Annotated in this window: 94 protein-coding genes, 1 tRNA gene and 2 pseudogenes; 40 read left to right on the forward strand and 57 right to left on the reverse strand. The window is 73.4% G+C overall.

Going from position 1 to position 90921, the window contains the following annotated elements; translation table 11 throughout:
• The coding region (locus BJF77_RS15970; protein WP_075872787.1) for a hypothetical protein at positions 1-1191 on the reverse strand (1191 nt) is incomplete at its 3' end.
• Between the two features lie 198 nt (positions 1192-1389).
• A complete protein-coding gene (gene glpX / locus BJF77_RS15975; RefSeq protein ID WP_047804115.1) occupies positions 1390-2337 on the reverse strand; it encodes a class II fructose-bisphosphatase in 948 nt (315 codons plus the stop codon).
• A 235-nt stretch (positions 2338-2572) separates the two neighbouring features.
• Here glpX and BJF77_RS15980 point away from each other — a divergent pair, with 235 nt between their 5' ends.
• The 3 genes from BJF77_RS15980 (at position 2573) to BJF77_RS15990 (ending at position 5408) form a co-directional block, all read left to right on the forward strand.
• A complete protein-coding gene (locus tag BJF77_RS15980; RefSeq protein WP_075872788.1) occupies positions 2573-3253 on the forward strand; it encodes a DUF4245 domain-containing protein in 681 nt (226 codons plus the stop codon).
• Positions 3250-3900, forward strand: coding sequence for a carbonic anhydrase (locus BJF77_RS15985; protein ID WP_075872789.1), 651 nt, complete (start codon positions 3250-3252; stop codon positions 3898-3900). Before BJF77_RS15980 ends, BJF77_RS15985 begins: the two co-directional genes overlap by 4 nt.
• Positions 3901-3962: 62 nt before the next feature.
• A complete protein-coding gene (locus BJF77_RS15990; protein ID WP_075872790.1) occupies positions 3963-5408 on the forward strand; it encodes a class II fumarate hydratase in 1446 nt (481 codons plus the stop codon).
• A 111-nt stretch (positions 5409-5519) separates the two neighbouring features.
• On the opposite strand, the gene BJF77_RS15995 is transcribed toward BJF77_RS15990, so the two are convergent.
• The 3 genes from BJF77_RS15995 to BJF77_RS16005 all read right to left on the reverse strand — a co-directional run bounded on the left by BJF77_RS15995 (position 5520) and on the right by BJF77_RS16005 (position 7018).
• Positions 5520-5765, reverse strand: a complete 246-nt coding sequence (locus tag BJF77_RS15995; protein ID WP_047804076.1) for a hypothetical protein — start codon at positions 5763-5765, stop codon at positions 5520-5522.
• Positions 5766-5918: 153 nt separating this feature from the next.
• Positions 5919-6389 carry an NUDIX domain-containing protein gene (locus BJF77_RS16000; protein WP_075872791.1) on the reverse strand — a complete coding sequence of 157 codons (471 nt, stop codon included), beginning with the start codon at positions 6387-6389 and terminating at the stop codon, positions 5919-5921.
• 149 nt (positions 6390-6538) lie between these two features.
• Positions 6539-7018: a prepilin peptidase gene (locus BJF77_RS16005; RefSeq protein ID WP_255396316.1), complete on the reverse strand. Its 480-nt coding sequence runs from the start codon at positions 7016-7018 to the stop codon at positions 6539-6541.
• Between the two features lie 77 nt (positions 7019-7095).
• On the opposite strand from BJF77_RS16005, the gene BJF77_RS16010 reads away from it, so the two are divergent.
• Positions 7096-7845: a hypothetical protein gene (locus BJF77_RS16010; protein WP_075872792.1), complete on the forward strand. Its 750-nt coding sequence runs from the start codon at positions 7096-7098 to the stop codon at positions 7843-7845.
• A gap of 22 nt (positions 7846-7867) precedes the next feature.
• Here the strand turns inward: BJF77_RS16010 and BJF77_RS16015 are convergent, their stop codons facing one another.
• Together BJF77_RS16015 and BJF77_RS16020 are read right to left on the reverse strand one after the other, a co-directional pair.
• Positions 7868-9232 carry a PhoH family protein gene (locus tag BJF77_RS16015; protein WP_082157451.1) on the reverse strand — a complete coding sequence of 455 codons (1365 nt, stop codon included), beginning with the start codon at positions 9230-9232 and terminating at the stop codon, positions 7868-7870.
• A gap of 131 nt (positions 9233-9363) precedes the next feature.
• Positions 9364-10125 carry an isoprenyl transferase gene (locus tag BJF77_RS16020; RefSeq protein ID WP_075872793.1) on the reverse strand — a complete coding sequence of 254 codons (762 nt, stop codon included), beginning with the start codon at positions 10123-10125 and terminating at the stop codon, positions 9364-9366.
• A gap of 216 nt (positions 10126-10341) precedes the next feature.
• Here BJF77_RS16020 and BJF77_RS16025 point away from each other — a divergent pair, with 216 nt between their 5' ends.
• On the forward strand, positions 10342-11049 hold the full coding sequence (locus BJF77_RS16025; RefSeq protein ID WP_075872794.1) for a hemolysin III family protein: 708 nt from the start codon (positions 10342-10344) through the stop codon (positions 11047-11049).
• Position 11050: 1 nt separating this feature from the next.
• Here the strand turns inward: BJF77_RS16025 and BJF77_RS16030 are convergent, their stop codons facing one another.
• From BJF77_RS16030 to mca, 3 genes are read right to left on the reverse strand one after another with little or no spacing between them, the layout of a single operon-like run.
• On the reverse strand, positions 11051-13159 hold the full coding sequence (locus BJF77_RS16030) for a thioredoxin domain-containing protein (protein WP_075872795.1): 2109 nt from the start codon (positions 13157-13159) through the stop codon (positions 11051-11053).
• A gap of 55 nt (positions 13160-13214) precedes the next feature.
• Positions 13215-13550, reverse strand: coding sequence for a hypothetical protein (locus BJF77_RS16035; protein WP_047804070.1), 336 nt, complete (start codon positions 13548-13550; stop codon positions 13215-13217).
• An 8-nt stretch (positions 13551-13558) separates the two neighbouring features.
• Positions 13559-14437: a mycothiol conjugate amidase Mca gene (mca, locus tag BJF77_RS16040; RefSeq protein ID WP_047804112.1), complete on the reverse strand. Its 879-nt coding sequence runs from the start codon at positions 14435-14437 to the stop codon at positions 13559-13561.
• A gap of 184 nt (positions 14438-14621) precedes the next feature.
• Between mca and BJF77_RS16045 the strand changes: the two genes are divergently transcribed.
• The 3 genes from BJF77_RS16045 to BJF77_RS16055 all read left to right on the forward strand — a co-directional run bounded on the left by BJF77_RS16045 (position 14622) and on the right by BJF77_RS16055 (position 16048).
• Positions 14622-15092, forward strand: coding sequence for a DUF4307 domain-containing protein (locus BJF77_RS16045; protein ID WP_255396317.1), 471 nt, complete (start codon positions 14622-14624; stop codon positions 15090-15092).
• Positions 15093-15327: 235 nt separating this feature from the next.
• Positions 15328-15831 carry a transcription elongation factor GreA gene (gene greA / locus BJF77_RS16050; protein WP_047804068.1) on the forward strand — a complete coding sequence of 168 codons (504 nt, stop codon included), beginning with the start codon at positions 15328-15330 and terminating at the stop codon, positions 15829-15831.
• A 7-nt stretch (positions 15832-15838) separates the two neighbouring features.
• Positions 15839-16048 carry a hypothetical protein gene (locus BJF77_RS16055; RefSeq protein WP_047804067.1) on the forward strand — a complete coding sequence of 70 codons (210 nt, stop codon included), beginning with the start codon at positions 15839-15841 and terminating at the stop codon, positions 16046-16048.
• Positions 16049-16137: 89 nt separating this feature from the next.
• Here the strand turns inward: BJF77_RS16055 and ilvA are convergent, their stop codons facing one another.
• Both ilvA and BJF77_RS16065 read right to left on the reverse strand, forming a co-directional pair.
• Complete coding sequence (ilvA, locus tag BJF77_RS16060; protein WP_047804066.1) at positions 16138-17385, reverse strand: threonine ammonia-lyase; 1248 nt, start codon at positions 17383-17385, stop codon at positions 16138-16140.
• Positions 17386-17468: 83 nt separating this feature from the next.
• Positions 17469-18902, reverse strand: a complete 1434-nt coding sequence (locus BJF77_RS16065; RefSeq protein WP_075872797.1) for an AI-2E family transporter — start codon at positions 18900-18902, stop codon at positions 17469-17471.
• A 251-nt stretch (positions 18903-19153) separates the two neighbouring features.
• On the opposite strand from BJF77_RS16065, the gene BJF77_RS16070 reads away from it, so the two are divergent.
• Positions 19154-19666, forward strand: a complete 513-nt coding sequence (locus BJF77_RS16070; protein ID WP_075872798.1) for a hypothetical protein — start codon at positions 19154-19156, stop codon at positions 19664-19666.
• A 99-nt stretch (positions 19667-19765) separates the two neighbouring features.
• Here the strand turns inward: BJF77_RS16070 and BJF77_RS16075 are convergent, their stop codons facing one another.
• From BJF77_RS16075 to BJF77_RS16085, 3 genes are all read right to left on the reverse strand, one after another.
• Positions 19766-20638 carry a Bax inhibitor-1/YccA family protein gene (locus BJF77_RS16075; RefSeq protein ID WP_047804065.1) on the reverse strand — a complete coding sequence of 291 codons (873 nt, stop codon included), beginning with the start codon at positions 20636-20638 and terminating at the stop codon, positions 19766-19768.
• 248 nt (positions 20639-20886) lie between these two features.
• On the reverse strand, positions 20887-22182 hold the full coding sequence (locus tag BJF77_RS16080) for a Glu/Leu/Phe/Val dehydrogenase (protein WP_075872799.1): 1296 nt from the start codon (positions 22180-22182) through the stop codon (positions 20887-20889).
• A 293-nt stretch (positions 22183-22475) separates the two neighbouring features.
• Entirely contained in the window at positions 22476-24014 is a 1539-nt protein-coding gene (locus BJF77_RS16085; protein WP_075872800.1) for a PucR family transcriptional regulator, read from the reverse strand.
• A 296-nt stretch (positions 24015-24310) separates the two neighbouring features.
• On the opposite strand from BJF77_RS16085, the gene BJF77_RS16090 reads away from it, so the two are divergent.
• Complete coding sequence (locus tag BJF77_RS16090) at positions 24311-25117, forward strand: carbon-nitrogen hydrolase family protein (protein WP_075872801.1); 807 nt, start codon at positions 24311-24313, stop codon at positions 25115-25117.
• 4 nt (positions 25118-25121) lie between these two features.
• On the opposite strand, the gene BJF77_RS16095 is transcribed toward BJF77_RS16090, so the two are convergent.
• Positions 25122-26708: a PucR family transcriptional regulator gene (locus tag BJF77_RS16095; RefSeq protein ID WP_075872802.1), complete on the reverse strand. Its 1587-nt coding sequence runs from the start codon at positions 26706-26708 to the stop codon at positions 25122-25124.
• Between the two features lie 98 nt (positions 26709-26806).
• Here BJF77_RS16095 and BJF77_RS16100 point away from each other — a divergent pair, with 98 nt between their 5' ends.
• The 4 genes from BJF77_RS16100 (at position 26807) to BJF77_RS16115 (ending at position 30686) form a co-directional block, all read left to right on the forward strand.
• Entirely contained in the window at positions 26807-28321 is a 1515-nt protein-coding gene (locus tag BJF77_RS16100) for an amino acid permease (protein ID WP_047804060.1), read from the forward strand.
• Complete coding sequence (locus BJF77_RS16105; RefSeq protein ID WP_047804059.1) at positions 28318-30018, forward strand: NAD(P)/FAD-dependent oxidoreductase; 1701 nt, start codon at positions 28318-28320, stop codon at positions 30016-30018. Before BJF77_RS16100 ends, BJF77_RS16105 begins: the two co-directional genes overlap by 4 nt.
• A gap of 117 nt (positions 30019-30135) precedes the next feature.
• Complete coding sequence (locus BJF77_RS16110; protein ID WP_047804058.1) at positions 30136-30408, forward strand: hypothetical protein; 273 nt, start codon at positions 30136-30138, stop codon at positions 30406-30408.
• Positions 30409-30425: 17 nt separating this feature from the next.
• A complete protein-coding gene (locus BJF77_RS16115) occupies positions 30426-30686 on the forward strand; it encodes a hypothetical protein (RefSeq protein ID WP_075872803.1) in 261 nt (86 codons plus the stop codon).
• A 64-nt stretch (positions 30687-30750) separates the two neighbouring features.
• Here BJF77_RS16115 and BJF77_RS16120 read toward each other — a convergent pair whose 3' ends face one another.
• Positions 30751-30963, reverse strand: a complete 213-nt coding sequence (locus BJF77_RS16120) for a hypothetical protein (RefSeq protein ID WP_047804056.1) — start codon at positions 30961-30963, stop codon at positions 30751-30753.
• 221 nt (positions 30964-31184) lie between these two features.
• On the opposite strand from BJF77_RS16120, the gene BJF77_RS22110 reads away from it, so the two are divergent.
• The 3 genes from BJF77_RS22110 (at position 31185) to BJF77_RS19685 (ending at position 32756) form a co-directional block, all read left to right on the forward strand.
• Positions 31185-31697, forward strand: a complete 513-nt coding sequence (locus tag BJF77_RS22110) for a hypothetical protein (protein ID WP_255396318.1) — start codon at positions 31185-31187, stop codon at positions 31695-31697.
• Positions 31694-32017 (forward strand): hypothetical protein, encoded by a 324-nt coding sequence (locus tag BJF77_RS22115; RefSeq protein ID WP_255396319.1) that lies wholly within the window; start codon positions 31694-31696, stop codon positions 32015-32017. Before BJF77_RS22110 ends, BJF77_RS22115 begins: the two co-directional genes overlap by 4 nt.
• Before the next feature lie 274 nt (positions 32018-32291).
• On the forward strand, positions 32292-32756 hold the full coding sequence (locus BJF77_RS19685; RefSeq protein ID WP_158041294.1) for an ester cyclase: 465 nt from the start codon (positions 32292-32294) through the stop codon (positions 32754-32756).
• 96 nt (positions 32757-32852) lie between these two features.
• Here BJF77_RS19685 and BJF77_RS16135 read toward each other — a convergent pair whose 3' ends face one another.
• Together BJF77_RS16135 and BJF77_RS16140 are read right to left on the reverse strand one after the other, a co-directional pair.
• Positions 32853-33110: a hypothetical protein gene (locus tag BJF77_RS16135; protein WP_075872805.1), complete on the reverse strand. Its 258-nt coding sequence runs from the start codon at positions 33108-33110 to the stop codon at positions 32853-32855.
• 123 nt (positions 33111-33233) lie between these two features.
• Positions 33234-33575 (reverse strand): hypothetical protein, encoded by a 342-nt coding sequence (locus tag BJF77_RS16140; RefSeq protein ID WP_139318616.1) that lies wholly within the window; start codon positions 33573-33575, stop codon positions 33234-33236.
• Positions 33576-33671: 96 nt separating this feature from the next.
• Between BJF77_RS16140 and BJF77_RS16145 the strand changes: the two genes are divergently transcribed.
• The 5 genes from BJF77_RS16145 to BJF77_RS16170 all read left to right on the forward strand — a co-directional run bounded on the left by BJF77_RS16145 (position 33672) and on the right by BJF77_RS16170 (position 36760).
• Positions 33672-34502 (forward strand): hypothetical protein, encoded by an 831-nt coding sequence (locus tag BJF77_RS16145; protein WP_075872842.1) that lies wholly within the window; start codon positions 33672-33674, stop codon positions 34500-34502.
• Positions 34503-34631: 129 nt separating this feature from the next.
• On the forward strand, positions 34632-35276 hold the full coding sequence (locus tag BJF77_RS16150) for a hypothetical protein (RefSeq protein ID WP_075872807.1): 645 nt from the start codon (positions 34632-34634) through the stop codon (positions 35274-35276).
• A gap of 82 nt (positions 35277-35358) precedes the next feature.
• Positions 35359-35724 (forward strand): hypothetical protein, encoded by a 366-nt coding sequence (locus BJF77_RS16155; protein WP_075872808.1) that lies wholly within the window; start codon positions 35359-35361, stop codon positions 35722-35724.
• Between the two features lie 264 nt (positions 35725-35988).
• Positions 35989-36258, forward strand: a complete 270-nt coding sequence (locus BJF77_RS16165) for a PLD nuclease N-terminal domain-containing protein (protein ID WP_075872810.1) — start codon at positions 35989-35991, stop codon at positions 36256-36258.
• Between the two features lie 4 nt (positions 36259-36262).
• Entirely contained in the window at positions 36263-36760 is a 498-nt protein-coding gene (locus tag BJF77_RS16170; RefSeq protein WP_139318617.1) for a hypothetical protein, read from the forward strand.
• Here the strand turns inward: BJF77_RS16170 and BJF77_RS20660 are convergent.
• Positions 36757-36915: a hypothetical protein gene (locus BJF77_RS20660; RefSeq protein ID WP_158041296.1), complete on the reverse strand. Its 159-nt coding sequence runs from the start codon at positions 36913-36915 to the stop codon at positions 36757-36759. The two genes, BJF77_RS16170 and BJF77_RS20660, sit on opposite strands and share 4 nt — an antisense overlap.
• Positions 36916-36920: 5 nt before the next feature.
• On the reverse strand, positions 36921-37145 hold the full coding sequence (locus BJF77_RS20235) for a hypothetical protein (protein ID WP_139318618.1): 225 nt from the start codon (positions 37143-37145) through the stop codon (positions 36921-36923).
• A gap of 146 nt (positions 37146-37291) precedes the next feature.
• Between BJF77_RS20235 and BJF77_RS20665 the strand changes: the two genes are divergently transcribed.
• The 3 genes from BJF77_RS20665 (at position 37292) to BJF77_RS16190 (ending at position 38447) form a co-directional block, all read left to right on the forward strand.
• The gene (locus BJF77_RS20665; RefSeq protein ID WP_158041298.1) at positions 37292-37438 is read left to right on the forward strand and encodes a hypothetical protein; all 147 of its coding nucleotides are present in this window, start codon (positions 37292-37294) and stop codon (positions 37436-37438) included.
• Between the two features lie 21 nt (positions 37439-37459).
• Positions 37460-37690, forward strand: a complete 231-nt coding sequence (locus tag BJF77_RS16185) for a hypothetical protein (protein ID WP_075872814.1) — start codon at positions 37460-37462, stop codon at positions 37688-37690.
• Positions 37691-37784: 94 nt separating this feature from the next.
• Complete coding sequence (locus BJF77_RS16190) at positions 37785-38447, forward strand: pentapeptide repeat-containing protein (RefSeq protein ID WP_083665219.1); 663 nt, start codon at positions 37785-37787, stop codon at positions 38445-38447.
• On the opposite strand, the gene BJF77_RS16195 is transcribed toward BJF77_RS16190, so the two are convergent.
• From BJF77_RS16195 to BJF77_RS16205, 3 genes are all read right to left on the reverse strand, one after another.
• Complete coding sequence (locus tag BJF77_RS16195) at positions 38408-38896, reverse strand: hypothetical protein (RefSeq protein ID WP_139318619.1); 489 nt, start codon at positions 38894-38896, stop codon at positions 38408-38410. The genes BJF77_RS16190 and BJF77_RS16195 overlap by 40 nt on opposite strands.
• 194 nt (positions 38897-39090) lie before the next feature.
• Complete coding sequence (locus BJF77_RS16200; RefSeq protein ID WP_075872816.1) at positions 39091-39660, reverse strand: dihydrofolate reductase family protein; 570 nt, start codon at positions 39658-39660, stop codon at positions 39091-39093.
• A complete protein-coding gene (locus BJF77_RS16205; RefSeq protein WP_075872817.1) occupies positions 39657-40205 on the reverse strand; it encodes a hypothetical protein in 549 nt (182 codons plus the stop codon). The genes BJF77_RS16200 and BJF77_RS16205 overlap by 4 nt, the downstream gene beginning before the upstream one ends.
• Positions 40206-40616: 411 nt before the next feature.
• Between BJF77_RS16205 and BJF77_RS16210 the strand changes: the two genes are divergently transcribed.
• A complete protein-coding gene (locus BJF77_RS16210; RefSeq protein ID WP_075872818.1) occupies positions 40617-41336 on the forward strand; it encodes a hypothetical protein in 720 nt (239 codons plus the stop codon).
• A gap of 121 nt (positions 41337-41457) precedes the next feature.
• On the opposite strand, the gene BJF77_RS16215 is transcribed toward BJF77_RS16210, so the two are convergent.
• Positions 41458-41531, reverse strand: a tRNA-Leu gene (locus tag BJF77_RS16215).
• 228 nt (positions 41532-41759) lie between these two features.
• On the opposite strand from BJF77_RS16215, the gene BJF77_RS16220 reads away from it, so the two are divergent.
• Positions 41760-42038 carry a hypothetical protein gene (locus tag BJF77_RS16220; RefSeq protein WP_075872844.1) on the forward strand — a complete coding sequence of 93 codons (279 nt, stop codon included), beginning with the start codon at positions 41760-41762 and terminating at the stop codon, positions 42036-42038.
• On the opposite strand, the gene BJF77_RS16225 is transcribed toward BJF77_RS16220, so the two are convergent.
• The 19 genes from BJF77_RS16225 to BJF77_RS16315 all read right to left on the reverse strand — a co-directional run bounded on the left by BJF77_RS16225 (position 42026) and on the right by BJF77_RS16315 (position 64275).
• The gene (locus tag BJF77_RS16225; protein WP_139318620.1) at positions 42026-42835 is read right to left on the reverse strand and encodes a hypothetical protein; all 810 of its coding nucleotides are present in this window, start codon (positions 42833-42835) and stop codon (positions 42026-42028) included. The genes BJF77_RS16220 and BJF77_RS16225 overlap by 13 nt on opposite strands.
• Positions 42836-43530: 695 nt before the next feature.
• Positions 43531-43875 (reverse strand): hypothetical protein, encoded by a 345-nt coding sequence (locus tag BJF77_RS16230; protein ID WP_047804039.1) that lies wholly within the window; start codon positions 43873-43875, stop codon positions 43531-43533.
• Positions 43876-44066: 191 nt separating this feature from the next.
• The gene (locus BJF77_RS16235) at positions 44067-45476 is read right to left on the reverse strand and encodes an NAD(P)/FAD-dependent oxidoreductase (protein ID WP_047804038.1); all 1410 of its coding nucleotides are present in this window, start codon (positions 45474-45476) and stop codon (positions 44067-44069) included.
• Positions 45477-45562: 86 nt separating this feature from the next.
• The gene (locus BJF77_RS16240; protein ID WP_255396320.1) at positions 45563-46906 is read right to left on the reverse strand and encodes a S8 family serine peptidase; all 1344 of its coding nucleotides are present in this window, start codon (positions 46904-46906) and stop codon (positions 45563-45565) included.
• A gap of 97 nt (positions 46907-47003) precedes the next feature.
• Positions 47004-47954, reverse strand: a complete 951-nt coding sequence (locus BJF77_RS16245) for a Ppx/GppA phosphatase family protein (protein ID WP_075872819.1) — start codon at positions 47952-47954, stop codon at positions 47004-47006.
• 73 nt (positions 47955-48027) lie between these two features.
• Entirely contained in the window at positions 48028-48636 is a 609-nt protein-coding gene (locus BJF77_RS16250) for a DUF501 domain-containing protein (protein ID WP_075872820.1), read from the reverse strand.
• Positions 48637-48644: 8 nt separating this feature from the next.
• Complete coding sequence (locus tag BJF77_RS16255; RefSeq protein ID WP_075872821.1) at positions 48645-49424, reverse strand: septum formation initiator family protein; 780 nt, start codon at positions 49422-49424, stop codon at positions 48645-48647.
• A gap of 113 nt (positions 49425-49537) precedes the next feature.
• Positions 49538-50821, reverse strand: coding sequence for a phosphopyruvate hydratase (eno, locus tag BJF77_RS16260; protein ID WP_047804034.1), 1284 nt, complete (start codon positions 50819-50821; stop codon positions 49538-49540).
• 188 nt (positions 50822-51009) lie between these two features.
• Positions 51010-51744, reverse strand: coding sequence for a MazG family protein (locus BJF77_RS16265; RefSeq protein ID WP_075872822.1), 735 nt, complete (start codon positions 51742-51744; stop codon positions 51010-51012).
• Complete coding sequence (locus BJF77_RS16270; protein ID WP_047804032.1) at positions 51741-52865, reverse strand: adenosine deaminase; 1125 nt, start codon at positions 52863-52865, stop codon at positions 51741-51743. The genes BJF77_RS16265 and BJF77_RS16270 overlap by 4 nt, the downstream gene beginning before the upstream one ends.
• Before the next feature lie 7 nt (positions 52866-52872).
• A complete protein-coding gene (locus tag BJF77_RS16275; RefSeq protein WP_075872823.1) occupies positions 52873-54285 on the reverse strand; it encodes a hypothetical protein in 1413 nt (470 codons plus the stop codon).
• A 236-nt stretch (positions 54286-54521) separates the two neighbouring features.
• The gene (locus BJF77_RS16280; protein WP_075872824.1) at positions 54522-55829 is read right to left on the reverse strand and encodes a thymidine phosphorylase; all 1308 of its coding nucleotides are present in this window, start codon (positions 55827-55829) and stop codon (positions 54522-54524) included.
• A 77-nt stretch (positions 55830-55906) separates the two neighbouring features.
• The gene (locus BJF77_RS16285) at positions 55907-56344 is read right to left on the reverse strand and encodes a cytidine deaminase (protein ID WP_369821431.1); all 438 of its coding nucleotides are present in this window, start codon (positions 56342-56344) and stop codon (positions 55907-55909) included.
• A gap of 7 nt (positions 56345-56351) precedes the next feature.
• Positions 56352-57725, reverse strand: a complete 1374-nt coding sequence (locus tag BJF77_RS16290) for an ABC transporter permease (RefSeq protein ID WP_075872825.1) — start codon at positions 57723-57725, stop codon at positions 56352-56354.
• Positions 57722-58975 (reverse strand): ABC transporter permease, encoded by a 1254-nt coding sequence (locus BJF77_RS16295; protein ID WP_075872826.1) that lies wholly within the window; start codon positions 58973-58975, stop codon positions 57722-57724. The genes BJF77_RS16290 and BJF77_RS16295 overlap by 4 nt, the downstream gene beginning before the upstream one ends.
• On the reverse strand, positions 58972-60525 hold the full coding sequence (locus tag BJF77_RS16300; protein WP_075872827.1) for an ABC transporter ATP-binding protein: 1554 nt from the start codon (positions 60523-60525) through the stop codon (positions 58972-58974). The genes BJF77_RS16295 and BJF77_RS16300 overlap by 4 nt, the downstream gene beginning before the upstream one ends.
• A gap of 113 nt (positions 60526-60638) precedes the next feature.
• Positions 60639-61745, reverse strand: coding sequence for a BMP family protein (locus BJF77_RS16305; protein ID WP_075872828.1), 1107 nt, complete (start codon positions 61743-61745; stop codon positions 60639-60641).
• Between the two features lie 115 nt (positions 61746-61860).
• Positions 61861-63108 carry an amidohydrolase gene (locus tag BJF77_RS16310; RefSeq protein WP_075872829.1) on the reverse strand — a complete coding sequence of 416 codons (1248 nt, stop codon included), beginning with the start codon at positions 63106-63108 and terminating at the stop codon, positions 61861-61863.
• Between the two features lie 39 nt (positions 63109-63147).
• Complete coding sequence (locus BJF77_RS16315; RefSeq protein ID WP_075872830.1) at positions 63148-64275, reverse strand: mannose-1-phosphate guanylyltransferase; 1128 nt, start codon at positions 64273-64275, stop codon at positions 63148-63150.
• A 222-nt stretch (positions 64276-64497) separates the two neighbouring features.
• Here BJF77_RS16315 and sdhC point away from each other — a divergent pair, with 222 nt between their 5' ends.
• From sdhC to BJF77_RS16335, 4 genes are all read left to right on the forward strand, one after another.
• Positions 64498-64893: a succinate dehydrogenase, cytochrome b556 subunit gene (sdhC, locus tag BJF77_RS16320; RefSeq protein WP_047804024.1), complete on the forward strand. Its 396-nt coding sequence runs from the start codon at positions 64498-64500 to the stop codon at positions 64891-64893.
• A gap of 3 nt (positions 64894-64896) precedes the next feature.
• Positions 64897-65385 carry a succinate dehydrogenase hydrophobic membrane anchor subunit gene (locus BJF77_RS16325; protein WP_075872831.1) on the forward strand — a complete coding sequence of 163 codons (489 nt, stop codon included), beginning with the start codon at positions 64897-64899 and terminating at the stop codon, positions 65383-65385.
• Between the two features lie 109 nt (positions 65386-65494).
• On the forward strand, positions 65495-67246 hold the full coding sequence (gene sdhA, locus BJF77_RS16330; RefSeq protein WP_047804022.1) for a succinate dehydrogenase flavoprotein subunit: 1752 nt from the start codon (positions 65495-65497) through the stop codon (positions 67244-67246).
• The gene (locus BJF77_RS16335; protein WP_255396321.1) at positions 67246-68217 is read left to right on the forward strand and encodes a succinate dehydrogenase iron-sulfur subunit; all 972 of its coding nucleotides are present in this window, start codon (positions 67246-67248) and stop codon (positions 68215-68217) included. The genes sdhA and BJF77_RS16335 overlap by 1 nt, the downstream gene beginning before the upstream one ends.
• 150 nt (positions 68218-68367) lie before the next feature.
• Here BJF77_RS16335 and BJF77_RS16340 read toward each other — a convergent pair whose 3' ends face one another.
• The 8 genes and pseudogenes from BJF77_RS16340 to BJF77_RS16375 all read right to left on the reverse strand — a co-directional run bounded on the left by BJF77_RS16340 (position 68368) and on the right by BJF77_RS16375 (position 76239).
• Positions 68368-69477 (reverse strand): YihY/virulence factor BrkB family protein, encoded by a 1110-nt coding sequence (locus BJF77_RS16340; protein WP_075872832.1) that lies wholly within the window; start codon positions 69475-69477, stop codon positions 68368-68370.
• A 9-nt stretch (positions 69478-69486) separates the two neighbouring features.
• Complete coding sequence (locus BJF77_RS16345) at positions 69487-70050, reverse strand: 2'-5' RNA ligase family protein (protein WP_083665221.1); 564 nt, start codon at positions 70048-70050, stop codon at positions 69487-69489.
• Between the two features lie 28 nt (positions 70051-70078).
• Entirely contained in the window at positions 70079-71134 is a 1056-nt protein-coding gene (trpS, locus tag BJF77_RS16350; protein ID WP_075872833.1) for a tryptophan--tRNA ligase, read from the reverse strand.
• A 74-nt stretch (positions 71135-71208) separates the two neighbouring features.
• Complete coding sequence (locus BJF77_RS16355) at positions 71209-72045, reverse strand: exodeoxyribonuclease III (protein ID WP_047805005.1); 837 nt, start codon at positions 72043-72045, stop codon at positions 71209-71211.
• Between the two features lie 67 nt (positions 72046-72112).
• Positions 72113-72640 carry a hypothetical protein gene (locus tag BJF77_RS16360; protein ID WP_047805004.1) on the reverse strand — a complete coding sequence of 176 codons (528 nt, stop codon included), beginning with the start codon at positions 72638-72640 and terminating at the stop codon, positions 72113-72115.
• A gap of 148 nt (positions 72641-72788) precedes the next feature.
• A pseudogene (locus BJF77_RS16365) lies at positions 72789-73684 on the reverse strand (bifunctional methylenetetrahydrofolate dehydrogenase/methenyltetrahydrofolate cyclohydrolase).
• Positions 73678-74964 (reverse strand): serine hydroxymethyltransferase, encoded by a 1287-nt coding sequence (gene glyA, locus BJF77_RS16370; protein WP_075872834.1) that lies wholly within the window; start codon positions 74962-74964, stop codon positions 73678-73680. The pseudogene BJF77_RS16365 and the gene glyA overlap by 7 nt, the downstream one beginning before the upstream one ends.
• A 33-nt stretch (positions 74965-74997) precedes the next feature.
• Positions 74998-76239: a heparan-alpha-glucosaminide N-acetyltransferase domain-containing protein gene (locus tag BJF77_RS16375; protein ID WP_075872835.1), complete on the reverse strand. Its 1242-nt coding sequence runs from the start codon at positions 76237-76239 to the stop codon at positions 74998-75000.
• A gap of 308 nt (positions 76240-76547) precedes the next feature.
• Here BJF77_RS16375 and BJF77_RS16380 point away from each other — a divergent pair, with 308 nt between their 5' ends.
• The 3 genes and pseudogenes from BJF77_RS16380 to BJF77_RS22120 form a co-directional block, all read left to right on the forward strand.
• Positions 76548-77294, forward strand: a complete 747-nt coding sequence (locus tag BJF77_RS16380; RefSeq protein ID WP_277551476.1) for a response regulator transcription factor — start codon at positions 76548-76550, stop codon at positions 77292-77294.
• A gap of 39 nt (positions 77295-77333) precedes the next feature.
• On the forward strand, positions 77334-78824 hold the full coding sequence (locus BJF77_RS16385; RefSeq protein ID WP_075872836.1) for a HAMP domain-containing sensor histidine kinase: 1491 nt from the start codon (positions 77334-77336) through the stop codon (positions 78822-78824).
• A 313-nt stretch (positions 78825-79137) separates the two neighbouring features.
• A pseudogene (locus BJF77_RS22120) lies at positions 79138-80604 on the forward strand (beta-phosphoglucomutase family hydrolase); the annotation flags it as partial.
• Here the strand turns inward: BJF77_RS22120 and BJF77_RS22125 are convergent.
• Positions 80541-80750, reverse strand: a complete 210-nt coding sequence (locus BJF77_RS22125) for a hypothetical protein (protein ID WP_255396322.1) — start codon at positions 80748-80750, stop codon at positions 80541-80543. The pseudogene BJF77_RS22120 and the gene BJF77_RS22125 sit on opposite strands and share 64 nt — an antisense overlap.
• A gap of 35 nt (positions 80751-80785) precedes the next feature.
• Between BJF77_RS22125 and BJF77_RS22130 the strand changes: the two genes are divergently transcribed.
• Both BJF77_RS22130 and BJF77_RS16395 read left to right on the forward strand, forming a co-directional pair.
• Entirely contained in the window at positions 80786-82339 is a 1554-nt protein-coding gene (locus BJF77_RS22130) for a glycosyl hydrolase family 65 protein (protein ID WP_255396323.1), read from the forward strand.
• Between the two features lie 50 nt (positions 82340-82389).
• Positions 82390-82926, forward strand: coding sequence for a gamma carbonic anhydrase family protein (locus BJF77_RS16395; RefSeq protein WP_047804994.1), 537 nt, complete (start codon positions 82390-82392; stop codon positions 82924-82926).
• Between the two features lie 37 nt (positions 82927-82963).
• Here BJF77_RS16395 and BJF77_RS20870 read toward each other — a convergent pair whose 3' ends face one another.
• Both BJF77_RS20870 and BJF77_RS20875 read right to left on the reverse strand, forming a co-directional pair.
• A complete protein-coding gene (locus BJF77_RS20870) occupies positions 82964-83290 on the reverse strand; it encodes a TetR family transcriptional regulator C-terminal domain-containing protein (protein ID WP_075872837.1) in 327 nt (108 codons plus the stop codon).
• Positions 83233-83613 (reverse strand): TetR/AcrR family transcriptional regulator, encoded by a 381-nt coding sequence (locus BJF77_RS20875; RefSeq protein WP_075872838.1) that lies wholly within the window; start codon positions 83611-83613, stop codon positions 83233-83235. Before BJF77_RS20875 ends, BJF77_RS20870 begins: the two co-directional genes overlap by 58 nt.
• Before the next feature lie 81 nt (positions 83614-83694).
• Between BJF77_RS20875 and BJF77_RS16410 the strand changes: the two genes are divergently transcribed.
• From BJF77_RS16410 to BJF77_RS16420, 3 genes are all read left to right on the forward strand, one after another.
• Positions 83695-84789 (forward strand): Gfo/Idh/MocA family protein, encoded by a 1095-nt coding sequence (locus tag BJF77_RS16410; protein WP_075872839.1) that lies wholly within the window; start codon positions 83695-83697, stop codon positions 84787-84789.
• Between the two features lie 155 nt (positions 84790-84944).
• On the forward strand, positions 84945-85448 hold the full coding sequence (locus BJF77_RS16415) for an Hsp20/alpha crystallin family protein (RefSeq protein ID WP_369821432.1): 504 nt from the start codon (positions 84945-84947) through the stop codon (positions 85446-85448).
• Between the two features lie 183 nt (positions 85449-85631).
• On the forward strand, positions 85632-87854 hold the full coding sequence (locus tag BJF77_RS16420) for an NADP-dependent isocitrate dehydrogenase (protein ID WP_075872847.1): 2223 nt from the start codon (positions 85632-85634) through the stop codon (positions 87852-87854).
• Between the two features lie 117 nt (positions 87855-87971).
• On the opposite strand, the gene purH is transcribed toward BJF77_RS16420, so the two are convergent.
• Together purH and purN are read right to left on the reverse strand one after the other, a co-directional pair.
• Positions 87972-89582 (reverse strand): bifunctional phosphoribosylaminoimidazolecarboxamide formyltransferase/IMP cyclohydrolase, encoded by a 1611-nt coding sequence (purH, locus tag BJF77_RS16425; RefSeq protein WP_075872840.1) that lies wholly within the window; start codon positions 89580-89582, stop codon positions 87972-87974.
• Positions 89583-89749: 167 nt separating this feature from the next.
• A complete protein-coding gene (gene purN / locus BJF77_RS16430) occupies positions 89750-90322 on the reverse strand; it encodes a phosphoribosylglycinamide formyltransferase (protein ID WP_075872841.1) in 573 nt (190 codons plus the stop codon).
• Between the two features lie 59 nt (positions 90323-90381).
• On the opposite strand from purN, the gene BJF77_RS16435 reads away from it, so the two are divergent.
• Positions 90382-90882, forward strand: coding sequence for a hypothetical protein (locus BJF77_RS16435; RefSeq protein WP_047804990.1), 501 nt, complete (start codon positions 90382-90384; stop codon positions 90880-90882).
• The last annotated feature ends 39 nt before the right edge of the window (positions 90883-90921 follow it).

Genomic DNA, 90921 nt, shown 5'->3' on the forward strand with positions numbered 1-90921 from the left:
CGGCGCGGCCGCGTCAGCGCCCGGCCGCGTCGCGCAGCGCGGAGAGCCCCTCCCGACCACCCGCCGGTGAGTGCCCGGCCCGCCGGGTCCGGGAGCGGCCGGTGCCCCCCGCGCCGTCGCCGTCGGCGGGCGCGGCGGCCGTCTCGGCCCGTCCGGGGACCAGGACCGCGCCGGGGCGGGCGCCTCCAGGCCCAGCTCCGCGGCGACGGCCGTGCCGGTGCGCGCCGCGACGGCGTCGGCCGCCTCCGCCGAGAACTCCCCGGCCGGGCTGCGCCCCAGGGACTTCTCCCACGGACCCAGCACCGGCCGTTCCGTGCCGGCCAGCTCGCGGACCACCTGCGGCACGTCCGCCTCGTCCGGGTCCCCGCCGTCGAGGCGCTGCACGCGGCGCTTCTGCAGCTCCACGAGCCCGGTGAGCAGCAGGGCGTCGTCCAGGCCCAGATCGCGGCCCCGGCGGGTGAAGCCCAGGCGGTAGATCATCGCCAGCCCGCGCGTGTGCACGAACCAGAGGTAGCCCAGGGCGGTCTCGGCCCCGACGTCGCCCTCCTCGGTGGCCACGAGCAGCAGGGAGTCGTCCCCCAGGTCCTCGAGCAGCTGCGTGATGAGCCGGGTGCGCAGCCCGATGTTGGCCAGCGCCCGGCTCTGCGCGGTGACCTCGCGCACGGTCACGCCGGGGGTGCGCAGGGCCGCCCGGCACCGGCCCAGCGTCGCCTCGGAGAGCCGGCGGGAGAGGTCCTGCTGGGTCTCCCCCAGCGGGACCTCCAGCCGGCGGGGCTCGTCGGGGCCGCCGCCGGTGGCCGGCCGCGCGAAGCCGGCGGCCGCCAGGGCCTCGGCCGTGCCCGGCGTGCGCAGCGTGTCGGGCTGGAAGCGCAGCAGCTCCGCCGCGTGCTCCTCCCGGACCCAGAGCGCCAGGGCCTCGGCGACCACCGGCAGGTCCTGGGGCCGGTGCACGTGGGCGTGCACCGTGCCGGCGACCACGCGCTCGGCCTCCGAGCGCAGGTGGAGCTGGGCGTAGCCCACGGTGCGCTGCTCGGCGTCGTGGACCATGACCCGGTCCACCCGCAGGCCCGGGCCCTCGGCCGAGATCTGGGCCTGGCCGATCCCCCACAGCTGCTGGGGGTGGCCGCCGGTCACCCGGACGGTGGCGTCCCAGGTCTTGCGGTTGGGGCACGGGCTGACCGTGGTGCTCACGATGGAGTCCTCCTCATCACCCGGGCGCCCCGCCCCGGTGGGGGGACCGCGGTCGGCGCCCGCAGTTCGGCACCAGTCTAGGGCGGCCGGTCGCCGCAGCGGCCCCCGGACACGGCATGACGGGGACGGCGAGGACCCCCCGTGCCGGTGGCCGGCCCGAGGGGTCCTGTGCCGGCCGGACGGGCCGGGGCGCCGGGGTCAGCGGCGGGCGTACTTCTCCCACTTCGCGGCGAGGTGCTCGGCCTCGACCATGCGCACGGTCCCGGAGCGGGAGCGCATCACGATGGACTGGGTGGTGATCCGCCGGCCGCGGTAGCGCACGCCCCGCAGCAGGTCGCCGTCGGTGATGCCCGTGGCGGCGAAGAAGCAGTTGTCGGAGGTGACGAGGTCGTCCGTGGAGAGCACCGCGTCGACGTCGAGCCCGGCGTCGACGGCCTTCTGCCGCTCCGCGTCGTCGACCGGCGCGAGCCGGCCCTGGATGATCCCGCCGGTGGCCTTGACGGCGCACGCGGTGACGATGCCCTCCGGGGTGCCGCCGATGCCCATCATGACGTCCACGCCGGTGCCCTCGCGGCACGCGGCGATCGCGCCGGCCACGTCCCCGTCGAGGATCATCCGGGTGCGGGCACCGGTCGCGCGGATCTCGTCGACGAGCTTCTGGTGCCGGGGGCGGTCCAGCACGCACACGGTGAGCTGGTTGACGTGGATGCCCTTGGCCTTGGCCACCAGGTGCAGGTTCTGCTTGACCGGCAGGCGCAGGTCCACGAAGTCCGCGGCCTCCGGGCCCACCACGAGCTTGTCCATGTAGAACACGGCCGAGGGGTCGAACATCGACCCGCCGTCGGCCACCGCGATGACGGCCAGGGCGTTGTTCATGCCCAGCGCCGTGAGGCGGGTGCCGTCGATGGGGTCCACCGCGACGTCGGAGGCCGGCCCGGAGCCGTCGCCCACCTGCTCGCCGTTGAACAGCATGGGCGCCTCGTCCTTCTCGCCCTCGCCGATGACCACGGTGCCGTTGAAGTGCACGGTGGAGAGCAGGGCCCGCATGGCGTCGACCGCGGCCCCGTCGGCGGCGTTCTTGTCGCCGGCGCCCACCCACTGGCCCCCGGCGATCGCCGCGGCCTCGGTCGTGCGCACCAGCTCCATCGCCAGGTTGCGGTCGGCCACGTTGTTGCTGGATGCCTTGGTCGTTCCGGGGGATTCCTGGGCCACGATGTTCCTCACCTTCGAGTTTCGGGTCTGCGGGCCACCGGGCCGGGATCGGCCGCGGCGCGGACCGCGTCCCGCCCAGCATATCGCCCGCCCGTCCGCGCGCTGGGAGCCGGTTCACAGTCAGCCCGGCGGTGCGACCGCGACCTCCCGGACAGGGCACAATGGACCCGTGAGTTCCCCGACCCCCGACCGTTCCGCCGAGCCGCCCGCGGACGCGCCCCGTGCGGCCGCGCCCGACCCCGGGACGCCGCCCCTGCCCCAGATCACGGAGAAGCAGGCGCGGCGGATCAACGCCCCCGTGCAGGGCATGATCATCTCGATGGCCGTCCTGCTGCTGCTGGTGCTGCCGTTCGTGTGGCTCCAGCCGCGCCCGGACGCCCAGCCGTACCGCCCCGACGTCGACGTGGCGCAGGAGGCGGACTACGTGGCCGAGGAGGCCCCGTTCCCGCCGGTCGTCCCCGAGCCGGGCGAGGACTGGACGGCCAACTACGCCCGCTGGGACGCCGGGGCCGCGGAGGGCGTGCCCTACTGGGAGATCGGCTGGGCCACCCCGCAGGGCAACTTCATCGGCCTCGTGCAGACGTCCCTGGCCAACCCCACGTGGCTGGCCCAGCAGACCGAGGCCGTGCCCGTCTCCGCGACCGCCGAGGCCGGGGGCGTGCAGTGGGACGTCCACGTCCGGGAGGAGTCCCGGGACCGGGACGCCCTGACCGTCTACTCCGGCGAGGTCGACGGCTCCACCGTGGTGCTCAAGGGCGACGCGCCCGGCGCCGAGCTGGACCACCTCGCCACCGCAGTGACCGCGGCACTCGCCGAGGTCTCCGACCCCGCACCCACGGAGCAGCCATGACCCCCGAGATCCGATCCGACGACTCCTCGCCCCGCACCCCGGCCGCCGCCTGGCAGCGCCTGCGCGAGGGCAACGCCCGCTTCGTGGCCGGCGAGTCCCTGCACCCCAACCAGGACGCCTCCCGCCGGCAGTCCGTGGCGGGCGGACAGGACCCGTTCGCGGTGATCTTCGGCTGCTCGGACTCCCGGCTGGCCGCCGAGATCATCTTCGACCTCGGGCTCGGGGACGCCTTCGTGGTCCGCACCGCCGGGCAGGTCATCGACGACGCCGTGCTCGGCTCGATCGAGTACGCCGTGGCCAACCTGGGCACCCCGCTGGTCATGGTCCTGGGCCACGACTCGTGCGGGGCGGTCAGCGCCACGCACGCGACCGCGCACTCCGGGGACATGCCGCGCGGCTTCCAGCGGGACCTCATCGAGCGGATCATGCCGTCCGTGCTCGACGCCCGGCGGCACGGGGAGCCCGACGTCAACTCGGCCGTGGTCGAGCACACCAAGCAGACGGCCTCCCGGCTGCTCGAGCAGTCGCGGATCATCAACGAGGCCGTCTCGCAGGGCGAGGTGGCCGTGGTGGGCGTCTTCTACCACCTGGAGGACGGGCAGGCCGAGCTCGTGCACGGCCACGGGACCTGGCTGCCGGCCCGCTGAGGACCCCGGACGCCGCGGGTCACCGTGCCGGGCGTCACCCCGGGCTGACCTAGACTGACGCCATGGCGAACACCACCACAGACACCACGGCAAACAGCACGGCAGCGTCCACCGAGTACCGCATCGAGCACGACACCATGGGCGAGGTGCGGGTGCCCGCACAGGCCCTGTACCGCGCCCAGACTCAGCGCGCCGTCGAGAACTTCCCCATCTCCGGCAGGACCCTCGAGCCCCAGCACATCGTCGCGCTGGCGCAGATCAAGAAGGCCGCCGCCCTGGCGAACGCGGAGCTGGGGGTGCTCGACGACGAGCGCGCCCGCGCGATCGCCGAGGCCGCGGACCAGGTCGCCACGGGCCGGTACGACGAGCACTTCCCGATCGACGTGTTCCAGACCGGCTCCGGGACGTCCTCCAACATGAACACCAACGAGGTCCTGGCCACCCTGGCCAGCCGGGCGCTGGAGGGCAAGGGCGTCGAGGTCCATCCCAACGACCACGTCAACGCCTCCCAGTCCTCCAACGACGTCTTCCCGACCTCCGTGCACGTGGCCGTCACGGGCGCCCTGGTCAACGACCTGGTCCCCGCCATGACGCAGCTCGCCGAGTCCCTCGAGCGCAAGGCCGCCGAGTTCCGGGACGTCGTGAAGTCGGGGCGCACGCACCTGATGGACGCCACCCCGGTGACCCTGGGCCAGGAGTTCGGCGGATACGCCGCCCAGGTGCGCTACGGCATCGAGCGCGTCCAGGCCGCCCTGCCCCGCGTGGCCGAGGTGCCCCTGGGCGGGACCGCCGTGGGCACCGGCATCAACACCCCCGCCGGGTTCTCCGCCCGCGTGATCGAGCTGCTGGCCGAGGAGACCGGACTGCCGATCACGGAGGCGCGCAACCACTTCGAGGCCCAGGCCAACCGGGACGGCCTCGTCGAGGCCTCGGGGCAGCTGCGCACCGTGGCCTACAGCTACATGAAGATCAACAACGACCTGCGCTGGATGGGCTCCGGCCCCAACACCGGCCTGGGCGAGATCCTCATCCCCGACCTGCAGCCGGGCTCCTCGATCATGCCGGGCAAGGTGAACCCGGTGATCTGCGAGTCCACGATCCAGGTCTGCGCCCAGGTGATCGGCAACGACACCACGGTGTCCCTGTCCTCCACCAACGGAGCCTTCGAACTCAACGTGGGCATCCCGGTCATGGCCTCCGCCCTGCTGGAATCGATCCGGCTGCTCGCCAACTCCTCGCGCGTCATGGCGGAGAAGATGATCGACGGGCTCGAGGCGAACGTGGAGCGCTGCCGGTTCCTGGCCGAGGCCTCCCCCTCCATCGTGACCCCGCTGAACAAGGCCATCGGCTACGAGGCCGCCGCGAAGATCGCCAAGCACGCCGTGGCGAACAAGATGACGGTGCGCGAGGCGACCCTCGCCCTGGGCTACGTCGAGAACGGGCAGCTCACCGAGGAGGAGCTGGACCGCGCGCTGGACGTCACCACGATGACGGGCCCCAACGACTGACCCGGCGCGAGGCACGCGCGGAAGGGGGTCGCCCCCGCACCGGACACGGTCCCGGTCGCGGCGACCCCTTTTCGTCGTCCGGCGGCTCCCGCCCCGGACCGGTGCTCCGGATCAGGAGGTCACGGCGGGGCCGGACTCGCCGGACTTGGAGAGCTCCTTGATGAACTCGTGGCACTGCTGGGCCCGTGCGGAGTCCTCGGACATCACCTTCTCGAAGAAGTCGGCGATGTCGTCGCGGCCGGCGTTGCGGGCGTCCCGCACGTACTGGCCGTAGTCGTGACCTGCTTTGAGCGCGTGGTACTGCACGGACACCAGGTCGTAGGTGACGTCGTCGAAACCGGTCTCTCCTGTGGCCATGTTGCTCCTCCTTGCTCGTCGGTGCTGCGGGTGCGGACGCTTCCGAGTCTAGGAACGTGTGCACCGGCCCACAAGTAAGCACGCTGTGTTTCTTGTGCGTCGTTCCCCCGCGGCGTCGGCCGCTCCCGGTCCGGACCGGGAGCGGCCGCCGGCTCAGACCACGAAGCGCGCCCGGCCGTCGTGGGCCAGGGCCGCGTCGAGCCGCGCCCGCTGGTGCGGCGGGAGCTCCGGGGTGTCGGCCGGGTGGTACCAGCCGACCTCGAGGGACTCGTCGTCGTTGACCCGGGCCTCCCCGGAGACCCAGCGGCAGCGGAAGGTGTGGTCGAGGAACTGGCACCGGTCCCCGTTGGGGTACTGCACCGGCTCGCCGGCCTTGATCGCCACGAGGTCCTCCACGACGGCGACGACGCCGGTCTCCTCCAGGCACTCCCGCACCGCCGTGACCGCCGGTTCCTCGCCGGGTTCCACGATCCCGCTGACCAGCCCCCAGTTGCCGTTGTCGCTGCGCCGGGCCAGCAGCACCCGGCCGTCGTCGCGCAGGACGACGGCGGTGACCGCGGGCAGCCAGAGCAGGTCGTGGCCGATCTTCTCGCGCAGGGAGAGGACGAACTCGGGGACGGGCATGGGCGCTCCTTGTCCGGCGGTGGTCGGCCCGGGGGCCGGGGGTCCCGGCCCATTCTGGCAGGCGCCCGCGGGCCGGCGCGGCACGGATCGCGCGGCACGGGCCGGCCGGGGCGCTCAGAGCAGCAGCAGCACCCCGAGGGCGCCGCTGATCATCGCCGGGCCGAAGGCCACGCGGGTCCGGGCCCCGGCCCGGCCCGCGACCACCAGCAGGGCCCCGGCCAGACCGCCGAGCACGAACCCGGCCGCCGCGCCGAGCACCGCGTGCCACACCGAGGCGAAGCCAGGCACATGCCCAGCAGCCCGGACAGCCGGACGTCGCCCATCCCCATCCCGGCGGGATGCAGCAGGCGGAGCAGGACGTAGATCCCGCCCATCACCGCCAGGCCCCACAGCATCCACAGCAGCCGCACCGGCTCCCCGGCCACGAGCGCCGCGGCGCCCAGCAGCCCGCCGCACACGGGATAGAGCGGGCGCACCACCCGGCCGGGCAGCAGGTGCTCGCGCACGTCCGTGCGCCACAGCCACGCGCACCCGCCGGCCAGCACCAGCAGGCCGGCCGCCGCGAGCGCCCCGGCGGCCCAGCCCGCGGCGTCCCCGCGGGCGAACTGGTCGGTCAGGAAGGCGCTCACACCGGGCATCGTAGCCGCCGGGCCGGCCGGCGGGCCCGGGCCCTGTGGACCGGTGCCGGCCTCTCTAGACTGGGGCCATGCCCCGCTCCCCCGCGCCCACCGATCCGGACGAGTTCGCCGCGCTGTGCCGGTCCTCGCCGTGGCGCTGGGACACCCTGCGCTTCGGGCTGTCCTGGCTCGCACCACCGGACCAGGCACCGCGCGAGCCGGTGCGGGCGTGGGTGCGCCGTCCGTCGGAGCTGCGCGTGGAGACCCTGGACGGGGTCCCCCTCTACACGGCCACCTCGCTGGAGCGCTCGCGCGACGACTTCTACGTGGCCTCCACCTCGTCGTCCTGGCTGCTCGCGCCGTCCCTCGTGACCCCGGTCTTCACCGACTCCGGCCTGGTGGAGCGCCGGCCGGAGGCCGCCTACGGGGACCCCGTCTTCGGCGGCGGCCGCTGGCAGGCCATCCTCGACCCGGTCGAGCTCGCCGGCAGCGCCCCCGTGCCGCCCTATCTGCCGGAGCGGCGCCCGTGCACCGTCGAGGAGGTCTTCACGGGCGTCCACCACGGGCGGGCGGTGCGCGGCGCGGTGGTGTCCCCGGGCTCCGCCTACACGCCGAGCACGCCGGGCCATCCGCTCGCCCCGGCCCGCACCCGGGTGCTGCTCGACGAGCGGACGGGCGTGTGCGTGCGCTCGGAGGTCCTCGAGGGGCCCCTCGCGGGCACCGGCCACGACCTGAGGATCGAGGCCGTCGACGACTACTTCATCGACGACCTCTTCACCTCCGTGCGGCTGGACCTCACCGACGTGAGCCGGCACCTGCCCTGGCCGGTCGGCCCCTGAGCCGACCGGCCACGGGCCGGCCTCAGGGCTCCAGGTCGCCCAGCACCTCCGTCACCAGCGCCGCGATCGGCGAGCGCTCCGAGCGGGTGAGGGTGACGTGGCCGAACAGCGGGTGGCCCTTGAGCGCCTCGACCACCGCGGTGACCCCGTCGTGGCGGCCCACCCGCAGGTTGTCGCGCTGGGCGACGTCGTGGGTCATGATCACCTTGGAGCCCTGGCCGATGCGGGAGAGCACCGTCAGGAGCACGTTCTTCTCGAGCGACTGGGCCTCGTCCACGATCACGAAGGCGTCGTGCAGGGAGCGGCCGCGGATGTGGGTCAGGGGCAGCACCTCGAGCATCCCGCGGTCGAGCACCTCCTCGACGACCTCCGGGGAGACCAGCGCCCCGAGGGTGTCGAAGACGGCCTGGCCCCACGGGTTCATCTTCTCCTCCTCGGAGCCGGGCAGGTAGCCCAGCTCCTGGCCGCCCACCGCGTAGAGCGGGCGGAACACCATGACCTTGCGGTGCTCGCGGCGCTCCATGACCGTCTCCAGGCCCGCGCACAGCGCCAGGGCGGACTTGCCGGTGCCGGCCCGGCCGCCGAGGGAGACGATGCCGACCTCGGGGTCCAGCAGCAGGTCGATGGCCAGCCGCTGCTCGGCGGAGCGGCCGTTGACGCCGAAGACGTCCCGGTCCCCGCGCACCACCCGGGCCGCACCGTCCGCGCGGATCCGCGCCAGGGCGCTGCCGCGGGTCGAGTGCAGGGTCAGGCCCGTGTTGGCCGGCAGGCCCTCCGTGCCCGGGACCACGACGGCCTCACCGGTGTAGAGCCGGTCCACGACGTCGTCGGGCACGTCCACGGACGCGGTGCCGGACCACTCGACGTCCGAGCCCACCCACTCCGCCCGGTACTCCTCGGCCTCCAGGCCCAGCGCGGAGGCCTTCACCCGCATCGGGAGGTCCTTGGACACGATGCACACGTCCCGGCCGTCGTTGGAGAGGCTCAGGGCCACCGCCAGGATCAGGGAGTCGTTGTCCTTGAGCCGGAAGCTCACGGGCAGCACGGTGTCCGAGACGTGGTTGAGCTCCACCACGAGGGTTCCGCCCTGGTCCCCGATCGGGACGGGACGGTTCAGCCCGTGGTGCTCCACCCGCAGGTCGTCGAGCAGGCGGAGGGCCTGCCGGGCGAAGTAGCCCAGCTCGGGGTCGTGCCGCTTGCCCTCCAGCTCGGTGATCACCACGACCGGCAGCACCACCTCGTGCTCGGCGAAGCGCAGGACGGCCCGTGGGTCGGACAGGAGCACCGAGGTGTCGATCACGTAGGAGCGCACCCCGGTCCGCGGCTGGGCGGCGCCCAGCGGGGCGGAGATGTCGACGATGCGCTCCGTGTTCTTGGAGATGCTCATGGCGGCCCTTCCTCCTCTGTCCGGCGGTCGGCGTCCGCGCCGCCCGCCTGAGGACAACGTACGCAGGCCGGACCCGCCGCGCGAGCAGAAACGGTGAACGAGGCGGAAATTGCCAGCGACGTCCCGGGGGTTCAGCCGCCGAAGCGCCGCTGGCGGGACGCGTAGTCGCGCAGCGCCCGCAGGAAGTCCACCCGCCGGAAGTCCGGCCACAGGGCCTCGCAGAAGTAGTACTCGCTGTAGGCGGACTGCCACATGAGGAAGCCGGAGAGCCGCTGCTCCCCCGAGGTGCGGATGAGCAGGTCCGGGTCCGGCTGCCCGCGGGTGTAGAGGTGCTCCGAGATGTGCTCCACCGACAGCTCCTGGGCCAGCTCCCGGACGTCGGCGCCGGCGTCGAGGGCCTCGGTGAGGACCTCCCGCACGGCGTCGACGATCTCCTGCCGGCCGCCGTAGCCCACCGCGATGTTCAGGTGCGGGCCGGCGTTGTCCGCCGTGCGCTCGGTGAGGTCGGCCAGGCACGCGGCCAGCCGCGGCGGCAGCATCTCGAGGGCGCCCACGGGCTGGACCCGGCAGATGCCCGTCTCGGAGAGGGTCTCCATGAGGTCCGAGATGATCTCGAGCAGGGGCTCCAGCTCCGCGGCCGGACGCTTGAGGTTCTCGGTGGAGAGGATGTAGAGGGTGACCACCTCGATGTCCAGCTCCCGGCACCAGCCCAGGAACTCCACGATCTTCTGCGCCCCCGCCTTGTGCCCGTCCGCGGTCGAGGCGCCGAACTGCTTGGCCCACCGCCGGTTCCCGTCCACGAGCACGCCGACGTGCTTGGGCAGCCGCCGCGGGTCGAGGTCGGCGGCGAGCCGGCGCTCGTAGAACCGGTAGAGCGGCCGTGGCTTGGGCATCTGTGGGTCCTCCCGAGGTCTCGCCCGCGGCGGGGGCCGCGGGTCCTGGTGCTGGTGCTCGTGCTGAGCGGGGTGCCTGGCGCGCCGCCGGAGCTGGTGGGGGCGGCGGGCCCGGCCGTGTCGGCGGTCACGGGCCCGGGCGGCGGCCGGGGACGCCTCCTAAACTACCCGGTGGAGGATCGTCCGGATTCACCGCAGCACGCCGGAAGGAACACCATGGAGCACTCGCACGGGGGGCCGGCCCGCGCCGCCGCAGAGCTCGGGGAGGCGATCGAGCACCGGCTCGAGGACCTCGCGGAGCGCAAGCCCGCGTGGCGGGGCTGGATCCACGCCGGCTTCACGCCCGTCGTCGTCGCCCTGGGGCTCGTGGCGATAATGCTCGCCCCGACCACGGAGCTGCGCATCGCGTGCGCTGTGTACGGGGTCACCGGGATCCTGCTGTTCGGCGTGTCGGCGATCTACCACCGCGCCTACTGGCCCCGCCGGCTGCACATGGTCCTGCGCCGGATGGACCACTCCAACATCGCCCTGCTGATCGCGGGGACCTACACCCCGCTGGCCGTCGCACTGCTGGCCCCGGACCAGTCCCGGGTGCTGCTGAGCGTGATCTGGGCCTGCGCCGCGGGGCTGGTGCTCTTCCGGCTGCTGTGGACGCTCGCGCCCCGGTGGCTCTACACCCCGCTCTACGTGGTGATGGGCTGCCTCGCCGTCGTCTACCTCCCCCAGTTCTGGCAGACCAGCCCGCCGGCGGCGGTGCTCACCGCGGCGGGCGGCGCCGCCTACATCACCGGCGCGGTGTTCTACGGCACCAAGCGCCCGCGGCTGCTGCCCGAGGTGTTCAGCTTCCACGAGATCTTCCACGCCTGCACGGTCCTCGGCTTCGGGCTGCACTACGTGGCGATCATGCTCGCGATGCTCGGCTGAGTCAGTCCCCCGCCGCCAGCTCCTCGCGCAGCTCGGCGACCGTGTGGACCGGGGCGCGGCAGGCGAAGTCCCGGCACACGTAGACCGTGAACCGCCCGCCCGGCGCCGTCCTCCCGCGTGCGGCGCCGGGCGCCCCGGGGGCGTCGGCGTCGATCACGTGGGTGCCCAGCACCGCGGCGGGCCCGACGGCGCGGCGGGCCTCGAGCTTGTCCTCGGCGGTCCCTCCGGCGAGCACCACGTGGGCCGGCGCGGAGCCCAGCTCGGCCTGCACGGTGAGGGCCCGTCCCGCGGCGCGGGGCGAGCGCTGGGCCAGGAGCTGCAGCGGACCGAGCAGGGACGGGACGAGCCGGGCGCGGGCCTCGTCCTCGTCCAGGGCCCACAGCTCCACGAGCACCGCCGCGAGCACGGCGGCGCCGGCGGGCGTGACGACGTCGAGGGGCTGGGCGCGCCCCGAGCCGCCGGCGGCCAGCAGCGGGGCGGGGACGTCGGCGAGGTCGGACCAGATCCGTCCCGGCGCCCGCTCCCCGCCGTCCGGGTCCGGGTCCGGGTGCGAGAAGCGCTCCTCGGCCGCGTCGGCGAGCGTGCGGGCCCGCCGGAGCCAGGCCGTGGCGCCGGTGGCCCGGTACAGGGCCAGGAACGCCTCGGCCAGCAGCGCGTAGTCCTCCAGCAGGCCCTCGATGGAGCGCTCCGCCGAGCCGGCGTGGCTGGTGCGCGCCAGCCGGCGGCGGCCGCCGTCCCAGTGCACCTCCCACAGGTGCCCGGCGGCCTCCTCGGCCGCGAGCAGCAGCGCGGGGTCCTCCAGCAGCACGCCGGCCTCGGCGAGGGCCGTGACGGCCAGCCCGTTCCACCCGGCCACGACCTTGTCGTCCCGGGCCGGGGCGGGCCGGGCCGCCCGGGCCGCCGCGAGCTCGGGGCGCGCGGCGTCCCACAGGGCCTGCTCCTCCTCGTCCAGGACGCGCCCCGGGTGCAGCGGCTGGGCGCGGCCGGCGGCCACCCCCATGAGGTCGGCCACGGCCGTGCCGCGCTCGGGGCCGAGCACCGCGGCCAGCTCGGCGCGGGTCCACACGTAGAAGGCGCCCTCCCCGCTGTGCACGTCCCCGTCCGCGGAGGGGCTGTCCGCGTCCAGGGAGGAGGCGAACGCCCCGCCGGGCAGGCGCAGCTCGCGCAGCAGGAACGCGGCCGTGGCCGCGGCCGTGCGCTCGTCGCCGCGGCCGGGCTCCCGGGCCGCGGCGCGCGCGTAGGCGCGCAGCAGCTGGGCGTTGTCGTAGAGCATCTTCTCGTAGTGCGGCAGGGACCACTCCCGGGTCACCGAGTAGCGGTAGAAGCCGCCGCCCACCTGGTCGAAGAGCGCGGAGACCCGCATGGCGCCGAGGGTCCGGCCCAGCAGGCCGCGGGCCTGCTCCGCGGCCGGTCCGCCGGGCCCGGCCGCGATCCGCTCCAGCAGCGGCAGCACGGTGGAGGGCGGGAACTTGGGGGCTCCGCCGAATCCGCCGTGGACCGGGTCCTCCTCCTGCAGGAGCACCTCGAGGGCCGCGGCGGTCGGGTCCGGGCCGTCCCCGGCCGCCGGCACGGGCACCGCGCCGGCGGCCAGGGCGGTGCGCAGGTCCTCCGCCTGTCCGGCGACGGCGCGGGCGACCGCGTCCGCGGCCTGCTCCAGCTCGCCGCGGCGGGTGGCCCACGCCTCCGTCACCGCCTCGAGCACCTGCCGGAAGGACGGCATGCCGTGGGCGGGGCGGGGCGGGAAGTAGGTGCCGGCGTGGAAGGCCCGGCCGTCCGGGGTGAGGAACACGCTCATGGGCCACCCGCCCTGGCTGGTGAGCAGCTGGGTGGCGCTCATGTAGACGGCGTCCACGTCGGGGCGCTCCTCCCGGTCCACCTTGACCGGCACGAAGTGCTCGTCGAGGTAGGCGCCGACCTCCGGGTCCTCGAAGGACTCGTGGGCCATCACGTGGCACCAGTGGCAGGCGGCGTAGCCGACCGAGAGGAACACCGGGACGTCGCGGCGGACGGCCTCGGCGAACGCGGCGTCGTCGAAGGGCTGCCAGGCCACGGGGTTGTCCGCGTGCTGGCGCAGGTAGGCGGAGGACTGTCCGGTCAGTCGGTTGGGCACGTGCGCTCCTCGGGTCTCGGGTCCGGCGCGGGGCCCCGAGGAAGGGGCCCCGGTCTCAGCCGCGCGGGTCGGGTCCTCCCGGGTCCTCGGCCGCAGAGCCCGGGGTCTCCCCGGCGGCCGGGGCGTCGGGGGCCTCCCGGGTGTAGCCGCCCACCTGCTCCTCGGCGGCGCGGCGCTCGGCGTACTCCGCGCGGTAGCGCATCCGCCGGTTGCGGCGGTTGAAGTCGAGCACGAGCAGGATCACGGCCACCGCGAGCACCAGGGACATGAGGAAGCCGGCCACCCCGGGGGTCACCTGGCTGGGGTCCAGCCCGGGGCGCAGCGTGCCCTCGTCGATCGGGTTGGGCGCCATCGCGGGGAGCAGGGCGAGCACGTTCAGCACGGCGGTCATCTCCTCGTTCAGCCCAGGATCCCGGCGAACAGGTCGTTCTCCGGCAGTGCGGTGGACACCCGCGAGTCCGCCAGCACGTAGTCCTCCCACGGCCACACCTCGGCCTGCATCTCGGCGGAGACGGCGAAGAACATCCCGTCCGGGGCCACCTGGGTGCGGTGGCTGCGCAGCGCCTCGTCCCGGCGCACGAAGGCGTCCGGGCACTGGATCTTGGTGGTGGTCTCGTGCCGGGGGGCGGGCGGGCGGTGGCCCTCCGGGTCGGTCTCCTGCCAGGCCGCGATCCGCTCCGCGTACGGCGACTGCAGGCCGCGCTGCTCGAGGGCCTCGTGCAGGGCGACGAAGCGCTCGAGGTTGAAGGCCCGGTCGTAATAGAGCTTCAGCGGCGTCCAGGGCTCGCCGAGGCCCGGGTACCGGTCGGGGTCGCCGGCGGCGCGGAACGCCTCGACCGAGACGTTGTGGGTCTGGATGTGGTCCGGGTGCGGATACCCGCCGTTCTCGTCGTACGTGAGGATCACGTGCGGGCGGAACTCGCGCACGAGCCGCACCAGCGGGGCGGCGGCCCGCTCCAGCGGCTGCAGGGCGAAGCAGCCCCACGGCAGCGGCGGCAGCGGGTCGCCCTCGGGCAGGCCCGAGTCCATGAAGCCCAGCCACCGGTGCTGGATCTCCAGTGCGGCGGCGGCCTGGGCCATCTCCAGCCGGCGCAGGCCGGTCAGGTCCCGCTCGGCGTAGGGGTGGCCCTCCATCTCCCCGTTGAGGATCGAACCGCGCTCCCCTCCGGTGCACGTGGCCACCATGACCTCGACCCCCTGCCGGACGTAGTGGGCCATGGTCGCGGCACCCTTGCTCGACTCGTCGTCGGGGTGGGCGTGGACGGCCAGCAGGCGCATCTGGGACAGGGAGGTCACTCGGGAGGTCCTCTCGGGATCGGTCGGGGGTGGTGCGGCACGGCCGCTGCGGGCACGGGCCGCCCTCCATTTTACGCGTCCGCGGGGCCGCGGCGTGCCCGGGATGCTCCCAGCGGGCTCGGCTACAGTGGACGGGCGGTCGCCGGGCCCGGCGCCGCCTTCCCCGTTGCCGAGACCCGAGGCCGCCGTGTCCACCGACTCCCCCGCACTGCTCCGCGACCGCTACGGACGCCCCGCCCGTGCCCGCCGGCTCGGCCCGCGCGGCTGGCTGGGCCTGCTGGTGCTGGCGACCCTCCTCGCGGCCGTGTTCATCGTGTGGGTGGTCACCGCCCGGGGCGCGGCGCCCACGTTCAAGGACATCGGCTTCCAGGTCGTCTCCGAGGCGCGGGTGACGGCGGACTTCGACCTCACCAAGCGTCCCGGCGACGTGGTGACCTGCGCGGTCAGCGCCCTGAACGAGGAGTACGCCGTGGTGGGCTGGGCGGAGGTGACCGTCGGGGCGGTGGCCGAGGAGCAGCTGGGCGACGGCGGGACGAGCACCCACCGCGCCTCCGTGCGCACCACGAACCTGGCCACCACCGCGGTCGTCGACTCCTGCTGGGTCGAGGACGGCACGGCCGCCGCGGACGTGTCGTAAACCTCACCGTGCTTTGGGCCTTCCCCCGGCCGCGCCTAGACTGGGAGGTCAGGACTCCCCGTCCCCGGCCACCGGGCACCGTCCGCACGGACGGCCCGGCACCGGGGCGGGGACTTTGCGTTATGCGGATCCCCGCACCGACGACGGCGCCCGCGCCGTCGCTCCGGTCCGCCGCCGCCCGGGACGCCCCGGGCGGGCTCCGGCGGTCCGGCCGTCCGTCCACCGAGGAGAGAATGTGACCAAGACCAGCAACCAGGGCGCCTGGCTGACCCAGGAGGCCTACGACCGTCTGAAGAAGGAGCTCGACTACATCTCCGGGCCGTACCGGCACGAGATCGTGGAGCGCATCGACCAGGCCCGCTCGGAGGGCGACCTCAAGGAGAACGGCGGCTACCACGCCGCCCGCGAGGAGCAGGGCAAGAACGAGGGCCGCATCGCCCACCTCAAGGGCCTGCTCGAGAACGCCCAGGTCGGCGAGGCCCCTGCGGACGACGGGATCGTGGAGGCCGGCATGGTCGTCACCGCGGAGATCGCCGGGGAGCCGATGACCTTCCTGATCGGCTCCCGCGAGGTGGCCGAGGACCTGGCCGCCGGCAGCGACCTGGAGGTGTTCTCCGAGAAGTCCCCGATGGGCTCGGCCATCTCCGGTCACCAGGTCGGCGACGAGCTGTCCTACACCGCGCCCAACGGCAAGCAGATCCCGGTCAAGATCCTGGACGCCAAGCCGTTCCAGGGCTGAGCGTGCCGTGACGACCCACTGGCTGCGCAGCCCCGGGCCCGGCACCCGGGCCCTCATGGTGCTCACCGTGGTGCTCGGCGTCGTCGCCGTGGTCCTGCACTTCGCCGGCCAGGGCGATCCGGCGGCGAGCGCCCCCGGCAGCCTGCGCAACGTCTTCGTGTTCGCGACGTTCGTCAGCGGCTTCGCCACCTACCTCACCGGGCGGCGTCGCTCCTGACGTCGCGCCCGCGCGCACGGCAGCGGCGCCGGTCCCCACGGGGGCCGGCGCCGTCGCCGTGCCGGGCGCGGCGCGCACCGGCGGGGCGCTCAGTGCACGACGACGGGGTGGAACCCCTCGGCCTCGAGCGCCCGGAGGACCTGGCGGCAGTGCTCGTGGCCCTTGGTCTCCATGTCGATCGTGATGGAGACGTCGCCCATGCTGAGCGCGCCGCCGATGCGGGTGTGGTCCACGCCGGTGACGTTGGCGTCCTGCACGGCGATGACCTTGGAGATCAGCGCCAGCTCGCCCGGCCGGTCGGTGAGCATCATCTTGATCGTCATGTACCGCCCGGCGGCGGAGAGGCCGCGCTGGATGACCTTGAGCATGAGCATGGGGTCGATGTTGCCGCCGGAGAGCACCACCGCGGTGCTGCCCAGGTCCGGGTACCGCTCCTGCAGCCGGCCGTCCAGCAGGGCGGCGACCCCCACGGCGCCGGCGGGCTCCACCACGAGCTTGTTGCGCTCCAGCAGGAAGATCAGCGCCTGGGCGAGGGAGTCCTCGGAGACCGTCACGACGTCGTCGACGAGCTCCTTGATGATGCTGAAGGGCAGCTGGCCCGGCTTCCCCACGGCGATGCCGTCGGCGATGGTCGAGACGCGCTCGAGGGTCACCAGGGCGTCCCCGGCGAGGGACGGCGGATAGGCGGCGGCGTTCTCCGCCTGCACGCCGATCAGCCGGATCGGCCGGCCCAGCTGCTCCGCGCGGGCCTTGACGGCCACGGCCACCCCGGCGAGCAGCCCGCCGCCGCCCACACCGGTGATCACGGTGTCGACGTCGGGGATCTGGTCGAGGAGCTCCAGGCCCAGGGTGCCCTGGCCGGCCACGATGTCCGTGTGGTCGAAGGGGTGGACGAAGACCGCCCCGGTCCGCTCGGCGTGGCGCTGCGCCTCGGCGAGCGCCTCGTCCACCGCGTCGCCGTGCAGCACGACCTCCGCGCCGTGGTCCCGGGTCGCGGCGACCTTGGGCAGGGCCGCACCCATGGGCATGTAGATGCGGGCGGTGATCCCCAGCCGGTCTGCGGCGAGGGCGACTCCCTGGGCGTGGTTGCCGGCGGAGGCGGCCACCACCCCGCGTGCCTTCTCCTCGGCGGTGAGCTTGGCCATCCGCACGTAGGCGCCGCGGACCTTGAAGGAGCCCGCGCGCTGGAGGTTCTCGGCCTTGAGGTTGACCTCGGTGCCGACCAGGCGGGAGAGGGCCCGCGAGTGGGCCACCGGCGTCCGGTCGATCACCCCGTCGAGCAGTGCGGCGGCGTCCTCGATGTCGGCGAGGCGGACGGGCAGGGCGGCCAGGCTCACGGTGGGTCTTCCTTGTCGGTGCGTGCGCGGGACCCGGGGGCGGGGCACGGCTCGCGCCGCCGGCGGCGGGCGCGGTCCCCATCCTAGTCGGTGTCCGGAGACCGCCCGGGGGCCTCCCCGGTGCCGGCGCCGGCCTGCTCCGGCCGCTCGCCGCCATCCGGCCGTCCGTCATCCGGCCGTCCGCCGCCCGGCCGTCCGGCGCCCCCGGCCGCGGTCCGGGTGCGGTCGGCCTTGCGCCCGCGCTTGAGCGCGGCCTGGAGGCGCTCCTGGGCCCGGGTCCGGCGGAAGCGCTGGAGCTGGGCCATGATCTGGTCCCGGGTCAGCTCGTTGCGGCTGGCGTGCTTCTTGATCTCCCAGGGGAAGTAGTAGGGCTCCCACGGGATCTCGTCGTCCCCCTTCCAGGTCCCGCCCACGAGGTAGCGCACCACCGTGTTGAGGAAGGCCATCACGGGCACCGCGAACAGGGCGCCGGCGATGCCGAAGAGGATCGTGCCGGAGGCCACGGCGAGGAACACGGCCAGCGGGTGCAGGGACACGGCCCGGCCCATGACGAGGGGCTGCAGGACGTTGGACTCGATCTGCTGCACCAGGAGGACGAACGCGAGCATGGCCAGGGCGGTGCCGAAGCCGTTGGCCACGAGGGCGACGAGCACGGCGACCGCGCCGGTCAGCACCGCGCCCACGATCGGGATGAAGGAGCCGAGGAAGACGAGGATGCCGATGGGCAGGGCCAGGGGCACGCCGAGGAAGAAGGCGCTCAGGCCGATGCCCACGGCGTCCACGAACGCCACGAAGCCCTGGATCCGGGCGTACTGCACGAGCGAGTGCCAGCCCCGCCGCCCGGCGCCGTTGACGGCGCGCCGGGCGCTGACCGGGAACAGCCGGACCAGGAAGAGCCAGATCCGCTCCCCGTCCATGAGGAAGAAGAGCAGCGTGAACAGCATGATGATGATGCCGGTCAGGACGTTGCCGGCCGTGGAGCCGAAGGACATGGCCCCGTTCAGGATGGCCTGGCTGTTGTCCTGCACCGTGGTGCCGAGCTCGTCGATCCAGTCGTTCACGCTGTCCGCGCTGAGGTTCAGGGGCCCGTCCTCGAGCCAGCCCAGCAGCTGCTGGGTGCCGACCACCACGTTCTCGGACAGCTGGGCGAAGCCGAGCACGATCTGCCGCCCGGCCAGCACGAGCAGGCCCACCACGAGGCCGATGAAGCCCAGGACGGTGAGGCCCGAGGCCAGACCGGCGGGCACGTGCTGGGCCCGCATCCCCTTCACCAGGGGGAACAGCAGGCCGGCGAGCAGCCCCGCGATGAGCACGGGGATGATGACCACCGTGATCGTGGAGAGCATGTAGCCGAACAGGCCCACGGCCGCGAGGATGATGAGCAGCCGCCACGACCAGGCGGCGGCGACGCGCACCGAGACCGCCACACCCCCGGCGGCGTTGCCGTGCAACGGCGGGAGCTCGTTGCCGGGCCCCGGGAGCGGGGGACGCTCGGCGTCGTGCGCAGTGGAAGGCATGGCATCATCCTTCCACGGCCGGACGACCGGCAGGTGACGCGGGGCCGACACCGGCACCCGGTTCCTCCGGGTGCGGACCGGACGGGAGCGCCTCTGCCGGGGACGGCCGACGCGGCTGTCGCGGAAACCGCCGCCGGGCGCCCGCGGTGACAGACTGGCGCCATGTCACGTGCGTTCCTCCGGATCCTCGCCCAGCGGCGTCCCGCCTCCGCCCTGACCCCGGATGCCCGCCGCGGGAGGAGCTGGAGGCCGTGCTCCGCGCGGCCGCCGGCCCGGCCGCCGCGGACCCCGGGCTCAGCTGGCGGGTGGCCGTGACCACGCGCCGCTCCGCGCCCGAGCTGGCGGCGGCGGCCGCGGGCATGCGCCGGGTGCCCACCATGAGCACGCCGTTCCCCCGGCTCAAGGGCAAGCAGCTGCGGCGGCTGGCGACGTTCCGGGGGTCGCTGCAGTGGGCGAGCACCGGGGGGCTGGGGTGCGCGCTGGTGTTCAGCCCCGACGACGCCCTCGGGGCGCCGCGCAAGGAGCAGCTCGCCGCCGCGCACGGGGCCCGCCCGCTGCTCGAGGCCGCCTTCTGGGGCGCGGGCTGGGCCACCGCCTGGGCGCCCCGTGACGGCGCGGACGAGGACGCGCTGCGCGCCTTCTACGGGCTGGGCTCCGACGAGAAGGTGCTCGGCTGGCTGTTCGTGGGGCGTCCGCCGCGGGGGGCCGCCGCGGCGCACGCGGCCACCCTTCCCGCGCCCGGTCCGCGGATCACCTACCACTGAGGCCACCGCCCGCCCCGGGGCGGGACAGCGGACACGGCGACGGCCCGGCCCCGTGAGGGGACCGGGCCGTCGCCGGTGGCGGAACCTGGGAACGAGGACCTAGTTGGAGGTCATCTCCCGGATGATCGCCAGGATGCGCAGGATCTCGATGTAGAGCCACACGAGGGTGACGGTCAGGCCGAAGGCCGCGGACCAGGCCATCTTCTCCGGGACGCCGACCTCGACACCGCGCTTGATGTTCTCGAAGTCGAGCACGAAGCTGTAGGCCGCCAGCAGGATGGCGATCGCGCCGATGGCCAGGCCCAGCCACGGGCCCAGGGGGCTGTCCGTGCGGATGTTGAAGCCGAACAGCAGGACGGCACCCAGGTTGACCAGGGCGAACACGACGTAGGCCATGAGGGCGACCATGAAGATCTTGGTCGCCCGTGCGGAGGCGCGCAGCTTGCCCGAGCGGAAGAGCACGAGCACGGAGCCGAACACCGCGAGGGTGCCGATCACGGCCTGGACCGCGATGCCCGGGTACATGCTCTCGAACATTCTCGAGATGCCGCCGAGGAACATGCCCTCGAACAGGCCGTAGGCCAGGATCAGCGCCGGCGAGGGCTGGCGCTTGAAGACGTTGACCATGGCCAGGACGAACCCGATCAGGGCGCCCGGCAGGGTCAGCACGGGCATGATCCAGCCGGCCAGCGCACCGACCACCACGGCGCCGAGCACCGTGGCGGTGCGCATGATGACGTCGTCGTAGGTCATCCGGCCGGTCTGGTTGGTGCCCGCCGCCGGAGCGTTGTACATCGAGTCCAGCCGGTCGGCGGAGTACGGGCCGGTCTGACCGTATCCGGCCTGGCCGTATCCGGGCTGCTGGTAGGGGGTCCCGTAGGAGCTCTGCCCGTACTGGGTCCCGTGGGACTGCTGGGCGCTGCCTGCGCCCTGCTTGGTGAAATCGCGGAGGAGCGGGTTCCCGCCGGCCATGTGTCGGTCCTTCCCTGGCACTGCTGTGCGTGATGTCCCTCAAGGGTAGCAACGCAGGCATCGTGGAAGCAGGGGAACGGCTGTGCTTAAGCCGAGGGCGTGGCGCGGACCGCGGTGCCCGCTCCCGCGGAGGGCACCGCCGGGGCGGGGCATTCCCCGCGCGCGGGGCCGGGCACCCGCCCGCACCCTGCTCACCGTCCGGCCGGCGGCGCCGCTGGGCGGTGCCGCCGGCTCGGCGGCGCCGCCGATCAGGGGTAGAGGCCGCGGGTGAGGTGGGCGTCGGCGACCCGCTGGACCGCCGTGACGGTGGCAGCCTCGCGCAGGCTCAGTCCGCGCTCGCCGGCGACCTCGAGCACCTTGCCCCAGGCCGCGAGCATCCGGGCCTCCAGGCGGGCGTCGACCTCGGCCGCGGACCACCAGTAGGCCTGGTTGGACTGCACCCACTCGAAGTACGAGACGATCACCCCGCCGGCGTTGGCGAGGATGTCCGGGACCACCAGCACACCGTTGGCGGCCAGGATCTCGTCGGCCGCGGCCGTGGTCGGCCCGTTGGCCCCCTCCACCACGACCGACGCGGCCACCTCGGCCGCGTTGCCGGCGTGCAGCACGCCCTCCACGGCGGCCGGCACCAGCAGGTCCACCTCCAGCCCCAGCAGCCGTTCGGCCGGGAGCGGGTCCGCGCCCCCGAAGCCGACCACGGAGCCGGTCGCGGCCACGTGCTGGGCCAGCGCGGGCACGTCCAGCCCGCCGGCGCGGTGGACCGCCCCGTACTGGTCCGAGGCCGCGACGACCTCCACCCCGGCCTCGGCGAGGAACAGGGCGGCCCCGGCACCGACCTTGCCGAAGCCCTGCACCGCGGCGGTGGCCCCGGCCGGGGCGATCCCCCGGTGGGCCAGGGCGGCCAGGGCGATGTGCACCACGCCGCGGGAGGTCGCCGCGGAGCGGCCCAGGGACCCGCCCACGGACACCGGCTTGCCGGTGACCACCCCGGGCACGGTGTAGCCCACGGACACGGAGTAGGTGTCCATCATCCAGGCCATGGTCTGCTCGTCGGTGCCGATGTCGGGAGCGGGGATGTCCCGCTCGGGGCCGATGATCGGCAGGATCTCGGAGGTGTAGCGGCGGGTGACCCGCTCCAGCTCGCCCCGGGAGTAGCGGCGGGGGTCGATCGTGATCCCGCCCTTGGCCCCGCCGTAGGGCACGTCCAGGAGCGCGCACTTCCAGGTCATCCACATCGCCAGGGCCCGCACCTCGTCCAGGTCCACGGCCGGGGAGAAGCGCAGCCCGCCCTTGGCGGGGCCGCGGGAGAAGTTGTGCTGCACCCGGTGGCCGGTCAGCACCTCCACGCTCCCGTCGTCACGGCGCAGCGGGATGGACACGGTCATCTCCCGGCGCGGCCGGGCCAGCAGGGCGTGCAGCCCGGTCTCGTAGCCGAGGGTGCGCACGGCCGCGGCCAGCTGGGTCTGGGCCTCGGCGAGCGGGCCGGTGCCCGCCGCCGCCTCCCCCGGGGCGTCGGCGGCGGGAGCGAGGACGGGGGTGGTCATGGGATCTCCTTCGATGCGGATGACGCGGCTCGGTCGGCGCGGTACGGCCCGGTGCACGGACCGGTTCGCCGGGAGGCCGGGGCGCAGGGCGGGGCGGGGGCCGACGGCGGAGCGGGGCCCCCGCGGACCCAGGTCCGCACGTCCCGACACTGCGAGACTAGGCTCACACCCGCGCGGCACAGTGCCGCTGTCCACCCCGCCCGGTGTGCAGAGTGCCCACCGGGCGCGGGGGTGCGGCGGGTGCCGGCCGGGCGTCCGGGACCGGCGGCGCCCACGCCGGCGCCCGGCCGGCTCTAGCCGTCGTGGACGCGGAGGGCGATCCAGAGGTCGGCCCGCAACTGCGGGTCGTCCAGGGAGCGGCCCAGGGCCTGCTCGACGGCCTGCAGCCGCTGCAGCATCGTGTTGCGGTGGATCCCCAGCTCGGCCGCCGCCTGCCGCCGGTTGCCGTTGTGGGCGAGGAAGGTCCGCAGCAGCCCCAGCAGCTGCTCGCCGCCCTCCCGGGCCCTGACCGGCGCCAGCAGGTCCCGGGCGAAGGCCCGCGCCGCCTCGGGCGGCAGGAGCCCGGCGAAGCCACCGGCCACCAGGTCGTCCCAGACCCCCACCCGGTGCCGGGCCGTGGTGCGCCCCAGCACGTCGAGGGCCTGGTGCTCGCTCGTGCCCGCGGCCTCCACGGGCGCGGCGCCGCCGACTCCGGCACGGGCGCCGGAGCGCTCGACGACCTCGCGCAGGGCCCGGAGCAGCTCCGGGTCGTCCTCCACCAGCACGGCGACGTCCGCCTCCCCGGCCCCGTCCTGCGCCGCGGCGCCCACCAGCGCCCGGTGGCCGGTGCGGTCGGCGAATCCCTCGATCCGCCGGGCCGCCTCCCGGACCGGCTCCGCGTCCCCGCGCAGGCGCACCACCCGCACCCTTCCGGACGAGCCGGCCCAGCCGCCGTCCTCGGCGACCGCCAGCAGGGCGTCCCCGGAGCGCACGTCGCCCCCCAGGACGAGGGCCAGGGCTCCGGCGCGGACCCGGCGCCGGAACAGGGCGCGCTCCCCCGCCCGCTCGGCGTGCAGGGAGAGCAGGGCCACGGCGGTGGTGATCGCCCCGGCCTGGGCCCGCTCCGCGGGCCGGGGCGTGACCACGACGAGGTAGGTGAGCGGCACGCCCTGCACGCCCAGCGGGTGGACCACGATGCTGCCCGCGGGCCCGGACTCGCTCAGCGACCCCCGCAGCCGCGCGGGACGGAGCCGGTCGACGAGCTCCTCCAGGCTCCGCCCCGTGGGCAGCTCCGGGACCACGGGCGCGGACCGGTGCGTGATCTCGGCGTCCGCGGTGCAGATCGCCGCCCAGCTCCCCTCGATGAGCCCGGCCAGGGACTCCAGGACCCGGGTGGATCCGTCGGCGCCCGTGGCGGCGCGCGTGAGCGTGCGCTGCATGGTGAGCATGGCCTCCAGGGCGGTGCGCTCCTGGGCGGCCCGCATCTCTGCCACGGCCTGGATCAGCTCCAGGAACGGCGTCTCCTCGGGCACGCTGAACAGGGTGAGGCCGGCCTCCCGGGCCGCCTCGACCAGCTGCTCCGGCACCTCGGGGTGGGACAGGCTGCGCCCGACGCCCATGCCGAGGGCCACGACCCCCTTCTCGGCGAGGCGGCGGGCGTAGCGCCCCCAGGAGGGCCGGTCGACCGGGCTGTTGAGCCCGGTGAACAGGACGATCTCCCCGCCGTTGAGATAGGGGGTGGGGTCGGCCAGCTCGCTGGTGGCCACCCAGCTCACGGGGGCGCCCGTGTCCCCCTCGACGACCATGCGCAGGCCCAGGCCGTCGAGCCCGAGCACCTGGGCGACCGTGATCACTGATGTGTCCTTCCGTGCCGGCCGGGAGGACGACGGCCGTGGCGGCGTCCCGCCCCCGGCCGCGGCGCGCCGGCCCGCACCGCTGCCGCCGAGACTATCGTGCCGGTCCGGGCGAGGGCGCGGCTCCCGGACCGGCGCGGTCGGCGGGCGGGACCGTCCGGAACGGCCCCGCCCGGGATCGCCGTGGCAACAATTGTTGCTCCGCGGACAACGTGCTGACAGACTGTGCCGGGCATCACAGCCCGCAGCGCCGGCGGACTCCCGCCCGGCGCCGGTTCCTGCGAGAAAGGCCGCCCATGAAGATCGCCGTGCTCCAGGCCGAGGCCACGGTCCTCGACCTGGAGGCCAACCTCCGGGTCGTCGACGACGCCGCGCGGCGGGCCCGCCAGGACGGCGCGGACCTGCTGCTCACCCCGGAGCTGTTCCCGTGCGGCTACAGCCCCGAGCTGGTCCGGCAGCGGCTGACGGCCGAGGACCTGCGCCTGATCGCCGACCGCGCCGCCGCGATCGCCCGCCGCCACGGGATCGCCCTGGTCTACAGCGCCCCCCGGGAGGGCGCGGGCGGGCGCTGGCACATCGCCGCCACGCTCCTCGACGACGCCGGGCGGGCCGTGCTGAGCTACGACAAGGTGCACCTGTTCGGGGAGGAGGAGCGGCGGGCCTTCGCCCCCGCCGAGGACGCCCCGCAGGTGGTGGAGCACGGCGGCCTGCGGGTCTCGCTGCTGATCTGCTACGACGTGGAGTTCCCGGAGAGCGTGCGCGCCGCCTCGGACCAGGGCGCGGAGCTGCTGCTGGTCCCGACCGCCCTCGGCGCCGGGTTCGCGGCCGTGCCGAACATCCTCCTCCCGGCCCGCGCCCTCGAGAGCCAGGTGGTGATCGCCTACGCCAACCACTGCGGCACCGAGAGCGGGCTGGAGTTCGGCGGGGAGAGCGTGGTCGCCGGCGCCGACGGGAGCCTCCTCGCCCACGCCGGCGCGGGCCCCGACCTGGTGCACGCCGTCGTGGACTCGGCCCTCGTGGCCGCCGCCCGCGAGCGCGTGCCCTATCTGCGGGACCGCCGCCCGGACCTGTACGGGCGCTGGGGCGGGCGCTCGGCCCGCTGAGGGACTACGGCGCCCCGGGCACGAACTGCAGGGCGATCAGCAGCTCCGCGCGCACGCGGGCGTCGTCGAGGTCCACGCCCAGCAGCTCGGCGACCTGCTGCACGTGCCGGCGCACGCTGTTGCGGTGCAGGCCGAGCCGGCGGCTGCAGGCGTCCCAGCTGCCGTGGGCGTCCAGCCAGCACCGCAGCGTGGCGAGCAGCAGCTCCCGGCGCTGCTCGGGCAGCTGCTCCAGCGGCGCGAGGAGCCGGTCCGCCACCAGCCGCCCCGACTCCGGGCCGAGCAGGCCCGCCACCGACCACGGAACGTCCTCCGCGCGCAGGCTCCCGCCGCCGGCCCGCAGCCTCCGGCGCAGGGCGGAGACCTCCTCGTGCGCGGCCCGCAGACCGGACGGTTCCACGGGCCGGCCGACGGCCACGACCCACCCCTGCGACTCGAGGTCCGTGACCAGCCGGCCGGGCACCGGCGAGCGGGTGACGGTGACGAAGCCGTACTCGGTGAGCTCCACGAGCCGGGTGTCGAACAGCCGGCGCAGCTGGAGCAGCTCGGGGAGCTCGTCGGGGATCCGCGGGGGCCACGGCCCGTCGTGGCCCCGCCCGCGGACCCCCTGCACCACCCGCACCGGCTCCCCCTCGGGGCCGGCGACGCTCTGCGCCAGCGCCCGCAGCACGGCGCGATCCCCGGGCTCCCCCGCCCCCAGCAGCAGGGCGGTGGCGAGGCGGCTCGGCGCCAGGTTGCCGACCGTGCGCTGACGCAGGAGCACCTCGAGCAGGCCGACGGCGACGGAGACCGCGGTGTGCTGGGCCGGGGAGAGCGCGGCGGACGCTCCGAGGACGAGCGTGCCGAGGTTGACGTCGCGCTCGCTGCGCAGGGGGTGGCCGACGACGACGGCCGCCCCGGGCTCGGCGAAGCTGGCCACCTCGACCCGCGGGCCGCTGCCGGCGAGGATCTTCTCCTGGAGGGGGCGCAGCTGCTCCTCGTCGAGGACGGGACGGCCCGCGGAGGCACTGATCCGCCCGTCGGCACCGGTGAGCACCGCCCACGCCCGGACCTCCGCGGCCAGCACCTCCAGGAGGGAGCTCTCCGGGGCGCCGGAGAGCACGGCCCTGAGCATCCGGCGGTTGGCCTGGACCAGTTGCCGCGCCATCCGGTCGTTCTCCGCCTCCAGCACGGCGGCGAACCTGCGGGTGACGGCGACGAACGGCGTGTGCTCCGCGACCCGCACCAGGGGCAGGCCGTGCTGCGCGCAGGCCGGGGCGAGCCCGGCGGGAAGAGCTTCGTGCACCGGGGAGACGCCCAGCCCCAGGGCGGTGACCCCGGCGGCGGCCAGCCGCGCGACGTAGTCGGCGACCTCCGCCGGCGACCGTCCGGCCAGCGGGACCCCGGCGGTGAGAAGAAGCTCCCCGCCCGGCAGGAAGGGCGTGGGATCCTCCAGCTCGCTGGTGGCCACCCAGCGCAGCGGCGGGGCCGACGCCCCCGCCCAGGAGGTCACCAGCTCCAGCTCCGCCGGCATCTGCGCCAGCAGGCGGTCCAGGGTCAGCTCCCCCCAGCCCTCCGTGGCGGCTGGTTCCCGCAGTGGTGCATTTCCGCTCATGCGAGGGAACTATAGGACACTTCGTCCCGCCTGAGATGCACGTCACATCCCTAGGGTGTGTGGTGCCCCGCAGGTCGTTCGTCGAAAGGGACGCCACCATGACCACAACACCCACCCTGCCGGACCGGCGGTCGCGCCCGGGCCTCCCGCTCGGCAGCCAGCTGGTCCGGCGCAAACCGCTGCACCAGATGGCGCGCGAGTCCGAGACCGCCAGCACCGGGCTCATCCGCAGCTTCGGGCTGCTGCAGCTGACCATGATCAGCGTGGGCGCCACGCTCGGAACGGGCATCTTCGTGGTGCTCGGGGACTCGGTGCCCCTCGCGGGGCCGGCGGTGTGGATCTCGTTCGTCATCGCCGGTGTGGCGGCCATGCTCTCGGCGCTCTCGTACGCGGAGATGGCCGGCGCCGTGCCCGTCTCCGGGTCCAGCTACTCCTACACCTACGCCACCATGGGCGAGGGCCTCGCCTGGATCTGCGGCTGGTGCCTGCTGCTGGAGTACGCCGTGTCCGTCGCCGCCATCGCCGTCGGCGCCGGGGAGTACCTCACCGAGATGGCCACGGCGTTCGGCGTCACCCTCCCGGAGGCCTTCGTGCAGCCGCCCGGGGACGGCGGTGTCTTCAACGTCCCCGCCGTCGCGGTCGTGCTGCTCGCCACGGTGGTCCTGATCCGGGGATCGCGCGAGAGCGCCTGGGTGAACACCGTGCTGGTGGTGCTCAAGATCGCCGTCCTGCTGTTCTTCGTGGCCGTGGCGTTCACGGCCTTCGACTCCCGCAACTTCGCCCCGCTGCTCCCGATGGGCACCGCCGGCGTCACCGCCGCGGCGTCCCGCCTGTTCTTCTCCTACATCGGCTTCGACGCCGCCTCCACCGCCGGGGACGAGGCCCGCGATCCGCAGCGGGACCTGCCGCGGGCCATCATCCTCTCCATGGCCCTGATCACCTCCCTGTACATCCTCGTCGCGGTGGCCGCCATCGGTGCCCGCCCGTGGCACTGGTTCGACGGCCAGGAGGCCGCCCTCGTGGGCGTCCTGCAGGAGATCACCGGACGCCCCTGGGTCTCGCTCGTCTTCGCCACGGGCGCCGTCGTGGCCATCGTGAGCATCGTGCTCGTCGTCCTCTACGGGCAGACGCGCATCCTGATGGCCATGTCCCGCGACGGTCTGGTGCCGCCCGTCTTCGGCCGGGTGTCGGCCCGCACGGGCACCCCGATCGCGAACACGCTGATCACGGGCGGCGTCATCGCCACCACGGCGGGGCTCGTGCCCCTGGGCGAGCTGGCCGACGCCACGAGCATCGGCACCCTCTTCGCCTTCAGCCTGGTCAGCCTCGCCGTGATCCACCTGCGCCGCACCCGCCCCGACCTGCCCCGGACCTTCCGGGTGCCGTTCTATCCGGTCACGCCGATCCTCGCCGTGCTCATGTGCGCCTTCCTCATGCTGAATCTGGGAGGCTCCACCTGGGTGGTGTTCGCCCTCTGGATGGCCGTCGGCGCCGGCGTGTACCTCGGCTACGGCCGCAGGCACTCGGCCGTGGCCGCCCTGACCGACAGTGAGTACGCGGAGGCCTCCGCCCCTGTGACCCCGACCCACGAGACCGTGAAGGACACCGCATGACCATCGCGACCGACATCAACCACTCCGGCGCCGGCGCCGCGCCGATCACCATGCTCAGCCCCGACTTCCCGTTCGGCTACGACACCTACCTCCAGCACCCGGCGGGACTGGGCAGCGTGCCCGAGGCCGCACTCGGCACGAAGGTCGCGGTGATCGGGGCGGGCCTGTCCGGGCTCGTGACGGCCTACGAGCTGATGAAGCTGGGCCTGCACCCCGTGGTGTACGAGGCGGGCGAGATCGGCGGGCGGCTCCGCACGGCCTCGTTCTCCGGCGCGCCGTCGGTGACCGCCGACCTGGGCGGGATGCGGTTCCCGGTCTCCGGCCGGGCCTTCTACCACTACGTCGACAAGCTGGGGCTGCGCACCGAGGCGTTCCCCAACCCCCTCTCCGAGGTCACCCCGAGCACGGTCATCGAGCTCGGCGGCCGGTCCCACTACGCCCGCACCCCCGACGAGCTGCCCGCGTTCTTCCAGGAGGTCGCCGACGCCTGGCACCACGCGGTTGACGACGGCGCCCAGTTCCTGCAGATGCAGGAGGCGATCAAGGCCCGCGACACCCGCCGGATCAAACAGCTCTGGAACGAGCTGGTCCGCGACCTCGACGAGCAGACCTTCTACGGGTTCATCGCCGCCAGCACGGCGTTCAAGGAGGCCGGTTTCGAGCACCGGGAGGCCTTCGGTCAGGTGGGCTTCGGCACGGGGGGCTGGGACACCGACTTCCCCAACTCCATCCTCGAGATCCTCCGGGTGGTCTACACCGACGCCGACGACGGTCACCGCAGCATCGCCGGCGGCGCCCAGCGGCTCCCCGAGGCGCTGTGGCACCACGCCCCGGAGGACATCGCCCACTGGCCCGCCGGGACGTCCCTCGCCTCGCTGCACCACGGCTCCCCCCGGGGCGCCGTGGCCCGGATCTCGCGCCCCGCCACCGCCGACGGCGGCGTCGGGGACCTGCGCATCGAGGAGAAGTGGGGGCGCGCCGCCGAGTACCGCGCGGTCGTGGCCACCTGCCAGTCCTGGCTGCTTTCCACGCGGATCCACACCGAGGAGGGACTCTTCCCCGCGCCGCTGTGGACCGCCATGGAGCGCTCGCACTACATGCAGTCCTCGAAGACGTTCGTGATGGTGGACCGCCCCTTCTGGAAGGACGTCGACCCGGCCACGGGGCGGGACACCCTGAGCATGACCCTGACCGACCGTCTGCCGCGCGCCACCTACCTCCTCGACGACGGCCCGGACCGGCCGGCCGTGATCCTCCTGTCCTACACCTGGAACGACGACGCCCTGAAGTGGCTCGCCCTCGACGCCGACGGCCGGGTGGAGCTGATGCTGCACTCCCTGAAGCAGATCTATCCGGACGTGGACATCGCCTCCCACATCGTCGGGGAGCCGATCACCGTCTCCTGGGAGGCCGACCCCAACTTCATGGGCGCCTTCAAGGCCAACCTGCCCGGCCACTACCGCTACCAGCAGCGCCTGTTCACCCACTTCGCGCAGGAGGGCCTCCCGGAGCACCAGCGCGGGATCTTCCTGGCCGGGGACGACATCTCCTTCACCGCCGGCTGGGCCGAGGGGGCGGTGACCACCGGCCTGAACGCCGTGTGGGGCGTCGTCCGGCACCTGGGCGGGGCGAGCGCCCCCGGCAACCCCGGGCCGGGAGACCTCCTCGACGAGCTCGGGCCGATCGCCCTGGACTGAGCACCACGCCCCGGCGGTCCCCCGGGCCGCCGGGGCGGCCCCACATCTGCGGACAGACAAGTGTTTGCTGGTGCACACATTCTGGTGGAGAACATCCCTCACCGCCGGAGGCCCACCATGCCCGACTCCTTCGTCTCGTGGGTGCTGCTGGCCGCCATCCCCGTGCTGCTCGTGGTCGGGGGCCTGTCCGCCCTGCACTGGAGCCGCTACATCGGCACGCTGACCCGGCTGCACCGATCCCGCAGCGGGGCGCAGGCCGCCCTGGCCCCGTCCACGGTGGCATGGCTGGAGCTGCGCGGGGAGCAGCAGTACCGCCGGGCCTACCGCCGCACGTGGGAGCTCGTGGGCGTGCTGACCCTGGGGCTGGCCGTGGCGCTGGCCGCCGGCTGAGCGGCCGGAGATCCCCGATGGTGCAGCTGCCCGGCGTCCTCGTGCTCTACGGATGCCTCGTCGTGGCCGCCTCCGTCGCCACGTCGGCGTGGAGCCTGGTCCAGGCCGGGCTGCACCGCTCCGGGCCCGGCCGGCGCCGGGCCCCCGGATCGCGGGCGGCCGCGGCCGCGCACCTGGACCGGGCCGTGGCCGGCGCAGGCCTGGCCGCGGCGACCGCCGCCCTCCCCCTCGGCCTCAGCCACGCGCAGCTGCTCCACGTCCTCCTCACGGCGCTCTGATCACTCCGGCCCCACGGGCCTCGCCGCACGGCCCACGACGCCGCCGCGGGCCGCACGTCCGCGCTCAGACCAGCGGGACCAGACCCGACCGCAGCAGCGGCAGCCCGCGCACCGTGAGGAACTGCTCGATCGTGGTCACCGACGGCGACGTGCGGTCCTCCTCCGCGTCCCACACCGCCTCGCACTCGTCGCAGAACTGGACGATCTCCTGCGTGGCGGTCACCCGGTAGCGGGCCACCGTGCCCCAGTCGCACTCGGTGCACTCGTTGGACTCCATGCCAGCGCACTCCTTCGGGCCGTCCCGGCCGGTCCCGGGAGGTCGTCGATGTACCGAGGACCCCACTGCACCGGTGCATCGGTGCGCTCGCGAGGTCCTCGATGGATCAGATTGTGCACCCGGACGCCCCCGTCACGGAAGAGCCCCGCCCCGCCCACCGCAGCTCCGGTCCGCGCACGGCCGGGAAGCGGAACACGCCGATCCGCAGTAAGGTCACCTCCATGCTGGTCCAGCCGTACGAGATGATGGACGCCCGACAGGCCGCCGACGCGCTCGACGCCTATCTGGCCGAACGCGACCCGGCGCTGCGGCGTCTGCGCGGCGCCCTGGCGGACGGCGGCCTGGACCCTGACGAGACGCTCGACGGGTCGGTCTACTCCGTCTCCCCGCTGTGGGCCTGGATCACCGCACGGATCACCGAGCTCGGGGTGGACCCGCACGCGCTCGCCGATGATCCGACCCGGCCCGGCTGGCCGTCCTGGGCACGGCACGGCCGGCTCGTGGACCCGCACCCACCGGCCGAGACGATCGCGCTGGTCGACGGCTTCGCCTCCTACCTCGGCCGGGTGATCGACGCCGCGGCCCCCGACGCGGCTGGCAGGTCGGGGAGCACCTCCTCGCCGACCACCCGCTGCTCAACTATCCCGTGCTCGCCACCGACCACCACCAGATCTTCCTGCCCGCCCTCCCGCTCTACAGCGCCTACCAGTCCGCTCACGGCCGATCCCCCATGAGCGGGTCGGAGATGCTCGCCCACACCCGCCGCACGATCGACGCCCTGAACGGAGAGGGCCCGGAGGCCGCCGCCATCGAGGAGCCCCTCGTGACGGTGGTCGCCGAGATCGACTGCTTCGACGTCGGCCTGCGCGAGGACATCCCCGCCGACCACCCGCAGATCGTGCCGCAGCTGATCGACGAGCTGTGCGCCCGGGACGGCGTCGAGTCCGTCCACCGCTACGGGCCCGCCGCCCTGGTCGTCGACGTCCCCGACTGGGACGAGCTGCGCCTCAAGCTGTGGTGCACCCTGTGGCTGCAGCGCCATCTGCCGCGCTGACCCGGCGCGCAACCGTTCAGCCGCAGGTGCCGTGGAGGCCCGGAACCGCCCCGGCACCGCGCGTTTCCGCGCGGTGCCGGGAACGGTGGGCACGTGTACGCCTGGGTCCTGCCGTGGGGCGCCGGGGCGTGGCCGGGCACGGCCGGCGTCACGATGTGGTCGACGGTCACGGACCGGTGGCGATCGCGTCGAAAGGCTTGGAGACGCCCGCGTGCGGTGCCTAGCGTCGGAGACAGCACGTCCCGGACAGCAAGGACCAGGAGTGGAGGCCGTCTTGAACGACACGCACACATCCGTCGTGGGGCCCGTGCCCGGCGCGGGCGATGACCGCCGAGAGGCGGTCACGCGCGCCCTCGCGGCCCTCAACGCCCACGACGCCGCGGGCTTCGCCGCGGGCTTCGGCCAAGACGCGATCGTCTACACCCCCGCCGCACCCGGACCGCTGCAGGGCCGGGAAGCCATCGAGCAGGACACCCGCGGATGGATCAGCGCCATGCCGGACATGACGCTCGAGCTGGAGGAACTGCTCGAGGACGGATCCACGAACGTGCTCCGGCTGATGTTCGTGGGCACCCACACCGGGCCTCTGTCGATGCCGGCCGGGGAGGTGCCGGCGACCGGACGCCGCGTCTCGGTCCCCATGGCGGTCTTCGACCGGATCGGAGAGGACGGTCTGACCGCGGAGGAGCACCGCTACCTGGACATCATGGGCCTGGCCCAGCAGCTCGGCCTGGTCTGATCCGTCCCTGCACCACCGCCCCGGTACGACCGCTCCAGAGTCCTCGCCCCCGCCGCGGTGGGGCGCGGGACGCCGGGCCCGACCGGTCGGGGTCGGTCAGCGCGGACCCGCGCGTCCGGCGGTCGTGGGCCCGGCCCAGCACTTCGCCCGGGCCCGGGCCAGCTTCTCCGTCTGCCGCAGGTCGACCGCGACGCCGGCCACCCCGGTCAGCAGGGCGGCGGTGATGAACTCGATCTCGGCGAAGTGGACGGCCGCGCAGAACAGGACGGCGGTCAGCACGGCCAGGCCCGCCCGGGTGGCCGTCCGCGTCGCCGCGGCTGTCTCGTACGGGCTGCGCGTCGTCGGTGTGCTCATGGTGGCCGAGCCTGCCACCGTCTCCTGTGCTGCACCTGGGTCGAAGCCGGGAGTGCCCCGCCGGGTGCGGCCGCCTGTGCCTGCGACGCGTCGACTTGCAGCAGCCCGGCGTGACGGCGGTCGTCACGGCCGGTCCTGGGAGGCGAGGGTGTCGTCGAGCCAGTCCAGGACGCGGCGGTTGAGCAGGGACCGGTTCCGCATCTCGCAGTGCTCGCCGGCTCCTTCGGCCGCGGCGAACTCCAGCACCGTGGTCGGAGCCGACAGCGCGGCGGCGAAGTCGGCCACCCCGGCCGCCAGGGGACCGTTCTCCGCGCGGGTCAGCAGCACCGGGCAGTGGATCCCGGCGACGCGGTCGCGCAGGGTGAACCGAAGGGTCTGGGTGAGGAAGCCGCGCAGGTCGGTGACCCCGTTGGCCCAGAATCCGCGCCGGAGCACTCCCCAGGCCGGTCCGGGGTCGGCGCGCACGCCCTGCCGGACACAGCGTCACCCTGTGCATCAGCGGCGCACCGGCCGCATCCCGAGGAGGGTTCCCCCGATCCGAGCGGGGGTATGGTCATGCCCATGGGGGATCTGCTCTACGAGCTGATGGACGCCCGGCAGGCAGCGGACGCGCTGGACGCCTACCTGGCCGAACGCACCGGTGGGCTGCGCCGGCTGCGCGGGGCCCTGTCCGGCGCCGGTCTGGATCCCGAGGAGATGCTCGAGGGCTCCGTCTACTCGATCTCCCCGTTGTGGGCGTGGATCATTGCCCGGGCCATCGAGCTCGGGACCGTCCCGATGTCCCTGACCGAGGACCCCACCCGCCCCACCTGGCCGTCCTGGGCCCGGCACGGCCGACTGGTGGATCCGCACCCGCCGGCGGAGACCATCCTCCTGGTGGACGGCTTCGTGTCCTACCTCGGACAGATCCTGCGCACTGCCGTGCCCGAGGCGACCTGGGGCGTCGGAGAGCACCTGATCGGTGACCACCCGCTGCACAACCGGCCGGTGCTCGCCGCCGGTCACCACCAGATCTTCCTGCCCGCCTTCCCGCTCTACGGCGCCTACCAGTCAGCCCACGGGAGGTCCCCGCTGTCCGGGACGGAGATGCTCGATCACACCCGACGCACCATCGACGCCCTGCACGGACTGGGCCCGGAGGCCACCGACCTCCAGGAGCCGATGGTGACGGTGGTCGCCGAGGTCGGCTGCTTCGACGTCGGCCTGCGCGAGGACATCGCCGCGCACCCCGGGCTGGTGGAACAGCTGATCGCCGAGCTCGCCGACCGCGACGGTGTCGTGGCGGTGCACCGCTACGGACCCACCGCACTCACTGTCGACTTCCCCGACTGGGACGAACTCCAACTGAAGCTGTGGTGCACCCTGTGGTTGGAACGCCATCTGCCGCGCTGAACCGCCGGCTGGTCGCCGGGGCGGTGGTCACCGTGGCCGTGCTCGTGGCCGTGCGATCCAGCTCCCCGGCGCAGCGCACACACGTCCGCACCACCATCGGGCGCCGCCCGTAGAGTCCGCCTCACGGCGATGACGCACTACCTGAAGATGACCAGGCGCCAGGCCGCCCACGCCCTGGAGGAGTACTTGTCCGAACGCCCCGCGGCACTGGCCCGGCTGCGCGAGGAACTCGCCATCGACGGCCCGGACCCGGACGCCCTGCTGGACGGGACCCCGCAGTCCCTCACCCCGCTGTGGGTGTGGGTCGCCAGCCGCATCATGACTCCGGAGGACGAGGACGTCCCCTGGGTGCTCAAGAGCCCGCTCGGCGCCTCGGAAACCTATCCTCCGAACCTGGTCGTCGTCGAAGCCAACCGGCTGCGCCGCGGCATGGGCCCACTGCGCGAGGACGAGATCACCGAGTACGCGACCACCGTCATCACCGAGCTGCGCGGGAAGAACGAGCCGGTCCCCGTGGTGGACGAGCCGCTCGTGGAGGTCGGGGCCGACGGCGACGAAGGGGTCTTCGACGTCGGACTGCACGAGGAGATCGCCCACGAGCACTCACACACGGTGAACCGGTTGGTCAAGGAGCTTGCCACCCAGCCCGGCGTCGTCTCGGCCCACCGGGAGGACCGGGAGGTGGTGCTGGTGCGCGCCCCGGACTGGGACGCCCACCAGCTCGAGCAGTGGGTCCTCGACTGGCTGAAGGCGCGGATCGCCGAACTGGGCTGAGCCCCACGGGCCGCGCACTGCACATCTCCGACCGCACCGTCTGACGCCCGGTCATCACCTCACGGTCGCCGCCGCGACCACCGTGGAGCTCACGCCCCGATGCGTCATCCCCGCTCCCTCGCAGCTGCACGACCTCCGCCCGACCGAGTTCGCCGGCGTCGCGAGCACCACGATCCACCCGCACGGGAGCTACGAGGCGCTGGCCTTCACTGTCAACGACCTCACCGGGGTCGGCCTCTCCGGCGCCGACTTCGGCGACTGCTCCTCCACCGCGCTGAACACGCTCCCCGATCAGGGCTTCAGCCGCCCACGCCGTCCGCTCCCCTACCGTTGGGACATGGATCTCGTTTCGACGTTCCCGGGTGCGGCTATCGCCTCTGTCTTCTGGATCGCGGTCAGCCCGTCCCGCCGCCGCGTAGAAGCCAGCCACCGGGCAGAGGAGAAGTGATGACCACGTCCATCTGCAGTGACCAGGCCAGCCGTTGAGTCCGGCCCGGTTCCACGACGACTGGATCCACGCTCCGAGCATCATGGCTTGGATCGGGTTGTTGATCGCGGTTGGCCTCGCTCTGTCGACCTACCTGTTCGAGGGTCTCGCCATGAAGTGGGCTGTCGCCGTGACGCAGTACGTGGCGGCTTCCCTTCTCGGCTGGTGGTGGGTGCGCCGGCGAGCTGTCGAGGCACGGGCACGAGAAGCTGAAGGACTCCGCTCATGACCGGTGCCCCTGCCGCTCTGGTCCTCGGCGAGGCCACCGGCGCGAATCCGATCCTCCCCACGCACTGGGAGTTCACTGCGCTGCTGGCCGGCGGAGTGCTGATCGCGCTGGTCGCCGTCGCGGTGGTCTCCCTTTCACGGGACCGTCACTACACCGCGGTCCAGCGATTGCTGTGGCTGCTCGTCATCATGGCGGCCCCAGTCCTCGGCCCGCTCCTGTGGCTGGCCGTCGGCCGGCGCCGCGCACCCGAGCCTCGGAGGGGCTGACGACATGACGACAGAACGCAGCCACGACGGGACCACCTCATCCGCGACCTCAGTTCCGCCTCGCACGCGACCTCGCTACTGGGTGCTGCAGGTGCTGCTGCGCGTGGTCCCGGTCGTCGTCGTGCTGCAGGGGAGCTTCGAAGTGCTGCTGCGCAACAACTGGTTCGTCACCGACTCCCCGTACATGCCCGGACTCGTGGCCGCGATGCTCGCCTTCGTGCCGGCGGGCATCTGGGCGGTGGCCGACGGATACCGGTACGTGCCCACGCCGCAGGTGGTCGCCCTGTGGGCTGCGGCGGGAGCCATGGTGGCGGTCGTGAACCTGGTCTACGGCTACATGATGGGTCTGTGGGGGATGGTGCTGGACCTTCCGCTGGGCGATCTGGCGCGGATGGTGGAGCCGCTTTTCGTGCACGCGGTGATGTACGCCGCGCCCGCCGCCCTGCTTGCCCTGCTGGGCGCCGGCCTGTATCGCTACCGCGAGTCGCACGCCTCCTCCTAGACCAGAGGCTCGGAGCCCCGCCGCGCCTTCTTCCGAGCCTTCCGCCTGTCGTGCCACCGCGTCCCGAGGACCGAGCCGACGACCAGCCCGATCGCCAGCAGCATGTTGTCGGTGCGCACGGCATGCCGGATGAGGAACGCGAGCAGGAACGGCAAGGCGATCAGTGCCAGGAGCCCCCGCCGTTCGGCCCGGCGCACCCGAGCCGATGGCGAGGCCCGATGCCGCGGGCATCTCCTGCTCGCCGACCACCCCGCCGCTTCTCACGAATGTCGAGCACCGCAGCCACCACGAGCACCACAGCCATGCCGAACAGCATCCACCCGCCCCAGCTTCCTCGGGTGGTGAAGACCACGGCGCCGACCACCGTCACCGCGGCCAGCACCACGATCGTCCATGAGACTCTCGTCCCCACGACGCTCCCCTCTCCCCCCGCGCCCCCGATGCTCGCATCCTGGCACGCCGGCGACTCCGCCGTCCTTCCCCTCATGTGTACCTGTCACGCCGCCTCGACCCGCCGGTAGCGTCAGCGCCATGGACCAGTCCGCCCCGCGCACCGACGAGGTGCCTGTGCCGACGGCTGGTCCCGTCCTCTTGATCGTCACCGGGATCGAAGCCGTGCGTGCTCCCAAGGCCTGGGCCTACCTGCTCGCCCTGCACACCGCCGACCGCACCGGCTGAGGACCTGGAACAGGAGACACCATGACTAAGGGAAGAGCTCCGATCAGCGGGGCCATCGCGATCGCCTGCGGCGTCCTCTTCGTCGCCGCAGTGGTCCTCGCGCTGATCGGCATGATGTCGTGGTTCACAGCGGCCAACTCGCTGCTCACCTTCGTCATCACCGTGCTCACCTGGCGGCGCTTTCGGACCAGCGACCTCGAGTACCGCCGGCGCATGGAGCGCCTGGACCAGCGACTGCGCGCCGAGCAGTAGACCGCCGCCGTCGCGCGGGCCTGCACACCGCCGGCCGCACCGGCTGACGACCCGGCCGCACATCTCGCTGAACCCCCCGGCTACCGTGGAACCCATGCCCCGACGCACCATCCCCGCTCCCCCACGGCTGCACGACCTCCACCTGCCCGAGCTCGCCGACGGCGCGAGCACCACGATCCACCCGTACGGCAACTACGAGGCGCTGGCCTTCACCGGCGACGACCTCACCGGGGCCGACCTCTCCGACATCGGCTTCAGCGACTGCTCCTTCACCGCGCTGAACACCCACGAGCTGGAACTCACCAGCACCCGCATCGCCGACTCCCAACTGTCCCGGCTGGACATCCCCACCGTCGCAGCCGCCTACGCCCGATTCCGGAACACCGTGCTCGAGCACTCCCGGCTCGGGGTGCTGCAGTGCATCGAAGGCACCTGGGACGCCGTCCACGTCCGCGGCGCCAAGCTCGGCTACCTCAGCCTGCGCGGAGCCACCGTGCGCGACGTGCTCTTCACCGACTGCGTCATCGGCGAGCTGGATCTGACCGGCGCCCGGGTCGAACGGCTGGCGTTCACCGACTCCGAGCTCAGCACCCTGGACGTCTCCGGGGCGACCTTGCGCGACGTCGACCTGCGCAGGCTCGACCTACTGGAGATCACCGGCCTGAGCCACCTGCGCGGGGCGACGATCGACCATCTCCAGCTCCAGCAGCTGGCCCCTCAGCTGGCCGCGCACCTGGGCATCGACGTCGAGGACTGAGCACACGCTCGGTGGCCGGTCCGTCGGCCCCGGTCTTGGCCCTGACCCAACCAGTCGTCCTGGCCGTCACCGACGTAACCCGGCAGCACCGCGTCCTCGGCGACCTCCAGCCGAACACGGTAGACCGGCAGACGGTGCTCTGCCGAGCACCCCGGCAGCTGGGTGCCGGCGCCGGGGACCGCGTCGAGCTCCACGGCCACTTCGCTGCTGGGCCGCACGGCAAGTTCACCCGGGTGCGGTCCCTCGTCGAAGGCGTAGTGCAGCCCTTGGATGGTGCGCACGGTGCCGGTCACCGGCGGGTGCGGCACACGCTCGGGCGTCTCGCCGTGGTGCTCCTCGCGGCAGCGCCGCACCGTGCCGGCGTCCTTGATCGGGCTCGGGCCACCAGCTTCCAGGTGACGGTCGCCCGATCCGGAACGGGTCTCCGCAGCAGTGCTGCTCCCACTCACTGAGCTCCACCTCGATCATCATGGAGTCAACCTAGCGCCGCGTCAGGCAGCATCCGCCCTGGCCGCTGCCGGTGCCTCCGGGCCATACCCCGCCGACATGCCCGCTCGTCCGCGCCACGGCCGGCGCGGGGGAGCGAGACTCCGAGTCGTCGTTCCGTCGCGAGGCAGCGGCCGACATGCCGGGACGAAGCACGTCAAGCCGCAATTCGCGTGGGCCGGTATCGAAGGGCGACCGCCCCCGACCGGAACTCGTGGCGGTCCACGAGCTCGAGCTGGACGCGCTCGCGCAGACCGGCGAGCAACGTCGGCCCGTGCCCGGCAAGGACCGGCTGCACCAGGAACTCGTACTCGTCGATCAGTCCCAGATCCGCCAACGCCGTCGGGAGCGTCACGCCACCCACCCACAGGCCGTTGCCCGGCTCCTGCTTGAGCCGCTGAACCGCTTGCCCCAGGTCGCCCTGCACCAGCTCGGCGTTCCAGTCGACCCCGCTCAGCGTGCTCGACACGACGTACTTCTTCACCCGGTCGATGGCCTCGGCGAAGGGGGTCTCCCACTCGTCCATCCAGTCGGGCCACGGGCCCGTGGCCGGCTTCCGCCACGCCGACTCCATCATCTCGTAGGTCACCCGGCCGAACAGCAGGGCATCGGCTCGCTCCATCTCAGCGGTCCAGTAGCGCATCGACTCCTCGTCCGGGGGGAGCCCCGCCTCGTGATGACAGCAGCCGTCGAGCGTGACGTTGATCGAGTATCGAAGTGGTCTCATCTCGTTGTCCTCCCTTGTTGTGGTGCCGGCTCGGCTGCCTCAGCGGCCGGCCTGCTCCGTGCCACACCCCGTTCCTCGGCGAGGTGATCGCACTTCCGCCGGATCGCCCCGGCCACCCGGTAGGACTTCGCGGCCGAGACGACCACCGACGTCGACCCGGTGCTGATGCGCACGCTGGGCCCGCCCGTCAGGTAGCCGGCGGCCCGGTCGTCCAAGCGGCGCCGGCCGATGCGCCACCACTCGGTGCGCGGCCCGACGGCCGCCTCGGTGATGTCCTCGTAGGGAATCCTCGCCTTGTGCAAGCCGAGCCGGATGTCCACGGCGTCGTCCTCCAGTCGAATGACGACCGATCTGTGCAGAGCGAACGAGTACGCCGTGAAGCCGATGAAGAACACCGGTCCGGTCGTCAGAAGATACGGCCCCTCCGGTACGAGCGCGGACGCGACCATGATCAGCGCGAAGAACACGACGGCGATCGCGACCCGGATCCGCCACGACTGGAACGTGACGAACCGCGGTGTCTCCTCATCGGCACGATCGGTCATGCCTCATGATCGCCGACCGCGCAGGCCGGGGGTAGACCCGGCGCCCGGTAGGGCAGGTGACCAGGCGGTCGCCCTCCTCGCCGGCGACGCAATTCACCCAGGGTCATCGCCGCGGGGTCGGGGGCGCATGTCTCAGAGATGTCGTCACCGTGTCGACGGCACGAGGAGCGTGCTGCGGGACGCACCGGTGCGCCTCACGCCGCGGCCGGGCAGCACCCGCAGGGCGGACAGTCTCACGGCGGCTCGGTGATGCCCTGGATGAACGGGCGAGGCTTCTCGTCGGCCCGGCGTGGCCGGTCAGGAGCATGCCGGACAACCGACAGGGCTGGCTCAGCAACACCACAGGGTCAGCCCGTAGACATGAACCATGAGGCGGCCCGCCTTGGTCCGGCCGAATCCCAGGAGAGACCCGTGAACCCCGAACCCCACACCGAGCACGCAGCCCACGAGGAAGTCGTCTCCGTCCTGGAAGTCCGCCATCCTGGCCTGCGTTTTCGCCGCGACGAGGACGGGTCGCTGCACCGCTTCGGCGCCCTCCCGCTCACGGCCACCGGTGTGCTGGACGAGCGCCCTTTCGTCTTCACGTACCAGGGTGACCTCGCGCGCTTCCGCGTGTGGCCCACCGGCACCCAGACCCCGAGCATCCACGACCAGTGGCCCTCCGGATTCCCCAAGCTGGAGTCCTCCCGCGGCAGGATCGTGGGCGACCCGCTGTCCAACGTCCTGACGGCCGAACAGCTCATCGACGTGCTCGGCGAGATGAGCGAACAGGCCCTCACCCACCTGAAGCGGGACGCGGACTCCCTGAAGCCGGTCACGCTCACCATGCCGGGCAAGCTGCTGGAGCCCGAGCAGGTCACCGCGCTGCTGGCACCGTTCACCGGACGGGACCTCCCGCCGCAGGAGGCGCTGCTGGACTGTGCGAACCTCACCCACTTCTCCCTCGAAGCCCTGGGCCGGCTGGCCGAACGCACCGCCAGCCTCTTCAACATCACCACCCTGGTCGGGGCCAGCGACGAGCTGACCCACGCCTTCACCGACGAGGCGCAGGCGGAGGTGGTGCGCCGGATGAAGCTGGACCGGAGGGCTCGGCGCCGGGCGGAGCCGGAAGAGCGCGAACAGCGGGGCTGATCCGGGGGCGCGCCGCTCCCGGGGCAGAACCCGAGCCGGAAATGGAGAACGACTCGGCGCACCGGCCACCTGCGTCGGTTACCGATTCGGACGACTTCCGCCTTCTTCCGCGGTTCTTCAGTGCCCCCAGTCAGACTCGAACTGACACTGAGCGGATTTTAAGTCCGCTGCCTCTGCCGATTGGGCTATGGGGGCCGGTGTCGCCCTCTCGGGCGCCGCACCACCCTATCTGGTCACGACGCCGGACGGAGCGACGCCACCCGTCCGGATCGAGTATTCTTCGACGGTGGTCGAGCAGCCGGCCGCGTCGTCGTCGAACACGCAGGAGGCTGCCGCCGTGCACCACCCATCCCTCGCATCCACCGCCCGGCGGTCCCTGGAGGAAACCTGCCCCGAGCACGCCGCGGGAATCCGGTGGGCGGCATGAGCGGCGACCCAGCGGTGCCGGGTGACCCGGCGCCCAGCACCTACCTGCCGCCGGAGGCGGCGTTCCCCGCGGATCTGACCGAGCTCGCCGAGACGGAGCTGCACGTGCTCCACAGCAAGGTCTCCCGCCAGCTCGAGCAGGAGTACCTCACCGTCCCGGACGGGGCCCATCCCCTCACCCTGGAGCGGTGCCAGGAGATCACCGTGGAGCTCGACGCCCGGGAGATCAGCGCCGCCCGCAGCGTCCCGGACGCGCTCCGGCCTCAGTCGTCGTAGGTGTCCGCGAGCTGCCGCCGCTGGTGCTCCCGCCGGCTGTAGGTGGCCTCGCGGATGGCCTCGTCGCTGTCGAAGTTCGAGCCCAGGGCCCCGGCGAGGGTGCCCAGGGACGCGGCCAGCCAGGACAGGTGCACGTAGTCCAGGACGCCGACGGGATGGCCGAGCTGGCTCTGGAGGTAGTCGGCCTCGATCACCGCCAGGGACACGGCGAAGAGCAGCGACCACAGCACCGCGTACATCATGGCCACGCTCAGCCACACGGTGATGACGGTGGAGGCGTTGTCGGACCCGGCCCGCCAGGGCTCGTCGGTGTCCCTGCTCCGGTTCCACAGGCTGTTGTGGAAGATGAGCCATCCGCTGAGCGCTCCGGTGACCACCACGCTGATCATGGCCAGCCGCGCCGGGTGGAGGGCGTCGGACATGTTCCAGATGGAGGCGTAGAAGATGCCGAAGGCGCCGGTGGCCGCGGCGGCGGCCACGCAGCTGGCCAGCGCGGGGAGGAGCCGTCCGGGGCGGTTGCTCAGCACCATTCCCGCCAGCAGCCGCAGCCGGTTCGCCCGTCCGGGCAGCACGATGTAGGACACGTCCCCGTCGCCGTCCGGCAGCACGCAGCGGACCTGGCCGTGCCCGAGCGCCTCCACGACCTCGGTCGCGGAGGGACACTGCGCGGTGCCCTCCTGCAGGGCGTCGACCAGTGCGGCGAGCAGCCGGCGCGCCTTCTGCGCGAAGTGGTCGAGGCCCAGGGTCGGCAGGGAGACGAGCGCCGCGGCCGCCTCGGCGCTGAGCTCGCACACCATCGGGGCCCACCGTGGGAGCGGGGCAGGTCCGTCAGGTAGACCACGACGTCCCAGCCGTAGCGCTCCCGCAGCTCCTCCGCCCGGTCCAGCAGGGGGATGGCGCCCTCCTCGGTCAGCGGCAGCGTCTCGCGGCTGACCTCGATCTCCCAGGAGACGTCCGGACCGGAGCGCTCCGACAGCACCCCGGGCAGGTCCTCCGCGACCCGCCGCGCCACCTTCTCCGGCAGGCCTGGATCGGCCATGATCCCCACCGTCGTCGTCCGCATCGTCGTCCTCTCTCGTCGCGCGCCCGGCTCCGTCCACCGTCCACCGTCGTCCGGACTACCGGGCGGGTCGGGCGCACCGGGGCGCATCGGCAGGGCACCGCGGCGCCCGAGGACCTTCCGTTCTGCTCCGAGCCTAGTCGCCGGTGACCGGTCCGGGACGGGCACCGCGCACGACCCGGGGCAGGACGCCGAGCTGCGGCGGCTCGCGGGCCGGCTGTCCGGCGTTGTGCGGGCAGGCCGCTGGTGACGACCGCCGCGCGATGCCTAGGCTGAGGAGCGGTCCAGCAGACGGCCGACGGAATGCATGCGACGAAGGATGCTCCCATGGACCTGCGGGCTCCCGGATGGTTGGCCGCCTGAACCGGTCGGCGCGCTGTCCGGGGCGCGCCCCGCCCGGTTCGCGCTCGTCCTGGTGGGCGAGGTGCCTGTTCAGGCCGCGAGTCCGGACGCCGCGTCCCGGCCGCGGTGCCCGCGGTGCAGTGCGGGGCGGTGCTCGGGCAGCGGATCCGGGAGCACGAGCTCCACCGGGCCGATCTGCTCGAGCATGGCGTCCTCGTCGAGTGACCAGCGCAGCAGGTCCACCGCGGAGGCCTCCACGTGGTCGGCGCAGGTCAGATCGACCGAGACGTTCGCCGGCGGGAACAGGGTGCGCGCCCGGAGGACGAGCGGACGCACGGCCTGGTGGTTGTGCTCGGTCAGGCATCCGCTGACGACCAGGCGCACGGCGGCGCCCTGCCGGTCGACCTGGACGAGGACGGAGACGTGGTGGTCCATGGGTGCACCCTTCTTCGCGTGCGGTGGCCGCGAGACGGTGTTCCGCGGTCGCGTCAGCCTAGGGAACGCAGCGCCCGCCCACAAGGAGGTGTGCGCTTAGCGGACCATCCCCGCCCGTGCCGGGCCCGGGAACGGCTCGACCCCGCCGCCGGCCGGTGCCGGAGCGGGGTCGAGCGGGTCGGACGGTGGTGTCAGAGGCTGGCCTTGCTGGCGGCCGGGGCGGTGCCGGTGGCCTCCTGGAAGTTCAGCCGGGGCTCGCGCGCGTTCCGGATCGGCGCGGTGTCGCGGCCGAACACGGCGTTCAGCACGTACTCGGAGAACACCCGGGCCTTGCGCTCCACGGTGGGGATCGCGTAGCCGTGGTAGAGGCGGTGCATCATCCACGCCGGGAAGCCGGAGAACTCGACCCCGTTGCCCTTGATGCCGGGCAGGTTCTTGATGCTGGCCACGCCCTTGTAGAGGCCGAGGCCGGCCACTGCGCCGAGGTTCTCGTGGTAGTAGTCCTCGAGCGGCTTGCCCGCGCGGGCGGCCAGGACGTTCTTGGCCAGGACGCGGGCCTGGCGCACGGCGTGCTGGGCGTTCGGCACGCAGAACCCGCCGACGCCGCCGCCGGTCAGGTCCGGGACGGCCGCGACGTCTCCGGCGGCCCAGGCACCCTCGAGGGGCCCGTCGTCGCCGGTGATCCGCAGGTCGGCCCCGGCGCGCACGCGCCCGCGCTGGTCCAGCGGGAAGTCGGTGTTCTTCACCAGGGGGTTGGCCTGCACGCCGGCGGTCCAGACGAGGGTGTCCGTGTCGATCTCGCCGGCCGGGGACTTGTCCTGCATGTTGATCAGCTTCAGGTGCTTGTCCACGGCGGAGTCGAGGGAGGTGTTGAGCAGCACCTCGATGCCGCGGCTGCGCAGGTGGGCCACGACCTTCTCGGCCCGCTCCTCGGAGACCTCCGGCATGATCCGGCCCATGGCCTCGATCAGCACGAAGCGCAGATCGGAGGGCTGCAGGCGGTCGTTGCGCTCCACGGCGCTGCGGGCCATGTCCTCGATCTCGGCGAGGCCCTCCGTGCCGGCGTACCCGCCGCCGACGACGACGAAGGTCAGCGCGCGGCGGCGCTCGTCCTCGTCGGAGGTCAGGGAGGCGTACTCGATGCGCTCGAGGACCCAGTCGCGCAGCCCGACGGCCTCCTCGATGGACTTCAGGCCGATGCCGTTCTCGGCGAGGCCCTCGATCGGGAAGGCGCGGGTGACGGACCCGCCGGAGATCACGATCTCGTCGTAGGCGAGCTCGAAGGTCTCGCCCTCGTCGACGCCCTGGACGGTCGCGGTGCGGTTGGCGTGGTCGACGCCGATCACGCGCCCGCCGATGAGCTCGCAGTCGCGCAGGTGCTGACGGTGCGGGACCACGGCGTGGCGCCCCTCGATGTTGCCGGCGGCCACCTCCGGGAGGAAGGGCAGGTAGGTCATGTACGGGTTGGGGTCGACGACGGTCACGACCCCGCCGGAGTCCTTGATCCGCTTCTGCAGTTCCTGCGCCACGGTGAAGCCGACGTAGCCTCCGCCGACGATCAGAAGGCGCGGACGATCCTTGGCCAGTTGAGTGAAAGACATGCCCCCGAGTCTACTCAGAAAGCTGTCGGCCCCGGATCCCCGGCGGAAGCCCCGCCACCGTGTCCGGGATCGGGCGGGACACCGGCTCAGGCTCCGCCGTCCGCGTCCTCGCGCACGATGCGGCGGATGTGCACCGCGGCGCCGGCGGTCAGGCCCAGGACGAGCAGACCGAATCCTGTGAGCACCACCACGGGCAGCAGGCCCGTCTCGTCGATCGGGGCGACCGGTTCGGGCGGGGCGACCTCGGCCTCGACCTCCTCGGTGACCGGTGCGGAGCTCTCCGAGGGCGTGGCCCCGGGGGTCGCCCCGGAGCTCGGCCGGTGCACCTGCACCCACTGCCGCATGCTGCCCAGCGGGTTCGCCTCGACCTCGGGGACGTCCTCGGTCAGCGCGGCCTCGACGTCGAGCACCCCGTAGCCGTAGAGCGGGTCCTTGCCCGGGGCCCCGGTGTCCCGGGCGGTGGAGATGATCCGGTTGGCGACCTGGGCGGAGCTCATCTCGGGCCACTTCGCCTTGATGAGGGCGGCGGTGCCCGCGACCACGGGCGCGGACGCGGAGGTGCCCGCCCAGGAGGCGTAGCGGTCCCCGGGGATGGCACCCACCATGTCCTCGGAGGGGCCGGCGACGGCGATGGAGATGCCCTGGGAGGAGGACTCCCAGCTCGCCTCACCGGTGCGGCCCACGCCGCCCACCGTGAGCACCCCGGGGATGGTGGCCGGGGCGCCCACCTGGACGAGCCCGGATCCCCGGTTGCCCGCGGAGGCGACGATCAGGACGTCCTTCTCCTCGGCGTAGAGGAAGGCCTCGTCCCAGCTCTCGGGCCAGGAGGTGGTGTTGGAGCCCACGGACATGTTGATGACGTCCGCGCCCTGGTCCACGGCCCACCGGACGGCGTCCGGGAGCTGCTCGTCCACGCTGCGGACCTCGGAGGTCTCGCCGCCCAGCCACGTGGACACGGCGAGCACCTCGGCGTCGGGAGCCACGCCGACCACGCCGGCGGGCCGGCCGGGTCCGGCGTCGTCGCGCCCGCCCGGGGCCACGTGGCCGCGGCCCGCGGCCACGGAGGCGACCAGGGTCCCGTGCTCGGGCTCCGTGCCGAGGCCCTTCTGGCCGTCTGCGGCGCCCCCGCCCGAGACGTCGGTGCCGCCGACGACGGCGCCCTCCAGGTCCTGGTGGGTACCGTCCACCCCCGTGTCGATGACCGCGATCCGGGCGCCCTCCCCCGTCGACTCCTTCCAGGCCTCGCGCACCCCGTACTCGTCCAGCCAGTACTGCAGGGAGCGGATGCCGTCCTCGGCGATCCGCGAGGTGTCCGGGGCGGGGCTCTCACCGGGCGCCGCGGTGACGGGGTCCTCGATCGGGATGCTGGGGCCGGGGCGGGCGGCCGGGCGTGGGCCGGCCCCGCCACGGCGGTGCCGGCCACGGCGCACACGGCCGCCGCTGCCGTCCACCGCACGGGCACGCGGGGGCGCGGAGCGCGGCGACGCACGGGGGTGGAGGCCATGGGTCCTTCCGGGTCGGGGCCGGTCAGCCGATCTGGGACAGGGCGATCCCGTCCAAAATATCGTGCTCGCTGGCGATCGCCGTGCACACCCGGCCGCCGGTGGCGGCCCCGACCCGCTCCACGATCCGGCGCCACACGAGGGCTCCGCCGCCGATGACGTCGACCCGGCCCTCGTGCATGTAGGGCAGCGCGGCCCGTTGCTTGCGGGTCATGGCCGTGAGTTCCCGGCACGCCCGGTCGATCCTGTCGGCCTGCAGCTCGGTCCCGTCGATCGCCTCGGGGTCGTAGCCGGGCAGTCCGAGCGCGTGCGCGGTGACGGTGGTGATCGTGCCGGCCACCCCCACGAGGTGGGTGGTCTCGGCCAGGGGCACGCTCTGCAGCACCACGTCCACGGCGTGGTCGACGTCGCGCAGCACGGCCTCCTGCTGCTCCGGCGTGGGCGGGTTGGAGCCCAGGTGCCGCTCGGTGAGCCGGACGCAGCCGATGTCCACGCTGCGCTCGGCACGGACGCCCCGCGAGTTGCCGAGCACGAACTCGGTGGAGCCGCCGCCCAGGTCGACCACGAGCACCCGGTCCTCCGGGTCGGTGCCGGGAACGGCCGCGGCCGCGCCGAGGAAGGACAGCTCCGCCTCCTCGTCCCCGGTGATCACCTCAGGGCTCACACCGAGTCGCTCGCGGATCCCCGCGAGGAAGACGTCCCGGTTGCCGGCGTCGCGGGTCGCGCTCGTGGCGACGAACCGCAGCTGCTCCACGCCGTGCTCCGCCAGGAGCCGGGCGTACTCGTCGGCGGCCGCGAAGGTGCGCTCCAGGGCCGCCTCCGCCAGCCAGCCGGTGGCGTCCACGCCCTGGCCCAGCCGGACCACGCGCATCTCCCGCACCAGGTCGTCGAGGACCGTGCGGCCGTCCTCCTCCCGGGTGTCGGCGATGAGCAGGCGGATGGAGTTGGTGCCGCAGTCGATGGCGCCTACGCGCATGGGTCGTCCTCGGGGTGGTGGGGGTGGTGGGGGCGGGGGAACGCCGGGCCGCCGGAGCGGACCGGTTGGGGACTCAGGCGTCGCGCCAGGCCGGGTCGCAGTGACAGGTTCCGGGGGTCCACCACTCGGCGATGGCCTCCAGGGTCTCGTCGCCGAGCACGTTGACGCCGCGGCCGGCCGCCAGGGCGTGGCCGGCGAGCACGTGCAGGCACTTGACGCGCACGGGCATGCCCCCGGCGGAGATGCCCTCGATCTCGGGGACGGGCCCCGTGCCCGCCTGGGCCCCGATCCGGGCGCGCTCGGCGAGGTAGTCCTCGTGCGCGGCGCGGTGGGCCGCGGCGAGCTCCTCGTCCTGCAGGACCCGGTCGGACATCTCGTACATCAGCCCGCCGGCCTCGAGCCGGGACACCGCGGCCGTGATCACCGGGTGGGCCAGGTAGAACACGGTGGGGAACGGCGTCCCGTTGGCCAGCCGGGGCGCGGTGGCCGCCACGAGCGGGTTCCCGCAGGTGCATCGGGCCGGGATCTCGACGACGTCGCGGACCGGGCGCCCGAGCTGGCGGGACAGGACCTGCAGGTCCAGGGCCGTGGGCGCGACCGTCTCGGCCGTCACCCCGAGCCCCCGCGGGGCGTGCGGCCCGCCCGCCGCCTCGCCGGGTTCGTGTCCGTGCTGGAAGTTCACGCCGTTCCTCACTCCGCGGCCGTGCCGCGGCTGTCCGTCGCCGCGTCCTGCGGCTCGTCGGTCCCGCCCGTCGGGGCGGGGGTCCCCTCGGCGGCGCCGTCCGCCGGGACCGGGGTCCCGGCGTCCGCGGCCCCGCCGGTGTCCTCGGCGGCACCGGTGCCGTCCGTGGTCCCGGTGCCGGTGCTGTCGATGCTGTCGGTGCTGTCGGTGCCGGTGGTCTCGTCGGTGCCCGTGGTGTCCGCGCTGCCGGTGGTGTCCTCGGTGCCGAGCGTCTCCGGTGCTGCGGCGGCGTCCTCGTAGGCGGAGGCGACCACGGAGTCCCAGAGCGCATCCACCCAGGCGGGCTTCTCGGCCTCCACCTGGGCCGCCGAGGAGTCGACCACGGCGCCCTCCATCTCCTCGGCGCCCACCACGAGGTAGGACCGCTCCCCCGGCATGACGTAGAGGAGCCGGTCCCGGGCCTGCTGCTTGACGTAGGTCTCGTCGGACCACTGGTCCACCCGGTCCTCCAGGGACGCCTGCTCGGCCTCCATGTCGGCGATGGACTGCTCGAGAGCCGCGATCTCGGCGCGCTGCTCGAGCCAGATCTTGGTGGTCGGGGCCGCCAGGAAGACGATGAGCACGGCCACGAGCGTCAGGAGCAGGAAACGGCCGCTGAAGGTGCGGGCGGGGGTGGGAGAGCCCACGGCGCTGGAGCCGCCGCCCGGCCGGTGGGTCCCCGGCGCGGCGCCCTGCGCGGCGTCCCGGCCGCCGAGCAGGCGGGTGGTGCGAGGACGGGGAGCGGGCATGGGGACCTCACGGGGAACGGGCGGGGACGGGGACCAGTCTAGCGCTCAGGGGGCGAGCCGTCCGGGGACGGCCCACCCCCGCGGCGGCCGGACCCGCCGGCCGCCGCGTCGGCTCACTTCGCGGTGTAGCGCGGGAACGCCGAGGCGCCCGCGTAGCGGGCGGCGTCGCCGAGCTCCTCCTCGATGCGCAGCAGCTGGTTGTACTTCGCCACGCGCTCGGAGCGGGCCGGCGCACCGGTCTTGATCTGCCCGGCGTTGGTGGCCACCGCGATGTCGGCGATCGTGGTGTCCTCGGTCTCGCCCGAGCGGTGGGAGATCATGCAGTGGAACATGTGCCGCTGGGCCAGGGAGATGGCGTCGAAGGTCTCCGTGAGGGAGCCGATCTGGTTGACCTTCACGAGCAGCGCGTTGCCGGCGCCCTCCTCGATGCCGCGGGAGAGCCGCTCCGGGTTGGTGACGAAGAGGTCGTCGCCGACGATCTGCACCTTGGCGCCCACGGAGGCGGTCAGGGTCTGCCAGCCCTCCCAGTCGTCCTCGTCCAGCGGGTCCTCGATGGAGACGATCGGGTAGTCCCGCACGAGCTCCTCGTAGTAGGTGGTCATCTCCGCGGCGCTCAGCTGCTTGCCCTCGAAGCTGTAGGAGCCGTTCTCGAAGAACTCGGAGGAGGCGACGTCGAGGGCGAGCGCCACGTCGGTGCCGAGGGTGTAGCCGGCCTTCCCGATCGCCTCGGAGATGAGGTCCAGGGCCGCACGGTTGGACTCGAGGTTCGGGGCGAAGCCGCCCTCGTCGCCCAGGCCGGTGGCCAGCCCGCGCTCCTTGAGCACGGCCTTGAGGGAGTGGTAGACCTCCACACCGGTGCGCAGGGCCTCCGAGAAGGTCGCCGCGCCGATCGGGGCGATCATGAACTCCTGGATGTCCACGTTGGAGTCCGCGTGGGAGCCGCCGTTGAGGATGTTCATCATCGGCACCGGCAGCACGTGGGCGTTGGGCCCGCCCAGGTACTTGTAGAGCTCCAGGTCGGAGGCGTTGGCGGCCGCGCGGGCCACGGCGAGGGAGACGCCCAGGATCGCGTTGGCGCCGAGGCTGCCCTTGTTGTCCGTGCCGTCGAGGTCGAGCATGGTCCGGTCGATCAGGCGCTGGTCGGTGGCGTCGAGACCGATCACGGCCTCGGCGATCTCCTCGTCCACGGCCTTCACGGCGTCGAGGACGCCCTTGCCGAGGTACACCTTCTTGTCGCCGTCGCGGCGCTCGACGGCCTCGAAGGCTCCGGTCGAGGCGCCCGAGGGGACGGCCGCCCGGCCGTAGCTGCCGTCCTCCAGGAGGACCTCGACCTCCACGGTCGGGTTGCCGCGGGAGTCGAGGATCTGACGGGCGTGCACTGCGGTGATCATGGCCATGTGGTGCTCCTGACGTTGGTGCTGGCGTTCGTGCTGACGGTGGTGCTGGCGTGGAACGTGCGGGGCGGGCGGGAGACCGGTGCCGGGCACCCGTCGGGGCACGCCCCGTCACGACCTGGCGCCCCTGCCGGATCCAGCCTAGCGACTCGTGGCGGCCCGGTCCTTGCCGGCGGCGGCCCGGGACGGGCTCAGCCGCCGTCCCGGACGGCGGCGTAGGAGCGGGCGGCCCCGCGCAGGGCCCGCTCGGCGTCCAGTCCGCGGGAGGAAGCGGTGCGCACCAGCGCGAACAGGGCCTCCCCCAGTTCCTCCTCGGTGTGCGGGCCGGAGGCCTCCTGCCCGTGGGGGGCCGGGGGCTCGAGATCGTGCTTGCGGGCCCGGGCGAGGGTCTTCTCCGCGAGGGCCAGGGCGGGCAGGTGCGGGGGGATGCCGTCGAAGGGCCCGGTCCGCTCCGGCTTCTCGGCCTTCTTGAGGTCCTCCCAGCGGGAGTGCAGCTGGTCGAGGGTCTGCTCCCCCGCCACGTCCCCGGACGCCCCGGGGTCGAAGACGTGCGGGTGGCGGCGCACCAGCTTGGCGGTGATCGCCTCCAGCACGTCGGAGACGTCGAACCCGCCCTCGGCGCGCGGGCGCTCCTGGGCGACGCGCGCGTGGAAGACCACCTGCAGCAGGACGTCGCCGAGCTCCTCGACCAGCAGGGCGGCGTGGGCCGCCGGGCCGCCCTCGGCCTCGACGGCCTCGACCACCTCGTAGGCCTCCTCCACGAGATAGCGCACGAGGGACTCGTGGGTCTGCTGGCCGTCCCAGGCGCACCCGCCCGGCGAGCGCAGCCGGTCCATGACCGCCACGAGCTCCGCGAAGCGCTGCGCGGTGCGCTCGGGCACGCCCAGGCCGGCGGGGACGTCGTCCGTCCCGTGTCCCTGGCTCATCCGTGCATCCCTTCGAAGCCCTCCGTGATGATGCCCTCCAGCGCGCTGCGGTCCTCCAGGGGCAGGAACGCGGCGGCCGCCGCGTTGCGCTGCAGCTGCTCCAGGTCCTCGAGCCCGTAGCCGAAGTGGGTCACGAGATAGGCGAGCTCGCCGGTCACCGACGTACCGCTCATCAGCCGGTTGTCCGGGGAGATGGTCACCGTGAAGCCCGTGCGGTACAGCATGTCCACCGGGTGCCGCTCGGGGGCGGCGCCGAAGGCGGCCACCGCGCCGGTCTGGAGATTGGACGTGGGGCAGACCTCGAGCGCGATGCCCCGGTCCCGGACCCACTCGGCCGTGCGGCCGAGCGTGACGACGGCGACGCCGTCCTCCTCCTCGATCTCGATGTCCTCCGCGATGCGCACCCCGTGGCCCAGCCGCAGGGCGCGGCCTGTGGCCAGGGCGTCCCGGATGGACCCGATGCCCGCCGCCTCGCCGGCGTGCAGGGTGACCGGCATGAGCTCGTCGGCGAGCAGCTCGAGGGCCGCCCGGTGGCGCACCGGCGGGAAGCCGTCCTCGGGACCGGCGAGGTCGAAGGCCACGACGCCGCGGTCCCGGTTGTCGACCACCAGGCGGGCGACCTCGAGGGACCGCTCGGCGTGGCGCATGGCGCACAGGATCTGGGTGACGGAGACGATGTGCCCGGCGTCCTCCGCGGCGAGCACCCCTTCGGAGAGCCCGAGCCGGACGGCCTCGACGGCCTCGGCCATCGAGAGCCCGCCCGCGGTGTGCTGCTCCGGCGCCCACCGGACCTCCGCGTGCACGACGCCCTCGGCGACGAGGTCCTCGACGTACTCCCGGGCGCAGCGCACGAGCGCCTCGGGGGACTGCATCACGGCCACGGTGTGCTCGAACGTCTGCAGGTAGCGCACCAGCGAGCCGGAGTCGGCGCTGGCGCGGATCCACCGGCCGAGGGCCTCGGGCTCCTCGGCCGGCAGGCGGTGCCCGGCGGCGGCGGCCAGCTCGACCACCGTGGCCGGGCGCAGCGCGCCGTCCAGGTGGTCGTGCAGGCAGACCTTGGGCAGGTCGCGGAGCAGGCGGTCCGGCACACGGGCCGGACCGCGTTCGGCGGACGTCAGCATCACGGGCTCAGTAGTTCCAGTCCTGCAGGGCCTCGTTCATGTGCTGCGGGATGTTCGCCCCGGTCCGCGGGTACATGCGCAGCTCCTCGAGGTAGTTCTGCGCGGGCAGCCGCTCCTCGTAGCGCACGAAGGCCTCCTCGTCCGCGTAGTCGAAGGACACCTCCGGGGGGATGCCCGGGCGGAAGCGGAACATCATGGCCAGCGGAGCGCCGGTGCCCTCCACGTAGGACTCGTCCTTGAACTCCTGCACGTGCAGCAGGTCCTCGGGGACCAGGTCGAAGGTGCGGCGCTGGTCCCAGAAGCCGTTCTTGCGCACGTGCGTGAGGGCGTCGTAGTAGGTGCCCAGGGCACGGATGCGCACCAGGACGGTGGAGACGTCCATGGCGGTGCCGTCCGGGCCGAACAGGCGCCGCTGGGCGGCCGCGAGCCGGCGCAGCACGTCGGCCTCCTTGAGCACGAGGTTGCCCTCGGCGAGGGCGTCCTGCGAGGGGCGGTCCGTGGCCCCGGACGGGGCGCGGTAGGACGGGGAGACGTCGGTGGAGACGGCGGTCTCCGGCGCGGAGGAGTCCTGGTCCTCGCCGGCCGCGGTGCCGGCCGCGACCGCGGCGGCAGCGGCGGCGCCGGCGCCCGTGGGGGCCGGCGGCTCGACGTCCTCGTGCCACTCCTCGTGGTCGACGTGGTCGGGGACGCGCTGGGCGTCGTCGCTCCCGGGCGCGGTCCCCGGCGCGGTCCGCCCGGCGGAGGAGCCGGTGGGCCCGTCGACCTCGGTGATGACCGGCGTGCCGCCGGTCCCGGGAGCGGGCGGGGCGTCCGCCGTCGCATCGCTGTCCAAGGCCTCGGCGTCCCGCGCCGCGGCCTCCGCGGCGCCGGTCCCGGAGCGGTCCCCGGGCTCCTCGGTCCACCGCTCGTCGGGGCGCTGCTCGTCGGGGCGCTGCTCGGGCGCCGGGGCGTCCGCGGCGGCCCGGTCACCGGGACGCTCGTCGCCGTCCGTCCCCACGGCGCTCGCCGGGGGCGCCGGGGTCGGACGGCCCGACCGCCAGGTCTGCACGTCCTCGGCGCCGTCGGCGAACCCGTAGGTCGTCACGACGGGACGGACCCCGTCCTGCTCCGGGCCCACCTCGATGCGGGCGCTCTGCCACGCGCCCCGGGGGGAGGACATGGCCTCGCTGTAGAGGTCGGCGACCGGGTCGAAGAGCGGCGAGTCCTGGTCCACGGTGCCCGACTCCACGGACGGGGCCACGTCCCCCACGGACTGCTCCGTCTGGTGCGTCATGGTGTTGCCGCGCTGGACCAGGGTGAGCACGGCGCGGTCGGCACCGCGGGAGGTCAGCCGCTCCACGAGAACGGCCAGCGGCCCCTCCGGCGGCACCGGACGGGCCTCCCCGGCCCCGGGCGCCTCGTGCTCCCGGCCCGGGCTCACGGGTGCGCCCGCTCGCCCCTCGGCGTCGCCGGGACCGGTCTGCCCGGCGGGCGGAGCGGCCGGGCGGCCCTCCGGGGCCGTCTCCTGCGACCTGCCGTCACCGCTGTTCTTCCGGAAAATGCCTCGCAGACCCAACTGGACCCACCCTTCTGAGCGTGTGCGCACGCCCTCGGTTCTCGTTTCGCGCTGGTTCTCTCCGCAGTATAGGCGCGCCCGCGGGCCCCCTCCCGGCGGTCTCAGCGCACGGTCTCGAGGACCACCCCGCGGGCCGCACGGTCCTCCGGGGCCGAGGGCAGGACCACGGCGGCGCCCTCGAGGGCCTCCCGGGCCCGGGCGAAGCGCTCGGGGGTGTCGGTGCGCAGCGTCAGCAGCGGCTGGCCCGCCCGGACGGGGTCGCCCGGCTTGGCGTGCAGCAGGACTCCGGCCCCGGCCTGGACCGGGTCCTCCCGGCGGGCCCGGCCCGCGCCGAGACGCCATGAGGCCAGCCCGACCTTGTAGGCGTCGAGCTCCGTGAGCACCCCGTCGGCCTCGGCCGTGACGGTCTCGGACTCCCGGGCCTGCGGCAGCGGGGCGTCGGGGTCCCCGCCCTGGGCGGAGATCATCGCCCGCCACACGTCCATCGCCCGGCCGTCCCGCAGGGCCTCCGCGGGGTCGGCGTCGGGGATCCCGGAGGCGGCGAGCATCTCCGCGGCGAGCGCCACGGTGAGCTCCACGACGTCGGCCGGGCCTCCCCCGGCGAGCACGTCCACGGACTCCTGGACCTCCACGGCGTTGCCGACCGCCAGGCCCAGTGGCGTGGACATGTCGGTGAGCAGCGCGGTGGTCGTGACGCCGGCGTCCGTGCCGAGGTCCACCATGGTGCGGGCCAGCTCGCGGGCGGACGCGAGGTCCTTCATGAACGCGCCGGAGCCGACCTTGACGTCGAGCACCAGGGACTGGGTGCCCTCGGCGATCTTCTTGGACATGATGGAGGACGCGATGAGCGGGATGGACTCCACCGTGCCGGTGACGTCACGCAGCGCGTAGAGCTTCTTGTCGGCCGGGGCCAGGCCGGAGCCGGCGGCGCAGATCACGGCGCCGACGTCGCGCAGCTGGTCCATCATCTCCGCGTTGGTCAGCGCGGCGCGCCACCCGGGGATCGACTCGAGCTTGTCCAGGGTGCCGCCGGTGTGGCCGAGCCCGCGGCCCGACAGCTGCGGGACGGCCACCCCGTAGACCGCCACGAGCGGGGCCAGCGGCAGCGTGATCTTGTCCCCCACCCCGCCGGTCGAGTGCTTGTCGCTGGTCGCCGAGCGGGCCCCGGAGCGCACGAGCTGCGAGAAGTCCATCCGCTCCCCCGAGGCGATCATCGCCCGGGTCCAGCCCGCGATCTCGTCCCGGTCCATGCCGCGCAGGAAGATCGCCATGGCCAGCGCGCTCATCTGCTCCTCCGCCACGGCCCCGCGGGTGTAGGCGTCCACCACCCACGCGATCTGTGCGGGCGAGAGCGCCTCGCCGTCGCGCTTGGTGCGGATGACGTCGACGGCGTCGAACTGCTCGGTCATGAGGGGTCCTTTCGGGAGGAGGTGCGGTGCGGCGGCGGAGGACCGCCGGAGGACTCGTCGGAGGCGCCCGCGACCCGTCAGAGGTGCTCGGGGCCGAAGGCGTCGGGCAGGACCTCGGCCATGGTCCGCACCCCGGAGACGGTGAGCAGCCGCAGACCGGGCGCGCGGTGCTCGTACAGCAGCTGACGACAGCGCCCGCAGGGCATCAGGACGTCGCCGCCGGCGTCCACGCAGACGAAGGCGGCGAGCCGGCCGCCGCCGGACATGTGCAGGGCCGAGACCAGGGAGCACTCCGCGCACAGCGTCAGACCGTAGGAGGCGTTCTCCACGTTGCACCCGGAGACCACCCGCCCGTCCTCGGTCAGGGCGGCCGCGCCCACGGGGAAGCGCGAGTACGGGACGTAGGCGTGCTCGCGGGCGGCGACGGCGGCCGCGAGCAGACGCGCCCAGTCCACGGCGTCCTCCGGGGCGCCGTGCTCGGCTGCGGTCCCCGCCGGGGGCTGGTGCTCGGTCACGATGGGCTCACTCCTTGGTGTAGGGCTGGCCCGAGGCCGCCGGGGCGCGGGAGGCGCCGACGAGCCCGGCCACCGCCAGGATCGTCACGACGTACGGGAGCATCGCCAGGAACTGGCTGGGCACCGGGGTGCCCAGGAAGGACAGGATCGACTGGAGGTTGGACGCGAAGCCGAACAGCAGCGACGCGAGCAGCGCCCCGATGGGGTTCCACCGGCCGAAGATCAGCGCGGCCAGGGCGATGTACCCCGCACCGGAGGTCATGTCCCGGGTGAACGCGGAGACGGAGACCAGGGTGTAGAACGCCCCGCCGACACCGGCGACCATACCGCCGAGCAGCACGTTGCGGAAGCGCAGCGCGTTGACCTTCACGCCCAGGGTGTCCGCGGCCTTGGGGTGCTCGCCCACCGCGCGGGTGCGCAGTCCCCAGCGGGTGCGGTAGAGGGCGAACCACACCACGGCCACCGCCACGTACATCAGGTACCCGATCACGGACTGGTCGAAGAGGATGGGGCCGACCACGGGGATCTCGGAGAGCACGGGCACGGCGATGCGCGGCAGCCGCGGCGGGGAGTTGAACACGCTCGCGTTGGTCTCCAGGACCGTGGCGAAGAGGAAGCCGGTCAGCCCGGAGACCAGCACGTTGAGCACCACGCCCACGATCACCTGGTTGACCTTGTAGGTGATCGAGAAGACGGCGAGGACCAGGGAGACCAGGGCCGCGCCGACCACGGCGGCCAGCAGACCCACCCAGGCGCTGCCGGACAGGGACCCGGCCACGGCCGCGGAGAAGGCGCCGAACAGCAGCTGGCCCTCGATCGCGATGTTCACGACCCCGGAGCGCTCGCACAGCAGTCCGCCCAGGGAGCCGAAGATCAGCGGGATGGCCAGGGCCACGGACCCGGCCAGCAGGCCCGAGAGGGACACGTCCGGGGTGCGCGAGCTGCCCACGACCCACACGAGGAAGCCGCTGACGAAGAAGAAGCCGAACACCAGCACCGCCCAGCGCGGCAGCTGCGCCCGGGCCCGGGCGCGCACGAAGGCCAGGGCCGTCAGGGCGAGGAGCACGACCACGGTGAGCCAGCCCCACACCACGCCGTTGACCGCGAGGTCCGGCACGCGGAAGAGGTCGCCGTCCTCGGAGACGCGGAAGGCGACCCGGGTGTCCGGGGCGTTGAGCGCGAACAGGACGAGGGCCACGGCGCTCAGCAGGGCCAGGACCACGGGGGTGCGCCAGCTGGTCACGCCCACGACCTCGTTGGCCGCCGCCGTGGACAGCTCGGCCTCGGCCGGCGCGGTGGCGGTGTCAGCGGCGGTGGTGGCGGTGCTGCCGCCGGCCCACGGGGCGCTCTCGGGCTGCGGTGTCGGTTCCTGCGAGCTCATGCCCGGGCCCCCTCGGTGGCGATGGTGGTGGTGCCCCGTCCGCGCCGGCGGCGGACCCGGTCCTGGCCGGTCCTCAGCAGCGGCGGCAGGGCGATGAACAGCACGATCAGCGACTGCACGACCAGCACGATGTCGATGTTCGTGCCGGTCATCGACTGCATCGTGACGCCCCCGGCGCGGAAGGCGCCGTAGAGCAGGCCGGCGAAGAAGGTCCCCCACGGCCTGGATCGGCCCAGCAGGGCCACCGTGATCGCGTCGAAGCCGAAGGACGCGGCGATCCCGGAGGTCAGCGCCCGCTCGGTGCCGGCGATCTGCGCGACGCCCGCGAGGCCGGCCAGTGCGCCCGCGAGCAGCATGACGACGACGTAGCCGCGCGTGACGGAGATGCCGGCGGTGCGGGCCGCGCGCGGGTTGGCGCCCACGGCGCGCAGCTCGAAGCCCACCGTGGAGCGGTGGAGCAGCCACGCCACGAACACCGTGGCGAGGACCGCGAGCACGAAGCCCCAGTGCAGGCGGAACTGCTCCCCCAGCAGCCGCGGGAACATCGCGGTCTCGGCGACCTGCGGGCTGATCGGGTTCGAGGAGCCGGGGCGCAGGAACGCGGGCCGGGTCAGCAGGTAGGCGACCAGGTTCAGCGCGATGTAGTTGAGCATGATCGTGAGGATCACCTCGTGGGCGCCGGTGCGGGCCTTGAGCAGCCCGACGATCCCGCCCCACAGGGCCCCGCCCAGGGCGCCGGCGAGGACCACGGCGAGCAGGTGCACGCCCACCGGCAGCTGCCAGGCGAAGCCCACCCACGCGGCGAGGGCCGCACCGATCAGCAGCTGGCCCTGGGCGCCGATGTTGAACAGCCCCGCCCGGAAGGCCACGGCCACGCCGAGACCGGCGAGGATCAGCGGGGTGGCCACGGTGAGGGTCTCGGTGAGCGGGTAGATCCGCTGGGCGAAGGTCGTGCCGCTGGGGTTGTAGACGGCGCCGTAGAACATCGCCTCGTAGGCGGAGGACGCTGCGGCCCACATCGCGGCGAGGGTGTCCCCGGGGCGGGCGAAGAAGTAGCCCGCGGCGTCGGCGACGCGCTCGTCGGTCACGGCGATCAGCAGCCCGCCCAGCACCAGGGCCGCGACGATCGCGAGCACCGACTGCAGCGCCGAGCCCAGCCAGGTGCGCCGCGGGGCGTCGGGGGTGGTGGCCGTGGGCGGCGGCACGCTCTGCTGCTCGGCGACCGCGGGGGCCGCTCCGGTGGCGCTCATGCCTGCTCCTTCGTGTGCGGGGCGGTGTGCGGGGCGGCGGAGGCGCGGGCCTCCTCGGCGGTGGCCCCGGCCATCATCTGGCCCAGGACGTCCCGCGGGGTGTCGGGGCCGACGATGCCCATGATGCGGCCGTGGAAGAACACTGCGATGCGGTCCGCGAGCGCGTAGACCTCGTCGAGCTCGGTGGAGACGATGAGCACGGGCACGCCCTTGTCCCGCTCGGCGACGATCTGCTCGTGGATGAACTCGATCGACCCGACGTCCACCCCGCGGGTGGGCTGGGAGGCGAGGAAGAGCTCGAGGGGCCGGGACAGCTCCCGGGCGATCACGACCTTCTGCTGGTTGCCGCCGGAGAGCGTCTGCACCGGGGCGTCCACCGACGGGGTCCGCACGTCGAACTCCTCGACGGCGCGGCGGGCGTTGGTCTGGATCTCGCCCAGGCGCAGGGAGGGCCCGTGGGAGAAGCGGTCGTCGCCGTAGAGGTCCATGACCAGGTTCTCGGCCACGGTGAAGGGCCCCACGAGCCCGTCCGTGGAGCGGTCCTCGGGGACGAACCCCACGCCGGACTCCAGCACCTGGCGCACCGACCGGCCCAGCAGCTCCGCGCCGCCCAGCCGGATCGAGCCGGTGGCCCGCTCCCGCAGGCCCAGGATCGCCTCGGCGAGCTCGGTCTGGCCGTTGCCCTGCACACCGGCCACCGCGAGGATCTCCCCGCGGGCCACGTCGAAGCTGACGTCGTCGAGCAGCTTCACGCCGTTGTCGCCGACCACGGTGAGACCGCTGACCTCGAGGGCGCGCTCCCCCGGTTCGGCCTGCCCCTTGGCCACCGTGAGGGAGACGTCGCGGCCCACCATCAGCGCGGCGAGCTCGGAGGTCGAGGCCTCCGGGGAGGTCTGCCCCACCACGCGGCCGCGGCGGACCACGGTGATCACGTCGGAGATCTCCTTGACCTCGCGCAGCTTGTGCGAGATGAACAGGATCGAGCGCCCCGAGCCGCGCAGCTGGCGCATGATCTCGAGCAGCTCGTCGGTCTCGCGCGGGGTGAGCACGGCGGTGGGCTCGTCGAGGATCAGCACCTGGGCCTCCCGCACGAGGGCCTTGATGATCTCGACGCGCTGCTGGACGCCCACGGGCAGGTCCTCCACGACGGCGTCCGGGTCCACGTGGAAGCCGTAGCGGTCGGAGATCTCCCGGATCCGGCGGCGGGTGGTCTCCAGGTCCAGGGCCGCGCCCTTCGTGCTCTCCGCCCCCAGGGCGACGTTCTCGGCGACCGTGAACACGGGCACGAGCATGAAGTGCTGGTGCACCATGCCGATGCCGGCGGCCATGGCGTCGCCGGGGCCCTTGAAGGACACCTCGGTGCCGTCCACGAGAATCCGCCCCGCGGTGGGCCGGTAGAGCCCGTACAGGACGTTCATCAGGGTCGACTTGCCGGCCCCGTTCTCCCCGAGCAGGCAGTGGATCTGCCCGGGCTCGACGACGAGGTCGATGTCCTCGTTGGCCGCGAAGGCACCGAACCGCTTGGTGATGGACTGCAGCTCGAGCTTCATGGTGGTCCTCCTCCTGGGCCGTGCGCGGCCCCGGGCGGGCACGCCACCGCCGCCAGCTGCGGCCGGGGAGCCGTGCTGGCGGCGGTGGGTGCGGTGGTCGCCGACGTCCGGGATCAGGCCTGCGGCGAGTTCTCGGACTCGACGGTGACGGTGCCGTCGATGATGTCCTGCTGGAGCTGCTCGACCTCGGCGGCGAGCTCCTCGCCCACGGCCTCCTCCTGGTCGTGGTAGGGCGCGATGCCCACCCCGCCGTTCTCGAGGGTGCCGATGTAGGGCTCGTTGCTGAACTCGCCCTCCGCCGAGTTCTCGACGACGTCCTGCACGGAGGTGCTCATCTGCTTGAGCACGGAGGTGAGCTGGTACTGCTGGCCCTGGTCCAGCGTCTCGTAGCCGTCGGCGTCGACCCACACGAAGCGGACCTCGTCGCCGCCGTCGTTGGCGGCGACCACGGCGTCGAGGGTGCCCAGCGCCGCCTGGCCCGCCACGGGCATGATGATGTCCGCGCCCTCGTTGATGAAGTTCTGCGTGGTGGTCTTCGCCGCGGAGGTGTCGGTGAAGCTGTTGACGAAGGTGCCGTCCTGGGCGTCCTTGTTCCAGCCCAGCAGCTCGACGTTCTCGCCCTTGGTCTCGTTGTAGTGGGCGACGCCGTCGGCGAAGCCGTCCATGAACACCGTCACGGTGGGGATGTCCATGCCGCCGTAGGCCGCGACCTTGCCGGTCTGGGTGGTGCCGGCCGCGACGTAGCCGGCGAGGAACGCGGCCTCGGCGGTGTTGTAGACCAGCGGCTTGACGTTGTCGAGCTCGATCGAGGCGTCGTCCACGATCGCGAAGTTCGACTCCGGGTTGGCCTCGGCGGCCTCACGGGTCGCGTCGGCGAGGAGGAAGCCCACGGCGACGGTCAGGTCGCAGCCCTGCTGGACCATGGAGTTGAGGTTGGGCACGAAGTCCGTCTCGGCCTGGGACTCCGCCTGCTGGATCTCGATGCCCATGGACTCCTGCGCGGCCTGCAGGCCCTCGTAGGAGTTCTGGTTGAACGAGCGGTCCTGGAAGCCCCCGGAGTCCGAGACGATGCAGCCGGTGAAGTCGCTGGCCTGCTCCTGCGCCTCACCGCCCTCCTCGGGCGCGGCCCCGCAGCCGGCGAGGACCAGGGCGGAGACGCCGAGCAGCGCGGCGGCGGAGAGCGGGCGGGGTCCTCGGGACGTCCGGGGCGAGAAGGTCATGGTTCCTCCAGGAGACAGGCGTGACCCGGCCGCGGGCAGCGGGTCCCGTCCACGCGGTGTGGCGTGACGTGGTGTCATTCTACCCACGGGTAGGCGCGGTGGACGGAGGCTGGCGTTAATTCGTCGTGACGTCGGGGCGCGTCTCCCGGGAGCGCAGCCGGATGGCCCGCAGGGCGGTGTTGGCCATGACCTGGACGCCGCAGCCGATGGCCGCCTCGTCGGCCACGTAGTCCGACTGGTGCAGGTCGTAGGTGTGCCCGCCCCGGGTCCGGGTGCCCAGGCGCATCATCGCCCCGGGGACCTCCTGGAGGAACCACGCGAAGTCCTCCCCGCCCATCGACTGGTGCACCAGGACCACGGCGTCCTCGCCGAGCTCCGCGCGGGCGGCGTTCTCGATGATGGTGGTCTCGGTCTCCCCGTTGACCACGGGAGGCACGCCGCGGATGTGCTCCAGTTCCACGTCGACCCCGTAGGGCGCCGCGACCTGGTGCACGACCTCGTCGAGCAGCCTGCCGGCCCGGTGCCAGGCGTCGGCGTCGAGGCAGCGCATGGTCCCGGACATGAACCCCGTGGCGGGGATGGCGTTGGGCGCCACACCGGCGTGCATCTGCCCCCAGACCACCGCGACCCCGGAGCGGACGTCGATCCGCCGGGAGAGCACGGCGGGGACGTTGACGGCGATCTGGGCCATCGCGTAGACGAGGTCCTGCGTCAGGTGCGGGCGGGAGGTGTGCCCGCCGCGGCCGGTGAACTCGATCCGCACGGTGTCCGAGGCGGAGGTGATCGCCCCGATCCGGGTCCCGACCTGCCCCACGTCGACCTTGGGCTCGCAGTGCAGCGCGAACATGCGCGGCACGCCCTCCAGCGCGCCCTGGCGGATCACCGTGAGCGCGCCGCCGGGCAGCTGCTCCTCGGCGGGCTGGAAGACGATCCGCACGGTGCCGGCGATGTGCGCGGTGCGGTGCAGGTCCGCGAGCACCTTGGCCACGCCCACCATCACGGTCGCGTGGATGTCGTGGCCGCAGGAGTGGGCCACGCCGTCGTTGGCGGAGGAGTAGTCCAGGCCCGTCGCCTCCTGGATGGGCAGCGCGTCGATGTCCGCGCGCAGGCCCACGGCCAGCGGCCCGTGGCCGATGTCCACGTAGCAGCCGGTGTCGGTGAGCCGCACGGGGCTCAGGCCCATGTTCTCCAGGGCGGCGACGATCCGGTCGGTGGTGCGGAACTCCTGGTAGGACAGCTCCGGGTGCCGGTGCAGGTCGCGCCGGAAGGCGATCAGGTCCGGCAGGAACCGCTTGAGGAGGGGGCCGATGGCCGGCGGGAGGCCGGCCTCCAGGGCCGCGGCGGGAGATGGCGCGTCAGGCATCTGTCCAGGGTACTCCGGGCCGCGCGCGGCCCGGGACGCTCACAGCACGTCCGTGTTGCCGCTCTGCTTGAGCGAGGCCACCGCGTCCTTGACCCGCTGGGCGTGCTCCTGCGTGGTCACCAGCAGCGCGTCGGGGGTGTCGACGACGACGATGTCCTCCACGCCGATCAGCGCGATCATCCGGCCCGTGTCGGAGACGACGATGCCCGTGGAGCTGTCGGCGAGCACCCGGCTGTTGTCGCCCAGCACGGTCACGTGCGGGTCCCCCTGCGGGTCGACGTGGTTGAGCCTGCTGATCGCGGCGAAGTCGCCCACGTCGTCCCAGGTGAAGGTCGCGGGCACCATCGCGACGTCCCCGGCCGCGGCCGCGGGCTCGGCCACGGCGTAGTCGATGGCGGTCTTCGGCAGACCCGGCCAGACCCGGTCGACCACCTCGTCCTGCGCGGGCGTGCCCCACGCGTCGGCGATCTCGGCCAGCCCGGCGTGCAGCGCGGGCTCGCTGGCGGCGAGGTGGCGCAGCATCAGCGAGGCGGGGGCCACGAACATGCCGGCGTTCCACGTGTAGTTGCCGCTGTGCACGTAGGCGCGCGCGGTGGCCTCGTCCGGCTTCTCCACGAACTGCTCGACCTGCAGGGCGTGCGGGGCGCCCTCGAGGCCCAGCTGCGTGCCGGCGCGGATGTAGCCGAAGCCGGTGGCCGGGGAGCTCGGCGGGATGCCGATGGTCACGATCCGGCCCGAGGCCGCCGCCGCCACCGCCTCCCGGACCACGTCCTGGAACGCCTCGGCGGGCTCGATCACGTGGTCGGCCGCGAAGGAGCCGACGATCGCGTCCGGGTCCTGCCGGGCGATCAGCATGCAGGCGAGGCCGATGGCCGCCGCCGAGTCCTTGGGGGACGGCTCGAGCACGAGGTCCCCCGGGGACAGCTCCGGCAGCTGCCGGCAGACCGCGGGGGCGTGGGTGCGTCCGGTGACGACCATCACGCGGCCGCCGCTGAGCCCGGCCAGCCGGTCGTAGGTGGCCCGCAGCAGCGACGAGCCGGATCCGGTGAGGTCCAGCAGGAACTTCGGGGCGTCGGCCCGGGACAGCGGCCAGAGCCGGGAGCCGACCCCTCCGGCCGGGATGAAGGGGTGGAAGTGCGCGAGGGGAGAGGTCACACGGATCACCATACGACGCCGGGACGGGCGGCACGGAAAACGACGTCCGCCCACGGCGAGATCCGTGTCCTGGCGGGGGACAGGCTGTCAGTAAACGGCGTCCGTGCTGGTATCGTGGAAAGGAACTCGCGCAACATCCGACACAGAGCCGGAGGGCTCCGCTCACGTCGTGCGCAGTGCGAATTCCCGGTTTTCAAGAGCGCACGACGGCGAGCGACTCAGGGAGGTTTTTCAGTGGCGAAGACATCCAAGGGCACCTTGTACCGCGGCCAGGCCCATGGCCAGTGGTCCTGGGTCGCCCACCGCATCACCGGCGTGGCCATCTTCTTCTTTCTTCTGGTCCACGTCCTGGACACCGCGCTCGTGCGGGTCTCGCCCGAGGCCTACAACGCGGTCATGGAGACCTACAAGAACCCGGTCATGGGCCTCGGCGAGGCCGGCCTCGTGGCGGCCATCGTCTACCACGCCTTCAACGGCCTGCGCATCATCCTCGTGGACTTCTGGTCGCAGGGCACCCGCTACCAGAAGCAGATGCTCTGGGGCGTCCTCGTGCTCTGGCTCGTGGTGATGGTCCCGTTCCTGGTCCGGCACCTGTCCAACATCTTCCACCTCTCCATCTTCGGGGGTTAAACAATGAGCACTCCGCTCAAGGCAAGCATCTCGGTCCCCCGGAGCAAGGACCTCGAGGTCAACGGCGTCAAGTACAACCGCTCCTCCTCCCGTCGCAACAACTTCGAGATGTTCGCGTGGCTGTTCATGCGCTTCTCCGGCGTGGTCCTGCTCGTGCTGGTCTTCGTCCACCTGTGGGTCAACCTCGTCTCCCCCGAAGGCGGGGTCGAGGCCGTGGACTTCGCGTTCGTGGCCGGCAAGTGGGCCAGCCCGTTCTGGCAGGTCTTCGACATGCTCCTGCTGTGGCTCGCGATGCTGCACGGCACCAACGGCCTGCGCGTGATCATCGACGACTACGCCGAGAAGGACCGCACCCGGTTCTGGCTGAAGGTCTTCCTCTTCACCACCTCCGCCTTCGTCATCCTGCTGGGCACCCTGGTGATCTTCACCTTCGAGCCCTGCCCCGCCGGCGCGGACCCGGCCCTGCTGGCCTCCTTCTGCACCGCGGGCTGAGACCTCTCGCGCGGACGGCCCGCTCCCCGGCGGGCCGTCCGCGCCGTCCGGCCGCAGGCGACCGGACCCCAGAACACCTCCTGAACACCCAACAGAAAGAACAACCGGTATGCAGGTTCACAAGTACGACGTGGTCATCATCGGTGCCGGTGGTGCCGGTATGCGCGCCGCGATCGAGGCCGGCCAGCGCTCTCGTACTGCCGTACTCACCAAGCTGTACCCCACCCGCTCCCACACCGGCGCGGCGCAGGGCGGCATGTGCGCAGCACTCGCCAACGTGGAGGAGGACAACTGGGAGTGGCACACGTTCGACACCATCAAGGGTGGTGACTACCTCGTAGACCAGGACGCCGCGGAGGTCATGGCCAAGGAGGCCATCGACGCGGTCCTGGACCTGGAGAAGATGGGGCTGCCCTTCAACCGCACCCCCGAGGGCAAGATCGACCAGCGCCGCTTCGGCGGCCACACCCGCGACCACGGCAAGGCCCCCGTGCGCCGGGCCTGCTACGCCGCGGACCGCACCGGGCACATGATCCTCCAGACGCTCTACCAGAACTGCATCAAGCACAACGTGGAGTTCTTCAACGAGTACTACGTCCTGGACCTGGTGATGACCGAGGTCGACGGTCAGCGACGCGTGGCGGGCGTGGTCTCCTACGAGCTGGCCACCGGCGAGCTGCACGTCTTCCAGGCGAAGTCCGTGGTCTTCGCCTCCGGCGGGGCGGGCAAGGTCTACAAGACCACCTCCAACGCGCACACCCTCACCGGCGACGGCATGGCCATCGCGTTCCGCAACGGCCTGCCGCTGGAGGACATGGAGTTCATCCAGTTCCACCCGACCGGCCTGGCCGGCCTGGGCATCCTGGTCTCCGAGGCCGCCCGCGGCGAGGGCGGGATCCTGCGCAACGCCGACGGCGAGCGGTTCATGGAGCGCTACGCCCCCACCATCAAGGACCTCGCCCCCCGCGACATCGTGGCCCGCTCGATGGCCAACGAGGTGCGCGAGGGCCGTGGGGCCGGGCCCAACAAGGACTACGTCCTGCTCGACCTCACCCACCTGGAGCCGGCGCACATCGACGCGAAGCTGCCCGACATCACGGAGTTCGCCCGGACCTACCTGGGCGTGGAGCCCTACACCGAGCCGGTCCCGGTGTTCCCCACGTGCCACTACGCGATGGGCGGGATCCCGACCAACATCAAGGCCGAGGTGCTGCAGGACAACGAGACCGTGGTCCCGGGCCTGTACGCCGCCGGCGAGGTGGCCTGCGTGTCCGTGCACGGCTCCAACCGCCTGGGCACCAACTCGCTGCTGGACATCAACGTGTTCGGCAAGCGGGCCGGGATCTACGCGGCCGAGTACGCCCAGCAGGCCGAGTTCGTGCCCGTCCCGGACACCGCCCTGGAGAGCACCGAGGCGCTGCTCGACAACGCCCGCAACGGCACCGGCACCGAGAAGGTCGCCGCGATCCGCAAGGACCTGCAGGACACCATGGACCTCAACGTCCAGGTGTTCCGCACCGCGGAGACCCTGCAGACGGCGCTGGACGACATCGCCGCCCTCGAGGCCCGCTACGCGAACATCTCGATCCAGGACAAGGGCAGGCGCTTCAACCTGGACCTGCTCGAGGCCGTGGAGCTCGGCTTCCTGCTGCAGCTGGCCAAGGTCATGACGGTCGCGGCGCTGCACCGCAACGAGTCCCGCGGCGGCCACTTCCGGGAGGACTTCCCGGAGCGCGACGACGAGAACTTCATGAAGCACTCGATGGTCTACCTCGACCCCTCCTCCCCCACCGGGGGCATCCGGCAGGAGACGAAGCCCGTCATCTTCACCCGCTACGAGCCCATGGAGCGTAAGTACTGATGTCCACCGCACACACTCCCGACCGACCCGAGGACGGGCGCAACGACGACCCGCAGGACCGGGCTCCCGAGCACGGCCACGCGCCGGGCCACGACCAGGACGACCGCGCGGGCTACAAGACCGATGCGGACGCCGGATCCGTCGACGAGCGCAACGAGGCCGAGGCCGCGGCCGTGGACCCCGCCGCCGAGAACGCCGAGGGCGGTGAGCCCGCCTCGCAGGTGGACCTGCCCGAGGAGCAGCAGGGCAACCAGGAGATCCCCACGTTCGACCTCACCATGCGGGTCCGCCGTTACAACCCCGAGCTGTCCGACGAGGTGCGCTGGGACGAGTTCAAGCTCACCATGTACGGCACCGACCGGGTGCTGGACGCCCTGCACAAGGTCAAGTGGGAGATCGACGGCTCGCTGTCCTTCCGCCGCTCCTGCGCCCACGGCGTGTGCGGCTCCGACGCCATGCGCATCAACGGCCAGAACCGCCTCGCCTGCAAGGTGCTGCTCAAGGACCTGGACCTGTCCAAGCCCGTCACCGTGGAGCCCATCAAGGGCCTGCCGTGCGAGAAGGACCTGATCGTGGACATGGAGCCGTTCTTCCAGTCCTACCGCGAGATCATGCCCTTCCTCGTGGCCGGCGGCAACGAGCCGACCATGGAGCGCTACCAGTCCCAGGAGGACCGCGCGCGCTTCGACGACACCACCAAGTGCATCCTCTGCGCCGCGTGCACGTCCTCCTGCCCGGTGTTCTGGACCGACGGCCAGTACTTCGGTCCGGCCGCCATCGTCAACGCGCACCGGTTCATCTTCGACTCCCGCGACGACGCCGGGGACCTGCGCCTGGAGATCCTCAACGACAAGGAGGGCGTGTGGCGCTGCCGCACGACCTTCAACTGCACCGAGGCCTGTCCCCGCGGCATCCAGGTCACCAAGGCCATCTCCGAGGTCAAGAACGCCATCCTCAGCCGCTCCATGTGAGCGTCCCGACGGCCCCGAACGGCGGCCCGCCCCGGCGACGGGGCGGGCCGCCGTCGTCGTCGCGGAGCCCCCACCGTGGGCACCTCCGTGCCGCCTGCGGGCGACGCCTCGGCCCACCGGGCACGGACCACGGAAAGGTCAGCGGGCAGGTCAGCGGGCGGGGCCGGGCACCGAGCTCATCGGCAGCACGGTGACGGCCACGGCCTCCCCCGCAGGGTGCACCCGGCCGCCGTGCTGGTCCGCCTGCACGATCGCCCCGAGCGCGGCGGAGAACAGCAGGACCTGGCTGAACAGGTAGAACCACACGAGCACCCCCACCACCAGGGCCACGGACAGCAGGTAGGGGTTGGCGGTGAATCCGGAGATCACCGTGCCGCCCACGTAGCGCAGGGCGAAGTTGCCGACCGCGGCGGCGAGCACCGTGGTGAGCAGGGCGCGGCGGGTCAGCCGCAGTCCCGCGACGCCGCGCACGAGCTCGAGGGCGAACAGGGCGTCCAGGACCACGACGAGGAGGGTGCTCAGCGCCCACGTCAGCCCGGTGCGCAGCCACTCGGGCTGCCGGCCCCAGCCCAGCTCGCCGGCGGTGTCCAGCAGGAAGCCCAGGAGCCCCGACGCGGCGCTGTTGGCCACCACCGACAGGGCCAGCAGCACCCCCAGCACCAGCAGGCCCAGCAGGTCGCGCGGCACCGCCGCGACCGGCACGCCCTGCGCCGGCGGCACCTCGAAGATCCGGCGGAACGCCAGGCGCACCCCGGAGACCCAGCGCCAGCCGGCGAAGAACAGGACGGCGGTGCCGATGACCGTGGCCAGGGTGAAGGGCCGGGCGTCCTCCAGCAGCGCCAGCGGCACCACTCCCCCGTCGCCCGTGTTGAGCAGGCCGGGCACCCGCTCGGTGACCGCCCGCACCACGGCGTCCCGGACCGCGGGGTCGTTGCCGAGGAAGATGCCGATCGCGGAGAAGCCCACGACCAGCAGGGACGTGGAGGCGAAGATCAGCACGAAGGACAGCCCGGCCGCCATGAGCGGGCCACCGTGGAAGAGGTAGTGCATCACCACCCGCACCGGCAGACGCGTGAAGAACCGCGAGAGCACCACCACCAGCGCCGACCCGGCCAGCGCCAGGGGGCCGGCGCCCGCGGCCCGCCGCTCGCGCAGCAGCGCCTCCTGGCGCAGCGCCTCCCGGCGCAGCCCGTGCCGGTCGACCGCCCGGGGCGGCATCTCCGGTGCCGGGCCGGGCCGGGGCCCCGTGCTGGTGCTCATGGCGGGGGCTCAGCGCCCGCCGCGGTCGGTCCCGGTGAAGGGGAACTCCTCGCGGATCCGCCAGACGCCGCGGCCGTCGAGCTCGTAGAGGCCGATCCGGTCCACGAGGAAGCCGGCGCGGTAGGTCCGCAGCGCCTGCTGGGCGCGGTCGAGGTCGTCCTCCCCCACGGCCTGGGCGATGGTGACGTGCGGGTGGAACTCGAACGGGGACGCGGAGACCAGCTGCTCCTCGTGCAGGGCTTCGTGCAGGGCGCGGCACTGCTGCGCGCCCTCGAGGACGCGAAGGTAGACCACCGGGCTCACCGGACGGAACGTGCCCGTGCCGTTGATCTCCAGGCGGAACGGCCGCCAGTGCCGGGCCACGGACCGCACCCGCTCGACGACCTCGCCCCAGTGCGCCGCCTGCGGGGCGATCATCAGGGTGATGTGCGCCGGCACGGCGTAGGAGGCCGGGTCCCCGAAGGACGCGCGCCAGTCCTGCAGCTCCCGGCCCACGGGCTCGGGCAGCTCGATGACCACGCCCGCGTAGACCTGGCCGGGGCGGATGGTCGGAGACTGGTGCGTTGGGATCACGTCAACTCCTCACAGGACGGGACCCAGCCTAGCCCAGCCCTCCGGCCCGGCTCAGGAAGCCCATCCGGTCGTAGACCGACGCCAGGGTCGCCACGCTGAGCTCCCGGCCCTTCTCGGCGCCGCGGGCCAGGATGCGGTCCAGCTCGGCGGGGTCGTCCAGCAGCTCGAGGGCACGGGTGCGGATGGGCTCGAGCGTCTCGGTGACCACCTCCGCCAGACCGACCTTGAGGTGCCCGTACATCCGGCCCTCGTACTCCGCGACGATCTCGTCCACCGGGCGGGCCGTCAGCGCGGAGTAGATGGTGAGCAGGTTCGAGATCCCGGGCTTGGCCTCGCGGTCGAAGCGGATCTCGGTGCCGTCGTCGGTGACGGCGGACTTGATCTTCTTGGCGTTCTGCTTCGCCGGGTCCAGCAGCCGGAGGAGCCCGCTCTCCGCGGCCGCGGACTTGGACATCTTGGCCGTGGGGCTCTGCAGGTCGTAGACCTTCGCCGACTCCGCGAGGATCTTGGCCTCCGGGACCACGAAGGTGTCGCCGTACCGGGCGTTGAAGCGCTGCGCCAGGTTGCGGGTCAGCTCGAGGTGCTGGCGCTGGTCCTCGCCGACCGGGACCTGGTGCGCCTGGTAGATCAGGATGTCCGCGGCCATCAGCACGGGGTAGGCGAACAGTCCCACGGTGGCGTTCTCGGCGCCCTGCTTGGCGGACTTGTCCTTGAACTGGGTCATCCGGGAGGCCTCCCCGAAACCGGTGATGCAGTTCAGCGCCCACGCCAGCTGGGCGTGCTCGGGGACGTGGGACTGCACGAGCAGCGTGGAGCGCTCCGGGTCGATGCCCGCCGCGATGTACTGGGCGGCCGTGACGCGGGTGCGCCGGGCCAGCGTCGCGGGGTCCTGGTCCGTGGTCACCGCGTGCAGGTCCGCGACGAAGAACACGCACTCGTTGTCGTCCTGCATGTCCACCCAGTTGCGTACCGCGCCCACGTAGTTGCCCAGGTGCAGCGAGTCCGCGGAGGGCTGCACCCCCGACACGACACGGGGCCTGCCGGAGGCGGAACGGACGTCGAACGGCGCGGGGGCAGCGGTCACGGTGTGGGGTCCTTCGGTCGGGCCGGCGCCGGGTGGGCGCGGGAGTGCGGGGCGGGAGTGCGGGGCGGAGCGGGTCAGAGCTGGTAGTCGACCACCACGGGCGCGTGGTCGGAGAAGCGGGTGTCGTAGCTGGGGGCGCGGTCGACCACGGCGGAGACGGCGGCGGCCGCCAGCCCCGGGGTGGCCATGTGGTAGTCGATGCGCCACCCGGCGTCGGTGTCGAAGGCCTTGCCGCGGTAGGACCACCACGTGTACGGGCCGGGGACGGGTCCGGCCAGCTCCCGGGCGACGTCCTTGTACCCGTGCTCACCGAAGAAGCGGTCGAAGTAGGCCCGCTCCTCGGGCAGGAACCCGGCGTTCTTGACGTTGCCCTTCCAGTTCTTGATGTCGAGCTCGGTGTGCCCCACGTTGAGGTCGCCCACCACGAGGACGTGCTCCCGCGTGCGGGCCAGCTCCGGCAGCCGCTCGGTCATGACGTCGAGGAACCGGTACTTGTCGTCCTGGCGCACGGTGCCGACCTCGCCGGAGTGCACGTAGGCCGAGACCACGGTGAGCGTGCTGCCGTCGGCGAGGGCGTGGTCGGTCTCGACCCACCGCCCCGAGGCCGCGAAGTGCTCGTGGCCGATGGAGTCCCGCCGGGCCACCGGCAGCAGCGTCCCGGCGCGGGCGTCGCGGCGGGTCGCGACCGCCACGCCGGCCCGGCCCTTGTCCGCCGCCTCGGCGTGGTGGACGTCCCAGGTCTGCTCGTCGAGCAGCTCCCGGACGACCCGGTCGGGCGCCCGGACCTCCTGCAGGCACAGGATGTCGACGTCGCGCCCGGCGAGCCAGTCGGCCATGCCGCGCTTGTAGGCGGCGCGGATGCCGTTGACGTTGACGGTGGCGACGCGCAGGACGTTCTCGGAGCGGGACATGCGGGGGCACCTGGCCTTCGGGACGGTGGGGGCGATCGGGGGGATGACGGTACGGTCGGGCCGCGGGTCAGTCGACGACGGTGCCGCTGAGCGGCTCCTGGCGGAGCATGCTCATCCCGTTGCCGGCGGTGATGTCGATCGTGTCGAGGGCCCGGTCCAGGGCCTCGCGGTCCACGCCCTCGGCCGGCAGCCCGGCGAGCTCCTGCTTGATCACCTTGGACTGGACGAGGACGATCTGGAAGCTGTGGGAGAGCTTCTCGTCCCGCATGGAGCGGGTGGCGCCGGACTGCGCGGCGGCGGGGGCGCGGCCGGAGCCGGTCCGCAGCTGCTCCTGGGCCTCCTCGACCTGCCGGCGGCCGAAGCGGGCGGCCTTGCGGACCATGAGCACCACCCACGTGGCGAGCAGCAGCCACCCGAGCGCGATGCCCGCGAGCGCCCAGCCGAGCCACGAGTTGGCGTTCGCGGCCTGCAGCAGCGCCACCACGAAGATCACCACGAGCACGGCCAGGCCGATGACCGTGCCCCAGAGGCTCGTGCGGCTGCCGGTCCCGGGGGCGGACGGGCTGGACGTGGCGGAGGATCCGATGGAGCGCATGGTCACCATTGTCTCAAATCCCCGGCCCGGCCACGAACCGGGCGGCCCCGGCAGGCCCGGTTCCCGGCGCCGGGGCCGCCCGGAACGGGCCCGGCGCCGGGAACGACCGCTCGTTCCCGGCGCCGGGGCCGGTGCCGGGGGCCGGTGCTCAGCGGGCGCCGGCGTGCCGCTCGGCGGCCTCCACGACGTTGAGCAGCAGCATGGCCCGGGTCATGGGGCCGACGCCGCCGGGGTTCGGCGAGATCCAGGAGGCCTTCGCGGCGGCCGCCGGGTCGATGTCGCCGGTGAGCCGCTTCTTCCCCGTCTCCGGGTCCTCCACGCGGGAGACCCCCACGTCCAGCAGCACGACCCCGTCCTTGAGGCGTCCGCGCCGATCATGTGCGGGCGCCCGGCGGCGGCCACCACGACGTCGGCCTGGGCCAGCAGCGCGTCGAGGTCCTTCGTGCCGGTGTGGGCGAGGGTGACCGTCGCGTTGATCTCCCGGCGGGTCAGGATCAGCCCCATGGGCCGCCCGACGGTCACACCGCGGCCGACGACGAGCACGTGCCGGCCGGCGAGGTCCACGTCGTGGCGGCGCAGCAGCTCCACGATGCCGTTGGGCGTGCAGGGCAACGGGGAGGCCATCGGGTCGGAGACGTTGAGCACGAGCCGGCCGAGGTTGGTCGGGTGCAGCCCGTCGGCGTCCTTGTCCGGGTCGACGCGCTCGAGGATCGCGTTGGTGTCCAGGTGGCCGGGCAGCGGCAGCTGGACGATGTACCCGGTGCAGGCCGGGTCGGCGTTGAGCTCGTCGATGACCGCTTCGAGGTCCTCCTGGGAGACGTCGGCGGGCAGCTCGCGGCGGATCGAGGAGATCCCGACCTCGGCGCAGTCCTTGTGCTTGCCGCCCACGTAGGAGTGGGAGGCGGGGTCGTCGCCCACGAGCACCGTGCCGAGGCCCGGGGTGACGCCCTGCTCCGCCAGCGCGGCCACGCGCTGGGCGAGCTCGGCCTTGATGGCCGCGGAGGCGGCCCGCCCGTCGAGGGTGCGCGCGCCCACGCTCACCACTCCTCGAGGCCGTCGTAGAGCGGGAAGTCGGTGGCGAGCTTGTCCACGCGCGCGCGCAGGGCGGCGACGTCCGCGCCGGGCTTGAGCGCGGTCGCGATGATCTCGGCGACCTCCTCGAACTCGGGGGCGCCGAAGCCGCGGGTGGCGAGGGCGGGAGTGCCGATCCGCAGCCCGGAGGTGACCATCGGCGGGCGCGGGTCCCACGGCACGGCGTTGCGGTTGACGGTGATCCCGGCCTCGTGCAGGAGGTCCTCGGCCTGCTTGCCGTCGAGCTGCGAGTTGCGCAGGTCCACCAGCACCAGGTGCACGTCGGTGCCGCCGGTCAGGACGGAGACCCCGGCCTCGGCGACGTCGGCGGCGGTGAGCCGATCGGCCAGGATCCGGGCGCCCTCGACGGTGCGCTCCTGGCGCGCGCGGAACTCCTCGGTGGCGGCGATCTTGAAGGCCACGGCCTTGCCCGCGATGGCGTGCATCAGCGGGCCGCCCTGCTGGCCCGGGAAGACGGCGGAGTCGATCTTCTTCTTGAGCTCACCGGTGGTGAGGATCACCCCGGAGCGGGGACCGGCGAGGGTCTTGTGCACGGTGGAGGTCACCACGTGGGAGTGCGGGACCGGGTTGGCGTGCAGGCCCGCGGCCACGAGCCCGGCGAAGTGGGCCATGTCCACCCACAGCTTGGCGCCGACCTCGTCGGCGATGGAGCGGAAGGCCTCGAAGTCGAGCTCGCGCGGGTAGGCGGACCAGCCGGCCACGATGGTCTGCGGCCGCTCGGCGAGAGCCTGCTCCCGGACCCTGTCCATGTCGATCGTGTAGCTGTCGGGGTCGACCTCGTAGGCGGCGATCTCGTAGAGCTTGCCGGAGACGTTGAGCTTCATGCCGTGGGTGAGGTGGCCGCCGTGGGCCAGGGACAGTCCCATGAGCTTGTCGCCGGGCTGCATCAGGGCCTGCATCACGGCGGTGTTCGCCTGGGCGCCCGAGTGCGGCTGGACGTTGGCGTGCTCGGCGCCGAACAGCGCGGTGGCGCGGTCACGGGCGAGGTTCTCGACGACGTCGACGTGCTCGCAGCCGCCGTAGTAGCGGCGGCCGGGGTAGCCCTCGGCGTACTTGTTCGTCAGCACCGAGCCCTGCGCCTCGAGCACCGCGCGCGGGGCGAAGTTCTCGGAGGCGATCATCTCGAGGGTGCCGCGCTGGCGTCCGAGCTCGTCGGCGATGGCCGCCGCGACCTCCGGGTCGACCTCGGTGAGAGGCTGGTTGGTGACGGACTGGATCGAGCTCGTGGACATGCCGCTCCTCGGGTGGGGACCAGGGTGGATCGCCTACGAGTTTAGGCGATCGCCGAGCACCCGGCCGCGGGCGGCGTGCGAGGCCCTGCTCACGCCCCGCTCGAGGGGGCCCTGGCCCCGGCTCCGGCGCCACAGGACCGCGAACCCGACGGCCGCGGCGGCCTGCACGAGGAACCACAGGACGGGCTGCTCGTAGTGCACCTCGAGGTTCAGCGCGAGCAGGTGGGCCGAGTAGAGGGTCAGGGTCATCGAGCCGGCCGCGACCAGCGGCAGGAGCAGGGCCTCCGCCCGGCGGGCGAGGAGCAGGCACAGGCCCAGGGCGAGGGCGCCGGTGCCCACGCCGCCCAGCAGCGCGAGCGGGGTGTTGGTGTGCGGTCCGTCGACCGCCAGCCACCACCAGGTGGACGTGGGCAGCACCGGGTCCGGCCCCCAGACGAGGATGTCCTGGACGTCCTCCCGGCCCAGGAACGGGCTCGCGTCGAGCAGCCGCTCCATGCCGCCGAGAGGGTGCAGCAGGAGCCACGAGACCAGCGCGGCGCCGGCCGCCAGCACGGCGCCGCCCACCAGCAGGCCCAGCTGGGTGCGCCGCTCCGCCAGGGGCAGCCGGCCGACGGCCAGACCGGCCAGGAGGTACACGAGGTACGTCAGCGCCGGATAGGAACCGGTCAGCAGCAGCTGGGCCAGGGTGGTTCCCGGCGCGGTGAGGACGTCGGCCACGGTCGGGTTGTAGCTGTCGAACCCGGGCAGGACGGGTCCCAGCGCGTGGATCAGCACGGGGCCGAGCACCGCGAACCCGGCGGCCCAGGCCAGCAGGGCGCGCGCGGACAGGTGCAGGAACGGGATCGCCAGCAGGAAGAAGACCCCGTAGTAGACGAGGATGTTGTAGGCGGGCGGGTCGTCCGGGGAGGTCTGGTTGATGAGCAGGCCCAGGACGGCGATGAGCAGCGCCCGCACGAGCAGCCCCACCCGGTCCCCCGTCCTGCGCCGGCCCTCGTGCACGCGGCGACCGCCGGAGGTGAACGCCAGTCCGACTCCCGCGAGGAAGGCGAAGAGCGCCGCGGCGCGCCCGGAGAAGACCGTCCACTGCGCGGTCGCCTCGAAGGTCTCCGGGTCCCAGGAGGGCAGGATGTGCACGGACATCATGCCGAGCAGGGCGATCCCGCGGGCCGCGTCGACCCCGACCAGGCGCCGTGCGGCGCCCCGTGCCGGGGCGGGCCCGCGGGCCGGGACCTGCCCGGCCGGGGTGTCCTCGGCCGGGTGGTGGGTGTGCGGCATGGCAGTGGTTCCCCTCTCGCGGTGGGCCGGCGGGCCCCCTGCCCGCCGGCTCCGGGCCCGGGGCCCGTCGCTGCCCCAGTCCAGCAGACCGGGATGTGGGCGCCTTATCCCGTTCCTGTGCCCCGCCTGTGAAGCCCCGGCGCACCGCGGTGCGCCGGGGCCGCGGAGCTACGCTGGAGGCGTTCCGCGGACCGCCGGGCCGCCGCCCGCCGGCCGTGGAGCCCCGTTCCCGGAGAACCCGCCCCGGGGGCCCCGTCCCCTCGAGGCCCCGTCGTATCGAGGTCCCGTCCAGTGAGGAGAGCAGTGCCGTGACCGAGCCCGTGCAGCGGCCCACCGCCGTCGATCTGCCGCGCCTGCGGCACCCGGACGGCGCCCCGGTGCGCGCCCTCGTCGTCGACGACGAGCCGCTGCTCGCGCAGATGGTCACCATGGGACTGTCCATGCTCGGCTGGCAGGTGCGCTCGGCCCACGACGGGGCCGCCGCGGTGGCCGAGGCCCGCGGGTTCCGCCCCGACGTGCTCGTGTTGGACGTCATGCTGCCCGGCGGCACCGGGGTCGAGCTGCTCGAGCGGATCCGAGCGTTCGCCCCCGCCGTCCCGGCCCTGTTCCTCACCGCCAAGGACAGCACGGAGGACCGGATCACGGGCCTGGCCGCGGGCGGGGACGACTACGTCACGAAGCCGTTCAACATGGAGGAGCTGCTGCTGCGGCTGCACCGCCTGGTGCAGCGCTCCGGCATCGCCCACCCGGACGCCGCCGAGCTCGTGGTCGGCGACCTCGTGCTCAACGCGGACACCCGGGAGGTCCACCGCGGCGGGGAGGAGATCACCCTGACCGCCACCCAGTTCGACCTGCTGCGCTGCCTGATGGAGAACGCGCGCCGGGTGCTCAGCAAGGCCCAGATCCTCGAGCAGGTGTGGGGCTACGACTTCGGCGGCCAGACCAACGTGGTGGAGCTCTACATCTCCTATCTGCGCAAGAAGATCGACGCCGGCCGCAGCCCCATGATCCACACGGTCCGCGGCGCCGGCTACGTGCTCAAGCCGGCCGAGTGAGCGCGGGCCGGCACGCAACGGGCACGAGGTGAGCACCGGATGAGCAGGACGGGACGGGTCCGGGCGCTGCAGCTGCGCACGAAGCTGCTGCTGACGGTGCTCGCGCTGCTGACGCTCGCCTGCGCCGCGGTCGGCGTGCTGGGCCACGCCGCCCTGAACGTGTCCCTGGGCGAGCAGCTGGACCGCCAGGTCCGGGACGCCTCCTACCGCACGATCGAGTACGGGGTTCGGGCCTCCGCCGGGCCCTCGGAGGAGCTGGAGTCCATGATGGACGTCCCCGCGCAGGGCGCCGGGACGCTCAACGCCCGGATCGTGGAGGACGAGGTGGTCCGCGCGGGACTGTTCGCGGCCGACGGCTCCCGGCACAGGCTCGGGGACGAGGACCGGGAGCGGATCGAGGCCCTCGTCGAGGAGCTGGGCGCGCGCTCCGACGAGGACGGGGGCGCCCAGTGGGGGCCCCTGGACGTGGACCTGACCGTGGGCGGGTACCGGGTGCTGCTGGTCGACGACCCGTGGGACTGGGGGCTCGTGCTGACCGGGCTGCCGCTGGCGGACAAGGAGCAGACGCTGCGCCGGTTCGGGGCGAGCACCGCCGCGATCTCCACGGGGGCCCTGGCCGTCACCGGGCTGTTCGGCCTGGTGGTCATCCGCCGCACGCTGCGCCCGGTGGAGCGGCTCTCCGACGTCGCGACCCGGGTCTCGGAGCTCGACCTCGACCGCGGGGAGGTGGTCCTGCCGGTGGCGGCGGTCGCCCCGGCGGCCCACCCGGACACCGAGGTCGGCCGGCTCGGCCACGCCTTCTCCCGGATGCTGGACAACGTCGCCCACGCCCTGGCCACCCGGCAGCGCAGCGAGACGCGGGTGCGCCGCTTCGTGGCCGACGCCAGCCACGAGCTGCGCACCCCCCTGGCCAGCATCCGCGGCTACGCCGAGCTGATCCGGCTCACCGAGCCGATGAGCGAGCAGGGCCGCAGCTCGCTGTCCCGGGTGGAGTCGGAGTCCGCGCGGATGACCGCGCTCGTCGAGGACCTGCTCCTGCTCGCCCGCCTGGACGAGGGCCGTCCCGTGGTGCCCGAGGACGTCGACCTGCTGGAGCTGGTCGTCGAGACCGTCAGCGACCGGCGGGTCACGGCGCCCGGCCACGACTGGCGGCTGGAGCTGCCCGACGAGCCCGTCGTCGTCCGGGGCGACCCGGCCCAGCTGCGCCAGGTGCTCATCAACCTGCTGTCCAACGCCCACCAGCACACGCCGGCGGGGACTACGGTCACCACCTCGTTGGGCACCGGGCCCGGCCACGAGGCGGTGCTCACGGTGGCCGACGACGGACCGGGCATCGGCGCCGCGTTCCAGGAGCACATCTTCTCCCGCTTCGCCCGGGAGGACGACGCCCGCGCCGGGGGCTCGGGGGGCGTGGGGCTGGGGCTGTCCATCGTGGAGGCCATCGTGCAGGCCCACCACGGCCGGGTGCGGGTGCGCAGCGTGCCGGGCTCGACGCGCTTCACCGTGCACCTGCCCCTCGCGGCGGACTGAGCCGGTGGCGGCTTGCCCCGATCGCCCCGGGGCCCTTTAATGAACTGGTCAGGAACCGTCGGCACGGACGGCCGCGCCGAGCCCGTGCCGAACCCGCAACGCCGCGTCCGGGGTCCGTAGCGTGCCGCGTGCTGGGTTTCTCCGTGCGGTTCCGCCGGGGCCGCGGACGCCGCACCCACGTCCGGAGGAACCCCCCGTGAACGCTCTGCCCACCGCCCCGTTCACCGCGTCCCTGCCCCGCATCGGCGGCTCGGACGGTCCTTCGCAGCCCGTCGACCAGCTCCGCATCCCCCACGAGGCCGTGATCTTCGACATGGACGGCGTGGTCACCGACACCGCCGCCGTGCACGCCGCGGCCTGGAAGACGCTCTTCGACGGGATCCTGGCCGACGACCGGCTCGAGCCGGCGGTGGAGGGCGCGGCGGTGGACCGGCGGGCCTTCGACGAGGACGCCGACTACCGCCACTACGTGGACGGACGGCGGCGCGAGGACGGGATCCGCTCCCTGCTCGCCTCCCGCGGCGCCCGCCTGCCCGAGGGCGACGAGACCCCGGGGGCGTGGTCGGTGCAGGGCCAGGCGGCGCTGAAGAACACCTACTTCCAGGAGGCCCTGGAGGTCACGGGCGTGCGGGTCTTCGAGAAGACCGTGGCGCTCATCGAGCGGCTGCGGGCGGCCGGGGTGCCGGTGGGCCTCGTGACCGCCAGCCGCAACAGCGTCCCGGTGCTCGCCGCGGCCGGGCTCCAGGACTCCTTCGACATCATCGTGGACGGGCACTTCGCCGCCGAGCACGGCCTGCCCGGCAAGCCCGCCCCGGACACGTTCCTCACCTGCGCCCGGATGCTGGGCGTGGACCCGGCCCGGTCCGTGGTGATCGAGGACGCCGTGTCCGGGGTCCAGGCCGCCGCGGCGGGCGGCTTCGGCACCGTGGTGGGGATCCGCCGGCACGGCGAGCGCCGGGACCTGTTCCGGGCCGGCGCCACGACCGTGCTCAACGACGTGGGCGAGCTGGACCTCGGCGCCCGCCGCGACCACCCCTGGAAGCTGGTCTTCGAGGGCTTCGACCCGGTGACGGAGGCCCGGCGGGAGACGCTGCTGACCCTGACCAACGGCTACATGGGCGTGCGCGGGTCGGCCTGCGAGTTCTCCGCCAACGGGGTGCACTACCCCGGCAACTACCTGGCCGGGGTCTTCAACCGGGTGGTCAGCCACCTCAGCGGCCGCGACGTCGAGCACGAGTCCATGGTCAACGCGCCCAACTGGACGCACCTGGACCTGCGGGTCTCCGGCGGCGACTGGTGGTCCGAGGGCGGGCTGCACCCCTCCGAGGAGCGCACCGAGCTGGACCTGCGACGCGGTCTGCTCATCCGCTCCCTCGTGCTGACCGACCTCAACGGCGACCGCGGGGAGGACGGCTCCCGCGCCCGCCTGGAGATCGTCCAGCGCCGCCTCGTCTCGCTGCGCTACCGGCACCTGGGCGCGCAGGAGACCACCGTGACCGCCCGCGGCTTCTCCGGGCGCCTGCACCTGCGCACGGGGATCGACCCCAGCGTCCGCAACACGGGGGTGGCGGAGTACCAGGACCTCAACGACCACCACCTGGTGGACCTCGAGTCCACGTCGCTGCCCGACGACCACGAGACCCTGCTCTCGCACGTGCGCACCACGCAGTCCAAGATCGAGATCACCACCGCGCAGCGCACCACGATCGAGGGCGGTCAGAACGTGCGGGAGCGCCGGGAGATCCGCCCCGGCGGCACGGAGTTCCGCCGCCACCAGGTCAACATCGCCGACGGGCGGCCGGTGATCATCGACTCCACCACCGCGGTCGTCACCAGCCGCGACGCCGCGATCGGCTCCCCCCGCGAGGGGCCCTCGCCGAGCTGGACCGCAACCCGAGCGGCGTGCGGGGCCTGCTGCCCTCGCACGAGTCGAGTGGTCCCTGCTGTGGGACCGCTACGACGTGGACGTGTGCCCGGACCCCGAGGCGCAGACCCCCGAGCTGCTCCTCACCCAGCTGGCCCTGCGGGTGCACCTGTTCCACGTGTCCCAGACCCTCGCCCCCCACATGTCGCTGCGCGACGCCGGCGTGCCGGCCCGCGGCCTGCACGGCGAGGGCTACCGCGGGCACATCTTCTGGGACGAGCTCTACATCCTGCCGGTGGTCAACCTGCGGGAGCCGCAGGTGACGCGCTCGCTGCTCTCCTACCGGTGGCGCCGGCTGCCCATGGCCAAGCACCGCGCCATGGAGTTCGGCCTCGAGGGCGCGGCGTTCCCCTGGCAGTCCGGGTCGGACGGGCGGGAGGAGACCCCGCCGGAGCTGTTCAACCACCACTCCAACCGGTGGCTGCCGGACAACTCCTGGCGGCAGTTCCACGTGGGCCTCGCGATCGCCCACAACGCCTGGATCTACTACGAGACCACCGACGACGTCGACTGGCTGGCCGGCCAGGGCGCGGAGCTGATCATCGGCATCACCCGCCTCTTCGCGTCCCTGACCGACTACGACCCCGCGGACGGCCGCTACCACATCGCCGGGGTGATGGGGCCGGACGAGTACCACGACGGTCCCCGCGGCCAGCACGGCGGCGGGCTGAAGGACAACGCCTACACGAACGTGCTGGCGGCCTGGCTGTTCCGGCACAGCGCCCACATCTTCCACCACATGGTCGAGCACCAGCGCGAGGAGCTCTCCGCCCGCTTCGGCCTCTCGGCGGAGGAGGTGGGGACCTGGCAGCGGATGTCCGAGCGGATGTTCGTGCCGTTCAACAAGGACGGCACCATCAGCCAGTTCCACGGCTACGACGACCTCGACGAGCTGGACTGGGAGTTCTACCGGGCCAAGTACCGCAACATCGGCCGCCTCGACCTCCTGCTGGAGAACGAGGGCGACATGACCAACAACTACAAGCTGGCCAAGCAGGCGGACACGATCATGCTCGTCTACCTCTTCGGCCCCGACGGCCTCGTGGAGGAGCTCGGACGGATGGGCTACGAGGTGGACCACGCCGCGATCGAGCGCACCGTGGACTTCTACATCGCGCGGTCCTCGCACGGCTCGTCCCTCTCCCGGGTGGTCAACGCCTCGGTGCTCGCCTGGCTGAACCCGGACCGGTCCTGGTCGGCCTTCCAGGACGCGCTGCTGATCGACCTGGACGACACCCAGGGCGGGACCACGGGCGAGGGGATCCACCTCGGCGCCATGGCCGGCTCCGTGGACGTCGTCACCCGGGCCTACGCGGGCCTGCGCGTGCGCGGGGAGTGGCTGGAGTTCGACCCCGCGCTGCCCAGCCAGCTGGAGCGGGTCAAGTTCACCGTCCTCTACCGGGGCCAGGTGATCCGCGTCTGCATCGACCACCACGTGCTCGAGCTCGAGGGCACCTCGCGGCGGGCCGGCAGCGTCACCATCCACGTGCACGGGGCCGAGTACGTGCTCAAGGGCGGGCAGAAGATCCGGGTCGCGATCCAGCAGCGCCACCCGCTGGGCACGGTCCCGGCGGCGTCGCGGCACGCCTGAGCCGGACCGGCCGCCGCGGGATCCCCGGCGGCGGCCGCTACGCTGGGGCCATGCAGCGCCCCGCCCCGACCGGCCTGGTCCTCCCGCACGCCGGGCACACGCCCCGGATCGCCGCCTCCGCCTTCGTGGCGCCGACCGCGACCGTGGTCGGCGACGTGGAGCTGGGCCCGGACTCCGGCGTCTTCTACGGTGCCACGGTGCGCGGGGACCGTTCCCCGGTGCGGCTGGGTGCGGGCTCGAACCTGCAGGACAACGTGGTGGTCCACTCCGATCCCGGCCACCCCTGCACGATCGGGGCCGGCGTGAGCGTGGGCCACGGTGCCGTGGTCCACGGCTGCACCGTGGAGGACGAGGTCCTGGTGGGGATGAACGCGACCGTCCTCAACGGGGCCGTGATCGGCTCCGGGTCCCTGGTCGCCGCCGGCGCCGTGGTCCTCGAGGGCACCGTGGTGCCGCCGGGCTCGCTCGTGGCCGGGGTCCCCGCCAAGGTCCGGCGCGAGCTCACCGGGCCGGAGCGGGAGAAGGTGCGCGCCAACGCCCGGACCTACGTGCAGCTCTCCGCCGAGCACCGACAGCTGAACGCCTGAGCCCGGACGCCGGCCGCCCGGTCACTGCGCCGCCCGGTCACTGCGCCGCCAGGGTGCGCGCGTAGTCCAGGTAGGCGTCGTGGTCGAATCCGGGCAGCAGGCACGACTGCACCACGTAGCCCTGCAGCACCGAGAGGATGGCCTGGGCGAACATCGCGACCCACTCCCGGGAGCGGTCCGGGCCCAGGCCGAGCTCCTCGGCGGCCCACCGGCCGTAGCGCTCCTCGACCTGCTCGCGCACCCGGGCGAGGTGCTCGCCGGCCACCGCGGCCAGGGCCGGTTCGCTCACGGCCTCGCCCCACGTGATCAGCAGCAGCCGCGTGGCCGCCGGGTCCGCGGCGAGCCGCTCCAGCAGCTCCGCCACCCACCCGGCCGGGTCCCCGCCGGTGGCGCCGCCGACCGCCCGGACCCCTCCCCCGCCGCGGCCCGGGCCGTGCCCTCGTCCCCGGCCGGTGCCGGATCCTCGTCCGCCGTCAGGACGCGGTCCAGAGCCGCCCGCGCGGACGCGACCACGAGCTCGTGCTTGGACGGGAAGTGGTTGTACAGCGCCCCCGCGGACAGGCCCGTCGCGGCGATGATCCGGTGCATCGAGGCCCCGCCGAAGCCGTGCTCCAGGAAGCAGCGGCTGGCGGCCGCGACGATCTCGCGGCGGCGTTCGTCCTTGTACTGCTGGCTGACCCGGGGCACGCCGCCAGTGTAGGCGACGAACGGTCGTTCGGTTCGGTGCCGGGGCCCGTCCCTCCGGGCGAGGCGTGGCAGAATGCGCCCATGCCTGCCACCCCCCTCCCGCCCTTCGTCGACGCCGCCCTCGACGCGGCCCACCTGGACGCCCCGCTCACGCCGACCGGCCGCACGCTCGGCTGGGGCGTGGTCAGCACGGCCGACATCGCCGAGAAGGTGGTCCCGGACATCGCCGCCCTGCCCGACGCTCGGCTCGTCGCCGTGAGCTCCCGCGACCAGCACCGCGCCGAGGACTTCGCCCGCCGGCACGGGGTGGAGCGGGCGTACGGGAACACCGCCGGGAGCACGGGCCTGGAGCGCCTCGCGGCCGACCCGGACGTGGAGGTGGTCTACGTCGCCACGCCGCACGGCTACCACCACCGGGACGTGTCCGCGCTGCTGCGCGCGGGCAAGCACGTGGTGTGCGAGAAGGCCCTGGCGATGACCGCCGCGGAGGTCCGCGACCTCCTGGGGCTGGCGCGCGCGCACGGGGTGTTCCTCATGGAGGCCGTCTGGACCCGGATGACCCCCGGCTTCCGCACGGCGATGCACTGGATCCGGGCGGGGCGGCTGGGCCGGGTCCGCTCGGTCGAGGCCTCGATCGGCACCCACCGCCCGGTGGACCCCGACCATCGGCTCTTCCGCAACGCCGACGGCGGCGGGGTGCTGCTGGACATGATGGTCTATCCGCTGACCTGGACCGGGGCCGTGCTGGGCGCCCCGGAGAGCTGGACGGCGCGGGCCGAGCTGGGCGCCACGGCCGTGGACCTGGACACCGCCCTGACCCTGGACTTCGGGCACGGCCGGGGCCATGTGAGCGGCACCCTCTCCAGCACCGTGCCGCACCAGGTCACCGTCAGCGGCACGCACGGCTGGCTGCGCGTGGACGGGCGGATCAACTGCCCCACGACCCTGGTGCTGCAGAGCGCCGACGGCGCGCGCGGAGGTGCCGCCCCGGTCGTGGAGCAGGTGGAGGTGACCGGGGCCGGGTACGTCTACGAGATGCGCGAGGCCACCCGCTGCATCCAGCAGGGGCTGCCGGAGTCCCCCGTGATGCCGTGGGCGGACTCCCTCGAGCTCGTCGAGCTCTTCGACCGGGTCCGGGAACGGATCGGGGTGGACTACCCGAACGACCGCCGCTGAGGGCCGCACCACCCCGCCGGCATCCGGGTTCGCCCTGGGCGATCGGCCGCGCCAACCGTTGAACCTCGCCCCGCGACGGCGCTATCATCGAGCACAGTTGAGCCGATATGACTCAACTAAATGTCAAGGGCACTGCTCATGGAGTTGAGGAGATGATGGACGTGGCCACGATGTTCACGCCGTTCAACGATTTCGACCGCCTCGCCGCCTCGCTGTTCGCCCGCCAGGGCCTGCGGGAGATGCCGATGGACCTCTACCGGGACGGCGACCGCTACATCCTGCGGGCCGACCTGCCCGGCATCGACCCGGACAGCGTCGACGTCGACGTCGACGGTCAGCTGCTGACCATCCGGGCCGAGCGGAAGCTGCCCGAGGTCCAGGACGTCCAGTGGATCACCCGGGAGCGGCAGAGCTCCTCGTTCGTCCGCCAGCTCAACCTCGGCCAGGGCATCGACATCCAGAACATCGCCGCGAGCTACGACAACGGCGTGCTCACGGTGACCATCCCGGTGTCCGCCCAGGCCAAGCCGCGCAAGATCCAGGTGGTCTCCGGCCAGGGCGAGCAGCAGGCCCTGGACGAGGGGCAGGAGGGCGACCGGGTGATCGGCGAGGGCGAGCTCGTCAACGGCACCCGCTCCACGCAGTCCACCGAGGGCTGATCCCGCCGGCGCCCCGGCACCGCCGCGGCCACGGGCCCGTTCCCCCCGGGGAGCGGGCCCGTGGCCGTGCCCGGGAGCGCCCTCGGGCGGGCGCCGGTCAACGGGGCGGGCGCGGGCTCGGGTATCTTGGCACCAGGACACACCGACCCGCATCCGTCGACAGACATGGGAGACAGCCCGCACATGGCCAAGATCATCTACACCCGCACCGACGAGGCGCCCCTGCTCGCCACCTACTCCTTCAAGCCGGTCATCGAGGCCTACGCCTCGACCGCCGGCGTCGAGGTCGAGACCCGGGACATCTCCCTGGCCGGGCGCATCCTCGCGGCCTTCAGCGACCGGCTGCCCCAGGAGCAGCGGGTCGACGACGCCCTCGCCGAGCTCGGCGACCTGGCGAAAAAGCCCGAGGCCAACATCATCAAGCTGCCGAACATCTCCGCCTCCGTCCCGCAGCTCAAGGCCGCGGTGAAGGAGCTGCAGGAACAGGGCGTCGCCCTGCCGGACTACCCGGACGAGCCGGAGACCGACGAGCAGAAGGACACCCGCGCCCGCTACGACAAGATCAAGGGCTCCGCCGTGAACCCGGTCCTGCGCGAGGGCAACTCCGACCGCCGCGCCCCCGCCTCGGTGAAGAACTACGCCCGCAAGAACCCGCACCGGATGGGCGAGTGGTCCGCGGACTCCCGGACCAACGTGGCCACCATGGCCGCGGACGACTTCCGCGACAACGAGAAGTCCGTGGTCATGGACTCCGAGGACACCCTCCGGATCCGCCTGGTGGGCGAGGACGGCAGCACCACGGTGCTCAAGGAGTCCGTGCCCGTGCTCGCCGGCGAGGTCGTCGACGCCACGGTGATGCGGGCCGCCGCCCTGGACGCGTTCCTCGCCGAGCAGGTCGAGCGCGCCAAGCGGGAGGGCGTCCTGTTCTCGGTGCACCTGAAGGCCACCATGATGAAGGTCTCCGACCCGATCATCTTCGGCCACGTCATCAAGGCGTTCTTCCCGGAGCTCTTCGCCGCCCACGGCGCCACCCTGGAGCAGGCCGGCCTCTCCCCCGCCAACGGCCTGGCCGCGATCCTCAACGGCCTCGACACGCTCCCGGCCGAGGTCCGCGACGAGGTCCGGGCCGCGATCGACAAGGGCCTGGCCGACGGCCCGGCGCTGGCGATGGTGAACTCCGACAAGGGCATCAGCAACCTGCACGTGCCCTCGGACGTCATCGTGGACGCCTCGATGCCGGCCATGATCCGCACCTCCGGGCACATGTGGGGCCCGGACGGCGAGGAGGCCGACACCCTGGCGGTGCTGCCGGACAGCTCCTACGCCGGGATCTACCAGGCCGTGATCGACGACTGCCGCGCCCACGGCGCGTTCGACCCGCGGACCATGGGCTCCGTCCCGAACGTGGGCCTCATGGCGATGAAGGCCGAGGAGTACGGCTCCCACGACAAGACCTTCGAGATCCCCGCGAAGGGCAGCGTCCAGCTCGTCGACTCCTCCGGCACCGTGCTGATCGAGCACGAGGTCTTCCCCGGCGACATCTGGCGCGCCTGCCAGACCAAGGACGTCGCGATCCGGGACTGGGTGAAGCTGGCCGTGACCCGCGCCCGGGCCTCCGCGACGCCGGCGGTGTTCTGGCTGGACCGCACCCGCGCCCACGACACCAACCTCATCGCCAAGGTCGAGCAGTACCTCGCGGAGCACGACACCGAGGGCCTGCAGCTCGAGATCATGTCCCCCATGGAGGCCACCGCGTTCTCCATCGACCGGATCCGCCGCGGTGAGGACACGATCTCCGTCACCGGCAACGTGCTGCGCGACTACCTGACCGACCTGTTCCCGATCCTCGAGCTGGGCACCTCCGCGAAGATGCTCTCCGTGGTCCCGCTGATCAACGGCGGCGGCCTCTTCGAGACCGGCGCCGGCGGGTCCGCGCCCAAGCACGTCCAGCAGCTGGTCGAGGAGAACCACCTGCGCTGGGACAGCCTCGGCGAGTTCCTGGCCCTGGCCGCGAGCCTGGAGCACCTGGCCTCCACGGCGGACAACGCCCGCGCCCGCATCCTCGGCGCGTGCCTCGACCGTGCCACCGGCACCTTCCTGGAGGAGAACAAGTCCCCCAGCCGGAAGGTCGGGGAGATCGACAACCGCGGCAGCCACTTCTACCTGGCCCTGTACTGGGCCCAGGAGCTGGCCCGCCAGGACGAGGACACCGAGCTGGCCCAGGCCTTCACCTCCGTGGCGGAGCAGCTGGCCGCCCACGAGGACGCGATCAACGAGGAGCTGCTCTCCGTGCAGGGCAGCCCGGCGGACATCGGGGGCTACTACCGCCCCGACGACGCCAAGACGTTCGCGGTGATGCGCCCCTCGGAGACCTTCAACCGGGTGCTCGCCTCGCTGTCCGTGTGAGTCGACCCCGTGCGGGTCGCGCCGCCCGGCGCGACCCGCACGCACGGCAACGGCCGCATCCCCCTCGGGGGTGCGGCCGTTGCCGTGCGCGGCGCCGCAGCCGCGCCGGGGAGCGGGTCAGTGGAAGAAGTGCCGCGCCCCGGTGAAGTACATGGTCACGCCGGCGGCCTCGGCCGCGGCCACGACCTCCTCGTCCCGGATCGAGCCGCCGGGCTGGACGACGGCGCGCACGCCCGCGTCGAGCAGCACCTGCAGCCCGTCCGCGAACGGGAAGAACGCGTCCGACGCCGCCACGGACCCCCGCGCGCGCTCGGCCCCGTCCTCCCCCAGCCCGTCGGCCCGCTCCACGGAGAGCCGGCAGGAGTCCACGCGGTTGACCTGGCCCATGCCGATGCCCACCGAGGCGCCCTGGTCGGCGAGCAGGATCGCGTTGGACTTCACGGCCCGCAGCGCCTTCCACGCGAAGGCGAGGTCGGCCAGCGTCCGCTCGTCGGCCGGCGCCCCGGCGGCGAGGGTCCAGGAGGCGGGGTCGTCACCGGCGGCGTGGAGCCGGTCGGCGACCTGGAAGAGGGCCCCGCCGGAGACCTGCCGGTACTCGAGGGCGTCGCGGGCGAAGCCCTCGGGCAGCGCCAGCAGGCGGATGTTCTTCTTCTCCTGCAGGAGCTCCAGGGCCTCCGGCTCGAAGCCGGGGGCCACGACGACCTCCGTGAAGATGTCCTTGACCGTCTCCGCCATGGCCCGGGTGACGGTCCGGTTCGCGGCGATCACCCCGCCGTAGGCGGAGAGCGGGTCGCACGCGTGGGCCTTGCGGTGGGCGTCGGCGATCGGGTCCTCGGCGCCGGGGGTGGCCACGGCGATGCCGCACGGGTTGTTGTGCTTGACCACGGCCACGGCCGGCTCGTCGAAGTCGTAGGCGGCGCGCAGGGCGGCGTCGGCGTCCACGTAGTTGTTGTAGGACATCTCCTTGCCGTGCAGCTGGTCCGCCTGGGCGATGCCGGGGGCGGCCGCCTCGTCGACGTACAGGGCGCCCTTCTGGTGCGGGTTCTCGCCGTAGCGCAGGGAGGCGGAGCGCTGGAAGGCCAGCCCCGCGTAGGGCGGCCAGAAGTTGGCGTCCTCGTCCTGCTCGAACTGCTGGGCCGTCCACGTGGCCACGGCCGTGTCGTAGGCCGCGGTGTGGGCGAAGGCCGCGGCGGCCAGCCGGCGCCGGGCCGCGAGGTCGAAGCCTCCGGCACCGGCGGCCTCGACCACCGCGCCGTAGGAGGCGGGGTCCACCACCACGGACACGGCCGCGTGGTTCTTCGCGGCCGCGCGCACCATGGAGGGGCCCCCGATGTCGATCTGCTCGACCACCTCGTCCTGGCCGGCGCCGGAGCGCACGGTGTCCACGAACGGATAGAGGTTCACGACCACGAGGTCGAACGGCTCGATCTCCAGCTCCGCGAGCTGGTCCACGTGCTCCTGCTTGCGGCGGTCCGCGAGGATCCCGGCGTGCACGCGCGGGTGCAGGGTCTTCACCCGCCCGTCCAGGCACTCCTGGAAGCCGGTGATCTCGGAGACCTCGGTCACCGGGACCCCCGCCTCCGCGATCCGCCGCGCGGTGGAGCCGGTGGAGACGATGGCCACACCGGCCTCGTGCAGACCGCGGGCCAGGTCGTCCAGCCCGGTCTTGTCGTAGACGGACACCAGCGCCCGTCGGATGGGCACGCGGTCAAGTCGGATGGGGCTCACAGGTTCTCCAAGCGTCGGGGTCGGGGCTGCCGGCGGAAACCGCCGGGGACCATTTTACGGACCCGCGCTGCGACGCCCCCTGCGTGCGCCCGGACCACCGGGCGGGCGGGCGTCCGGACCGGGGCCGGGGGGAGGCCCCCCACTCCGTCCGCGGGACCCCGGCGGGCTCAGCGGGCCGGGACGGAACGGGCGAGCAGGCCGAGGGCGTCCACGAGCAGCTCCCGTTCGGCGGCCTTGATCCGCTCGTGCAGCTGCGCCTCGGTGTCCTCCTCCCGCACCGGCACCGCCGCCTGGGCGAGGATCGGGCCGGCGTCGACGTCGGCCACGACCTCGTGGACGGTGACCCCGGTGACCTTGACCCCGTGGGCGAGGGCGTCCCGGACCGCGTGCGCGCCGGGGAAGGAGGGCAGCAGGGACGGGTGGGTGTTGACGATCCGTCCGCGGAACGCCTCCACGAACTCGGCGTCCACGATCCGCATGAACCCGGCGAAGAGCACCCGGTCGGGGGCGTGGGCGGCGACCGCCTCCTGCAGGGCCCGGTTCCACCGCGTCCGGTCCGGGTGGTCCGCGGGCCGGACGAGGAAGGTGGTGATCCCGGCCGCCTCCGCGCGCTCGAGCCCGAGGCAGGGCTTGTCCGCGCCCACGGCGGCGACCTCGACGTCGATCCGGCCCGCGCCCACGGCGTCGAGGACCGCCTGCAGATTGGTGCCGGACCCGGAGACCATGACCACGATGCGCATGCGGCCGAGTCTAGTCGGCCGGCGCGGGCCGGTCCGCGCGGTGCCCTAGAGTGAGGAGCATGACCCCTCCCCGCCCGCATCCCGAGCCGACCCCCGCGGACGCCCGGCGTGCCGCCACGACGCGCACGGCGGGAGCCGCGCTGGTGTGCGCGGCGGTGGCCCTCGTGCTCGTCGGCTCCGGGCTGTGGCCGACGGTGGCCGGGCTCGTCGCCGCGGCGGCGGGCCTCGGTCTGGGCATCGCGGCGCTCGTGCGCTCGCGCGGGTCCGGCCGGCGCGCGCTGCTGGTGGTGAGCGCGGTCGCCGCGATCGTGCTGGGCGCCCTGAGCCTGGCCACCGGCGGAGCGCGGCTGCTGCTGTGGCCGGTGGCCGAGGCCTATCAGCAGTGCGTGTCCAGCACCCTGACCCTCTCCGGGACCGCGCAGTGCCAGCAGCAGCTCGAGGACGGGATCTGGAGCTACCTCTCCGGGGACCCCGGGACCTCGGAGGGCGCCGCGGGCGCGTCCACGTCGAACGCCTCGGCCGACCCCGCGGCGTCCCCGGCGGCCACCCCGCGCCCCTGAGCCGGGCGCGGGACCGCGCTGCTGCCCGCTCCCCCCCGC

The organism is Kocuria sp. CNJ-770 (genome assembly GCF_001942375.1).
GTDB classification, from domain to species: domain Bacteria; phylum Actinomycetota; class Actinomycetes; order Actinomycetales; family Micrococcaceae; genus Kocuria; species Kocuria oceani.

Bases quoted from the DNA above. Each gene is read 5' to 3' on its own strand.
- BJF77_RS16270 (WP_047804032.1), bottom strand. From the start codon at position 52,865: ATGCTGACGTCCGCCGAACGCGGTCCGGCCCGTGTGCCGGACCGCCTG.
- BJF77_RS16300 (WP_075872827.1), bottom strand. From the start codon at position 60,525: ATGAAGCTCGAGCTGCAGTCCATCACCAAGCGGTTCGGTGCCTTCGCG.
- BJF77_RS16135 (WP_075872805.1), bottom strand. From the start codon at position 33,110: ATGAGCACACCGACGACGCGCAGCCCGTACGAGACAGCCGCGGCGACG.
- BJF77_RS22115 (WP_255396319.1), top strand. From the start codon at position 31,694: ATGAGCGGGTCGGAGATGCTCGCCCACACCCGCCGCACGATCGACGCC.
- BJF77_RS16360 (WP_047805004.1), bottom strand. From the start codon at position 72,640: ATGCGCTCCATCGGATCCTCCGCCACGTCCAGCCCGTCCGCCCCCGGG.
- BJF77_RS16435 (WP_047804990.1), top strand. From the start codon at position 90,382: ATGACCCCTCCCCGCCCGCATCCCGAGCCGACCCCCGCGGACGCCCGG.
- glyA (WP_075872834.1), bottom strand. From the start codon at position 74,964: ATGTCCACGAGCTCGATCCAGTCCGTCACCAACCAGCCTCTCACCGAG.
- BJF77_RS16010 (WP_075872792.1), top strand. From the start codon at position 7,096: ATGCCCCGCTCCCCCGCGCCCACCGATCCGGACGAGTTCGCCGCGCTG.
- BJF77_RS16200 (WP_075872816.1), bottom strand. From the start codon at position 39,660: ATGAGACCACTTCGATACTCGATCAACGTCACGCTCGACGGCTGCTGT.
- BJF77_RS22110 (WP_255396318.1), top strand. From the start codon at position 31,185: ATGCTGGTCCAGCCGTACGAGATGATGGACGCCCGACAGGCCGCCGAC.
- eno (WP_047804034.1), bottom strand. From the start codon at position 50,821: ATGGCCATGATCACCGCAGTGCACGCCCGTCAGATCCTCGACTCCCGC.
- BJF77_RS16190 (WP_083665219.1), top strand. From the start codon at position 37,785: ATGCCCCGACGCACCATCCCCGCTCCCCCACGGCTGCACGACCTCCAC.
- BJF77_RS16220 (WP_075872844.1), top strand. From the start codon at position 41,760: ATGAGCGGCGACCCAGCGGTGCCGGGTGACCCGGCGCCCAGCACCTAC.
- BJF77_RS16170 (WP_139318617.1), top strand. From the start codon at position 36,263: ATGACGACAGAACGCAGCCACGACGGGACCACCTCATCCGCGACCTCA.
- BJF77_RS16310 (WP_075872829.1), bottom strand. From the start codon at position 63,108: ATGCCTGACGCGCCATCTCCCGCCGCGGCCCTGGAGGCCGGCCTCCCG.
- BJF77_RS15985 (WP_075872789.1), top strand. From the start codon at position 3,250: ATGACCCCCGAGATCCGATCCGACGACTCCTCGCCCCGCACCCCGGCC.
- BJF77_RS16075 (WP_047804065.1), bottom strand. From the start codon at position 20,638: ATGGCCGGCGGGAACCCGCTCCTCCGCGATTTCACCAAGCAGGGCGCA.
- BJF77_RS16315 (WP_075872830.1), bottom strand. From the start codon at position 64,275: ATGGTGATCCGTGTGACCTCTCCCCTCGCGCACTTCCACCCCTTCATC.
- BJF77_RS16410 (WP_075872839.1), top strand. From the start codon at position 83,695: ATGCCTGCCACCCCCCTCCCGCCCTTCGTCGACGCCGCCCTCGACGCG.
- BJF77_RS16420 (WP_075872847.1), top strand. From the start codon at position 85,632: ATGGCCAAGATCATCTACACCCGCACCGACGAGGCGCCCCTGCTCGCC.
- BJF77_RS16065 (WP_075872797.1), bottom strand. From the start codon at position 18,902: ATGCCTTCCACTGCGCACGACGCCGAGCGTCCCCCGCTCCCGGGGCCC.
- BJF77_RS15995 (WP_047804076.1), bottom strand. From the start codon at position 5,765: ATGGCCACAGGAGAGACCGGTTTCGACGACGTCACCTACGACCTGGTG.
- BJF77_RS16080 (WP_075872799.1), bottom strand. From the start codon at position 22,182: ATGACCACCCCCGTCCTCGCTCCCGCCGCCGACGCCCCGGGGGAGGCG.
- BJF77_RS16145 (WP_075872842.1), top strand. From the start codon at position 33,672: ATGGGGGATCTGCTCTACGAGCTGATGGACGCCCGGCAGGCAGCGGAC.
- sdhA (WP_047804022.1), top strand. From the start codon at position 65,495: ATGCAGGTTCACAAGTACGACGTGGTCATCATCGGTGCCGGTGGTGCC.
- BJF77_RS16290 (WP_075872825.1), bottom strand. From the start codon at position 57,725: ATGAGCTCGCAGGAACCGACACCGCAGCCCGAGAGCGCCCCGTGGGCC.
- BJF77_RS16105 (WP_047804059.1), top strand. From the start codon at position 28,318: ATGACCATCGCGACCGACATCAACCACTCCGGCGCCGGCGCCGCGCCG.
- BJF77_RS16025 (WP_075872794.1), top strand. From the start codon at position 10,342: ATGGAGCACTCGCACGGGGGGCCGGCCCGCGCCGCCGCAGAGCTCGGG.
- BJF77_RS16280 (WP_075872824.1), bottom strand. From the start codon at position 55,829: ATGACCGAGCAGTTCGACGCCGTCGACGTCATCCGCACCAAGCGCGAC.
- BJF77_RS16335 (WP_255396321.1), top strand. From the start codon at position 67,246: ATGTCCACCGCACACACTCCCGACCGACCCGAGGACGGGCGCAACGAC.
- BJF77_RS16090 (WP_075872801.1), top strand. From the start codon at position 24,311: ATGAAGATCGCCGTGCTCCAGGCCGAGGCCACGGTCCTCGACCTGGAG.
- BJF77_RS16355 (WP_047805005.1), bottom strand. From the start codon at position 72,045: ATGTCCCGCTCCGAGAACGTCCTGCGCGTCGCCACCGTCAACGTCAAC.
- BJF77_RS15990 (WP_075872790.1), top strand. From the start codon at position 3,963: ATGGCGAACACCACCACAGACACCACGGCAAACAGCACGGCAGCGTCC.
- BJF77_RS16235 (WP_047804038.1), bottom strand. From the start codon at position 45,476: ATGTCTTTCACTCAACTGGCCAAGGATCGTCCGCGCCTTCTGATCGTC.
- BJF77_RS16000 (WP_075872791.1), bottom strand. From the start codon at position 6,389: ATGCCCGTCCCCGAGTTCGTCCTCTCCCTGCGCGAGAAGATCGGCCAC.
- BJF77_RS16165 (WP_075872810.1), top strand. From the start codon at position 35,989: ATGACCGGTGCCCCTGCCGCTCTGGTCCTCGGCGAGGCCACCGGCGCG.
- BJF77_RS16295 (WP_075872826.1), bottom strand. From the start codon at position 58,975: ATGAGCGCCACCGGAGCGGCCCCCGCGGTCGCCGAGCAGCAGAGCGTG.
- BJF77_RS16020 (WP_075872793.1), bottom strand. From the start codon at position 10,125: ATGCCCAAGCCACGGCCGCTCTACCGGTTCTACGAGCGCCGGCTCGCC.
- BJF77_RS16035 (WP_047804070.1), bottom strand. From the start codon at position 13,550: ATGACCGCCGTGCTGAACGTGCTCGCCCTGCTCCCCGCGATGGCGCCC.
- BJF77_RS16110 (WP_047804058.1), top strand. From the start codon at position 30,136: ATGCCCGACTCCTTCGTCTCGTGGGTGCTGCTGGCCGCCATCCCCGTG.
- BJF77_RS16375 (WP_075872835.1), bottom strand. From the start codon at position 76,239: ATGCCGCACACCCACCACCCGGCCGAGGACACCCCGGCCGGGCAGGTC.
- BJF77_RS16115 (WP_075872803.1), top strand. From the start codon at position 30,426: ATGGTGCAGCTGCCCGGCGTCCTCGTGCTCTACGGATGCCTCGTCGTG.
- BJF77_RS16325 (WP_075872831.1), top strand. From the start codon at position 64,897: ATGAGCACTCCGCTCAAGGCAAGCATCTCGGTCCCCCGGAGCAAGGAC.
- BJF77_RS16015 (WP_082157451.1), bottom strand. From the start codon at position 9,232: ATGAGCATCTCCAAGAACACGGAGCGCATCGTCGACATCTCCGCCCCG.
- BJF77_RS16385 (WP_075872836.1), top strand. From the start codon at position 77,334: ATGAGCAGGACGGGACGGGTCCGGGCGCTGCAGCTGCGCACGAAGCTG.
- BJF77_RS16150 (WP_075872807.1), top strand. From the start codon at position 34,632: ATGACGCACTACCTGAAGATGACCAGGCGCCAGGCCGCCCACGCCCTG.
- BJF77_RS16255 (WP_075872821.1), bottom strand. From the start codon at position 49,424: ATGCCCGCTCCCCGTCCTCGCACCACCCGCCTGCTCGGCGGCCGGGAC.
- BJF77_RS20665 (WP_158041298.1), top strand. From the start codon at position 37,292: ATGGACCAGTCCGCCCCGCGCACCGACGAGGTGCCTGTGCCGACGGCT.
- BJF77_RS16225 (WP_139318620.1), bottom strand. From the start codon at position 42,835: ATGGTGTGCGAGCTCAGCGCCGAGGCGGCCGCGGCGCTCGTCTCCCTG.
- mca (WP_047804112.1), bottom strand. From the start codon at position 14,437: ATGCGCCTGCTGGCCGTCCACGCCCACCCCGACGACGAGTCGAGCAAG.
- glpX (WP_047804115.1), bottom strand. From the start codon at position 2,337: ATGGAGCTGGTGCGCACGACCGAGGCCGCGGCGATCGCCGGGGGCCAG.
- BJF77_RS16100 (WP_047804060.1), top strand. From the start codon at position 26,807: ATGACCACAACACCCACCCTGCCGGACCGGCGGTCGCGCCCGGGCCTC.
- purN (WP_075872841.1), bottom strand. From the start codon at position 90,322: ATGCGCATCGTGGTCATGGTCTCCGGGTCCGGCACCAATCTGCAGGCG.
- BJF77_RS16395 (WP_047804994.1), top strand. From the start codon at position 82,390: ATGCAGCGCCCCGCCCCGACCGGCCTGGTCCTCCCGCACGCCGGGCAC.
- BJF77_RS16120 (WP_047804056.1), bottom strand. From the start codon at position 30,963: ATGGAGTCCAACGAGTGCACCGAGTGCGACTGGGGCACGGTGGCCCGC.
- BJF77_RS16185 (WP_075872814.1), top strand. From the start codon at position 37,460: ATGACTAAGGGAAGAGCTCCGATCAGCGGGGCCATCGCGATCGCCTGC.
- BJF77_RS16230 (WP_047804039.1), bottom strand. From the start codon at position 43,875: ATGGACCACCACGTCTCCGTCCTCGTCCAGGTCGACCGGCAGGGCGCC.
- BJF77_RS16265 (WP_075872822.1), bottom strand. From the start codon at position 51,744: ATGAGCCAGGGACACGGGACGGACGACGTCCCCGCCGGCCTGGGCGTG.
- BJF77_RS16095 (WP_075872802.1), bottom strand. From the start codon at position 26,708: ATGAGCGGAAATGCACCACTGCGGGAACCAGCCGCCACGGAGGGCTGG.
- BJF77_RS16205 (WP_075872817.1), bottom strand. From the start codon at position 40,205: ATGACCGATCGTGCCGATGAGGAGACACCGCGGTTCGTCACGTTCCAG.
- BJF77_RS16340 (WP_075872832.1), bottom strand. From the start codon at position 69,477: ATGAGCACCAGCACGGGGCCCCGGCCCGGCCCGGCACCGGAGATGCCG.
- BJF77_RS16245 (WP_075872819.1), bottom strand. From the start codon at position 47,954: ATGCGCGTAGGCGCCATCGACTGCGGCACCAACTCCATCCGCCTGCTC.
- BJF77_RS16305 (WP_075872828.1), bottom strand. From the start codon at position 61,745: ATGACCTTCTCGCCCCGGACGTCCCGAGGACCCCGCCCGCTCTCCGCC.
- BJF77_RS16415 (WP_369821432.1), top strand. From the start codon at position 84,945: ATGGACGTGGCCACGATGTTCACGCCGTTCAACGATTTCGACCGCCTC.